Annotated in this window: 110 protein-coding genes, 1 other RNA gene, 2 pseudogenes and 1 riboswitch (2 of these 114 cut by a window edge); of the genes and pseudogenes, 31 read left to right on the forward strand and 82 right to left on the reverse strand. The window is 38.5% G+C overall.

The annotated features are described in order from the left end of the window. Positions 1-1,059: the 5' portion of a formate--tetrahydrofolate ligase gene (locus HXV90_RS07585; RefSeq protein ID WP_048390103.1), read on the reverse strand. It extends 621 nt beyond the left edge of the window; 1,059 of the gene's 1,680 nt are visible here — the first part of the coding sequence; its start codon is at positions 1,057-1,059; its stop codon lies off the left edge, out of view. Positions 1,060-1,272: 213 nt separating this feature from the next. On the opposite strand from HXV90_RS07585, the gene HXV90_RS07590 reads away from it, so the two are divergent. Beyond that, entirely contained in the window at positions 1,273-1,473 is a 201-nt protein-coding gene (locus tag HXV90_RS07590) for a cold-shock protein (protein ID WP_004269397.1), read from the forward strand. Positions 1,474-1,618: 145 nt separating this feature from the next. Further along, positions 1,619-1,897, forward strand: coding sequence for an amphi-Trp domain-containing protein (locus HXV90_RS07595; protein WP_269898744.1), 279 nt, complete (start codon positions 1,619-1,621; stop codon positions 1,895-1,897). A gap of 370 nt (positions 1,898-2,267) precedes the next feature. Here the strand turns inward: HXV90_RS07595 and HXV90_RS07600 are convergent, their stop codons facing one another. Next, the gene (locus tag HXV90_RS07600) at positions 2,268-3,053 is read right to left on the reverse strand and encodes a VOC family protein (protein WP_269898745.1); all 786 of its coding nucleotides are present in this window, start codon (positions 3,051-3,053) and stop codon (positions 2,268-2,270) included. 149 nt (positions 3,054-3,202) lie between these two features. Here HXV90_RS07600 and HXV90_RS07605 point away from each other — a divergent pair, with 149 nt between their 5' ends. Then, the gene (locus HXV90_RS07605) at positions 3,203-3,688 is read left to right on the forward strand and encodes a flavin reductase family protein (protein WP_048390098.1); all 486 of its coding nucleotides are present in this window, start codon (positions 3,203-3,205) and stop codon (positions 3,686-3,688) included. A gap of 90 nt (positions 3,689-3,778) precedes the next feature. On the opposite strand, the gene HXV90_RS07610 is transcribed toward HXV90_RS07605, so the two are convergent. The 5 genes from HXV90_RS07610 to HXV90_RS07630 form a co-directional block, all read right to left on the reverse strand. Next, complete coding sequence (locus tag HXV90_RS07610) at positions 3,779-3,934, reverse strand: YezD family protein (RefSeq protein WP_004269393.1); 156 nt, start codon at positions 3,932-3,934, stop codon at positions 3,779-3,781. 71 nt (positions 3,935-4,005) lie between these two features. Beyond that, a riboswitch (SAM riboswitch) is annotated at positions 4,006-4,101 on the reverse strand. A 170-nt stretch (positions 4,102-4,271) separates the two neighbouring features. Next, entirely contained in the window at positions 4,272-5,366 is a 1,095-nt protein-coding gene (locus HXV90_RS07615) for a DUF418 domain-containing protein (RefSeq protein WP_269898746.1), read from the reverse strand. Further along, entirely contained in the window at positions 5,350-5,952 is a 603-nt protein-coding gene (locus tag HXV90_RS07620) for a TetR/AcrR family transcriptional regulator (protein ID WP_054550813.1), read from the reverse strand. The genes HXV90_RS07615 and HXV90_RS07620 overlap by 17 nt, the downstream gene beginning before the upstream one ends. Positions 5,953-6,054: 102 nt before the next feature. Next, positions 6,055-6,729, reverse strand: a complete 675-nt coding sequence (locus HXV90_RS07625; protein ID WP_112117758.1) for a phosphopantothenoylcysteine decarboxylase domain-containing protein — start codon at positions 6,727-6,729, stop codon at positions 6,055-6,057. A 71-nt stretch (positions 6,730-6,800) separates the two neighbouring features. After that, on the reverse strand, positions 6,801-7,682 hold the full coding sequence (locus tag HXV90_RS07630; protein WP_048390089.1) for a LysR family transcriptional regulator: 882 nt from the start codon (positions 7,680-7,682) through the stop codon (positions 6,801-6,803). Positions 7,683-7,815: 133 nt separating this feature from the next. Here HXV90_RS07630 and HXV90_RS07635 point away from each other — a divergent pair, with 133 nt between their 5' ends. Both HXV90_RS07635 and HXV90_RS07640 read left to right on the forward strand, forming a co-directional pair. Continuing rightward, positions 7,816-8,715, forward strand: coding sequence for a DMT family transporter (locus HXV90_RS07635; protein WP_004269389.1), 900 nt, complete (start codon positions 7,816-7,818; stop codon positions 8,713-8,715). Between the two features lie 136 nt (positions 8,716-8,851). Beyond that, the gene (locus tag HXV90_RS07640) at positions 8,852-9,208 is read left to right on the forward strand and encodes a hypothetical protein (protein WP_054550811.1); all 357 of its coding nucleotides are present in this window, start codon (positions 8,852-8,854) and stop codon (positions 9,206-9,208) included. A 115-nt stretch (positions 9,209-9,323) separates the two neighbouring features. Here HXV90_RS07640 and HXV90_RS07645 read toward each other — a convergent pair whose 3' ends face one another. Both HXV90_RS07645 and HXV90_RS07650 read right to left on the reverse strand, forming a co-directional pair. Continuing rightward, positions 9,324-9,761, reverse strand: a complete 438-nt coding sequence (locus tag HXV90_RS07645) for a general stress protein (RefSeq protein ID WP_048390084.1) — start codon at positions 9,759-9,761, stop codon at positions 9,324-9,326. Between the two features lie 190 nt (positions 9,762-9,951). Continuing rightward, positions 9,952-10,392, reverse strand: coding sequence for a Dps family protein (locus HXV90_RS07650; RefSeq protein WP_054550810.1), 441 nt, complete (start codon positions 10,390-10,392; stop codon positions 9,952-9,954). A 217-nt stretch (positions 10,393-10,609) separates the two neighbouring features. On the opposite strand from HXV90_RS07650, the gene pepF reads away from it, so the two are divergent. Next, positions 10,610-12,424 (forward strand): oligoendopeptidase F, encoded by a 1,815-nt coding sequence (pepF, locus tag HXV90_RS07655; protein WP_066037705.1) that lies wholly within the window; start codon positions 10,610-10,612, stop codon positions 12,422-12,424. Positions 12,425-12,651: 227 nt separating this feature from the next. Further along, positions 12,652-13,635: an SEC-C domain-containing protein gene (locus HXV90_RS07660; protein ID WP_004269384.1), complete on the forward strand. Its 984-nt coding sequence runs from the start codon at positions 12,652-12,654 to the stop codon at positions 13,633-13,635. Between the two features lie 66 nt (positions 13,636-13,701). Here HXV90_RS07660 and HXV90_RS07665 read toward each other — a convergent pair whose 3' ends face one another. Beyond that, a complete protein-coding gene (locus tag HXV90_RS07665) occupies positions 13,702-13,893 on the reverse strand; it encodes a zinc-finger domain-containing protein (protein WP_004269383.1) in 192 nt (63 codons plus the stop codon). Between the two features lie 187 nt (positions 13,894-14,080). Here HXV90_RS07665 and HXV90_RS07670 point away from each other — a divergent pair, with 187 nt between their 5' ends. From HXV90_RS07670 to HXV90_RS07685, 4 genes are all read left to right on the forward strand, one after another. Next, positions 14,081-14,473 (forward strand): ribonuclease HI family protein, encoded by a 393-nt coding sequence (locus HXV90_RS07670; RefSeq protein WP_048390076.1) that lies wholly within the window; start codon positions 14,081-14,083, stop codon positions 14,471-14,473. A gap of 232 nt (positions 14,474-14,705) precedes the next feature. Continuing rightward, positions 14,706-15,503 (forward strand): amino acid ABC transporter substrate-binding protein, encoded by a 798-nt coding sequence (locus HXV90_RS07675; protein ID WP_054550807.1) that lies wholly within the window; start codon positions 14,706-14,708, stop codon positions 15,501-15,503. Positions 15,504-15,570: 67 nt separating this feature from the next. Next, positions 15,571-16,227, forward strand: a complete 657-nt coding sequence (locus tag HXV90_RS07680; RefSeq protein WP_004269380.1) for an amino acid ABC transporter permease — start codon at positions 15,571-15,573, stop codon at positions 16,225-16,227. A gap of 11 nt (positions 16,228-16,238) precedes the next feature. Further along, the gene (locus tag HXV90_RS07685) at positions 16,239-16,985 is read left to right on the forward strand and encodes an amino acid ABC transporter ATP-binding protein (protein ID WP_048390072.1); all 747 of its coding nucleotides are present in this window, start codon (positions 16,239-16,241) and stop codon (positions 16,983-16,985) included. A gap of 95 nt (positions 16,986-17,080) precedes the next feature. Here the strand turns inward: HXV90_RS07685 and HXV90_RS07690 are convergent, their stop codons facing one another. From HXV90_RS07690 to HXV90_RS07710, 5 genes and pseudogenes are all read right to left on the reverse strand, one after another. Next, entirely contained in the window at positions 17,081-19,141 is a 2,061-nt protein-coding gene (locus HXV90_RS07690; protein ID WP_269898747.1) for a HAMP domain-containing sensor histidine kinase, read from the reverse strand. Further along, positions 19,119-19,814 carry a response regulator transcription factor gene (locus tag HXV90_RS07695; protein WP_048390068.1) on the reverse strand — a complete coding sequence of 232 codons (696 nt, stop codon included), beginning with the start codon at positions 19,812-19,814 and terminating at the stop codon, positions 19,119-19,121. Before HXV90_RS07695 ends, HXV90_RS07690 begins: the two co-directional genes overlap by 23 nt. Positions 19,815-20,150: 336 nt before the next feature. Continuing rightward, positions 20,151-20,571, reverse strand: a pseudogene (locus HXV90_RS07700) (NUDIX hydrolase); the annotation flags it as partial. Positions 20,572-21,066: 495 nt separating this feature from the next. After that, entirely contained in the window at positions 21,067-22,257 is a 1,191-nt protein-coding gene (locus tag HXV90_RS07705; RefSeq protein WP_373275171.1) for an MFS transporter, read from the reverse strand. A gap of 5 nt (positions 22,258-22,262) precedes the next feature. After that, a complete protein-coding gene (locus HXV90_RS07710; RefSeq protein ID WP_004269373.1) occupies positions 22,263-22,661 on the reverse strand; it encodes a MarR family winged helix-turn-helix transcriptional regulator in 399 nt (132 codons plus the stop codon). A gap of 167 nt (positions 22,662-22,828) precedes the next feature. Here HXV90_RS07710 and HXV90_RS07715 point away from each other — a divergent pair, with 167 nt between their 5' ends. Continuing rightward, positions 22,829-23,383: a DJ-1/PfpI family protein gene (locus tag HXV90_RS07715; protein WP_269898748.1), complete on the forward strand. Its 555-nt coding sequence runs from the start codon at positions 22,829-22,831 to the stop codon at positions 23,381-23,383. 35 nt (positions 23,384-23,418) lie between these two features. Here the strand turns inward: HXV90_RS07715 and HXV90_RS07720 are convergent, their stop codons facing one another. The 5 genes from HXV90_RS07720 to HXV90_RS07740 all read right to left on the reverse strand — a co-directional run bounded on the left by HXV90_RS07720 (position 23,419) and on the right by HXV90_RS07740 (position 26,508). Continuing rightward, positions 23,419-23,748 (reverse strand): DUF3889 domain-containing protein, encoded by a 330-nt coding sequence (locus HXV90_RS07720; protein ID WP_112117750.1) that lies wholly within the window; start codon positions 23,746-23,748, stop codon positions 23,419-23,421. Between the two features lie 55 nt (positions 23,749-23,803). Continuing rightward, positions 23,804-23,935 (reverse strand): hypothetical protein, encoded by a 132-nt coding sequence (locus tag HXV90_RS07725; RefSeq protein ID WP_004269370.1) that lies wholly within the window; start codon positions 23,933-23,935, stop codon positions 23,804-23,806. 14 nt (positions 23,936-23,949) lie between these two features. Next, on the reverse strand, positions 23,950-24,174 hold the full coding sequence (locus HXV90_RS07730) for a hypothetical protein (RefSeq protein WP_004269369.1): 225 nt from the start codon (positions 24,172-24,174) through the stop codon (positions 23,950-23,952). A 126-nt stretch (positions 24,175-24,300) separates the two neighbouring features. Then, a complete protein-coding gene (coaW, locus tag HXV90_RS07735; RefSeq protein WP_036076313.1) occupies positions 24,301-25,137 on the reverse strand; it encodes a type II pantothenate kinase in 837 nt (278 codons plus the stop codon). Between the two features lie 636 nt (positions 25,138-25,773). Next, the gene (locus tag HXV90_RS07740; protein ID WP_004269367.1) at positions 25,774-26,508 is read right to left on the reverse strand and encodes an SDR family NAD(P)-dependent oxidoreductase; all 735 of its coding nucleotides are present in this window, start codon (positions 26,506-26,508) and stop codon (positions 25,774-25,776) included. Positions 26,509-26,722: 214 nt separating this feature from the next. Here HXV90_RS07740 and HXV90_RS07745 point away from each other — a divergent pair, with 214 nt between their 5' ends. Next, entirely contained in the window at positions 26,723-27,544 is an 822-nt protein-coding gene (locus HXV90_RS07745; protein WP_082148098.1) for a squalene/phytoene synthase family protein, read from the forward strand. A gap of 41 nt (positions 27,545-27,585) precedes the next feature. Here HXV90_RS07745 and HXV90_RS07750 read toward each other — a convergent pair whose 3' ends face one another. Then, positions 27,586-28,074: a metal-dependent hydrolase gene (locus tag HXV90_RS07750; protein WP_259948631.1), complete on the reverse strand. Its 489-nt coding sequence runs from the start codon at positions 28,072-28,074 to the stop codon at positions 27,586-27,588. Positions 28,075-28,230: 156 nt separating this feature from the next. Here HXV90_RS07750 and HXV90_RS07755 point away from each other — a divergent pair, with 156 nt between their 5' ends. Beyond that, the gene (locus tag HXV90_RS07755; RefSeq protein WP_269898749.1) at positions 28,231-29,463 is read left to right on the forward strand and encodes a ferredoxin reductase family protein; all 1,233 of its coding nucleotides are present in this window, start codon (positions 28,231-28,233) and stop codon (positions 29,461-29,463) included. Positions 29,464-29,500: 37 nt separating this feature from the next. On the opposite strand, the gene HXV90_RS07760 is transcribed toward HXV90_RS07755, so the two are convergent. Beyond that, entirely contained in the window at positions 29,501-31,531 is a 2,031-nt protein-coding gene (locus tag HXV90_RS07760) for a methyl-accepting chemotaxis protein (RefSeq protein WP_269898750.1), read from the reverse strand. A gap of 194 nt (positions 31,532-31,725) precedes the next feature. Here HXV90_RS07760 and HXV90_RS07765 point away from each other — a divergent pair, with 194 nt between their 5' ends. Together HXV90_RS07765 and HXV90_RS07770 are read left to right on the forward strand one after the other, a co-directional pair. Continuing rightward, entirely contained in the window at positions 31,726-32,352 is a 627-nt protein-coding gene (locus HXV90_RS07765; RefSeq protein ID WP_036076309.1) for a nitroreductase family protein, read from the forward strand. Positions 32,353-32,702: 350 nt separating this feature from the next. Beyond that, positions 32,703-33,200 (forward strand): hypothetical protein, encoded by a 498-nt coding sequence (locus HXV90_RS07770; RefSeq protein ID WP_004269361.1) that lies wholly within the window; start codon positions 32,703-32,705, stop codon positions 33,198-33,200. A gap of 132 nt (positions 33,201-33,332) precedes the next feature. Here the strand turns inward: HXV90_RS07770 and HXV90_RS07780 are convergent, their stop codons facing one another. Next, positions 33,333-34,277: a DUF1835 domain-containing protein gene (locus HXV90_RS07780; RefSeq protein WP_269898751.1), complete on the reverse strand. Its 945-nt coding sequence runs from the start codon at positions 34,275-34,277 to the stop codon at positions 33,333-33,335. Positions 34,278-34,418: 141 nt separating this feature from the next. Between HXV90_RS07780 and HXV90_RS07785 the strand changes: the two genes are divergently transcribed. Beyond that, on the forward strand, positions 34,419-35,588 hold the full coding sequence (locus HXV90_RS07785) for a pyridoxal-phosphate-dependent aminotransferase family protein (RefSeq protein ID WP_269898752.1): 1,170 nt from the start codon (positions 34,419-34,421) through the stop codon (positions 35,586-35,588). A gap of 325 nt (positions 35,589-35,913) precedes the next feature. On the opposite strand, the gene HXV90_RS07790 is transcribed toward HXV90_RS07785, so the two are convergent. Next, positions 35,914-37,242: a D-serine ammonia-lyase gene (locus HXV90_RS07790; protein ID WP_269898753.1), complete on the reverse strand. Its 1,329-nt coding sequence runs from the start codon at positions 37,240-37,242 to the stop codon at positions 35,914-35,916. Next, the gene (locus tag HXV90_RS07795; protein ID WP_004269357.1) at positions 37,232-37,705 is read right to left on the reverse strand and encodes a YaiI/YqxD family protein; all 474 of its coding nucleotides are present in this window, start codon (positions 37,703-37,705) and stop codon (positions 37,232-37,234) included. Before HXV90_RS07795 ends, HXV90_RS07790 begins: the two co-directional genes overlap by 11 nt. A 175-nt stretch (positions 37,706-37,880) precedes the next feature. Between HXV90_RS07795 and gdhA the strand changes: the two genes are divergently transcribed. From gdhA to HXV90_RS07810, 3 genes are all read left to right on the forward strand, one after another. Further along, complete coding sequence (gene gdhA / locus HXV90_RS07800; RefSeq protein WP_004269356.1) at positions 37,881-39,254, forward strand: NADP-specific glutamate dehydrogenase; 1,374 nt, start codon at positions 37,881-37,883, stop codon at positions 39,252-39,254. A 217-nt stretch (positions 39,255-39,471) separates the two neighbouring features. Beyond that, the gene (locus HXV90_RS07805; RefSeq protein WP_004269355.1) at positions 39,472-40,158 is read left to right on the forward strand and encodes a phosphoribosylaminoimidazolesuccinocarboxamide synthase; all 687 of its coding nucleotides are present in this window, start codon (positions 39,472-39,474) and stop codon (positions 40,156-40,158) included. A 146-nt stretch (positions 40,159-40,304) separates the two neighbouring features. Then, the gene (locus tag HXV90_RS07810; protein ID WP_115673896.1) at positions 40,305-40,958 is read left to right on the forward strand and encodes a Yip1 family protein; all 654 of its coding nucleotides are present in this window, start codon (positions 40,305-40,307) and stop codon (positions 40,956-40,958) included. A 40-nt stretch (positions 40,959-40,998) separates the two neighbouring features. Here the strand turns inward: HXV90_RS07810 and HXV90_RS07815 are convergent, their stop codons facing one another. The 7 genes from HXV90_RS07815 to HXV90_RS07845 form a co-directional block, all read right to left on the reverse strand. Beyond that, a complete protein-coding gene (locus HXV90_RS07815; RefSeq protein ID WP_269898754.1) occupies positions 40,999-42,747 on the reverse strand; it encodes a methyl-accepting chemotaxis protein in 1,749 nt (582 codons plus the stop codon). Positions 42,748-42,984: 237 nt separating this feature from the next. Next, positions 42,985-44,187: an NAD(P)-dependent malic enzyme gene (locus tag HXV90_RS07820; RefSeq protein WP_048390037.1), complete on the reverse strand. Its 1,203-nt coding sequence runs from the start codon at positions 44,185-44,187 to the stop codon at positions 42,985-42,987. A 407-nt stretch (positions 44,188-44,594) separates the two neighbouring features. After that, positions 44,595-45,425 carry an MBL fold metallo-hydrolase gene (locus HXV90_RS07825; protein ID WP_054550793.1) on the reverse strand — a complete coding sequence of 277 codons (831 nt, stop codon included), beginning with the start codon at positions 45,423-45,425 and terminating at the stop codon, positions 44,595-44,597. A gap of 54 nt (positions 45,426-45,479) precedes the next feature. Next, positions 45,480-46,034: a hypothetical protein gene (locus HXV90_RS07830; RefSeq protein WP_269898755.1), complete on the reverse strand. Its 555-nt coding sequence runs from the start codon at positions 46,032-46,034 to the stop codon at positions 45,480-45,482. Beyond that, positions 46,027-47,145 (reverse strand): hypothetical protein, encoded by a 1,119-nt coding sequence (locus HXV90_RS07835; protein WP_269898756.1) that lies wholly within the window; start codon positions 47,143-47,145, stop codon positions 46,027-46,029. Before HXV90_RS07835 ends, HXV90_RS07830 begins: the two co-directional genes overlap by 8 nt. 625 nt (positions 47,146-47,770) lie before the next feature. Further along, positions 47,771-48,580 (reverse strand): sulfurtransferase, encoded by an 810-nt coding sequence (locus HXV90_RS07840; RefSeq protein ID WP_269898757.1) that lies wholly within the window; start codon positions 48,578-48,580, stop codon positions 47,771-47,773. Positions 48,581-48,590: 10 nt separating this feature from the next. Beyond that, positions 48,591-52,202, reverse strand: a complete 3,612-nt coding sequence (locus HXV90_RS07845) for a dynamin family protein (protein WP_269898758.1) — start codon at positions 52,200-52,202, stop codon at positions 48,591-48,593. A 244-nt stretch (positions 52,203-52,446) separates the two neighbouring features. Between HXV90_RS07845 and HXV90_RS07850 the strand changes: the two genes are divergently transcribed. Both HXV90_RS07850 and HXV90_RS07855 read left to right on the forward strand, forming a co-directional pair. Continuing rightward, positions 52,447-52,869 carry a DUF4183 domain-containing protein gene (locus HXV90_RS07850; protein ID WP_269898759.1) on the forward strand — a complete coding sequence of 141 codons (423 nt, stop codon included), beginning with the start codon at positions 52,447-52,449 and terminating at the stop codon, positions 52,867-52,869. A gap of 24 nt (positions 52,870-52,893) precedes the next feature. Further along, positions 52,894-53,214 (forward strand): DUF4183 domain-containing protein, encoded by a 321-nt coding sequence (locus HXV90_RS07855; RefSeq protein ID WP_048390025.1) that lies wholly within the window; start codon positions 52,894-52,896, stop codon positions 53,212-53,214. Between the two features lie 32 nt (positions 53,215-53,246). Here HXV90_RS07855 and HXV90_RS07860 read toward each other — a convergent pair whose 3' ends face one another. Genes HXV90_RS07860 through pcp form a run of 4 tightly spaced genes read right to left on the reverse strand, consistent with a single transcriptional unit; the run spans position 53,247 to position 56,141 of the window. Continuing rightward, on the reverse strand, positions 53,247-53,984 hold the full coding sequence (locus HXV90_RS07860; protein ID WP_269898760.1) for a 5-oxoprolinase subunit PxpA: 738 nt from the start codon (positions 53,982-53,984) through the stop codon (positions 53,247-53,249). After that, complete coding sequence (locus HXV90_RS07865) at positions 53,981-54,844, reverse strand: 5-oxoprolinase subunit C family protein (protein WP_269898761.1); 864 nt, start codon at positions 54,842-54,844, stop codon at positions 53,981-53,983. Before HXV90_RS07865 ends, HXV90_RS07860 begins: the two co-directional genes overlap by 4 nt. A gap of 3 nt (positions 54,845-54,847) precedes the next feature. Continuing rightward, complete coding sequence (pxpB, locus tag HXV90_RS07870; protein ID WP_269898762.1) at positions 54,848-55,543, reverse strand: 5-oxoprolinase subunit PxpB; 696 nt, start codon at positions 55,541-55,543, stop codon at positions 54,848-54,850. Next, the gene (gene pcp, locus HXV90_RS07875) at positions 55,527-56,141 is read right to left on the reverse strand and encodes a pyroglutamyl-peptidase I (RefSeq protein ID WP_269898763.1); all 615 of its coding nucleotides are present in this window, start codon (positions 56,139-56,141) and stop codon (positions 55,527-55,529) included. The genes pxpB and pcp overlap by 17 nt, the downstream gene beginning before the upstream one ends. A gap of 609 nt (positions 56,142-56,750) precedes the next feature. On the opposite strand from pcp, the gene HXV90_RS07880 reads away from it, so the two are divergent. The 4 genes from HXV90_RS07880 to HXV90_RS07895 all read left to right on the forward strand — a co-directional run bounded on the left by HXV90_RS07880 (position 56,751) and on the right by HXV90_RS07895 (position 59,834). Continuing rightward, the gene (locus HXV90_RS07880; RefSeq protein WP_004269332.1) at positions 56,751-57,212 is read left to right on the forward strand and encodes a chemotaxis protein CheX; all 462 of its coding nucleotides are present in this window, start codon (positions 56,751-56,753) and stop codon (positions 57,210-57,212) included. 335 nt (positions 57,213-57,547) lie between these two features. After that, the gene (locus HXV90_RS07885; RefSeq protein ID WP_009370491.1) at positions 57,548-57,670 is read left to right on the forward strand and encodes a hypothetical protein; all 123 of its coding nucleotides are present in this window, start codon (positions 57,548-57,550) and stop codon (positions 57,668-57,670) included. 24 nt (positions 57,671-57,694) lie between these two features. Further along, on the forward strand, positions 57,695-58,186 hold the full coding sequence (locus HXV90_RS07890) for a cupredoxin domain-containing protein (RefSeq protein ID WP_016991924.1): 492 nt from the start codon (positions 57,695-57,697) through the stop codon (positions 58,184-58,186). After that, the gene (locus HXV90_RS07895; protein WP_269898764.1) at positions 58,173-59,834 is read left to right on the forward strand and encodes a b(o/a)3-type cytochrome-c oxidase subunit 1; all 1,662 of its coding nucleotides are present in this window, start codon (positions 58,173-58,175) and stop codon (positions 59,832-59,834) included. The genes HXV90_RS07890 and HXV90_RS07895 overlap by 14 nt, the downstream gene beginning before the upstream one ends. A gap of 64 nt (positions 59,835-59,898) precedes the next feature. Here the strand turns inward: HXV90_RS07895 and HXV90_RS07900 are convergent. From HXV90_RS07900 to HXV90_RS08040, 29 genes and pseudogenes are all read right to left on the reverse strand, one after another. Beyond that, positions 59,899-60,177 (reverse strand): annotated as a pseudogene (locus HXV90_RS07900) (carboxypeptidase M32); the annotation flags it as partial. Positions 60,178-60,613: 436 nt separating this feature from the next. Next, entirely contained in the window at positions 60,614-60,880 is a 267-nt protein-coding gene (locus HXV90_RS07905; protein ID WP_036077509.1) for a hypothetical protein, read from the reverse strand. A gap of 338 nt (positions 60,881-61,218) precedes the next feature. Then, positions 61,219-62,715, reverse strand: coding sequence for a carboxypeptidase M32 (locus HXV90_RS07910; RefSeq protein WP_269898765.1), 1,497 nt, complete (start codon positions 62,713-62,715; stop codon positions 61,219-61,221). Between the two features lie 76 nt (positions 62,716-62,791). After that, a complete protein-coding gene (locus tag HXV90_RS07915; RefSeq protein ID WP_269898766.1) occupies positions 62,792-63,886 on the reverse strand; it encodes a helix-turn-helix domain-containing protein in 1,095 nt (364 codons plus the stop codon). A gap of 268 nt (positions 63,887-64,154) precedes the next feature. Next, positions 64,155-65,102: a malate dehydrogenase gene (gene mdh / locus HXV90_RS07920; RefSeq protein WP_269898767.1), complete on the reverse strand. Its 948-nt coding sequence runs from the start codon at positions 65,100-65,102 to the stop codon at positions 64,155-64,157. Further along, positions 65,102-65,470: a BMC domain-containing protein gene (locus HXV90_RS07925; RefSeq protein ID WP_112117728.1), complete on the reverse strand. Its 369-nt coding sequence runs from the start codon at positions 65,468-65,470 to the stop codon at positions 65,102-65,104. The genes mdh and HXV90_RS07925 overlap by 1 nt, the downstream gene beginning before the upstream one ends. Beyond that, a complete protein-coding gene (locus HXV90_RS07930) occupies positions 65,463-65,747 on the reverse strand; it encodes a EutN/CcmL family microcompartment protein (protein ID WP_004269324.1) in 285 nt (94 codons plus the stop codon). Before HXV90_RS07930 ends, HXV90_RS07925 begins: the two co-directional genes overlap by 8 nt. A 36-nt stretch (positions 65,748-65,783) precedes the next feature. Then, positions 65,784-66,653: a phosphate propanoyltransferase gene (locus HXV90_RS07935; protein ID WP_269898768.1), complete on the reverse strand. Its 870-nt coding sequence runs from the start codon at positions 66,651-66,653 to the stop codon at positions 65,784-65,786. Between the two features lie 12 nt (positions 66,654-66,665). Beyond that, positions 66,666-67,256, reverse strand: a complete 591-nt coding sequence (locus HXV90_RS07940; RefSeq protein ID WP_269898769.1) for a phosphate propanoyltransferase — start codon at positions 67,254-67,256, stop codon at positions 66,666-66,668. 128 nt (positions 67,257-67,384) lie between these two features. After that, positions 67,385-67,663, reverse strand: a complete 279-nt coding sequence (locus HXV90_RS07945) for a BMC domain-containing protein (protein ID WP_004269321.1) — start codon at positions 67,661-67,663, stop codon at positions 67,385-67,387. A gap of 20 nt (positions 67,664-67,683) precedes the next feature. Next, entirely contained in the window at positions 67,684-69,174 is a 1,491-nt protein-coding gene (locus tag HXV90_RS07950) for an aldehyde dehydrogenase family protein (protein ID WP_054550778.1), read from the reverse strand. A gap of 15 nt (positions 69,175-69,189) precedes the next feature. Beyond that, on the reverse strand, positions 69,190-69,840 hold the full coding sequence (eutL, locus tag HXV90_RS07955; protein ID WP_269898770.1) for an ethanolamine utilization microcompartment protein EutL: 651 nt from the start codon (positions 69,838-69,840) through the stop codon (positions 69,190-69,192). 11 nt (positions 69,841-69,851) lie between these two features. After that, positions 69,852-70,862, reverse strand: coding sequence for an ethanolamine ammonia-lyase subunit EutC (eutC, locus tag HXV90_RS07960; RefSeq protein ID WP_269898771.1), 1,011 nt, complete (start codon positions 70,860-70,862; stop codon positions 69,852-69,854). 9 nt (positions 70,863-70,871) lie between these two features. Continuing rightward, a complete protein-coding gene (locus HXV90_RS07965; protein ID WP_008176446.1) occupies positions 70,872-72,242 on the reverse strand; it encodes an ethanolamine ammonia-lyase subunit EutB in 1,371 nt (456 codons plus the stop codon). Between the two features lie 5 nt (positions 72,243-72,247). Then, positions 72,248-73,669 carry an ethanolamine ammonia-lyase reactivating factor EutA gene (locus HXV90_RS07970; protein ID WP_269898772.1) on the reverse strand — a complete coding sequence of 474 codons (1,422 nt, stop codon included), beginning with the start codon at positions 73,667-73,669 and terminating at the stop codon, positions 72,248-72,250. Positions 73,670-73,686: 17 nt separating this feature from the next. After that, entirely contained in the window at positions 73,687-74,187 is a 501-nt protein-coding gene (locus HXV90_RS07975) for a EutP/PduV family microcompartment system protein (RefSeq protein WP_269898773.1), read from the reverse strand. A gap of 10 nt (positions 74,188-74,197) precedes the next feature. Further along, complete coding sequence (gene eutS, locus HXV90_RS07980) at positions 74,198-74,539, reverse strand: ethanolamine utilization microcompartment protein EutS (protein WP_004269314.1); 342 nt, start codon at positions 74,537-74,539, stop codon at positions 74,198-74,200. Between the two features lie 26 nt (positions 74,540-74,565). After that, positions 74,566-75,810 carry an ethanolamine utilization protein EutH gene (eutH, locus tag HXV90_RS07985; RefSeq protein ID WP_269898774.1) on the reverse strand — a complete coding sequence of 415 codons (1,245 nt, stop codon included), beginning with the start codon at positions 75,808-75,810 and terminating at the stop codon, positions 74,566-74,568. 83 nt (positions 75,811-75,893) lie between these two features. Further along, complete coding sequence (locus tag HXV90_RS07990; RefSeq protein ID WP_004269312.1) at positions 75,894-76,472, reverse strand: ANTAR domain-containing response regulator; 579 nt, start codon at positions 76,470-76,472, stop codon at positions 75,894-75,896. Next, positions 76,465-77,925 (reverse strand): sensor histidine kinase, encoded by a 1,461-nt coding sequence (locus HXV90_RS07995; protein WP_257961383.1) that lies wholly within the window; start codon positions 77,923-77,925, stop codon positions 76,465-76,467. Before HXV90_RS07995 ends, HXV90_RS07990 begins: the two co-directional genes overlap by 8 nt. A 225-nt stretch (positions 77,926-78,150) precedes the next feature. Beyond that, positions 78,151-80,058 (reverse strand): ATP-dependent DNA helicase, encoded by a 1,908-nt coding sequence (locus HXV90_RS08000; protein WP_269898775.1) that lies wholly within the window; start codon positions 80,056-80,058, stop codon positions 78,151-78,153. An 85-nt stretch (positions 80,059-80,143) separates the two neighbouring features. After that, positions 80,144-81,280, reverse strand: coding sequence for a THUMP domain-containing class I SAM-dependent RNA methyltransferase (locus HXV90_RS08005; protein ID WP_048389991.1), 1,137 nt, complete (start codon positions 81,278-81,280; stop codon positions 80,144-80,146). Between the two features lie 3 nt (positions 81,281-81,283). Next, complete coding sequence (locus HXV90_RS08010) at positions 81,284-83,029, reverse strand: GGDEF domain-containing phosphodiesterase (RefSeq protein WP_054550770.1); 1,746 nt, start codon at positions 83,027-83,029, stop codon at positions 81,284-81,286. 483 nt (positions 83,030-83,512) lie between these two features. Then, positions 83,513-83,893, reverse strand: an RNA gene (gene rnpB / locus HXV90_RS08015) — RNase P RNA component class B. A 60-nt stretch (positions 83,894-83,953) separates the two neighbouring features. Then, positions 83,954-84,250 carry a cell division regulator GpsB gene (gene gpsB, locus HXV90_RS08020; RefSeq protein ID WP_004269307.1) on the reverse strand — a complete coding sequence of 99 codons (297 nt, stop codon included), beginning with the start codon at positions 84,248-84,250 and terminating at the stop codon, positions 83,954-83,956. A 121-nt stretch (positions 84,251-84,371) separates the two neighbouring features. Beyond that, positions 84,372-85,619 carry a ribonuclease H-like domain-containing protein gene (locus tag HXV90_RS08025; RefSeq protein ID WP_054550769.1) on the reverse strand — a complete coding sequence of 416 codons (1,248 nt, stop codon included), beginning with the start codon at positions 85,617-85,619 and terminating at the stop codon, positions 84,372-84,374. 158 nt (positions 85,620-85,777) lie between these two features. After that, complete coding sequence (locus HXV90_RS08030; protein ID WP_269898776.1) at positions 85,778-88,045, reverse strand: DEAD/DEAH box helicase; 2,268 nt, start codon at positions 88,043-88,045, stop codon at positions 85,778-85,780. Further along, positions 88,020-88,403, reverse strand: coding sequence for a YppE family protein (locus tag HXV90_RS08035; protein ID WP_054550767.1), 384 nt, complete (start codon positions 88,401-88,403; stop codon positions 88,020-88,022). The genes HXV90_RS08030 and HXV90_RS08035 overlap by 26 nt, the downstream gene beginning before the upstream one ends. Before the next feature lie 207 nt (positions 88,404-88,610). After that, complete coding sequence (locus tag HXV90_RS08040; RefSeq protein WP_004225568.1) at positions 88,611-88,808, reverse strand: hypothetical protein; 198 nt, start codon at positions 88,806-88,808, stop codon at positions 88,611-88,613. A 380-nt stretch (positions 88,809-89,188) separates the two neighbouring features. On the opposite strand from HXV90_RS08040, the gene recU reads away from it, so the two are divergent. Further along, positions 89,189-89,833, forward strand: a complete 645-nt coding sequence (gene recU, locus HXV90_RS08045; protein ID WP_048389981.1) for a Holliday junction resolvase RecU — start codon at positions 89,189-89,191, stop codon at positions 89,831-89,833. A gap of 2 nt (positions 89,834-89,835) precedes the next feature. Beyond that, on the forward strand, positions 89,836-92,514 hold the full coding sequence (locus HXV90_RS08050; protein ID WP_269898777.1) for a penicillin-binding protein 1A: 2,679 nt from the start codon (positions 89,836-89,838) through the stop codon (positions 92,512-92,514). A 191-nt stretch (positions 92,515-92,705) separates the two neighbouring features. Here HXV90_RS08050 and HXV90_RS08055 read toward each other — a convergent pair whose 3' ends face one another. The 7 genes from HXV90_RS08055 to HXV90_RS08085 form a co-directional block, all read right to left on the reverse strand. Next, complete coding sequence (locus tag HXV90_RS08055) at positions 92,706-93,020, reverse strand: YpoC family protein (RefSeq protein WP_205442474.1); 315 nt, start codon at positions 93,018-93,020, stop codon at positions 92,706-92,708. Then, positions 93,017-93,679 carry an endonuclease III gene (gene nth, locus HXV90_RS08060; RefSeq protein WP_048389975.1) on the reverse strand — a complete coding sequence of 221 codons (663 nt, stop codon included), beginning with the start codon at positions 93,677-93,679 and terminating at the stop codon, positions 93,017-93,019. The genes HXV90_RS08055 and nth overlap by 4 nt, the downstream gene beginning before the upstream one ends. Positions 93,680-93,691: 12 nt before the next feature. Further along, positions 93,692-94,420, reverse strand: coding sequence for a DnaD domain-containing protein (locus tag HXV90_RS08065; RefSeq protein WP_066037665.1), 729 nt, complete (start codon positions 94,418-94,420; stop codon positions 93,692-93,694). 77 nt (positions 94,421-94,497) lie between these two features. Further along, positions 94,498-95,793 carry an asparagine--tRNA ligase gene (asnS, locus tag HXV90_RS08070; protein WP_004232833.1) on the reverse strand — a complete coding sequence of 432 codons (1,296 nt, stop codon included), beginning with the start codon at positions 95,791-95,793 and terminating at the stop codon, positions 94,498-94,500. Between the two features lie 28 nt (positions 95,794-95,821). After that, positions 95,822-97,015, reverse strand: a complete 1,194-nt coding sequence (locus tag HXV90_RS08075) for a pyridoxal phosphate-dependent aminotransferase (protein WP_269898778.1) — start codon at positions 97,013-97,015, stop codon at positions 95,822-95,824. Positions 97,016-97,031: 16 nt separating this feature from the next. Continuing rightward, positions 97,032-97,514, reverse strand: a complete 483-nt coding sequence (locus tag HXV90_RS08080) for a cell wall elongation regulator TseB-like domain-containing protein (RefSeq protein ID WP_048389969.1) — start codon at positions 97,512-97,514, stop codon at positions 97,032-97,034. 318 nt (positions 97,515-97,832) lie between these two features. After that, positions 97,833-99,257, reverse strand: coding sequence for a tetratricopeptide repeat-containing diguanylate cyclase (locus HXV90_RS08085; protein ID WP_259950092.1), 1,425 nt, complete (start codon positions 99,255-99,257; stop codon positions 97,833-97,835). Positions 99,258-99,579: 322 nt separating this feature from the next. Here HXV90_RS08085 and HXV90_RS08090 point away from each other — a divergent pair, with 322 nt between their 5' ends. Then, positions 99,580-101,436 carry a multicopper oxidase family protein gene (locus HXV90_RS08090; protein ID WP_269899031.1) on the forward strand — a complete coding sequence of 619 codons (1,857 nt, stop codon included), beginning with the start codon at positions 99,580-99,582 and terminating at the stop codon, positions 101,434-101,436. Between the two features lie 61 nt (positions 101,437-101,497). Here the strand turns inward: HXV90_RS08090 and HXV90_RS08095 are convergent, their stop codons facing one another. Both HXV90_RS08095 and HXV90_RS08100 read right to left on the reverse strand, forming a co-directional pair. After that, positions 101,498-102,748, reverse strand: a complete 1,251-nt coding sequence (locus HXV90_RS08095) for an MFS transporter (RefSeq protein WP_054550762.1) — start codon at positions 102,746-102,748, stop codon at positions 101,498-101,500. Positions 102,749-102,926: 178 nt separating this feature from the next. Further along, complete coding sequence (locus HXV90_RS08100; RefSeq protein ID WP_048389964.1) at positions 102,927-103,808, reverse strand: LysR family transcriptional regulator; 882 nt, start codon at positions 103,806-103,808, stop codon at positions 102,927-102,929. A gap of 129 nt (positions 103,809-103,937) precedes the next feature. Here HXV90_RS08100 and HXV90_RS08105 point away from each other — a divergent pair, with 129 nt between their 5' ends. Beyond that, complete coding sequence (locus HXV90_RS08105) at positions 103,938-105,140, forward strand: MFS transporter (RefSeq protein ID WP_115673415.1); 1,203 nt, start codon at positions 103,938-103,940, stop codon at positions 105,138-105,140. Positions 105,141-105,248: 108 nt separating this feature from the next. Here the strand turns inward: HXV90_RS08105 and HXV90_RS08110 are convergent, their stop codons facing one another. The 8 genes from HXV90_RS08110 to HXV90_RS08145 all read right to left on the reverse strand — a co-directional run bounded on the left by HXV90_RS08110 (position 105,249) and on the right by HXV90_RS08145 (position 114,081). Further along, the gene (locus HXV90_RS08110) at positions 105,249-106,484 is read right to left on the reverse strand and encodes a Zn-dependent hydrolase (protein ID WP_269898779.1); all 1,236 of its coding nucleotides are present in this window, start codon (positions 106,482-106,484) and stop codon (positions 105,249-105,251) included. A 170-nt stretch (positions 106,485-106,654) separates the two neighbouring features. After that, complete coding sequence (locus HXV90_RS08115; RefSeq protein WP_054550759.1) at positions 106,655-107,113, reverse strand: nucleoside deaminase; 459 nt, start codon at positions 107,111-107,113, stop codon at positions 106,655-106,657. Between the two features lie 13 nt (positions 107,114-107,126). Then, entirely contained in the window at positions 107,127-108,077 is a 951-nt protein-coding gene (gene arcC / locus HXV90_RS08120; protein ID WP_048389956.1) for a carbamate kinase, read from the reverse strand. A 2-nt stretch (positions 108,078-108,079) separates the two neighbouring features. Next, positions 108,080-109,558 (reverse strand): cytosine permease, encoded by a 1,479-nt coding sequence (locus HXV90_RS08125; protein WP_112117710.1) that lies wholly within the window; start codon positions 109,556-109,558, stop codon positions 108,080-108,082. 31 nt (positions 109,559-109,589) lie between these two features. Continuing rightward, positions 109,590-111,017, reverse strand: a complete 1,428-nt coding sequence (locus HXV90_RS08130) for a YlbE family protein (RefSeq protein ID WP_269898780.1) — start codon at positions 111,015-111,017, stop codon at positions 109,590-109,592. Beyond that, positions 111,010-112,563 carry an acyl-CoA synthetase FdrA gene (gene fdrA, locus HXV90_RS08135; protein ID WP_269898781.1) on the reverse strand — a complete coding sequence of 518 codons (1,554 nt, stop codon included), beginning with the start codon at positions 112,561-112,563 and terminating at the stop codon, positions 111,010-111,012. Before fdrA ends, HXV90_RS08130 begins: the two co-directional genes overlap by 8 nt. 2 nt (positions 112,564-112,565) lie before the next feature. Next, positions 112,566-113,441 (reverse strand): oxamate carbamoyltransferase subunit AllH family protein, encoded by an 876-nt coding sequence (locus tag HXV90_RS08140; RefSeq protein WP_048389949.1) that lies wholly within the window; start codon positions 113,439-113,441, stop codon positions 112,566-112,568. A gap of 31 nt (positions 113,442-113,472) precedes the next feature. After that, the gene (locus tag HXV90_RS08145; protein WP_333474122.1) at positions 113,473-114,081 is read right to left on the reverse strand and encodes an ankyrin repeat domain-containing protein; all 609 of its coding nucleotides are present in this window, start codon (positions 114,079-114,081) and stop codon (positions 113,473-113,475) included. A 214-nt stretch (positions 114,082-114,295) separates the two neighbouring features. Between HXV90_RS08145 and HXV90_RS08150 the strand changes: the two genes are divergently transcribed. Next, positions 114,296-115,343, forward strand: the 5' portion of a protein-coding gene (locus HXV90_RS08150; RefSeq protein WP_269898783.1) for a PucR family transcriptional regulator. Its footprint extends 671 nt past the window's final position; the window shows 1,048 of its 1,719 coding nt (coding positions 1-1,048); its start codon is at positions 114,296-114,298; its stop codon lies off the right edge, out of view.

Consider the following 115,343-nt stretch of genomic DNA (forward strand, 5'->3'; position numbering starts at 1 on the left):
ATTTTCGCCTACAAGCGCTGTTTTCGGTACACCACCATGCATTTTTAAGGCACGAATTGTCGCTACAATGACAACTGCGCTTGGTTTAAAGCCTCCCTTACGAGCTTTAATGTTCATGAATTTTTCAGCACCTAAATCAGAGCCGAAGCCCGCTTCTGTCACCACAATATCAGCTAGCTTACGAGCGGTTTGTGTCGCCATAATAGAATTACAGCCGTGGGCAATATTCGCAAATGGACCACCATGGATAATAGCAGGTGTTCCCTCTAATGTTTGAACTAGGTTTGGCTTAAAGGCATCTTTTAATAATAGTGTTAAGGCACCCTCTACCTGTAAATCACGTACAAAGACAGGCTCACGCTCGAAAGTATAGCCAATAACAATACTAGCGATGCGCTCACGTAAATCCTCAATGCTTGTGGCTAAACAGAATACTGCCATAATTTCAGAGGCAACCGTAATATCAAAGCCATCCTCACGCGGCATGCCTTGAACAGGACCACCTAATCCCACCACTACCTTACGAAGGGCACGATCATTTAAGTCCATGACACGCTTCCAAATAATGCGTCGTGGATCAATGTTAAGTGTATTTCCTTGGTGGATATGATTATCAATAAATGCTGATAAAGCATTGTTAGCTGTTGTAATCGCATGAAGGTCGCCAGTAAAATGTAAATTAATATCCTCCATTGGTATAACTTGTGCGTAACCTCCGCCAGTTGCGCCACCTTTTACGCCCATGACTGGACCTAATGATGGTTCACGTAATGCGACCATCACCTTCTTATCTAATTGATGAAGGGCATCTGCTAGTCCAACAGTCACAGTCGACTTTCCTTCACCAGCTGGGGTTGGACTAATAGCTGATACTAATACTACCTTTGCATCCTCGCCCTGAGCAGTAATTTTTAATGGGTCGATCTTTGCTTTGTAGCGTCCATACTGCTCAAGAGCATCCTCTGGAATACCCGCAGCATTGGCAATTTCCGTAATAGGTTTGATCACTGCTTGACTAGCGATTTCTAAATCTGATAATGGTTGATTTTTCGTTGTCATTTGGCATCCTACTTTCTATGTTGTTCATTTCCATTATAGTCTTAATTGTGAAAAAAAAGAAAGCCAGATATGCAAGCATTTCGTCAATCAATTGACTTATTTGTTCAATTCCTGTATGTTCTAAGAGAAAATGCAATTTTTTCACATTTTCTCAATGAGTGCACCATTTATTTAACTTTATTTTACATTCAAGCGCATTGGAGGCGAATGCTTATGCAACAGGGGATCGTAAAGTGGTTCAATAATGAAAAAGGTTATGGCTTTATTGAATGTGATGATGGCGAAGATGTATTTGTTCATTTTACGGGCATCCAGGAGGAAGGCTTCCGTACACTTGAAGAAGGTCAAAAGGTTTCATTTGATGTTGTGGAAGGCAATCGTGGACCCCAAGCATCAAATGTTGTAAAACTATAAGCGTAATGGGACTATCCGTGTAGTTCCAGATTAGCAGCGGATTAGGAAATGCATCGTTTCCTTCATCCGCTTTTTGTATTGTTTTATAAGCTGAATGCCCCCTCCATGTTATAATAAAAGTAACAATACGTAAGGAGGGATTTCGATGCAAAAACAAACTAAACCCATGACTGAAGTTATTCTGAAGCATAAAGAACGACAAAGTGTAGCAGAATTTGCAGCAACACTGGAAACGATTGCAAAAAAGCTTAAAGAAAATGGTGAATTCACTTTTGTTCAAGACACAGAGCCAACAGTTGTCAGCCCAAGTGAACAGCTCAAAATCGAATACTCCTATACAAAAAAGGGCGACAAGCATTCATTTGAAATTGAATTTGATTGGTATACAGGTACAGAAACACCGAAAAAAATGACAATTGAATAATAATTGGCAACGAAAATCCACTTTTCTGATGAAGTGGATTTTTCCATATTGTTGAATTAAAGATCATGTCACTAGCTAAAACTTTTTAGCAAGGTTGGGGTGATTTCGCTCCAGGGTCTCCTCTGTAACGCTAAATCCACAGGAAAGCAAGTAGCCAGCATCAGAAATTCTATTGATGGTTTTGTTTTTCAATACTTATGTAAAAAGGCGGAAGCAAAAGTGTTTCAGCCCATAAAAATACCGAGCTATCCACTAAAACGCTTACGAAGTGTTTCGGAATAGTTCGGTTTTTCTAGTTATCATGTTTGTTAATTTAAAGATTATTCGGCTTAATGAAGGTCCCAGTTAGTTATGGCCCAGCCTTTTCTCATTATCGATTTATCCAATAAAAAGCACCAGGGCAAACTAAAGTTTCCTTTGTTCGTTTAGGATCCTTTAATGTCACACCAAATGGTCCCTCTTTGACATGACCAAGTGTCATTGTCATCGCGCTCTCTTCCTCATAGAAATCTAAACGCATATTCGGTAGCTGTAGTGACATATACTGCTCATATTGCGTAGGCACTGGTAGCTGTAACACCTCTTGCCACAGCTTAACTGTTGCCTGCATGTCCTTGACGTAGAATTGGACGGATTCCATCGTTATAGCCTGTTTGACATCAATGGCACCACTTGCCTTTAATTGAGCCAAACGCTCTTCATCTTCCTCCGCCCATTCAATCAAAAATGGAAAATCAATTGGCAGATCTGGCTTACCAAAATGCAGTAGCTTCCATTCTACTACAGTGCCATCTGGTCTTGTTCTGCTACATGCATCTGGTCCATATACTTCATAGCCCAATGCTCGCAAGCGTCGACCCTCTTCCTCAATATTTTTTGTGCGCAGAGCAATTCGAGAAAATCCCTGGCGCTCTTGATCACGTTTAAACGTATAATGTAGGGAATATGGGTATTGTGCCGCTTGCTCAAATAAATCACGATCATAGATAGCAATTTGTTCAATATAGCTTAAGCCAAAGTAGCTTAACGTATTATAAGTCCCCCACATCGTGTGCTGCCCACCATTCACTGTATGGACATTTCGTTTATTGAAGAAAACCTTTATATTTTCTGGTGATTCCACTTGATGAACCAAATGATCAAAATATAAAGTCATGGCCATTCCCCTTTCTTTCCCCATTACCTTTACCTGTATGTTTGATTAGTTTAAAATTTACTCAAGAAAAGGAGTTACTAGTAGGATATGAAAAAAAGTTTCGTTTACCTACAAACTCCGTTCACTAATTTCATAAAGAGGTGATTTGAATGACAGATTTAGTAGCTGCTTTTAAATTGGCATTAGGTAATTATCCTACAGGCGTAACAGTTGTCACGACATGTCATGACACAAAACCGATTGGCTTAACCGTCAATTCCTTTGCATCTGTTTCAATCGACCCGCTCCTTATTTTGTGGTCACTCGATAAAAAATCTCAGCTCCATCCTTATTTCACGACTGCGCCAAATTTTGCGGTCAATATTTTAGCGAGTGATCAAGAGCATTTATGTACACTATTTGCCAGTAAAATCCCTGATCGCTTTGCACAAGCAAAATGGTCAACTTCCTCTTTAGGACTACCGATTTTACATGATACAGCAGCTAATTTACAATGTAAAACATTTCAGCAAATCGATGCTGGCGACCATACCATTTTTATTGGGCAGGTCGTAGACATTACAAATGCTCAAAAAGAGCCTTTGCTTTATCATCGCCGTCATATCGGTCCCATACCAAAAAGCTTTTATAGCTAGCCTTTACACAAAAAAAGGGCCACTTGTAAGCACAGGAAATCCTTCATGCTTATAGGTGGCCGTTTGACATAAGTTCTACTGAAATCATTGTTATTTTTTCTGCGGAAATCTCTGCTTTTCAAGCCTATTAATTTGCACAATCACACCATCTTGAATCGTAATATGCACTTCACCAAATTCAAGATTTTGAATCGCCTTCGCAATTGCCTCTAGTTTCTTATCATCTACTTTTACTGACTGAGCCATACGAAACACCCCTTCTTTCTTATTCCTTATTGTTCATAAAGAGGCCAACGCATCAAACTGATTGATAGCCCCTCCTATCTCTCAGACACCATCTGTTGGATTTGGCACCTGTTTTTCGGTTGCCGAGGCTTCATTGGGCCAAGTCCCTCCACCTCTCTTGATAAGAGTACTGCGTTTCTTGAAAATAATTCTATAATTCCGCTATAGGAATGTCAATACAAAATATTAGAAAACCTAGTTGAATACTATGCAATATGTCGTTTAGATTAAAAGACTCCCTAAACCTAAAGTATTTTATGCCTAGTCAGTGAGAAATAGATGGCAATCCATTAATTTATTACGAGCTCCATTTCCTCATTATGAATTCAAGTGGGCCTCGATGATGTTTAGCCCTCCACCATACAGAAACAAAGACACATCCTAAAAAGTAACAGCAGGCATACAGCATGGAAAAAGCAAGTGTTTGGTTCTCCAGCTTTTGGCAAACAATTAGTATTCCAATGCCTATAAAAACATGGCCAACATAATGCGTTAAAGACATTTGTCCTGTTAGGATTAAAGATTGAATGACTTTATTTTTACATGTCTCTACAAGATAGATGGAGCCCACGATGAGGACAATAGCCGAAGCCGAATTAGATAGGACATACATCATATTTGGTGGAATCGGTCCTGTATCAAATAAATACAATGCACTCTCTACATCCAATAAATGAATGGTTGTCATCTTAATGAATACTGTTGAACAAGCCTCAGTCATGATGACTAGCAATAAACCAGTCACCAATAAGATTTTTCGTAATGTACGATTTGTTAAATCTAATGTGCCGATTAACATGCCTATCAGAAAAAAACAAATCCAGGGGAAAAGTGGGTGATAGCCATTAAACAGCAAATTTCTAATAAATCCTGCCGGTGTCCAAAAATCCAGATACTCTAGTAACACATATGTTGGATGCCAGCCAGCAAGGTAATTAAATTGAATTTGAAGCCATTGTGAAAGGATAAGAATGACACCGATAATAAACATCATCCTTTTCTTAGATTGGGCAATCAACCATGCGGCAACAAACATATACACGCCATAATAATGTAAGATATCTCCTGTCCAGCCGATTGCATATAATATTATCCCTATCGTAAATAACAAAAGCGCCCTCTTCCACAAAGTAAGTCGATTTTGACGAAGAAGGATTGGGTCCTTACTCTTTCTAGCCTGACGAGTCATTAAGGCTGTCCCTATTCCTGCTAGCATGACAAATACGGCCGAAGCACGTCCCTCGAAAAGATGTTGGAAGGCAATTAACCATGTTGAACCATTCGTTGTAGAACCTGTTATGACGCCAAAATTGACAATGAACATGCCAAGCATGGCGAGAGCTCTTGCAAAATCAAGACCTTCAATGCGCCGATCATCATTTCTTATTGTCATCTTTGCCCCCTTGGATAACGCTATTCACTGCCTCCTTCCAAATAGCCCTATAGTTCAATTGGTTGCCTGTTAACATGAAATTACCGATATTATCATAGACGAGGGCTAGCATCTGTGCCTTCGCTTCTATATGGGGAGTATCCTCTAGCACGCCTAGCTGTACGCCATATCGTAGGATAGCAACAAAGCTCGTTAAAAAGCTGGTTTCTAGCTCTACTAATTGTCTTTTATAGTTTTCATCGCGGGCCGCTAATAGTACATATTGATTAAATATTTTATTAAAATAAGGGTCCTTGTCCTGTGCCTCAATAGATTTATAGCCTAGCTTAAGTAATTCCTCCTTAAAATTAGCAGAAGAAAGCTCTTTATAATCCACAGCGACATCATGTTGAATTTCTTTGTACAATTCATCAAATATGAAAGCGATTAATTGATCTTTTGATTGAAAATAATAGTAAATGGCTGGTTTTGAAATACCGACCTCTGTAGCAATCATTGCTAAGCTTGTTTTTTCAAATCCATTTTCCGCAAACATCCCATAAGCAATTTCTATAATCTTGTGAAAAGTTTGTTCTTTATTTCCCATTATTACCCTCCTTTTTTACCGACCGTTAAGTAAATATTATAGGATGCTAACCTTTTAGACAAGAAAAAACTGTGTAGAAATATTTCTCTACACAGTTCACATTTATTGATTTTGTAAATACATCATTAAAGCTTCTGCTGTTTTTTGCTTGCCCATTACTTTAAGAGGCTGTCCATCAGCAGGTACAATCCAATGAGGTTCATCCCCCCCATATAAAGATTGAGAGCTATTTGCTACCATAAATTGTGCATTGGCTGTTTCCATACGCAGTCTGGCACGAGCTAACAAGAATTCCTCATCATTCGTTGCTTCGAGTTTAAAGCCTACTAACGTTACATTTGGTTGCCATCCCTTAATTTGACCTAATACTTTTGGTGCTTTTTTAAAATGAATAATAGGTGGTTCGTCAGAAGGCATTTTCCCCGTTTCCTCCATTAAATTACCTGATTGATCATATACTTTGTCAATGACCCAATCAGAGCCCGCAGCCGCCATAATGACAATATCGATATGTTGGTGTTGAACTGCATGACGCACCTTTTGTCCTAAATCCTCTATGCCTTCAAATTGTATCAATGTCATATCATTTTGGTTTTCTGGGAGCTGTGCAAAGTAACCATGCATGTATACTACGTTAGCGCCAGCAGCCAGCGCCGCCTCTGCTAAATAACACCCCATTGTGCCTTTTGATAAATTCGTATGACCTCGTACACGATCCCATTTTTCAAGTGTTCCCCCACTTGTAATGAGTACGGTTTTGCCCTGTAATGTCCCCATACACTCACCTATTTTCTGAAATATATACAAATACTATTTTAACGTAATGTAAGGATAGGCTTCAATAGCCACTATTTTAGGGAGCTGTTTTGTTCTTTTAGCCAAGCACTTAATATCTCTGCAAATTTCTTTGTGACGGGCGAAGCATGGTGTTTCATGGCAATACCAATCGTTCGGTAGCCACCTTGCTTTAACGGAATCGCTCTCAATGTTGGCGGTAAATTTTGAATAACCAACTGAGGTAAAATACTGATCCCTAAATGATGAGAAATCATGGAAAGAATCCCTACCTCCTCGGAAAGCTCAAAGCGGATATTCGGCTTAACATGATATTGCTCTAATAGCACCTTGACATCATTTGTCCCTTTATAGGAAGTCATAATAAATGGCATATCCTCTAAATCTACGATATCAATTTCTGTCTTATCAAACAATGGACTTTTATCCGAAACAATACATAATAATGGGTCTTGTTGGAGCTCAGTGAACTGATATTGCTCTGACTTTTGACCATTCAAAAATCCTGCTTCTACTTCACCACTTAAAAGCCATTGTTCAATTTCATAGTAATCTCCCTCTCGTAACTCCACCTGTATCCCTGGAAATTGATTATCCATAATTCGAACAATTTCTGGCATCCAATTGGAAGAAATACTCGATATCACACCAATTCGAACCTTACCTCGTGTCACGCCATGAATGTGAGCTGCTTCCTGTTGCAATAATTCCTGAGCATCCAAAACCTGACGCATTGCCCTTAGCATTGTTTGTCCCTCACTCGTTAATGTCACACCCACACGACTTCGATGAATGAGCGCAAAGCCAAACTCTTTTTCTAAACTCGACACGGCATGACTCACAGCAGATTGTGTTAACCCTAGCGCATCAGCTGCTTTTGTAAAGCTTGCCACCTCTGCCACCTTTGTTAAAATCTCATATTTCACTAAGCTCATCTGCAATCCCTCTATATACATGAATTTTTTTAATCCTATTCATTATAAACATTCGTTTTACTAATCACAACACAAGATATATAGTAATTTTTAGTATAAAACTGTTTTAGTACACAGATGGTAGGTGAACATAATGAGTATCCAAGGAAAAGCAAATGTATTGATGGTTATTGTCACAATGTTTTGGGGGCTCTCTTATACCTTTATGGTCATGGGGCTAGAAACGTTGGCAGTTTATAATGTGGTGGCATTACGTTGTATCATCGCATTTTTCGTAGCAGGACTTATTTTTTACAAACGGATGATCAAAGTAAATGGTAAAACATTAAAATATGCGGCTATTCAAGGATTTTTATTATTCATTGTGTTCGCGTTAAGTTTATTTGGTTTACAATCTACTTCTGTTTCAAATGCTGGCTTCATCTTAAGCCTAACGGTCGTGTTAGTGCCGATTTTCAGCAGCTTTATTGAAAAAAAATTACCTTCTCGAGCAGTTAGCTTTGCAATCATTTGTACCATGATTGGTATTACCGTCTTAACAGCACACGGCTCATTCACATTCCATAAAGGTGATTTATTAGTAGCAATTGCTGCGTTATGTTATTCAATTTATTTACTTTTAAATAGCTCATTCACACGAAATGTAGAGTCCATTTCATACGGAATTTATCAGCTTGGCTTTGCTGGAATTTATGCACTTGTGTTAACCTTTCTATTCGAAACACCAACAATGCCAAATTCAGCGATATCCTGGATTGCTATTTTAGGGCTTGGCATCATCTGTAGTGCGTTTTGCTTTGTTGGTCAAACTGTTGCACAACAGTATACTTCTGCTACACATACAGGTCTTATATTCTCCTTAGAACCAATTTTTGCGGCTATGTTTGCCATGATGTTTATCGGAGAAGGCATAACAATGAAATTAATGATTGGTGGCAGCTTCATTCTTATAGGGAATTTAGTAGCACAATTAGAGCATTTCCATGTATTACGTTTTATGAAAAAGGATGCACAGGAAAAAGTCATACAATAATATAGTGCATATGAATAAAAAAGGAAGCTGAGAGTTATTTCTCAAGCTTCCTTTTCTACTATGTATTGAATTTATAGCACGATTACATGTAAAATAGTATAACTTTTATAGGGACGAAAATAAAGGAGATTCATACATGCAAATTCAAACCTTACATACGTCATATTATTTACCAACCAAGGATAATCAACCAATTCAAACACAAAACCTACTGGATTTAATGAGACATGTCGGTGGCCGTGAAGAGGAAGACGAAAAAAAGAACAAATCGAAAATTGAGGTCAGATACGAAAATGGCTATGTACGTCAATACCTTGTCAAACCAACAGGACAAAGGGTTCTCCTCATGGAAACCAAACAAAGCCTTGATATTAGAGAATCTACTAATTTACAAGACCTGCTTTCGCAACCTTTTAAAAAGAAAACAAGTGATCCTATTCTTTCAATACTAAATGCGAAAAATAACATTTCTAAATATAAAGATGGCATTTAAAAAATAGCCCTTCTTTTCAAGACATGCTAGATAAAATAATAGACAAAGTCGAAACAATCGACTTTGTCTATATTCAAACTAGCGAGAAATAGTCATATCTCGTTAGTTTGATTCATTATAAAAATCTTCTATATTGCTCTGCCTCTGCCATACGCTGTTGATTTCTTAAACGCTCCTCTTGCTCTTCAGCAGTCTCTGGATATGTTTGGAGTGTATCGACATCATCCTCATGTTCTGCATATAAGACAATACTTCCTTGTTCTACAAGATGCGCATAGTAAGCGATTTGTCCCTCTGACAGATTAAATCGTTTTAAACCCTCTGTAACGGCTGAGTCGCCTGTAAACCAAGATTTAAATTGATCTACCCAATTTCCAGCCTCATGCGTTTGCACATCGGCATCCCATTTTACATCCTCAAACTGTTGGGGATCTCTCGCAATAATATGAATATCGTCTTGGTGATAACCTTCCATTCGCATATTCTCTAAAATGTGAAGCATTTCATCCCTTGTATGGGCCACCTCAATTTTTGGATTTTGTTCATTCATCATGTTCAATTCCTCCTATGTTGTATGGCTTACTAGGTAATTACCCGCACTACACACAAACAAACCCAATTTACTAAACTGTAATAATTGTTAAATTGCCTTAAACTACGTTGCTGATTTGACATAATAAGTTCAGGGCAGAAAAAAAGCATGCTGGAGAGAATTTCTTCTTCAGCATGCCAATTTTCAATTTTTACTTGTCAAGAAAGGCCTTTAACATCCATGTATGCTTTTCAAGAGACTGATACATGGCATTGAGTAAATCCTCTGTACGGTCGTCTCCTTCTTCTGCGGCTAGCTCCATTGTAGAATTTAAAGCTTTCATCAGCTTTTGGAAATCTGAGATTGTCGTTGCAACCATGTCCTCTGTCGTTTCTTCACCTGTTGCTTCATCTACATAGGATAGCTCTAGATGCTCTTTTAATGTTGCCACTGGCTTGCCATCCTTTGATAAAATACGCTCTGCTATTTCATCTAAATTCAATGTTGTTTCATTATATAGCTCTTCAAATTTTGCATGCAGTGTAAAGAAGGCTGGACCTGTGACATACCAATGATAATTGTGTAGCTTTGTATAAAGCACAGACCACGTCGCCACTAGCTTATTTAATTGTTTGTTTAAGTTTTGTGTCATAATCAATTTCTCCTCCAATATGTCTTGTTCTAGCCATTAGTATGAGTAATAAAAGATGTTGGCTATACACTCATTGTTCCCGACCGACAATATTTCAAACATCCTTCATGAGAAACGATTTAGAGTAAGAATATTTCAACTATTCTATGAAATTATTTCACTTTCCGAAATAGTTTCGTTATAATGAAATCACTTATATGTAAAGGGGTGTCCATAAATGAAAGTTTTACCATTACGAAAAGATGTTGCAGTAGAGGAAACTTGGGATTTAACAGATTTATTGAGCAATGAGGCTGATTTTGAACCTACCTTAGCACAATTAGTGGAAGATGCACTTAGCTTCGAGCAACAATACAAAGGTACGATTACAAATGCACAAAAAGTAATCGACGTGTTAACAGCCTTTGAAGAGCTACAAAAAAAGTTTGTTCCGATTGGCACATATGCAAGCTTAAATCTTGAGACAGATCGCACAAATGATGTAGCACAAATGCGTGCGGCAAAGTTTGGTACAGCTATAGGAAAAGTCAGCAGTGCACTATCCTTCGTGCGCAGCGAGTTACTGGCATTGGATGAAGCTGTTTTACAAGAAGCAGCGACATTAAGCCCTCTTTACAAACGATATCTAGAGGAATTATTAAAACAAAAACCACACCAGCTCCATCCTGAAGTGGAAAAAGCGCTGGCAGCCTTCAGTGCCACATTTGACGCGCCATATAAAACGTACAATACGACGAAATTAGTGGACATGGATTTTGGCGAATTTGAAGCCAATGGCGAAAAGCATCCTCTTAGCTTTGTGCTGTACGAAAATGACTGGGAGTTTGAAGCAAATACAGATGTACGCCGTGCTGCCTTTCAAGCTTTTTCAAGTAAGCTACGCGATTACCAGCATACAACGGCACAAGTATATAACACACATATTCAACAAGAAAAAACAATGGCTGACCTAAGAGGCTTTAATTCTGTCATTGATTATTTATTATTTGATCAAGATGTCGATCGTTCGCTCTATAATCGTCAAATTGATTTAATTACAAAAGAGCTTGCCCCGCATATGCGTCGCTATGCAACGTTAATTCAAAAAGCCAACGGAATCGACCAAATGACATTTGCAGATTTAAAAATTGCGCTGGATCCTGAGTATGATCCAAGATTATCAATGGCTGAGGCAAAAGAATATGTTGAAAAGGCATTAGCCGTTATGGGTGAAGACTATAATCAATTAATGGAGAGAGCCTTTAATGAACGCTGGATTGACTATGCGCCAAACAAAGGAAAATCTACAGGGGCATTTTGTTCAAGTCCGTATGGTAGCCATCCTTATATTTTAATGTCTTGGAATGAACAAATGAATGAAGTCTTTACACTTATTCATGAGCTTGGTCATGCTGGGCATTTTGCAAATACGTATGAGCATCAATCTTATCTTAATAGTCGACCATCTCTATACTTTATTGAAGCGCCATCGACAATGAATGAAATGCTGTTAGCGAATTATTTACTAACACATAATGAAGATCTGCGCTTTAAACGTTGGGTAATTTCCAATATTGTAGCGAAAACATATTATCATAACTTTGTTACACATTTACTAGAAGCTGCCTATCAACGCAAAGTATATGAATTAATTGATGCAGGAGAAGCAGTTAATGCAACCATCCTCAATCAATTAAAACGTTCCGTGTTGGAAGATTTCTGGGGTGATACAGTCGCTATTTCTGAAGGTGCTGAACTCACATGGATGCGTCAGCCGCACTATTATATGGGCCTTTATCCATACACATATAGTGCAGGGTTAACCATCTCCACACAAGTGTCTCAACGTATTTTAAAAGAGGGCGCTCCAGCTGTTGAAGATTGGCTAGCAGTTCTTCGGGCTGGCGGTACAAAATCACCAGTGGAGTTAGCGCAAATGGCTGGTGTTGATATTACGACTGACCAACCACTTCGTGATACAATTGCCTACATTGGCCATTTAATTGATGAGCTTGAACGTCTAACAGTGGAAATCGAAGCAGTTCAGCAATAATTTAACTAGAAAACGGTCCTGCCTATTCAAGGTATAGATCGTTTTCTTTTTTTAGTTCTAAGTAGAAAAATACGTACATATACTAGAATCAGGGCGTCCCTCTATATTTTTTAGATATTTCAAAATAGACAATCATTTTTCTTCATACAAAAGTACCGTTATTATTAAGAGTACGCAAATTATTTAGCAATATACGATTAACAATGATTAAAGGAAGTGTTCTAATTATGGTAAAACGTAATGATCCATGCCCATGCGGTAGCGGCAAAAAATATAAAAAATGTTGTGAAGGCAAACAACAAGTAACAGTGGAAGCAGTACAAATCGAAGAATTAGAGCGTGTGCTACAAACATTTTACTTAGAATATCCAGAACGTAAAGATGTTCGTGCCTATATTGAGCATGTGGGCACATGGCAGCCTAAATTAGAGAGCGTTTTACAGCGAGAGCTTATTGAAGCCATCGCTTTAGACGACTTTTTCTTCCATCAAGAGCCATCTATTTGGAAAAATTATTTGAAGAAAACGAAGAAAAAAGCGGTAAGACCTTCTACAGTCAAAGTACTTGAAGATTGGTCTCAGCCTACTTTATTTATTGGTACGGTGTCTGTTGTTGAGGAAAAATATTTCAAGGCTAATCATATACTTACAAATGATGAGCTTTATATTCGACGTGAAAATAACAAACCGATTCCTGAAGGTATGCATGTATTTGCTTTCATTTTACCAGATGGCACGAAGAAATCGGCTCATTATTTAGCTGTTTCTACACTGATTTTCTTCCCAGAGGATCATGCGAAAGTCTTTGAAGAATTTAAGAAGCGCTTTGAGGCTTCAGAGAAGAAGGTTGGCTCCTTCTTAAAAGAAGAGCACCTAGCATTTTGGGAGTTATTAGTATCAAATGGCTATAAGGGTGAGGAATTCTCAAACTTTGAGAGCAATGTCCTGACACAAGTAAAAGACTTCCTAGAGCAAAATGAGCGTGAAACAGCACCGATGCTTGAGCTTTTAGAAGACTATTTAATTGAAGGTCAACCGACTGCGCGTAAAGAAGCGGCCATTGCAGCTGGTGCGATTCGTTACGGTCAGGAAAAGGAGCTGTTTGAGTCCCTTTCTATGACGGTAAAAGAAATCGCTGCGACATTCGATATTTCGGCTTCCTCTCTTACAAAGTATTACCAAGATCTAAGCAGCTATGCTGAAACGAAATAATCTTGACAATTAAAGAAGCTACATGTACTAGCGTTTTGCTAATACATGTAGCTTTTTCTCATGTGTTTATTTGCTATAAACTTTTAAAAGTTCTTCCCCTAGGAACTGTAGCTTTTCTCCAACTGAACAGGCTTCAATGCAGAAACGATGAGCCCCTGGTTTACCACGTTCTTTACGTAATTGCTTAATCACTAAGCAATCCGAACAATACGTATCATGCAGTTCATCAATATCCTTCATAACCGTCACTTTATCCATGTTGAACTCTCGCTCCTTTCACGTCCAAAATTCACTTCCTACTATTATGAAGCGTTCAATTTCAACAAGCAACTATTTTGTTTACTTCCTACGTATTTTTTTCAAACACGAATTGCCCCACAAGGATGCTTTGCCCATAGCCTTGTTGTACAATTATAAAGAAGTCAAAACGCAAAGTAGGGATGATATGTTAGAAGTTTATATAGATGCTGCCAGTGCAGGAAATCCCGGGCCAAGTGGTATAGGAATATTTATTAAAGGTGAAGGTCACCATATCCAAATCAGCGAGTATATTGGGGAAACAAACAACCATATTGCTGAGTTTTCAGCATTGGTTCGTGGTCTTGAAGAAGCACAAAAGCTAGGCTCCCCTCTTGTCTCGGTGCGTTCAGATTCCAAAATCGTTGTTGCTTCTATGGAAAAAGAATATGTGAAAAATGAGGAATTTAAACCTTATTTAGAAAAAGCTTTAGCGCTTGCCACTAGCTTTGATTTATTCTTTATCAAATGGGTGCCCGACTCACAAAACAAAGCGGCTGATGCCTTGGCACGAAAAGCAATCCAAAGCAAAAATGGCTAGCCTCATTTCACAGGACTGTTCTATTGGAGCAGTCCCTTTTTCTTTTCCCTATTCTTCAGTTACTTACTTTCCCCCAATTTCATAATTTTATGATATTCAAAAAAATGCTAGATAACGCTGCTCATTTTCTGATTAATCGAAAACGATATTGACATTGTTAGAGTACGATGTTATCCTTTAACACATTAGTAGTTTAGCAAACGAAAGTGTTAGATTATAGGGGGAAACTAAAATGAAACGTGTATTGACTTTATTTATGATGCTGACAGCTGTCATCGTTTTAGCAGCATGCGGTACTTCAAAAGAAAAGACAGCAGAAAAAGACGAAACAGCAGCAGATCAAGAAAAAATTATTATTGGAATTGACGATAAATTTGCACCAATGGGCTTCCGCGATGATAAAAATGACATCGTTGGATTCGATATTGATTTAGCTCGCGCTGCAGCAGAGCATATGGGCGTTGAAGCAGAATTCCAGCCAATCGATTGGAAAACAAAAGAGGCTGAATTATTAAGTGGACGTATTGATTTAATATGGAACGGTTATACCATTACAGATGAACGTAAGGAAAAAGTTTTATTTACAAAGCCTTATCTTGAAAACTCTCAAGTTGTAATAACAAAGGCAGATTCAAAGATTACGAAGCTAAGTGATTTAGCTGGACAAGAAGTAGGTATTCAATCCCTTTCTTCTGCAGCCGATGCATTAAACGGTAATCCAATTCACAAAGAAGTGAAAAAAATTACAGAATTTGCGGATAATGTTTTAGCATTATCAGACTTAAAAACAGGCCGTGTTGATGCTGTGGTAATCGATGCTGTAGTTGCAGAATATTACATGACACAAGAGCCTGACACATTCAAATTATTAGAGGAATCACTCGCACCTGAGCAATACGGTATTGGTGTGAAACCAGGAAATGAAGCCTTATTAGAAAAACTACAAGCCGCGTTAGACAAAATGAATGAAGACGGTACTGCGGCTGACATTTCAACAAAATGGTTCGGTGAAGATAAAGTATTAAAATAATGACAGGATACATCAACTGTAAGAGTTTCCTTAGCGGAACTCTTACTCTTTTTGGAGGGACATCGTTATGGCGGATTACTGGCAAACTATGATATTACCGATGCTAGAAGGAGCAAAAATGACAGTTTTACTGTTCTTCATTGCCATTCTGGTATCGATTCCATTTGGCTTTTTACTAACACTCGCCGTAAAAAGTCGGATAAAACCACTCGCTTGGCTTGCACATACGTATATTTATATCATGCGTGGTACACCACTATTACTACAATTATTATTAATTTGCTTTGGTCTACCTATGCTGCCAGTAATCGGTGAATATTTAGTATTGGATCGTTTTGTAGCTGCATGTCTTGGCTTTATTTTAAATTATGCTGCCTACTTTGCAGAAATATTCCGTGGTGGTCTTCTTGCCATCGATAAAGGACAATATGAGGCAGCCCAGGTACTCGGCTTATCCAAATGGCAAACGACGACACGTGTTATTTTGCCACAAATGTTTCGTGTCGCCTTACCCGCTTTATCAAATGAATCCGTTACACTAATTAAGGATACAGCCCTACTTTATGCAGTTGCTGTTCCAGAATTACTACATTTTGCGCAAACAGCTGTCAATCGTGACTTCACAATTACACCGTTCTTTATTGCTGGTGCAATTTACTTAGTCATGACCCTTGTCTTGACGGTGTTCTTTAAATGGCTAGAAAAACGCTTTAAATTCGAATAGAGGTGACACATATGGCATTAATGGAAGTAACAAATTTGAAGAAATCTTTCGATCAGGTGGAGGTTCTGAAACAAATTACATTTTCAGTAGAGAAGAATGATGTCATTGCAGTTATCGGTCCCTCTGGATCTGGGAAAAGTACAATGCTTCGAAGCTTAATACATTTAGAAGAAATCGATGGTGGCAGTATTGTAGTAGATGGCGATTATTTAGTGCAAGATGGTCGATATACAAAGCCACAAGACATCAAAGCAATCACAGCTAAAATGGGAATGGTCTTTCAACACTTTAACCTGTTCCCCCACTTAACCGTTCAGCAAAACCTTGAAATGGCACCGAGCTTATTAAAAACAGAATCGACAGAAGCCATTACAAAACGCTGTCAAGATCTACTACAAAAAATTGGTCTTGCCGACAAGGCCAAGGCTTATCCAGCTAATCTTTCTGGCGGCCAAAAACAGCGGGTAGCAATTGCACGTGCCCTTATGATGAATCCTCAAATTTTATTATTTGATGAGCCTACCTCTGCCTTAGATCCTGAGCTGACAGGCGAAGTATTAAAGGTTATGAAAAGCCTAGCAGAGGATCAGATGACGATGATTGTGGTAACACACGAAATGGGCTTTGCACGAGAGGTAGCAAACAAGGTCGTCTTTATGGATGGTGGTCAAATTATCGAATCCGATCATCCAGACAACTTCTTTACAAACCCTCAAAACGACCGTACAAAGGCATTTTTACAAAAGAATTTTAACTAAGTTAAGGGAGAGTTGGCTTATGCCGCTCTCTTTTTTTATCTTCTTTACGTACACAAAAGGAATAGGACTCGCATGTATCCTATTCCTTTATTACATTATTCATTTGGAAATTTCGGTAGGTAAATCATGACCTTAAATAAATCACCATCTACTTGAACTAAGAATTTGCCATTCTGGATGTGAATAAGGCTTTCAGCAATCGACAACCCTAATCCGCTACCTTGACTTGATCTTGATTCGTCACCTCGTTTAAAGCGTTCCATTAACTCATCAACTGAAATATTTAATTCATATGCTGAAATATTTTTAAATGTCACAAGTATTTCATTCTCTACATCTTCAACACCAATATATACCCTTGATGTAGGCAGTGCGTATTTAAAAATATTCGAGAATAAGTTTTCGATGGAACGCCATAGGAGTTTACCATCAGCCTTCACATACACTTTTTCTGTTGGATGGGCTAACTTAAAATCTAATGAAGAGGCTTCAATTTTTTCATCCATTTCTCCAATTCCTTGCGTTAGTAATGAGACGATATCAATCCGTTCTAACTGAACAGGTATACTACCACTTGATGCTTTAGCCGCTTCAAATAAATCATCCGTTAAAAGCTTGAGTCTTTTCGATTTTTGATCTAACACATCTACATATTCTTCAATCATTTTAGGATCGTTTTCTAATTTCAATAAATCAACATACGTAATAATTGACGTTAAAGGCGTTCTAATATCATGCGAAACATTCGTAATAAGTTCTGTTTTTAAACGCTCACTCTTGATTTCACTATCCACTGCCTTTTTTAACCCATCTGTAATACGGTTAATATTTTCTGCAAGTTGATTAAACTCCCCTTTTCCGTCAACTTCAATTCGATGATGAAGATCTCCATTTTTAATTTGCTCTACGCCCTCTTTAATGCGGTTAAACGACTTCACCTTTCTCATTGCCAACCAGGCAGCAATCCCCATCGTAATAGGAAACATGAAAAACGTAGCCGCTACTACTAATGGATAGCCAATAATTAGCAGCACAATTTTGACGCCTGTACTGCCACTGTCAAAAACATGTTTCAGCAAAATAAATAGCTTTTTGAAAAGTTGATAGACGAGTGTATGCTGAAATAACGTTCTATTTTTAATATGCTTTACGAGTGATAAAATCAATAGTAAGCCAATGATAAAAATAGGCACGGTGAAGAACATGTACATATCACGGAAGACTTCAACAATCATGGCGATCCACATCGCTGTTAAGCAACCGATAAGCACAATATTAAGATCATTATAAAGTTTATCTATGACATGGAAATGAATTTCTTCTTCATCAAATGGCGTTCTTCCAATAACTATGATTAAATACACAAAACATAAAATAAACCCTGCTAGAAATACTATCCATTCATTCAGAAAACCTTGGGCAGCCGCTTTATCTTTTTCCCATTCCGATATTTTTTGCTGGAGGTAAGAATTTTTAAACCCCACATAAATAACATCTGTTTGTGGGTTCAACATGTTAACTTCGTGTGTAAAGTAATCCAAGTATTGACTTTCTTTCACTTCATTTGGGTAAAGTTTTTGTTGATAATCTTCAAATAACATATAGGCATCAAAGGATTCAAATTGCTCTTTCTTTGTGAGATCACTATTGGAGAACTTATGTTCACCGTCACTCGCATAAAACACAATTCCTTCATAGGCTTCGAGCGAACTGCGTAATTGATAAAAATTTCTTACCTGTTCTGTCATACTTTCTTCTCTTGTTCTAGCAATGTCTTTTGCATATTTTTCCTGATAGATGTGCTTATTTTCCTCTTCACTCAAATTAGGATTATATCTGTAAGAATTGCGAAAATCATAATATAATTCCTCTTCGATTCTTCTATTATCCTCTTCTGTTAGTGTCTTCCCACTTAAAATATATTCTTCACTTTTGTATTTTCCGATTAATTGCGCTAAAGGAGCAATAATGCTGTAACTTTCATCTGCGAATGCTCGACTTTCAAAATAGTTATCTTGATTTATACTACTAAGATGAATCTCATTAAATTCCATGTTAATCATTACTCTCGCTATACCAGTTAAACAAGCGACAGCAATTAGAAACACAACTACTTTCGTAATAAGTGCATGACTAATACTTCTCAACTTTCTCAACCTTATACCCAACTCCCCATACAACTTTTAAATACTTCGGCTCTTTTGGATTAATTTCAATTTTTTCTCGAATCTTTCGAATATGAACCGAAACCGTATTTTCAGGATTAATAGCCCTGACATTCCATACCTTTTCATAAATTTCTTCAATCGTGAATACTCTTCCAGCATTGGCTGTGAGAAGCTTTAAGATTTTATATTGCACTGGTGTCAAATGAACCTCTTGTTTATCAACAGTAATGATTTTCTGTTCATCATCAATCACAAGACCACCCGTTTGAAATACAGCACTACTCCTCTCAAGACTTCCAAAGGTCGTATACCTTCTGAGCTGCGATTTCACTCTAGCCACAAGTTCTAATGGATTAAACGGCTTGGCCATATAATCATCTGCTCCGATATTTAATCCCAGTATTTTATCATAATCCTCTGATTTAGCAGAAAGCATAATTAACGGAATCATATTATCTTGCCGAATCTTCATCGTCGCCGTAATCCCATCCATTTTGGGCATCATAATATCCATAATAATAAGATGAATAATGTGATCTCGAATAAGATCGATTGCCTCTATCCCATTGTAAGCTTTGAATACTTGATAGCCCTCATTTTCTAAATAAATGCTAATAGCCCTAACAATTTCTTTATCATCATCACAAATCAAAATGTTCAACTACATTCACTCCTCCACCGCTTTAGGTTCATGTCAATCACCCCTATAGGATTCGTATAAGGATATAATACTAATTAAATCTTAACAAACTCAGACATCAATTCTTAAGATTTTCTTAGTGTTTTCCTTTATGCACACTTTATGTCAAATACAAATTCGAAAAAATCGAAGAATACATAAAAAATGGAGAGCTGGTTTGAGCGGCTCTCCTTTAATCGTCAAATATACAATTCATATTATTCAGCTTGAGATTTCAATCAAAATAGGTAGGTAAATATAGATTATTTAAATGACGAAAAGCTAATTTTACTTGTGATTCGGTATTTCTAGCCATTGAGATGGTGGCTGAGGGTAGCACTTCTTATCAAATACACTTATGAGTTTGATTGCTTTTACATCAAATCCCGATTCTTCTTTCGTTTCTTTGATTGCTACTTCACTAGGTGTAAAGCCGATGTCGCCCCAGCCACCTGGTAATGACCAATCACCATCCATTTTTTCTTTAACCATTAATATTTTATTGTCCCTAAAAACCACCGCCCGAATATCTATTTTTGGGGTCGCATAACCCGTCTCATTATCAAATAAATCACGTATAACTGTCTTATCGATATCTGTAGGGTGTGCTATAATGCCAACGCTTATTTCTCTTAATGATTCAAACCCTTTCCAAGTCATAAATATCCTTCGAATAAGTTAGTCCTGCCTGTGCAATTGATTGTGGCTGTTTTGCCCACTCAAGCCATTTAGGTTCCATATATTTTGTTTCCCAAAAATTATTGTAATCAATGACAATTAAATTTACATTATTTGAAAAAAACCGTTTATCCATGTTATAATTCTTAGTGAAGATGTATATAAGTAAATAAGACCATTGGTGCTGGAACACCAATGGTCCTAGTAACAAGATGAATCGCTTCAAAGGCGATTTGCAAAGTGATGAAAGTAAACCATCTCACATGCTGGCGAGGCAGGGGCGGTTTACTTTTTTTGTGTAAAAGTAAATGACAATGCAAGTACAGAAACAATAAGTGTTGAAAGACTTATCGCAACCATTATTGCTTCAAAAATAGTCAAAGGCATCAACTCCTTTCTCTTCCATAAGTTGAATGAGATAGGTTAATATTGTGCCAACCGCCCATGAAACCTCTATCTAGTTACTCTCTTATTATACCATATTTTGGTCTAAAACGGCCACGCTACATGATTGCCTATAATCATAAAAACAGTTGGGACAGGCCCAACTGTTTTACTATATATTCACTATTTTTTTCGGTTTCATCTTTGCAAGTCGTAATAGATAAATAATAAAGACAACCCCTAGTAAGCCTGCACCTGACAAGTAAACTGAAGCATAGCCTGCCTGCACGGCTACCATTCCTAAAATATAAGAACCTAGTGCGATTCCAAGGTCAAACATCGTAAAATAGGTTGCTGTAGCATAGCCACTTCGCTGGATGGCTGTGGATTGAACGGCTAATGCTTGCAAGCTTGTCGTCACAGCACCATAGCCGAAACCTACAAAAATAGCAGCACTCAAAAATAATACGGGCCCCTCTACAAAAGCGAGCATAACGAGCCCGATGGCGAAGGAGATAATGCCGGGAATAATAACAAATTGTGGTCCCTTCGTATCATAAAGTTTACCTGTGTACGGACGCGTAATTAACATGGATGCAGCAAACACCGCATAAAAAAGACTGGCCACAGCCATTAAATCCTTTTGCTGTGCATAGACCGATAAAAAGGATAAAACACTGGCATACGAAAAGGCTACTAAACTAGCAATCGCAGCAACAGGTAACGCTTTTCGCTCAAACAAATCATCAAATTTAAAGGTTAGTTTTCCTTCATGTGCAGGTTTCGGTAAATCATCAGTATTGACCGTTAACGCTAGAATTCCTCCTGCTAGAATACAGATACTCATAACGATGAACAATACGTTAAAGGTACTATATTGTATTAATAATAGTCCGATAAATGGACCAATAACGACAGCTAGATTTGTAGACATCGTGAAATAGCCAAGGCCTGCTCCTTTTCGTTTAGCTGGAACGATATCAGCTGCTAAAGATCCTGCAGCTGTTGTAATAATACTAAAGAAAATCCCTTGTATAAAACGTAGACCAAGTAAAAGGCCGAATGGATGAATAAATAAATATAAGACGGTACATATAAAATAGCCCCCGATTGAGAGGACTAACAGTTTTTTCTTACCAAATACATCCAACAGTTTTCCTGAAAACGGGCGTACAATGATAGCTGACAATAAAAAGCCAGACAATAGAAGCCCTGCCTCCTTATCTGTCTGATGTAGCTCCCCTATTGCATAAAGCGGCAAAGTCGTTACAAGTCCATAAAATACAAAAAAAACTGAGATATTCGTTAAAAATAGACTAATGAAACGCTTCGTCCATATTTGTGTATTCTCTTCTTGCTGCATGTCCATCAACCTTTCATTTTTTCCAATAGCTTCAGAAATTGCTCTTGTTCTTCAGCAGTTAAAGAACCTACCATTTCCTCCTCAAACGCTCGAATAGTCGCTGTAATGGCTGGTAGGCGCTCCTCTGCTTGTGTGGATAAAGTCACTATCTTTTCTCGTTTATCCTCACCATCTAATCGTTGTACCCAGCCCAATGCCTCAAGCCTTGTAATCGCTCTGGTGATACTTGGCGCTTCCACATTTAAATATTTCCAAATTTGCGTCAATGTCATCGGTCCATTTTTATGTAAGCAATATAAAATGGTCCACTGAGAACTATATAAATGATGCTGCTTCAGCACTTCATTTAAGCAATTAGTTAAATAGCGATTTTTTTGGAATAAAGCATGGAAAATTGGATTCATCACTATCTACCTCCTAAAATTATTTACCTAGCTAAATAAATACTATACGCTTCATTTTTTTCTTTGTAAAGGAAGTAATTTGCCAAGATGGCTTGACCAGCAGCAGGAAATTTTTTGCATGTGTCGAATAAAAGTTAATAAACTTTCAATGTAAAGGAGATGGAATCATGGGGAAAAAAGTTTTAATACTTGCCGGAGATGCCGTAGAGGCTTTAGAGATTTTTTATCCTTATTATCGTTGTCTTGAGGCAGGCTATGATGTCACAATTGCAGCACCATCAGCTAAGAAATTACAAACTGTACTACACGATTTTGTAGATGGCGTCGATACATACATCGAGCGACCTGCCTATGGTTTAGAGGCACATGCTTCTTTTGCTGATGTTGATCCAACCCATTTTGATGGATTGATTATTCCTGGTGGTCGTGCGCCAGAATACATTCGTTTAAATGAGCATTTGCCACCACTCGTATCCCACTTTTTCGAAACGAATAAACCGATTGCAGCCGTTTGTCATGCAGCACAAATTTTCGCAACGATTCCTGAAGTGCTAAAAGGACGTGAGCTGACAGCCTATATTGCTTGCAAGCCAGAGGTGCAAGTGGCTGGCGCTACTTATATTGATGCCAATCTTCATACAGATGGCAATTTAGTAAGTGGACATGCATGGCCTGATTTACCAGGCTTGATGCGTGCGTTTATTCAAAAGCTTGAAAGTTAAATGAATGAGGATGCCTTTTCTGGGCATCCTTTTTTTCATGACGTACTTTCTTGTAATTCAATTTTTTCTACCTTTTGTGTTGCACTTTGATAACTAATTCTTACATAGACACCAAATTCCTTATCGGGTTGCTTGAGCCAGAGCTTAAACTTTTCGATTGTTGACGCCCCATGTACTTCTTTTCCCTCATGCAAATAATCAATAATTTTGGCTGAAGGATATTTTGCCTTTACCTCTTTGATGGCCATTTGTCCCCATTTGGCATAGGCTGGAGGTGTTTCTTGTTGTGCATTTGCGACCATTGCTGTTTGTATGAACACAGTAAGACAAACAAGCACAATCCCAAGTAAATATAACTTCCTCACTTGAATCACTCCTTTAAAAAAATAAGCGCTCCAAAAGCTTTGGAGCAGCTTGTCTTTATTGCTTTGGCTGTTGAGGGTTATTATGAATGACTTGGTTAAACTCTGCAGAGTACTCTTCACGATCATTCTTTTTATGTGTATCTTCCTTCTTTTTCTTTTTAAAGCTTGTTTTTCTCTTCTTTGCCATGATTTGTACCTCCGTTATTTCGTTTTATTGGACTGCTGGTTTTTATCATGATTCGTTTTATTGTTTTTATTTTTAGCTTTTGCATCAAATTCTGCTGCGAATTCTTCGTTTAAGTTGTCATTCGGATTGTTGTTATTGCTATTACTTCGATCAAGATCCTTACTTTTGTAGGTACCAAATGGATTATGCGTTCGCATATTCATGGTTTTACTGTTATTTCGATTATTACGTTTCCCCACGTAACATCACCTCCTGCACATAATTTGTTCAAATTGAGGCGTTACTATGTAGGTCAGTTTCTTCGCTAATTGTAAAAAAATGAACATGACTAATATGTATTAGTCATGTTCATTCATATTTCGTCCCTAGACAATTGTATATTCTGTAATGTTGAGTAATGCTCCGACAGCGCCTGAAAAACCATGATCGTTAATAAAGACAGGTGTATGCTTTTTCGTACGTGTATAATTTGCAATCACACGGGCAAGATGAGCATTATTGCTGAGAGTTGATCCAATATAGACAATATGCTGAGCCTTTTTTTCTTCCGCATATTGAATGCTAAGCGTGGTAATAACTTCACCTACTAGACCCTGAACAGTCGCTATAATATCCTCTGCAGGATGTTTCATGGACTGGGTAATGCCTACTTTCCCAAAATTACTTGCAGTTAAATGACCATCAATAGGTGTATCCATGCCCTGATAAATGTCCTTAACTAATAAATCAATGCTCTCACGATGGCCCTTGTCAGCCATTTCTCGTATTTCATTGTAATCTGTAATCCCTGTTGTAAGCGCTGACAATCCAATTAACGTCCCACCACCAACGCCTGTCCCGCCAACGCGAATATGGGTATTGCCCTCCATGTAATGAATGGAAGTGCCTGTCCCGATATTAGTAATCATGCTACGCTCAAAAAAGTAGCCTTCTTTATTTAGTAAAAATCGGACACCCTTTAATGTTGCTTCAAATTCCACTATATAATGAATCGATTTCATTGTTTTAATGACATCAAGTAATTGCTCTGTACGTCCCCCCGTAACACCAATATCCTCAATATCTGGATGATCGATAATCCATTTTTTTACAGATTGCAGATCATTAGACGGAAAGGTTGTTAAAACAAGTTCATTGTGTTGATCTAAATAAGCAACCTTTGTCAATGTGCCTCCTGCATCAATACCTATAGCCTTTGGCATACAATTCTCCTTTGTTTTTATTACGCAACTTTGTCATATAATGATTGCAGTTTACGCGAAGATTAAGGCAACTATTAAAGTACATGCCCTCTTTGGTACGAAGGATTTTGCAAGGAGTTTTGTGTGCCAAAATCCTGACCAATTAATTTGTTCGTACAAAAGCTAAACGCTCAGTACAATCCCCCAAATTGTGTAATGACATTTTCGCCCTTTCTAAACTTTAACGCTGTTGAAATGATTGTGCAATAACTTCGTAAACTTTCATGAAAAAATCATGGAAAATATCAAATTTTTTCTATATGATAGCTGAATTTTAATGCATTTCTAAAGCTTTATTATCATTCTACTAAAAAAATAAAGCTTTGTTAAAGCATAATGCTGTTTTTGAAATTTAACGAATATTCTAAAGCGGAATATGAAGATTTATATAAACAGATTCCAGGAGAGCACTCATTAGTGCTTGAAATGAAGAGATTAGCTATGCACGATGCCTATCATATTAAGGCGCTTTGGGTGGTTCATGAAATAGTGATGGGAGAGTCCAAATCGGACGTTCCACTATTTAAATCTTGAAATGTAAAAAAAAGTGAAAATGCACTGCTTGAACAGGCACTTTCACTTTCCTAAAACGATTAATTAGCGTGCTGAATAGCCACCATCAATGACAAGCTCGGCACCTGTAATGTAAGAAGCTTCATCAGATGCTAAAAATAAAATAGCATTCGCTACTTCTTCTGGTTGGCCAAGGCGACCCATTGGTGTTGCTCTTACTAACATATCCATTGCTTCTTTTGCTTCTGATAATTTAGCAGTCATTGGTGTTTCAATGACACCAGGGAATACTGTATTGACACGAACATTGAAAGCACCAAGCTCTGATGCCGCTGCACGAGCAATCGCACGTAAAGATCCTTTAGAGGCTGTATAGGCATTAAAGCCAGCGCCAATAATTGCTGTGTAAGAGGATGTATTAACGATAGAGCCTTTCCCAGCTTCTTTCATATAGTTAGAGGCATGTTTAATGCCCAGGAAAGGTCCAAAGGCATTGATATTATGCATGATTGACCAATCCGCTTGTGTAATTTGATCTGGTCCTTTTTCGGAAGAAATACCAGCATTGTTAATTAAAATATCAATGCGACCATATTTCTCCACAATGGCTTTCGTCACTTCTGCCCAGTTTTCGTCAGAGGAAACATCTAATTTCATCCCCTCTACATGGTCAAGCTCAGAAATTTTTGCTAGGTTATCTTCATTAATATCAGCTGCAATTACCGTAGCACCCTCTTGGGCAAACAATTTCGCCATTGCTGCACCCATACCAGATGCGCCACCAGTAATCATCGCAATTTTGTTATCTAAACGTCCCATTTTTCTAAACTTCCTCTCTTCTGTAATGTGGTTTAACTTATACTTTCGTCCACAATGAAAGTATAGGTTTAAATAGTTTACTATTAAACTATATCACTTTTAGGAAACGTTTTCAAAGAATATCTCTCTAAATATGAACAATCTGTTTTATCTTTCCCTATTTTTACGATACGATATACTATAGATGTGGAACCATTTGAACGGAGGAATACAAGTGAACGAGCAAAAAAGACTTTACAAAGAAGCGATGCAGGTTTTGAAAGATACAAGCCGCACGTTTTATATACCTATTACATTTTTAAAAAATGATTTAAAGATATCAGTGGCTGCAGCCTATTTAGCAATGCGTGCTATTGATGAAATTGAAGACCATGAAGAACTTTCTAATGATGTAAAATTTGATTTACTGTCAGCTACGAGTGAATTACTAAAGGACAATTTCAATAACGAAGCCTATCAGTCATTACTTGCACCTTATGCAGAGCTATTACCTGAAGTATCCCTTCGTTTAGCAGATTGGCTGACATTTTGCCCTGAGGAATCTAGAAAAATTGTACAGGCTTCCACAAGTGAAATGGCTTTTGGGATGGCAAAATGGGCAAAGGCGAATTGGCAGGTCCGCACACGTGAGGATTTAGACGATTATACATACTACGTGGCTGGGCTTGTAGGGACGATGCTGTCTGAGCTTTGGGCATGGGGTGCAGGCGTTCAAACGGATCGCGAGCTAGCAATAGGCTATGGCCGTGGATTGCAGGCTGTCAACATCTTACGTAATCAGCATGAGGATTTAGATGAACGTGGTGTAAGTTTCGTACCAGAGGGATGGACACGCGAGGATTTATTTGCGTATGCAGAAGAAAATTTAGCCAAAGCAGATTTATATATGAAGGATATCAATAAACGTACTATTCTGCTATTCTGTCGCCTACCACTTGCCTTAGCGCACAAAACACTAAAGGCAATGCAAGAAGGACGAGAAAAAATGACTCGTGCTGAGGTAGAGCAAACTGTTGAAGAGGTACAGGCAGACTAACATGAAAAGCCCCAGTAAACGATTACTGGGGCTTTTCTTATTTATATCGCATCAATAAATCTTACAATTAATTCATAGCTGAAATAGATGGATAGCATCGATAACAACATCAGTACGATACCTTCTACCTTGCTACCAGTTTTCGTTGTAAGTGGAAAACGAATGGAGACAGTCGCAGGGAAAAATAGTTTAACCCCTTTTTTTGTACACATATCAAGTATGATATGACTAGCCATCCCGATAATTATTCCAATAGATATCGCTCGATAGGGAATCAACATATGTAATAAAACCATCATGCTTATTAAAAACAACAAACTATGTGTAAAGGAACGATGTCCAAATACTGTAGTCACTAGCTTCGCGATGAGGGGAAATGTTCGACCTATTTTACTACCTCTATGACAAATATCTGGAAGTAATGCACCAATAACTCCCGCACCAACTAAGACAAGTGGGTTATCATTTGAAAACTGCGCAAAGGCAAGACTTGCTGTAATGCCCCCAACGATATGGGTATTCCCTTGCATAAATTACTTCCACTCCTTTTCTCTTATTTTTCCTTCTTAATGTAACATAATTCGAGACAAAAGGGAACATACATTCCGAACGTACGCTCGAAACTTTTTCCACTCTGATTGTATAGCTAGTTAAATTATGGATAAACATAGTGATGGAGGTTAAATATGAGAGCCTATAAAGGAATACTTTTTATTTTCATCATTTTGTGTGGTAGTGCTTTGCTTTGGTATTTTAGCAAACCGATGGCACCGATTCATCCGTTGAACACACTTAGTCATGTCATTGGTGGCTTAGCCATAACTTGTTTATTTCTTGTATTCTTATTAGCTACACGAATAAAAATGTTAGAGCGATGGTTTGGTGGTCTTGAGCATGTCTATTTTTATCATAAATTACTAGCAATCCTTTCACTTGTATTGATTCTTATTCACGGGCAATTACAAAAAATGATTCCTGATGAAGAGCTAACACAACAAACACCACTCAACGAATTCGCAAAAGATCTTGGCGAGCTTGCTCAATACGGCTTTATCTTCCTAATCATTCTTGCCTTTATTGCAAAATTCCTGAAGTACGAGCATTGGCGCTGGCTTCATCGCTTATTACTGGTACCCTATACATTGGGTATTTATCATGCTTATTTTTCTAGCCACTATGATTTATTACAACCCTCAGCTTTAGGGATTTTTACAGCATTAACAACTACGATTGGATTTATGTCAGCCCTTTATATGCTGACAATGTATCAGGATATGTTCTTTCCCTATAAAGGTCAGATTTCATCCATTCAAAGGCTGACTCCTGAGATATTGGAAATTAAGTTGAAGCTTACAAAACAGCTGGATTATCGACCAGGACAATTTCTCTTTCTGAAAGTCTTTCAAGAGGGTATCGAAAAAGCACCACATCCCTTCTCTATTTCTGGAGGGTGTGGACAACAAATCAATCTTACAATGAAAGCTATTGGAGATTATACCAAACAGGTCTCCAACCTTATTCAGGTTCATACAGAGGTTGCTGTAGATGGCCCCTATGGTCATTTTGACTTCGGCAACGGGAATGCACAGCAGCTATGGATTGCAGGTGGTATGGGCATCACCCCATTTCTTGCCTATTTACACACACAGCCTGATAAGAAAATTGACTTATATTATTCTTTTCACGGGCAAGACAATGTCATCTACAAAGATTTTTTAGAGGATTATGCACAAGCAAATGACCATTTTACTGTCACATTTATTGATACAACACAGCGCAATAGACTCTCTGTTGATGAGTTATCCTTTTCTCCACAAACTAGTATTTATATATGTGGACCAGAAAAAATGATCAAGCATTTCAAATCGGCTGCACCTAAGAAAAATATACAATGGGAAGCTTTTTCATTTAGATCTTAAAAAGGTGTACACCTAAATCTAGATGTACACCTTAGCACTAAATCGTGAATTTAGTTGCTTCTTCTTGCAGATTTTGAGCAAGTTGTGCTAACTGCTCAGAGGCTACAGACATCTCATTCATTGTCGATGCCTGCTCCTCCGTGATGGCCGATACATTTAATGTATGATCATTTGTTGCAAGTGCCTGTTTGCTAATTGCCTGTACTTTTTCGGTTACTGCCTGCAACTTTTCAAAAGCATCAGATGTCGTTTTGCTTGTCTTTTGCATGGTGTTTTGGAGACCTTCAGTTGCACTGGCAATTGTATCGAAGGTCATGCCTGCTTGTTGAACAGAGCCAATGCCTTGATGAGCTATTTTTCGACTTTGCTCCATCATCTCTACTGCGTCATTCATTTGTTCCTGAATCGTCTGCACAACCTTTGCAATATCTAACGAAGCACGGCTAGTTTGTTCAGCTAGTGCTTTAACCTCTCCTGCAACAACGGCAAAGCCTTTCCCTGCTTCCCCTGCTCGTGCTGCCTCAATGGCAGCATTAAGTGATAGTAAATTAGTTTGGTCGGTAATAGCCGAAATGAGCTGACTCATCTGCTCTATTTGAATCGAATGCTCCTTCAAGCCATTCACCAGATTGGCACTACTGTCAACCTGTGCATGTAGGTGGACAATATCATTCACGAAACCATGTATTTTTTGTGATCCGCCAATAGCGAGTTCAGAGGTTTTTTGTGATTGTTGGACTGCTTCATGTAAATTGTCCATGGCGGTCTTCATATCCCCACCTAGTTGTGTTGTTACACCCTCTAACTCCCCACTCACCTGTTGTTGTGAACTCGTATTTTCTGCCACCTCTTGCATAGAAATCGCAACTTCTGTGACAGTTTTATTGACCTCTTGCACACTTGCCGTTAATTCCTCTGCAGTAGAAGCAACTGTCTCGGTTTCAGCTACAATGCGCTGCATCATCGAACCTAATGCTTCCACAGAGTCATTATAATACTGCGCCATTTCACCAAATTCGTCCTTCGTATGAACGGCCATTTGTTGCGTTAAATCACCCGTAGCAAGATAGCCTAAATGAGTATTCATTGTTTTCACTTCCCCACGGATATAACGAGCAAGGAAATAAATACTAATTGCGATAAGTAAAATTAGAACGACACTGATCACGATTTGCTGTTGAAGCATTGCCTGTATTTCGCCGTAAAGCTCAGTTGTCGGAACCAGTAAAACTAACTTCCACGGCATATCTTGTATTTGCATAAATTGTAAGGTAAAATCACTACCCTGACTGCTTGTATGTATTAACTTTTTTTGATCAGAAATCTGCTCCACAGGCATGTTCAACAACTGCTGGATCGTTTCTTTATTCACTTTATTTACATCAGGGTGCGTTAAAATTTTGCCACTATCATCAATTATAAATGCATAACCACTCTCTCGAATTTTCACGTCAGAAACAATGGATTGAATTGAATCTAATACATAATCCCCTGTAATAACGCCAATGGGCTTAGAATCTTTGACAATTTGTGTACCAAATGAGATAAACATTTCCCCAAGAGCTTCATCAAAATAAGGTGCAGTATGAACTACCTTATTAGATTGGATACTATTGCGATACCATTCTTGCTCGTGAAAATGATAGGCAGGATCTTCATAAGCATCCGTAGAGACAATTTTTTCTTCTTCCTTATAGGCATAAGGCCCGAAAATTTCTCCTTTTGCCACATCCTCCTCTAGCCATAATCCCATACCATACGTTTCCTTATTGAAAGGCAATAGCTGCTGTACGTAGCGAATAAATTGCTCTCTGGTCATCATACTGTCAGCCGATTCTATTGTTGTCTTTGCACTATTTATGAGCTGAATGTGTGCATGCAATTTGCCCTCAACTGAACCTGCAACATCATCCGCTAGTATAGACATTTCATTTTCAATAGAGCTTTCAAGTTCATTGGATACGTTCAAATAGTTAAGGAAGGTCATACCACCTAAAAAAACAGTGATGACAGGAATAAGCATTGCGATTTTTGCCATAATATTTAAATTTCCTAATAGCTTTTTCATTCACCTTCACTCCATATCTATTATTATTGCTCTATTCCATCTCTAGTATAAATGGATTATACCTACAAAAATATGTTTTTTTTGTAACTTTTAAATCCTAGATTCAAGACTCTTTAATTCGAGCAATTTACTTGGAAAATGAATTCATTTATCGTATAGTAAAAAACGCATCATACCACGAAGGAGACAAAATAATGACAGTGACAAAAAGTTCTTTAACTAAAGTTATGCACGAGCGTAAATCCGTTCGTAAATACGATGAAAACTTTAAAATCCCGCAGCAACAATTAGAAGAATTACTTGTAGAAGCAACGTCTGCTCCATCGTCTAGTAACCTACAGCCTTGGCGCTTTTTAGTAATTCAGGATGAAGCGGTCAAAAAAGAGCTACGTGCTATTGCCAATAACCAAGAACAAGTAGAAACTTCCTCAGCAATTATTGCCGTTTTAGGTGATACAAAGATGTACGAAAATGCCGAGGCTGTCTATACAAAGAACTTCGATCTTGGCTATATCAATGAGGCAACAAAAGATTCAATGATTAACAACTCAATCAATCTATATTCTCAACTTCCCCAAGAAGTGTTAAAAAATATCGTTACATTTGATGCTGGTCTAATTTCCATGCAGATTATGCTACTAGCTAAAGACATGGGCTATGATACAGTGCCAATGGGTGGATTTAATAAAGAAGCCTTTGCTCAACGCTTTGAATTAGCTGACCATATCGTCCCAGTTATTTTAATTGCAATTGGTAAGGCAGCCGCACCTGCTTACAATTCTTCCCGCATTGAACTTGAGCACATCGCCAAATTCATTTAATACACGTGAAAATAGTCATCTTACAATGTAGTTAAGATGGCTATTTTTATTTTTTGTGGCATTTCTTGTGCATCTACCATCATAGGATAGTAATGTTTTTGTACGTAATTTTTGAAATTAATAAAACGGAAAATGATTCTCAAAAACTAGCATAATAATGTTCCCAAGGATATTTTTTGCATTTTTATCACAAGGCACTCAAAAAATCATCATTAAAGTCTTAAATAATCAACTTCATTCTAGTACATTTGTGCGATTTCTACTAAATATTACATCTAAATTGTTGTAGCTTAAACACTTGAGGATTGTTATGATTAGGAGGTATTTTCATATGAAGGGAGGTTTTTCTGATGAATTATGACTATAATGATTCTTATTATTACTCAGATTTAGATGCAGCCATGGGTGGTTTATTTTTTATCTTTATACTAGCCGCTCTTGCTATTGGTTTAATTGCCTACATTATTAGTGCACTTATTTATTTTATGACATCTAAAACAAATGGTTTTGGAGATGTAGCCTATATTGCTTGGATTCCCATTATTAATGTATATAGTCTCTTCCTGCTGACAGCTGGTGGGGATACTCGAGAAACAATACGTGCAACAGCTTTAAAAAATACCCTTATTTATGCAGGCTTGATCATTGTTTCGTTTATTCCATTTATCGGTATTCTGGCTTCTTTAGGAGCGGCAGGCTTTACACTGTATTTCACGTATCGCCTATTCTACCGCTGGTGTGGCGAAACAGGTAAGGCAGTATTATACACAATCTTAATGGTAATAACAGGTGGATTGTTCTTTGCCATCTACGGCTTAATGCGTATGAACAGACCTTTCGTTGCTTAATTGTTTAAAACCTCTTTATGCCCTTAGGCTAAAGAGGTTTTTTACGTAATTTCACAGAGTAATGGTGCATTGATTTAGGAATTCCCTTTAATTCAAAACCCCCGCTATATACTAAATAGCGAATTCTATATTCTAAAAAGAAGATATTTGGGGGGCATCCATTCTTGTTAATAGCTCTGAGATGAATTCACCTGTTTGTATAAAATCAGTACCCCCTTGCTCCTTATGAAGTTGTTCAATCGTTGACATAATCAAATTATCATAATAATTCTCTTGGACTGCTTGAATTTGTCGATGTAGCCATAGTCGACAAACATCCTTTGTCTGTGCTAAACTTTCCCACTGTTGCTGAAAAATTAGACGCTCCTTTGCGGACATTCGCTTTATATCATACATTTCCATGTTCCATTGATGGTTGATAGCCCGCTGTTCACCTGTGTTGATAAGAAAAACTTCATTGGTTTTATTACGTAATAAATAGAGTAGAAATCTAATACCACACTGTTCTTCTGCATTGTACCCACACCAAATGTAAATCTGCAGGTTGCTTGGAATATCCTGTATCTCTCTGATTGTGTTCATTAATTTATTTCGATTTACAAAATCATCCATTCCATCATTAATATTTTCTCTTAGCCACTCATCACGGAATGCCTGTCCTCTTTTTTCATCGAGTTTCCACAATGGTCCAATCGACAAATCCTCTGGAAACCCGATCACATATTTCGGTGGAGCAAGTGTCGCTCGTAAGGAGCCTGCTGCAGATTCCGAGCAAACAATATGTACCATTTGTGCTGAAGTAGTAGTTATGACCTGTTGAATATAATCATTAATAATTTCTACCAACTGATAGAGCTCTTCCTGCCCCATAAAGAAAGACCATCCCTGCTGAGGTGTGCTTTGTTCATGATGAAATGCTGTAAAAGATTCAGATGGCTCAAGCTCATACCCCTGCCATTCCCCCTCCTTCATCACATCTGCTATTGTGATATACTCTAACGCTTGAATTCTATATACTAGCACCTGTTTTGTGTCGTAGAAGAAATAGATAAATGGATAATGCATGGATGTTTCCATTCGCACTGCCTCCTTTTTAAAAATTGTACCACAATGACAATCTCTTCCATCATTTTTCAAAAAAGTAGTTAGCTAGCACCATAAATATGCTATTATTATAGTTAGAAAATTTTGAATTTCTAGCAAAGGGGATAAATGAATATGTATGAAAATATTTTAAGACATCCGGGGCCAACACCGATTCCAAAAAAGGTACAGCTTGCGATGAATCAGGATATTTTTAGTCATCGTAGTCAGGAATTTGTAGAATTATACCGAGAAACAATTGAATTAGTAAAGCCTGTTTTCGGTACGACACAGGACATCTTACTTTTACCTTCGGGTGGGACAGCCGCGCTTGAGGCTGCAGCTGTTAATACTGTATCTGCTGGTGAAGAGGTTGTCGTCATCACAGTTGGAGCTTTTGGCGACTATTTCGTTTCAATCTGTGAGCAATATGGCTTCCATGTACATAAGCTCGAAAAAGAATGGGGACAGGCTTGTACAGCCGAAGAACTTCGAGCATTTTTACAGCCATTACAAACTATTAAAGCCGTTTTTGTGACGTACAATGAAACATCCACAGGTATTTTAAACCCTGTTGCTGAACTAGCCCAGGTAATCCGTGAAGAAACAGATGCCCTCGTTATTGTTGATGGTGTAAGCTGTATTGGTGGCGCTCCTGCTGAAATGGATGCTTGGGGCATTGATATTCTGGTGACAGGCTCTCAAAAAGCCATGATGCTCCCACCTGGACTCTCTCTTGTCAGCGTAAGCGAAAGAGCTTGGGATGTCATTGAAGAAAATCAAACACCTGCTTATTACTTAAATCTTCAAAGCTATCGTAGCTGGGCGGAAAAGGGCATGACACCTAATACCCCTGCTATCACACTGATTTACGGACTGCATGAGGTGTGTAAATTAATTGAACAAGAAGGTGGCTTTACGCAAACAGTTGCCCGCCATGACCTCATGAAAAACATGGTGCGAAATGCAATGAAAGCATTACACATTGAGCTATTAACTGAAGATCAATACGCTTCTCCAACTATTACAGCAATTAAAACACCTCAAGGAATTGATCTTAGTGAATTTTTGTTGCACCTTAAGCAACACTATCATTTAGATTTCGCAGGCGGTCTAGGTCATCTACAGGGTAAAATTTTTAGATTCGGCCATATGGGCTATTGTTTCCCAAGTGACATTTTACAAGCCGTTTCCCTACTCGAGGCTGCCCTACAAGACTTCTCCTATGATTTCGAACCAGGAGCAGGCGTCCTTGCCGCACAAGAAGTATACTTAGCCGCACAACGTAAAGCACTACAACGTTAAACAGCAAAAACAGGTGGAGAAAAATGACTCCACCTGTTTTTTAATTTGATTTTGTTTCTACTAAACTTGAAATTGCGTTGCACGTTTGTGGACGCTAATCTGGGCGGGTTGCTTCACTTTTTGAGCGCTTTAGTCTCTTGTTTGAGCGGGTCCATACATATTGTGAGCGCTTGAGACTCCTGCTTGAGCAGGTCCACACATTTTGCGAGCGCTTTGGACTCCTATTGGAGCGGGTCATCTCACTATTCGAATGCTTTACTGCATGCTCGAGCGGGATATCACTAATAGAGGTGAGCTTCCATCCAAACATAGCTTCACATCGTCTTTAATTAAATTCCTTGGCCTTTGCTAAATAAGCAGCTCGCATCGTAGGTGGGACCATACTACCGCCAGTTGCCCATACAAGATGTGTGGCTTGTGGTAGATGGTTTACTAATGCGTTCTTTTCTAGATAGGATTGACCTTGTTGTAATAAACGAATGGCTCCATACATTCCTGCGTGTGCAGATGGCTCTAAAAATAAACCTTCACTTTCCATCGCTAATCCCAGAGATGTAAACAGCTCTTCATCTGATACAGTATAGCAACCACTTATATACGTCTCCATCACTTTTCCTACAAATTTGGAGGCACGACCAACGGCTAACCCATCTGCTTCTGTTCGATTGTCAAGGCCAATATCTTCTACACTAATTGCATCATGTAAGCCTGTCATCAGCCCGATCGTCATACAAGGAGAAGCGACAGGTTCTGCAAAGAAAATATGCACATGCTCACCGTAAATTTCTTTTAATCCATAGGCAACACCACCTGGTCCTCCACCTACGCCACATGGTAAATAGACGAACAATGGATGTGCTTCATCCACTGAAATATTCGTCCTTTCTAGCTGTTCCTTTAAACGCTTGGCAGCTACGGCATAGCCAGCAAATAAATCCTTAGAATTTTCATCATCAATAAAATGACATTTTGGATCTTGCTCAGCTTCCTGTCGCCCCTGCTCAACAGCTACACTGTAATCAGCTTCATATTCAATCACTGTCGCACCCTTTTCACGCAGTAAGGCTTTTTTCCACTCCTTGGCATCACTCGACATATGTACAACGACATTAAAGCCGAGCTTCTTGCCCATAATGCCGATACTTAATCCTAAATTCCCCGTAGAGCCTACTGCAATCGTATATTGTTGGAAGAACGACTGAAATTCTTCTGTTGCTAAAATTGCATAATCATCCACTTCTTTAAGTCTTCCACTTGCCAAAGCTAGCCTTTCTGCATGTTTTAATACCTCATAAATTCCTCCACGTGCTTTGATCGAGCCAGAGATCGGTAATGCATGATCACATTTTAAAAGCAATTGGCCGGGAATCGCCACACCATATGCTTGTTCAATAGCACTTTTCATTGCAGGAATTTCCTTGATCGTTGATTCAATCAAACCATCACTTTCTAGAAGCTCTGGAAATGCTACTTTTAAATAAGAAGAAAAACGTTGTAATGTTGCTTCCGCATCATCCACTTCAGCCATAGTAAAGAGCGTTGTTTCAGGATTTTTCATCCAATTTGTATTTTCCCATAATACAGTAGTCTTTTTTGCTAGTTCGTTCAACTGCGGATATTGTTCGAATAGTTCGTGTTTATGTTCATTTTTCACCTGTAGATTCCTCCAGTTTATGGGCTAAAATTGCTCGTTCACAAATTTGTCGAAATTTCATTTCAAACGAAATATTGTTTTCTTGTGTTCTTTTTTTAGGTCCCTTTGTTCGTCCACCTGCCCTTCTAATTTTTTGACCAACATGCCGCATATCGAGCAAACGTTCGATGTTTTCATTAGACATTTCTCGTCCATTTTGATCAATCGGATACCCTCCTCGTGCTAAAACCATGGCTGCTAATCCGTAATCCTGTGTAATAACAATATCGTGTTTTGAAAGCGCGTTCACTAGCGTAAAATCAACCGAATCTGGACCTTTGGGTACAATAATTGTTATTACATTATCACGTTCAACACGATGTGATGTATCGCAAAACAAGATAGTTTCTATCTCAAACTCAGATGATATAGATAGCGCTAAATCCACTACTGGACAGGCATCAGCGTCTATAAGAACCTTCACAATAAGGCATCATTCCTTTCTCGTAATTAGATGAATTACTTAGAACTAAATTATTTTAATATAATTTTAAAACAACCTCTCTTGCTCAATTTTTCACAAACTTTAAAAGTATTTTATTGAATAGTTTGAAAAATAGATATACGATACATCTATCAACTAAATGGGGGTTTTATTTATGACAATTACAACTGTTAGCAATGAACAATTAGCAAAAGAATACGTAGATGGCGTATTTGAGCAACTTAAACAACAGAATAGTCATCAAGCGGAATTTTTACAAGCAGCTGAAGAAATTTTCATCTCATTAGTACCTGTATTCGCGCAACATCCCGAATATATTAAGGCCAATATTTTATCTCGTATTGTGGAGCCAGATCGTATTATTTCTTTCCGTGTAGCATGGCAAGATGATAACAATCAAGTGCAAGTGAATCGTGGCTATCGTGTACAATACAGCAATGTCATGGGCCCATATAAAGGCGGTCTTCGCTTCCATCCTTCCGTAAATGAATCCATCATTAAGTTCCTAGGCTTTGAGCAAATCTTTAAAAATGCTTTAACAGGGCAACCTATCGGTGGTGGTAAAGGTGGTTCAAACTTTGACCCGAAAGGTAAATCAGATTCAGAAATTATGCGTTTCTGCCAAGCATTCATGACTGAATTATACCGTCATATTGGTCCAGATGTCGATGTTCCTGCTGGTGATATTGGCGTAGGTGCTCGTGAAGTAGGTTATTTATGGGGTCAATATAAGCGTTTAACAAAAGCAAATGAATCAGGTGTATTAACTGGTAAGACTCCTGGCTACGGTGGCTCTTTAGCACGTAAAGAAGCAACTGGTTACGGTACTGTTTACTTTGTGAACGAAATGCTAAAGGATGCAAATGACTCATTCGAAGGAAAAACAGTAGTTGTTTCTGGATCTGGTAATGTGTCTACGTATGCGATTGAAAAAGCGCAACAGTATGGTGCCAAAGTGGTTGCTTGCTCGGACTCTTCAGGCTATATCTATGATCCAGAGGGCTTAGATTTAGATGCTATCAAAGAAATTAAAGAAGTAAAAGGTGACCGTATCTCAACTTACGTTAATTACCGACCAAATGCTACTTTTACAGAAGGTTGTACAGGAATTTGGACGATTCCTTGTGATATTGCCCTACCATGTGCTACGCAAAATGAAATTAACGGTGAGTCAGCTCGTACATTAATTTCGAATGGTGTGAAAGCAATCGGTGAAGGTGCTAATATGCCATCAGACCTTGAAGCAATCAATGAATTCCTAGAGGCAGGCGTATTATTTGGTCCAGCAAAAGCAGCGAATGCTGGTGGAGTTGCGGTATCTGCTCTTGAAATGGCACAAGATTCTAGTCGCGTATTTTGGTCATTTGAAGAAGTAGATGCAAAACTTCATCAAATTATGAAAAATATTTATACAGACAGCAAAGCGGCAGCAGAAAAATATGGCTTCCCAGGTAACCTAGTAGTTGGTGCAAACATTGCTGGCTTTATCAAAGTAGCAGATGGAATGCTTACTGAAGGCGTCTATTAATAACCTTCTATTTTCAATGTTTCCTAGGATTTGATTTCGGAATATTCTTAATTTCAACCAAGGTGGTAACGAACATTCGTTATCACCTTATTTTTTATTTACAATTCCGTTATAAAACATCAAAATAAACGTTTTAAACGAACATTTTTATCATTAAATATTTAGAACATTCGTGTTATAATTTTAGAATACTATGAAAAATATTGGAGGGTTTTTTGTGGAATTATTGTATACAGGTAAAACAAAAAATGTGTTCAAATTAGAAGATGGTCATTATTTATTAAAATTTAAAGACGATGTTACAGGAGAAAACGGCGTGTTTGATCCAGGTGCAAATACTGTTGGTTTAACAATTGATGGGGCTGGCTTGGCTGGTTTACGTTTAACTTCTTATTTTTATTCAAAATTAAACGAACAAGGGGTTCCTACTCATTTCGTTGATGCTAACTTCGAAGATGCAACAATGACAGTAAAACCGGCAACTGTTTTCGGTAATGGTTTAGAAGTGATTTGCCGCTTTAAGGCAGTTGGTTCATTCCTACGCCGTTATGGTGCCTATGTAAAGGAAGGACAAGATTTAGACTCCTTTGTAGAAGTAACAATCAAAGATGATGATCGTTTAGATCCTCCAATTTCTGAAGATGCTTTAGCAATGTTAAACCTGTTAACTCATGAAGAATACGCCATTTTAAAACAACGTACAATTGAAATTTCCAAATTTGTAGCGGCAGAGCTTGCTAAAAAAGGCTTAACGCTTTATGACATTAAATTAGAATTCGGCCGCGATGCGAAAACGAATGAAATTTTATTAATCGATGAAATTTCAGGCGGTAATATGCGTGCTTACAAAGGTGATCAGTATATTGAGCCGTTAGAACTTGAGAAAATTATGTTAGCTGAATAATAGAAACAACCCTAAAAAGAGTCGACAATTACGACTCTTTTTTTATGTGTGGGCTTATTTTTATTTTCCATGAAACTTTTCTTTACTTCACTCGTATATTAACTATATGTAACAAGCAATTATTCTATTATTTTGGAGGTAGTTTGATGGAAAACTTGAATGAGACATCAAAAGAAGAAAGGTCAAAACTAAATCCATTTTTATCGGTTTGGATGCATCCAAAGCAAACGACTCGTTATATGATTAATGAAAAATCTATCGGCTTTGCAATTTTGGTTTTGTCTATTGGTTATATTGGCTCCCTTATGTCTGGATTAATTGATTCAGAATTTCTTCCTGATTTTTCGCCATGGCTTTTAGTCCTATTATGTGTCATTTTTGCTCCTATCGCAGGTATAATTGGCACAGCTATTTCTGCACTCATCTCTTGGCTATTCGGGAAATTATTTAAAGGTACTGGGACTTACTCGGACTTATTTAAGGGGTTAAGCTTAACTGCAATCCCATATATCGTACTGATTCCACTTTATATTATTTGGTTAATGACTTCACCCGATTCATTATTGGATCCTAATTTTATGGGTTCATTACCGTGGATTTTTTGGCCAACTATTTTAGTAAGCATCATTGTGACGATTTGGTCATTTGTTATTTCTGTAGGTGTAGTCGCTGAAGCACATCAAATTTCAAACTGGATGGCTTTCTTCACCATCTTTATTCCAGCCATTATTATCTTCATCGTATTATTTGTTCTTTTCTTTGTCATACTCATCGGAATTATTGGTGTTGGCATGATGTAAAAACATCTCCCCTCTCATTTAAGAGAGTGGGAGATGTTTTTTATAGTTTGAATTGAGCAATGAGAGCTTTCAATTGTAATGCTAATTCTGATAGTTGAGCAGACTTTCCAGCCATATTCTCCATTGAGCTACTTGTCTCTTCTGTCGTAGCTGTTGTTTGCTCGACCCCTGCAGCAGATTCCTCTGCCACCGCAGCAATTTCTTGAATAGAGTTGTTCATTTTATGGCCATCTTCTGTAACTTTCGATAAATTCGTTGAAATTAATTGGACACTCTCCACTACATCATTAATGGAGTGGCTAATCGTGTTAAAAGTTTCAGTAGTAGCTTTTATTTGATTCGTTCCTTCTTTTACTTCTTGGTAACCATCCTCTAAAGAGTTCGTGACCACATCAAAATCTTGCTGAATATTCGTGACGATGGATGTAATATCGTTTACTGAAAAGGCTACTTGTTCGGCAAGCTTACGTACTTCATCTGCCACTACAGCAAATCCTTTGCCATGCTCTCCCGCTCTTGCCGCTTCAATCGCAGCATTTAAAGCCAACAGGTTCGTTTGATCTGCAATATCCTTAATGACCACGACCAATTTAGAGATTTCCTGTGCTTGAGCATCTAATTTTTTCACTTTCTCAACGGCATTTTGCACGATGCTATCAATCTTTTCCATTTGAGAATTAGAGGATGTCATTAGCTGACTTCCTTCATTCGTTAATGTTAAAACTTCTACTGAAGATTGATGAATATGTGCACCATGCTGATTCGTTTCCTGTAAATCTGCTGTAAAGCGCTCCATTAATGAAGTTAATGCACTAGAATGGTGAGCTTGTCCCTCAGCACCCGATGCTAATTCATGCATCGTAATCGCAACTTGCTCCGCTCCCATATTGACTTCATTTGCTGAATGCGTTAGCTCTTTACTAGATGTATTAATTAAGTCTGATGCTTGGGCAATATTATGAATCATATCCTTCAACCTTATTTGCATTTGATTCATGGCGTTTGCCAGTTTTCCAATTTCATCTTTTGAACGTATAGCCATACTTTCTTGAGATAAATCTCCCTCTGCAAAACGCTCCATCGCTTGAGCCGCTTGGTTAATAGGCTTTGTCATACTACTCGCATATTGCCAAATGATCAATATCCCCACCATAATGGCCAAGCCAATTACTATAAGTGTTATCTTAAGAATACTTTGTGCTGGTTTATTGAAGTCCATTAAATAGGTGCTCGCACCAATGACCCAACCCCAATATGTATCTGTTTCTGCATAAACCCCTTTGTCCTCTAATTGACCTGAATTGGGTAACGGCCACGAATATGAAACAAATCCACCACCTTCATTCCCTTTAGCAATGATTTCTTGTATGTACTTAACGCCTTTATCATCCTCTTCATCCCAAACACTCGTACCCTCTATATTTGGATGGGCAACGGACATCCCTTTTTGGTCAACAACAAAAATATAACCATTGTCGCCAAGTTTAATGTCCTTATTAATCGGTCGCTTTCCTTCACTATCCTTTTCTCCTAAAATAGCAATCTTTACTTTTTCCTGAGCTTCCTCTAATGATAAATTGCCTGCTTCTACCTCTTGATTGAATTGCTCAATCATAGCAATCGTCATTTCGACACTATTTTTTAGATTTTCTTTCCCTACTGTTTCTAGGTTTGATTTACTTTGCTGATAGCTTATAAAACCTAAGATAAGTAACGGAATCATTAAAAGCAGCAATGAAAAAGCGATTAGCTTCGTTTTAATAGATCGAAATTGTACGATTGATGTCATTTTCCCTCATCACTTCTTTCAATTTTAAATGGACTTAAGACTTATTTTTTAACCTAAATCTGTCATCAATCAGTATTTCTTCTCTTCAATCAACTATGTAAAACATTCCATTTTACTTAATCATTTTATTACATAAAACACCAAAAAACAACAAATTTCGAGCATATTTGATAAAAAACAGATAGAGAAAAAGCAATACACTTTTCCCTATCTGTTCTAATTCCCTATTCAATTTTATTAAACAGATAGTGCTGTACTTTGCTGGAATAGCTCAGATACGCCAGATTCTACAGCTGCCCCACTTACTGCGCGTGAGACGATTGCCACAACGCGTTCGTCCAAAGATTTAGGCACAATATATTCTTCCTTTAGTTCTTTATCACTCACAAGGGAGGCAATGGCTTCTACAGCAGCTAGCTTCATCGACTCATTAATATCCGTAGCACGCACATCTAAAGCTCCCCGGAAAATACCAGGGAATGCAAGAACATTATTAATTTGATTTGGATAATCTGAACGGCCAGTTCCCATAACACGTACCCCCCATGCTTTGGCATTTTCATACGTGATCTCTGGATTTGGATTGGCTAAGGCAAAGACAACTGGATTTTCATTCATGGACGCAATATGTGCCTCTGTTAATAGATTGGCTACAGAAACTCCAATAAAGACATCTGCACCTGTTAGTGCATCCTCTAGTGTACCATGTTGCTTCTCTGGATTCGTCAAATGAGCAACCGCTTCTTTAATCGGATTCATCCCCTCTGTACGACCCTCATAAATAATACCCTTTGTATCGCACATATAAATATTCTTATAGCCCATTTGTACAAGTATACGTAAGATCGCAATGCCCGCAGCACCAGCACCGTTAATCACAACCTTCATCGTTGCAATATCCTTTTTCACAATACGATTGGCATTAATCATCGCTGCTCCTACAACAATTGCTGTTCCATGTTGATCATCATGAAAAACTGGAATATCACATTCTTGACGTAGGCGATCTTCAATTTCAAAGCATCTTGGTGCTGAAATATCCTCTAAGTTTACCGCACCAAATGTCGGGGCAAGCGCCTTCACAATGCTGACGATTTCATCCGTATTTTTTGTATCTAAGCATATTGGAAAAGCATCAACATTGGCAAAACGCTTTAGTAAAATCGCCTTCCCTTCCATTACAGGTAATGCCGCTTTCGGTCCGATATCTCCTAACCCTAAAACCGCTGTCCCATCCGACACAACAGCTACCATATTACCCTTCATTGTATAGTCGTACACAAGCGAAGGATTTTTCTCAATCTCCACACATGGCGCTGCTACCCCTGGTGAATAAGCCAAGCTAAGATCATAGGAATCTTGTACAGGTACCTTTGAGCTCACCTCTAATTTCCCGCTATAGTGTGCATGCATTTCTAAAGCCTTTTTCATTACGTCCATTCCATCCCATCCTTTTCCCTTTGATTTTTTTATTATATTTCAGAATCATAATACTTTGTGAAAATATAGTCAACGAATTTTCTGTCAATTTATTCTTAACTTCAATAATTCAATGTTTAATGACTTTCATTACATTTTTCTGTCAAATTAAACATTTCACAATCAATTATTTTAAGATAATTAATACGATTGTTAACACAATAAAAAGTGTACACATAGAGCCATTTAGCCTGTTCAACTTTTCACATAGTATTTTTCTTATGTAAATGAGAATTTTTTCACAAACTTTTGTAAGCGCATCCATTGCCCTGATTGACTTCGTCACAATTTATTCACATTTTTTCACAAAGTTTTTTATTATACAGATCAAAGTATTTGTGAAATTCTTAACAAGATAAAAAAGAGCCCTATATAAAGGACTCTTCGGTAAAATGATTAATAAAGGCCGTGATGATATGCTTGGAAGACCATTGCTCTCCCGAAACTTTTGTAATCGGATAATCACGAGGAAAAATTGTTTTGGTGATTTCCTCAACAGAATAACCTTGCATAAATAATTGCTTCACTTTTCCTTGCATGTCTTCCAAATAAGCAATTTTTTCTTGTATTTTCGTTCGACCATCCACTATAAAGCCTGCATGACAGCAATAGACGACATCGAAATCATAGTTTACTATTTTCCTTAAAGACGCCAAAGTATGGACAATGTTTTCTTCATCAAGCACAACCTTTGTCTTTGGCTGGATAAACAAATCACCTGTAAACATAGCGCCTGTTTCCCGATTGTAAAAAGAAAGATGATCTGTAGTATGCCCAGGTGTTTCAATAACATCCCATGTTGCTGCGTTCGTTTGTAAGGTTTGACCAAATGGTTGGGCAACAAACGCGGGTCGTTCCCCCCACAATGCCTGACGATAGAGTGGATAGTCTCCATCTTCAGCACAAAGATTGACTGAATCACGATGAATATAAATAGGTACATTCTTATGATGTTGAATCCACGCTGCATTTCCTGCATGATCCTCATGTGAATGCGTTAATGCCAATTGCTCTATCGGTATATCCTTAAAAAAGGATTGAAATTCCTGCGATAGTGAGTAGGAACCTGTATCAATCAGTAACCCATCCACAAAAAAGCTGTACACACTCATACCAACCCCCTGCACCGCAACTTTCCCATGCGCACATTGTACACCGCGATGATGCTGAATCTCGATACTTTTCTCCCGTTTAAACATCCTGCTCCCCCTTTGCCCCTTGTACAAAAAGTGTAGCATAAAATGAATGGTGAGTCATTTTTGTAAGTGTGTAACAACAAAGGATTTGTTTTTTACATGTTTACGAAGTGCTAACACATGAAGAAATAATCGTATATTTACAGCCAATAAAAGCAATGCGCCTAGGAACAATAATCCCATCTGCCAATCATTTGTAACATTCATTAACAGCGTCCAACTTATAATGACAGCAAAGGCAATCGCTATATATTTTTTCATCACTCTTGTAGTGGAACCCTGTATATCGTGTTTTTGTTCAATGCTTAATAAAATTTTTCCAAATTCCATTATGATCAGCAATTTAATTCCTTGAATTAAAACCGTACTCCAATAGAAGAGAAGATGTGAAGAAAAGAAAGTACTCATCAAGGCAAGAATCATAGCGCAAGCCATATATTTGCTGATAGGTGTTTTTTCTTTATAGAATGAAAGACTTTTTAAATAGGCCCCATAAACAAGGATATCTTGTAGAAGATTAGCGTATTTAAAAACATTTAAATAGATAAATTGAAAAAAGAGCGCCACTGCAAACCATTGTAAAAGTTTTACCTGTTGTTTAGATTCACTCATTGTTTTCACGCACCTTTTCTACCAAATTCGACGTAAAATACGCTTGCGAATATACTCTTTTAGTTAAATAACCATCGGGGCCACTAAAACCTATGGACGTATTGATATCTAAAGGGGCATCCTTCAATTGAATAGTCAGCTCCAAGCGTTGACCTTTCGTCACTGAAAAAGGAAAATCACTTGCTGTATAGCGCTGATCGTTTAATCGCCATTCTTTCAACAGTATTTTATCCTCTAATGTAGCTGGAACATAAAATGCATCAAAAACTGCATCCTGCTGAAGGGTAAATGATATGATTTGTTCAGAATCATGTTGTGACTGACTATAGCTATGATTCATGATCTGATTTTCATCAATGAAGGTTTCCCTCGTAAAATGAATTGGAGCAGGTAATTTCATCCCGTCATTTAATACAAGATAAACAGTTTTACTTGCCATCACTTTTTTCATCGTGTTTAAATCAAACTGAAAAAAAGCTAATCGAATATTTTGATAGCGTAAATCTTGAGAAGTATCCAATGGATAATAAAAGCCATTGACTAGATTTGCTTGCTCTGTTTGATCATATACTATTGGTAATTGCACGTCTTCTGCCTGTAAATATTTCACATATCGATGGTCATCTTTGTTTGTAATATAGCGTACCTCTAAAGCATTCTGTAAGCTATCTGTAACTTCAATTACAGTAGGAACCACTATCGGTTTTATGAATTGATGTTGTAAAAAAATCGTACTGTTACCGATCAGTAAAATCAAAACTAAAGCAACACCAATCGTCTTTTTCTGATCAGCGCCAACTTTAAGCTTTTTCCTAGAGATGTATAGTATGATGCATACGCACAAAATAGCCAAAATCCAGTACATTGGCGAAGATAAATGATCTAATTGTGACATTAATGCACTAGCCCGATCATTATCTACGTGTTGTTCCCCCACCATGAATGCCACAAATCCACCCGTTGCAAGTGTTACAGCAACAGTCAAGACTTTAGGTACCCAGTGCAAAGGCTTATGCTGCTCTTTTGTTGCTTGTTCAATACCTTGTAGACTACGCTGATGTAACGATTCTGGAATGTCTATTTGATCCATCTGCTTTTTTAGATCGTTCACCCTTCCCCCTCCAGTGCCTGCTTTAATTTTTTAATGCACGATACAAAATGGTTTTCGTCGTCCCTAATTTAAGCTGCAATACCTGAGCCACCACCCGCTCACCCCCCTTTATCTATTAGACTATTAAACTATGCAATTTAGCTTTGCAAAACAGAAATTTCCTCATTTTATGTATTACTACCTGAGCATGCTCTCTCCACTTTGATGGATTTTTTGATCAAGTATAAAATTCTATCCCCTATTTTAAAAAGGGTATCCTTCACTTTTTCATTTTTATCCGTCACTTTGAACAGGTTATCCGCTACATTAAATTTTATCCGTCACTTTGAACGTTCTATCCTCCACTTTTTCTTTCTTATCCGCAACTTTAAACAGGTTATCCGCTACATTAGATTTTATCCGTCACTTTGAACGTTCTATCCTCCACTTTTTCTTTCTTATCCGCCACTTTGAACAGGTTATCCGCTACATTAATTTTATCCGTCACTTTGAACGTTCTATCCTCCACTTTTTCTTCCTTATCCGCCAATCCGAAGAGGTTATCCGCTACATTAAATTCTAACCTCTACTTTACGCTCTATCCACCGCACTATAAAAAAACGCCCACCGAAGTGAGCGTTTCTTTTTATTCGTTTGTGCCTTTTTCCACGTCATACTCTGTTATCCAATCACTGAAGCTACCTACATACAATTGGATGTTTTCATAGCCTTCATCTGCTAACACAGCATAAAGTGGAGAGGCGGTTACGCCGCTGCCACAGTAAACCACAACCGGTTCATCAGCTGCAACTTTTTGACGTAATGCATCGTTTGCCTTTAGTTGACCATTTGACTTCAATTGCTCCCAGTCAAAGTTTTTCGCAGTTGGGATATGACCTGCTACTTTATCCAAAGGCTCTACTTCTCCTCGATACCTTTCAGCAGCGCGGGCATCGAGTAAAGTAGCTTTTACCTCTCCATCTACAATGGCTTTTACGGCTTGGCGTGGTGCATAAAGCTCATCTTTCCAATCAAACTCAATGATAGTTGGAGGATATTTAATAATATCCTTGGTAAAAGGAATTTTTGTCTCTAGCGCAGGGGCACCTCCGTTGACAATCACTACATTTGGGAAACCAGCATATGTTAGCATCCACCAGGCGCGTGGGGCAAATGGAGCTGCTCCTTGGTCATAAACTACAATCTGATCTTCATACCGTAATCCTAGTTCTTGAAAAACGGATGCCAATTTTTCTTTGCTTGGCATTGGATGACGACCTTCTTTGCTGTCCATATCCGATAACTGCTGTTCTAAATCAATATAGATAGCACCAGTAGCATGACCTTCCTCGAATGCTTTTTTGCCAGCCTCTTTGTCCTGAAGATCGAAACGAGCATCGATAAAACGGACGCCATCAAACTGAATTTCATCCACTGATTTGAATACTTTTCCCATTAGAATCACCTCATGCGTATTGTAATTGTGCGTAAATCGCTTTCCAAGAAGCTAAACGACTCTCTTCTTGTAAGGCTAATCTTTCTGTGTCAATTTGTTCAAGCGCTTGATGATAAATATAGTAACGTAATTTTTCGGCTTCCTCTGCTATAAACGTAATCGCCCATGTCATGAGAGAAACTTTCTGTGCATCTAAATAGTCTTGTGCATCTGGCTTTGTTACAGCTTCTAGTGCCTCACTTAGCTTCACTTTTTCATTCTTTTCAAAGAAAGCTTTTTGATTGCGGAAATGAGATTTTACGCTAGCATATTTGGAAATATCCGCAAACGGTCCTTCAAAATCCAATAAATTTGGCTCAGAGGATTCAAAGGCTAGGAATGAGAAGCTTCGATTTAACTCTTTCAATTCGCGCACTTCATCTTTAAAACGTTGTTGCATCTTTTTGCTAATGAACTGCGATAAACGGAAGTTTGTTACACGCATTTCTTGAGTAAAATCAAAACGCAAGCTTTGCATCACTTCTTTTAATGCATGCTCCAACGCTTGCTGTGCTGGCATTGCAGCAAAGGTAGAAGGATTGTAGCCTTCCTTAAAGAACTCAGGATAACGATAATAAACACGCTGAAGAACATAATAGAGTAGCTCATCAAGCTCCTGTTTTGTTTCACTCTCTAACATGCTCGTATTCAGCACACTGAACTTCGATTGAATATGCTTTTCAAGTGTTGCTAATTCCTCTAGTCGCTCATCTTTACGTTTTAAGTTTTCCTCTGTTTGGGCAATTAAATCCGCCAAACGTTGCTCTGTTTTATCAACTTCCTCTGCAAGAGCTTGAACGGCTAATGCACTCAATTCATCATTTAAGAATGTATGGAAGTCTTTTTCAAATGGTGGCATACCTGATGTTAAATCGGCACCTTCTACCTTTTCCTTCAACGCTAAAAGACTAGATACTCCATATAGTCTTGGGAAGCGAATGCCAAAGCGTTGTAACTCTGAGCGTACATACCCTTTTACATCTTCCTGTTCTTCATCCGTTGTTGCCAAATCAATTGCATTGACAATAAAGAACATTTTATCTAGCTCAAATGCATCCTTCACACGACCAAGTTGAATTAAAAACTCTCGGTCAGCTTTGGCAAAGGCATGGTTATAGTACGTAATAAATAGGATGGCATCAGCATTACGAATATATTCAAATGCTACGCCTGTATGGCGGGCATTAATAGAGTCCGCTCCTGGCGTGTCAACAAGTGTCACGCCCATACGTGTTAATGGACTATCATAATAGAAGTCGATATTGTCAACAAAGCAAGATTTATTTTCTTGTGCTACAAATTTTTCAAACTCTTCACGGTCTACGCGGAGGATAGAACCAAATTCAGACTTAAAGGTTGGGTAGCCTTCTTTATAGGCACGAATAAATGATTTATGAACATTTAAGCGTTCGTCCGTTAACTGCACTGCAAGCCCTTCATCAGCACGATTATAGGCTTCCTCCAATGTCGATACAGACAAACCAATCGCCGCATAGGAGCCTTGAATATCCTCTAGCATTTGTTCCGCAGTTTTAAGCTGTACATCCGCTGTTTCATGTGGGTGTTCAGGTGTAACTGGACGAATTTTATTGATGGCCGCAGTTGTTGGGTTTGGTGATACAGGTAACACCTTGGCTCCCATTAAAGCGTTTGAGAAGGAAGATTTCCCAGCACTAAATGCGCCAAACAATGCAATGGTAAAATCCTTTTTCTGTAGTCGTTCTACTTTATTTTCAAGGTATTGGGCTACTTCGGCAAAGCCTTGCACCTCTTTGACTGCATTGGCAGTATGGAGTGCACGGTTAATCACACCATCGATTGGTAGAGTCGTTGCACTAGTAGCTTGCTGAGCTTCCTCTTGTTGGATGATTTGCTCTTTTGGCTGCAACATGGACTCGTCAAATAGACGAATTTCTGCTAAATCTTGCTTAAATGATTGTTCCCAATTTGTAAGCTGTTGATTGGCAACTATACGAATTTCATTGCTCGCTTGATGCATAGTGCTTGCACTATATTGCTGATAGCCTTCAATTTCAAGGACCGCATTAATGGCATCTACTTTGTCCTGCATACCCGCCATTTTTAATTTTGATGGTGCGGCAGTTTCTGTTGCTACAGCTTCAAGAGTTGTCGCTTGCGCATTTTTCCAGCTATCTGTCTCCTGAATGAAGTAGCGCTTTGTTGCTTCTGCGATACGGTTAGCGAAGTTTAACACAGCATCACCTGTTAAAATAGCGCCTGTTTGAACTTGCTGCTCAATCAATGAAAAAGGTAAGTCAAATACATAGGCATCAATAGCAGAGGCACGTTCCTCATTTAATGCACCAACGTCCTTCAATGCCTTTTTCATAAGACCTTTTAAATGCCCCGTGATTTGTGCATGGACCACATTCTGATAGGCACTATACGCATTTTCTTTACGTCTGTTTCGCTCTTCCTCTGTTTTTTTCTTTGCAGTAAAGAGCCCTCCAACTTTAAAGCCTTCCTGCATGCTTTCTAAATAAAGGCGTAAGTGATCGCGTAAATCAGCTGGCATAATTGCAGCATTCGCGAGTAAATCCTTACGTTGCTCCTCAAACGTTTCGTTCCAAGCTTCTACTGAAAATAATTCAACCTGACGATTTAATTTATTGTATTGCTCTAATATATCTTGATGGTGTGCCCAGTCATCCGCACTTAAAATTTCTTCATCAATTGCTAAACGATCCTGTCTTTCTTCCATTAAATAATTGTCATGCTCGCTTTGCAATAAACGCAATGTATTCGTAGCTGTTTGCACAAGCTGCTCCTGCCAGTCATTCATACTGTCCATCACGATTTTCTTTACTGCCTCAAAATCATTATGTGGATGCTCTGGCTCTCTTAATGATGTAAAGAAAACACCCTTCGGTACAACACCCCATGCTGCAAAGGACTGATGAACAGTTGCTTTAAATTCTTCGAAGCTCAATTCATTATCCTTATGCTTATCAATCATATTGACAATTAAATAAACATTTGGATTATATTTCATTAATTGCTTTGTGAATTGGAAATTTAATTCCGACTGCACATGGTTGTAGTCCATTGTATAAAATACGATATCGGCAATATGTAATGCTGATTCCGTTGACATGCGATGTGCATCATCTGTGGAGTCTACCCCTGGCGTATCCATTACAGTAACACCTAGTGGTAGTGTAGAGGCACTGTGTCCAATCTCAATCTGTGACACTAAATCCCCATTTTTACTTAGCTCTTTTACTGTTTTAAAATCATAGCCAGCCTCAAATTTTACGGGCTTTTCATTGTGCATATAAACAATTGCATAGTCTTCCTCTGATTTATGAACTTTGACGATGTTCGCACTTGTTGGAATTGGACTAGATGCTAGTAGATTTTCACCAGACAGCGCATTAATCATACTTGACTTCCCTGCAGAGAAATGGCCTGCAAAGCCAATCACATACTCTTTTTGCTGAATTTTTCGAGCAAAAAGTGATGTTTTATCCATGCGCTCTGTATCACCATTATGCTGATAAATTATGTATTGCAAAGAGGCTTGCTTTAATAGCCCCTCCAATTGTTGTTCAAAATCTTTCATGAAACCAGTAACCCCTTTTTCATTAATTATTCATAATTAGTATTCTACCTTATTCAACTAGCAAAGTATAACACTAATTTAAAGCATATATGCCAACGTTTCCATCCTTACAAAAACATGTTTATACAAAAAATCTATGCCAAATGATAGATGGTCAACTAGTTCTTTTTATATTTACTTCATATTTTATAGTAAGCATATTCGGGGCAAAGTTATATTTTTTATGAAAGGAGTGTGATGCCATATGATTAATCCTAAGTCTCATCAAATCATTGAAAAATATTGTTCATGTAACTGTGAGGATCGATTTATCTGGCCCCGTATAAAAGCAACAAACGGAATACCCATGGATCCTCCTGAAATAGTCCCTGAAGGTATGATTATACCAACGATCCAACGATATTTTTATATCGTTACAGCTGATCTTGATCTATCGAATGGGGCAACTCTTCCAGCCGATCTCTTTTGGAATGATGAAGCAAATTCCGTTACTGAGTTTACAATTTTTTCACCTAATGGTTACGTTAACCTTTATATTAATGCAGTAATGCAGGAAGGCGGTATTTATACGGTAACCCCAGCCTCCCTGACAATCGTACCTTATAATGCGACATTGTATAAAGGAACACCCATTATTATTGAATCGCTAGGCTTTACAACGAAATAAAGGAAATGAAAGGAGGTGAATTGGGTGGCACTTTCCATTATTAATATTCACGTCAATGTTACAGGTAGTTCTACAAGGTTTTTTAACGTCTTAGCTGCACCCCTTGTCATTGCAGATGGTACGACAGTCGCTGCAACAACGTTTTTAAATGATAGCGGTACAGCCGCAACAGCATTCCCAGAAGTCGCAAATGGTTACTATAACTTATATATCAATGGTGTTCTTCAGGAGGGTGGTGCCTATACAGTTTCTACAACTGAAATAACGTTTAATACTGTCACAGGTACACTTTCTGCTGGTACGCCAATTGTGCTCGAAGCTGTGGAGCTAGTGACAACAATCTAAATAAAATGGATGCCTTGTTAAGGGCATCCATTTTATTGTAATTGCTTTCTGAGACCTGCAATTTTTTTTGCGTAATCTATCGCGTGTGGGCCATCTCCGTGAATACATAAGGTTTGCACCGCCACTTTAATTTTTTGGGACTCGACCGACAACACCTCATTAGCAGTCAAAATACCTTTTACATGTACTAGCATTTCTTCTTCCGATTGTATTAAGGCATTTGGTTCCTGTCTGTTCACTAATGTGCCATTATCGTTATAGCGTCGATCCGAAAAAACCTCCTCATATACTTGAAGCCCTATGTCTCTAGCAATCTCTACGATGAGGCTACCCGATAAGGCATATAAAATAAGGTGTGGATTAAAATCATACACTGCATTGACTACAGCCAACGCTTTTTCACGGTCGTTCGCGCATTGATTATAAAGTGCGCCATGTGGTTTAACATGATGAAGCGTACCATTTTCAATCTGCACAAATGCTTGTAAGGCACCAATTTGATAAACCATCATATCGTAAATTTCACCTGGGCTACATTCCATGTTACGGCGACCAAACCCCTCTCGATCTGGATAGCCTGGATGCGCACCAATGTGAACGTTTTTACGAATGGCGCTGCGTACAATTTGATGCATAATTGAATGATGACCCGCATGATAGCCGCATGCAATGTTGATGGAAGTTACATAGTCTAATAATTCTTCGTCCTTACCCGTGATAAAAGCATCATAGCTTTCACCTAGATCACAATTGATATCAATTGACATCATGTTTCCTCCAGTACAAAGTGAATTGTGTTAAACATACGCATTTGCGCTACTTTATGTAAATCTTCTTCATGAACTGTTGCAATAATAGGATAGCCTCCTACTGTTTGAGCATCAGCCATTAGGATAATGGGATCACCACTTTGCGGCACTTGGATTGTTCCGAACTGTGTAGCTTCTGACAGAATATCCTTCATTTCCCGAAGTTGTAAGGCAGGTCCTTTTATGTAGTAGCCCATACGATTGCCGCCGATAAATTGAAAAGGATTTTGTAAAAATTGTTGCTGACTCTTTTTTGTAAATAAATGAAAGTGTGGTCCTTTAAACAATCGAACCGTAATAGAACTGTCAAAATGCGGACGATAGGGTGGATATAGCCCTCTATTATATTTTAAAGACGATGATACCTGCCCATACAAAATACTTCCTTTTGTAATCCGTGTTCCCAAATTGCCAAGGGGGAGGCAGGATTGGCTACCAAGCTCATCGTTTGTATGAAAACCTCCTAATGGAGTTAAGTAAACAATAGAGCCTTGATGGACACCCTTGATAGATAATCTATCTCCCCTCGTTAAATGGAATGTTTTCCACATTTCGATTGGTACATGATTAACCAAGCATGTACTATGCCCCCCTGTTAATACATAGACACCATCAGCAAGCGCCTCAAATTCAAAACCACCAACAAACATTTCAAAAGACGTTTGATCATGGTGATGATGTAAGATTCTTTGAGCTGCATTAAACGATCGGTGATCCATTGGTCCAGATAACGGAATACCAAATGCCCGATAGCCGTACCTTCCTTTGTCTTGTAAGCTACCATAAACCCCTTGTTTTGTTACGAGCAGAAGTGGCTTCAAACGCTACACTCCTTTGCTTTTCATTTCCCAAAATTGCTGTTTGATTATTTCATAAAACTGAACTTCATCACCAAGTTCAAATAAAAATGGCTCTTTGCCATGAACATCAAATAAATCCAAAGGTGTTTTCCCTATAATATTCCAGCCCCCAGGTGAATCAACAGGATAGATGCCTGTTTGTCCACCCCCAACCCCAACAGAGCTTGCCGATACAGATGCCCTTGGTTTCTGTAAGCGTGGCACAAATAATCTAGAATCAAGCTCGCCTAAGTAAGGAAAGCCTGGTAAAAAGCCAATTAAATACACATAATAGCTTTTGGACATATGCAATGTTTTAATGTCCTCAAAAGGTAAACCTGTGAATTTCATGACGCGCTTTGAATCTAAGGCAAATTCCTCATCATAGCAGACGGGTATTTTTAAAAATCGATTCGTTCCTTTATCAATTGTTGTGGAGGCTTGCATCTCAAGCCACTGCATTTCTAAACGTTCAACATCTATTTTTTGTTTAATATAAGCTGTTACTGTATGGTAGCTTGCAACACTTTCAACTAGGTTATGTCGTAGCTGCAGTTTCAGAAAACGATTAAACGTTTGGACCGCATGAAAGTTTGAGTGGGAGATTTCCTCCTTGAATGCAAATCGAATAGTATGTTGACTAATCCACATCGAATGAGGAAAATCAATGATTGCTTGCACGTGCCGTCTCCTCAATACAAAGCTGTACTGCAGCTATCAAATCTCCGATATTCCAGCCGGGAATTTTGCCATGTTGGATGGCCAGCTCAAATGATGCTGGAATATGAATAAAGCCAGCACGAACCCCTTTATATTGCTGTGCATAAGCAAGCCCCTCATACATAATGTTATTACACAAGTATGTACCCGCTGTATTGGAGATTTCCGCTGGATACCCTTCAGCCTGCAAACGATTTACCATACTGCGAATCGGTAAGTTTGTTAGATAAGCATCTGCCCCCTCCTCATGGATACGCTCATCAACTGGTGTATAGCCATTATTATCAGGCTCTCCGTCTTTCACATTAATGGCAATGCGCTCTGGTGTTACTTTAAAACGACCTCCTGCTAACCCTAATGAAATGATGATTTGTGGTTTCACTTCTTCTATATGTTGTTTTAATTGCTCCGCTGATTGCTGAAAATCTACAGATAGAATTCGTCCGACGATATCATAGCGATCTATCTTCTTTCCATTTAATGCTTCCACAATTTGCATTGTTGGATTTATTTTATAATCAAGAAATGGCTCAAACCCTGTTACTAATATTTTTGTCATATTTGTCACCTGATTTCTTTAAATAACCTTAAAGGTTTGCTTCATTTTACAATAGATTTCTGAAAAAACAAATATTTCCCACGAACAAAAACATGTAAAAAAGAAAAGATTCTTTCCCTACACTATTGGTAATATGGAAGAAAATTTTGTAGCCTAATTAATTGAAGCGTAGACAGCGTCATTCCTAGGAGATTAGTGTTACTGATCAGATTCTAGAGGGTAAGTGAAAATACATGAATGACCTCTCGCCTTGCTAAAGCCCTTTTCTGCACGTGCTATTTTCTTTTTTAACAACATGAAAAAGGGTATGAAGCATAGCAGCTTCATACCCTTTTGTTTAGCTCTTATTTCAAATGTGCAGTTGCCTGGTTCATGACGTATTTTCCAACTCCAATATAGATCACTACAGCTGCTCCAATCAATACGAAAGTCATTGCGAACCGCTCCTTCTTAGTTATTTTTCGTTAAGTTTTCAGACGTTTACATTGAATTTGAAAATCATTCTCATTAATATATTATAAATTTCACGTTAATTCGTCAAGACATACTTTCATCTTACCCTTTTTACATGGTAAGATGTAGAAAAGTCGGAAAAAGGATGCGGTAATGATGAGTAATTCGAAGTACTTTCAAACTATTTTAAACGGGACAATCCACGCTTTAAAAACCATTCTTCCTATGGATATAGAAGTAAAGTCGCCTAGTATTATTTCTGAACCCTTTCAACAGCAACAAATGGGCGTATTAATTGGCTTAATCGGAGATTTAAAGGGACGCGTTATCATTGACTCCTCTCCCGAAGTGTTCAGCGGGATCGGTAGCACTATGTTCGGTATGCCGCTTGAAGGAGAAATGCTAGAATCCTTTACAGGGGAATTTGGTAACATGATTGCAGGAAATTTATGTACAGCTGTTGGGCAAGAAAGCTTAGAAATTGATATCACTCCGCCAACGGTGATGGTGGGCAATACAAAATTATATGGCTTTGAAAAGGCCTTTGCTCTCCCAGTTTCGGTCCCAAGCGTCGGTGCCCTAACAGTTCTATTAACAATTGAAGAAGAAGCGGAATAGAAGCTTGGTAGGTTTAAAGTCTGTTCCAAATAAGACATTATATGCAAGACATTCAGCATGTATGTGTAAGATTTGCCTTTCGCCCACAAGGGAATGAGAAGGACGGTTCTCCCCTCCTTAAAATCTATTATTTTTATTAAAAAAAGTTAATTACAATCATTAAGCAAGCCATCTCAATGACTTTTGAGATGGCTTGTTTTTTTTCTCTCTTAAATCCTTCACACTTTCTTCACATAATTCCCCTAGAAGTGTGATTTTTTTCACATCAAAATGCAATGGATTTCTATATGATGACTGTAAGAAACACAACAATAAAAAGCGTAGGAGGAGCAAAAATGGCAAATAAAAAGAAGTCAGATGAAAATTTAAAAGGTTCACTCTATGCAGTTTTTGGAGTAGGTATTATCATCATTTTACTTTGGGTGTACTGCTTCGATTTGTTCATTGGACGGTTTTAATCTACGAAGAAGGGACAGAAACATATGCACATACATAAGTATGAGAAATACTGGCTTGTGTTTGGAGTTACCACTTTAGTGGCATTCCTGATCATTCTCGGTATCGGAGCATTTCATCAAGGCTCCCATCCAAACAATGGTAAAAAAACACTAGATTACGAGAAAGTGAAAGAGACAGCACCTTTTGATAATCCAGGTGTCCATAAGGTAGAAGGTAAGGATTGGGATTACGAAGTGGTGGTAATTGCTTCTGCATTCAATTATAATCCTCCACAAATTGAGGTTCCACTTGGTGCAAAAGTGAAATTTATCGCAACAAGCGAGGATGTTATGCATGGTTTTGAGGTTGCAGGTACGAATATCAATATGATGCTTGAGCCTGGCTATATTTCGGAATATGTGACAGAAGTCAATAAGGTTGGCGAGTTTTTAATCGTATGTAATGAGTATTGTGGTACTGGACATACGATGATGCACTCTATGCTAAAGGTGGTGGATTCAAATGAGTCACACTAATTCAATGACAAAAGTGGATCGTCGAGATGCAAAGCTAGCAATGGCACATATTTACGTGGCATTTATCGCATTGTTATTAGGTGGTCTTGCAGGTTTATTACAGGTTTTTGTACGCTCTGGTCAATTTACATTACCAGCAGGCATTGGTTATTATCAAGTACTAACAGTTCATGGTGTATTACTCGGTCTTATATTAACTACATTCTTTATTTACGGCTTCCAAATTGCAAGTGTAAGTCGAACATCTGGTACATTCACTGATACTCAGAGAAAACTTGGCTGGATTGGTTTTTGGTTAATGACGATTGGTACAGCTGCTGCTGCAACGATGGTTTTATTGAATAAGGCAACTGTTCTTTATACATTCTATGCGCCATTAAAGGCACATTGGATTTTCTATTTAGGTCTTACATTCGTCGTAGTTGGTTCTTGGGTTGGCGGCGCAGGTCAAATTTTACGTTATGTCCAGTGGCGCAAAGAAAATAAAGCGAGTGGACAACGCAGCCCATTACTATCATTTATGGTAGTTGTTAATAATTTAATGTGGTTCGTGGCAACGCTTGGTGTGGCAGCTTCTGTTTTAATTCAATTGTTACCATGGTCCTTAGGTTTAATTGAGCGTGTCGATGTGGCATTATCGCGTACCCTTTTCTGGTATTTTGGCCATGCGCTCGTATACTTCTGGTTATTACCTGCCTATATGGTGTGGTACGTGATTATTCCAAAAGTAATTGGTGGGAAAATTTTCTCCGATTCTTTAGCAAGACTTTCGTTTATGCTGTTCTTACTCTTCTCTATTCCTGTAGGGATTCACCATCAGTTAACAGAGCCTGGTATTGATGGTACATGGAAGTTCATTCAAGTTGTTTTAACATTTGCTGTAATCGTGCCTTCTCTCATGACGGCCTTCTCGATGTTTGCAATGTTCGAGTTACGTGGACGTGAATTAGGTGGCAAAGGACTATTTGGTTGGTTTAAAAAATTACCTTGGAAGGATGCTCGTTTCTTCGTACCATTTATCGGTATGGTGTCATTTATTCCAGGTGGTGCAGGCGGAATTGTCAATGCCTCTTATCAAATGAACCAATTAATTCATAATACTATTTGGGTTACAGGGCATTTCCATTTAACGATTGCCACAGCTGTTGTTTTAACTTACTTCGGTGCGGCATTCTGGTTAATTCCACATTTAACAGGCCGTACACTTTCGAAGTCTTTAAATAATCTTAGTAATTTCGCTGGTATCTTATGGGCTACTGGTATGACGATTATGTCTTCAGCAATGCATATTGCTGGTCTGATTGGTGCGCCTCGTCGCTCAGATTACTCAGAATATGGTGGCGCTCAGCAGGCTTACGATTGGATTCCTTATCAAATCGCACAAGCTGTTGGTGGAACAATTCTCTTTATCGCCATCCTAGTGATCATTTATATCGTAGTGAAATTATCTTGGTTCGCACCTAAAGGCGAAGAGGAATTCCCAGTAGGTGATGTACATGAGCTTAGCGGTCCGACACCAGCTATTTTAGAAAACTTTAAAATATGGCTTGTTATTTTAGTAGCCTTAATTTTATTCGCTTACACAGTACCAATTATCGATATTATTTCGAATTCACCAGCCGGCTCCAAAGGCTATCAATTGTGGTAAGTATCCAAACGCATCTTCCTATAAAAAAGCGATTTCTCTGTAACGAGAAATCGCTCTTTTCACTTTATAATTGATAGAGTTTCGTATATTTTTCTTGTAAATAGTCTGCTAGGTACTTCGCATTTATGCCTTCCCCTGTCGCTTCCTTTAGCAATTCAAACGGCTTTTTCAATGCTCCATATTGATGAACTTTATTAGTTAGCCACTCTCGAATAGGTAGCAGCTCTCCCTTTTCTAGTAGCTCATCAAAGTTTGGAATATCCTTATCCATCGCGTGCTTCCACTGTGCTGCATAGATCATTCCTAATGCATAGGATGGGAAGTAATCGAACATGCCACCTGACACTCACTAACATGTCTCTCGATGTTGCTTACTCTGAAAATCGTCAAGTAAATCCCTCAATTACTCATAAATTTAAATAATTGTCCCATAACATCATATTCTTGAGCAGGAATTGCATTAATTAACTTATTATATTTTCCATCTGCCTATGTTCCTTCTTTTCCATATAAAAGTTACCAAGTTACATATACTTCACAAACTTAATCAAATTCTAACATAAATACCCAAATACTTCTTGTTGAGTAGATTTGTAATAAAGTTTGATTAAATTAACGATATCAACCTTGATATGAGAACAAAACTAAAGAGCAAGTTTTGAAAAAATGATTGTTCAAAACTTGCTCTTATTTAATGGGATTGATTAAATTTTTTAAAGTTCGATAATATTTGAAACTCTTGTTGTACAAAGCGCTACGTTAACTCAATTAGTAATTCATTATTTAACCAACGTTTGAAGACTTATTAACACGGGGGCATACACAACTAGTGGAATAAGCAAAATTACTGCACCAATTTTTTTATTCCCCTTTTGTAATAATAAAAGAGTAGTCAAGAAAAATAATGGATAAATAATAAAAGTAATTATTAATACACCATCAACTACTTGATACAATTTTCCTGTAAATGCACTTATGAATGGGATTGAAATCCATTCTAGTACGCAAAATGCAATAACCAATATCCACAACCATTTAAGTGTCACCATAATCACCCCTAAATTTTTTAAAAAAGTATCATACATAAGCTACACAAAAAAATATTTACTCAACAATCTGGCCAGATTGTTTAACACAATAGTTCAATTTAAAAATCACTCTTTATAATGTTGAACATTATATAAAAAAATATTGATGTAACATGAAATGTAGCTTACTTTCAATCTTAACTTGTAATTTTAGTAGCCTTATTTATATTAGCTTACACAATTCCAATCTTCGAAATTATTTCAAATTCACCAGCGGGCTCAAAGGCTTTAAGCTTTGGTAAGAATATTTTCAAAGCAACAAGCGATTTCTCTAAAATGAGAAATCGCTTGTTTTTCTATAACTGATATAGCTTTGTATATTTTTCTTGTAAATAATCTGCTAGGTACTTAGCATTTAAGCCTTCCCCTGTCGCTTCTTTCAGCAATTCAAATGGCTTTTTCAATGCTCCATATTGATGAACTTTATCAGTTAGCCACTCTCGAATTGGCAGTAGCTCTCCCTTTTCTAGTAATTCATCAAAATTAGGAATATCCTTGTCCATTGCATGTTTCCACTGCGCTGCATAGATCATACCTAACGCATAGGATGGGAAGTAACCAAACATGCCACCTGACCAGTGCATGTCTTGTAATACTCCCTGTGCATCTGTCTCAGGACGAATACCTAAATATTCCTCATATTTATCATTCCATACCTGTGGGAGATCCTTCGCCTGTAAATCGCCATTGAAGAGGTCACGTTCAATTTCATAGCGAATCATGATATGTAATGGATATGTTAGTTCATCTGCTTCAATGCGAATCAATGATGGTTCAACCATATTGATGGCACGTAAAAAATCGGCTAATGGCACATCACCAAATTGAACTGGTGAGAAGTGTTGAAGGCGCTCATAGTTATGCTCCCAGAACTTTTCATTTCTGCCGACAAAGTTTTCATAAAATAATGATTGGGATTCATGAATCCCCATCGATGTACCAGTAGCTAATGGTAGACCTGCAAGTTTTTCATCAATATTTTGCTCATACATCGCATGACCGCACTCATGAATTGTGCCAAAAATAGCTGAACGGAAATCATTTTCATCATATTTCGTCGTAATACGAGCGTCACCATAGTTTAAGCCAATCATGAATGGATGGACACTTTCATCCAAGCGACCAGCATCGAAGTCATAGCCGAGCTGAGCAAGCAATTCTAACGATAATTCACGCTGTGCCTCACGCGGGAAATGCTTAAATAACATTGCAGTATCGGGTTTATTCGATGCATGAGCAATTTTTTGAACAAGCGTCACAATAGACTCTCGTAATTCACCAAATACTTGATCTACGACATCTGTTGTCATATCTGGCTCATATAAATCTAGTAATGTATTGTATGGAGATCCATTTTTAATGCCCCAATATTGAATGAATTTTTTCTGCCATTGTATGATTTCTTCTAGGTATGGTAGGAATAGAGCAAAATTATTCGTCGCCTTCGCTTCTTCCCAAGCCGTTTCTGCCTTCGATTGAAGAATGACGAATTCTTTATATTCATTCGCAGGGATTTTTTTATTTTGATCGTAATTCTTTCTTACTTCTTCTACTAAACGTAGTGTTACATAGTCAAGATCAGCTTTTTGTGCCTCTAATGCTGCTAGAAGCTCTCCTAGTTCTTCACTCGTCTGCATATCAAATAAGGAGGCTGATAATGTACCAATTACCTCAGAACGTTGTGCTAACCCCTTTTTCGGTGCACCCGTCCGCATATCCCAATAAATCAAATTGAGCGCTTCCTCATAATGCTGCATTTTCTTCACATAGTCTGTAAATTGTTGAACAGTCATGCATTCATCCTCCTTTTCACGTTATAAGTTTATCATATTTTCGAAAATTTTGTATATTGCGGACTTTCTAGGATAATTATTCAGAATATTCCTTTTTTATCTTCTCTATTAGTTTGATGTATTGTCTATCCCCTAATCCATAGTGTGGAAATAGGGAAAACAATTGCTTTAACAGGTCATTTTGAGATAGATTGAGGTGGTTTTTCATATACGTAGTGATCTCATTCTCTTCATTTAAATAGCTGAAAAATAATTGAATGCCCTGATACATGACAGGTATAAGCGTTGTCTTGGGTAGACGATGGTGCATTAAGACCTCTTGATAGACCTCCCCATACGGTCCAAGTTCTATCTCTGTTTCTTCCACATCATAGGTCATTTCCTTGACCATATAATAATAGACTTTGCCTTGATACCTTTTTTGCTCTAGGAAAGCAAGGACGGTCAATAAATTCATCTGACAAAACATATCATCTCCAAACCATAAAACAATACATTTATAGTCATTTGTTAACAATGGCTTCAACGGCTTCAATGTCACCTGCTCATATTGCTGTAAAGACACCTCATGCCCTATAGCACGCAGTTTATTAAATTCTTCACTGAAAATCGGACTAATCGTTGGATTCGCACACATCGCTTCATTGAAAGGAACGTAATCACTGTTGCCCATTAATTGTTGTTTTGCGAACTCCTCATACATCATTTGACCATTTAATACATTCAATAGCTCTTGATCGTATTGCACATTCATCTTCTCTTGTAATGCTTCAATTTTTAATTTCTGAGAAATATCCATCGTCAACCATCCTCCATCATCCTGTAATCTTAACTTTACAAAGGTTTGTAAAGGTTGAGGAGACTTTCTGTAATCATTCGGACTTATACCAAAGTACCTTTTAAAAGCTCTAGAAAAGGATTCCTGCGATGAAAAGCCGTAGTGAAAGGCGATGTCGATTATTTTCTTTTGGGGATCTTTTAATGCAATAGTAGAAAGATAAATTTTACGTAGTGATCTATATTTTTTAATCGTCATCCCTGTCGTCTGATGGAATTTAAAAGAACAGTAATAAGGAGAATAACCTATATCCTTTCCTAATTGCTCTAATGAAAATCCTTCTAATAGATGAAGCTCAATCCAATCAATCATCTCCTGTACAATGTTGTTCATCCACATCCCTCCTAATTTCATTATAGTAGAGGCGATAATTTTTTTTATGATATAAGTTGTGAATAAAAAAACTGCAGCAAACTTTACAGAGTCTGCTACAGTTTCTGCTCCCATAACTAGAGGAGAGCTTTCTATATAATTGGGGATTTATACTAGCCTTCAAGTCATGTTCGGTTTCCAATCAAACATTTTTTGAGCTATCATGAAGTTTTATTGGAAAGAAAGTTGGGGATCCTTTCGATCCATTGAAAAATAGAGTCTGTTTACTCTATTCAATGTTTTGGCAAATAGCAATTACCTGTTTCACAGCCTCTGCAGAGTGCTGAAGGGCTGTTTGTTCTTCATTTGTTAGGTGCAATTCGATGACAGATTCGATGCCATTGCCACCTAAAATAGTTGGTACCCCTAAAAAGAGATCGTGGTACCCATATTCTCCTTCTAATAGGGCAATAGAAGGGATAATTTTTCGTTGATCTTTGATAATAATTTCAACCATTTGGGCACACGCTGCGGCTGGAGCATAGTAGGCACTACCATTACCTAGTAAGCCAACAATTTCACCGCCGCCTTTACGCGTACGCTCCACGATTTGCTGTAGTCGTTCCTGAGGAATTAGTTTCTCTAATGGAATGCCGCCTGCATAGGAATAATGGATTAGTGGTACCATTTCATCGCCGTGTCCTCCTAGGACGAAGCCTGATACATCCTCTGGTGCAATGTGAAGCTCCTGCGCCACAAACGTGTTGAAGCGAGCTGTATCTAACACACCAGATTGACCGATGATACGATTTTTGGCAAAGCCTGTTTCCTTATGACACACATATGTCATGGCATCAACAGGATTACTCAATACAACAACAATACTATTTGGAGCATAGTGTTTAATTTGTCTTGAAACCTGTTGAATGATTTTAGCATTTGTTGTGACTAAGTCATCCCGACTCATTCCTGGTTTACGTGGAATACCTGCTGTAATGACAACAATATCCGCGCCAGCGATATCTTCATATTGACTCGTGCCTTTAATGGACACATTGAATTTTTCGATGGGGCCTGTTTGTAGCAAATCCAAAGCTTTCCCTTTTGTCGGGTTCTCGGCTTCTGGAATATCAACAAGCACTACATCGCCTAATTCTTTCTGTGCTAAAAATAAACTCAGTGTGGCACCAGTGTGGCCTGCTCCAATAACAGCGATTTTATTTTTACGAAATGCCATTATGCCTCACCTCGATTATCTGTCGCTGCTGTTGTTTCTGTTGTTTTTTTAGCACGGGTTGCTGCTGGCGCAGAGACAGCCTTTTTCTTTGGTGCCTCTGGTCCTTTAATCATTTTAAAGACATCTTCATCAGGTCTCGGAATGACGTGAGCGCCTAATAATTCACCAACACGCATAGCTGCTGCTTTTCCAGCCTCTACTGCAGCTTGTACAGAACCTACGTCACCCTTCACGACAATCGTCACGATGCCACCATCCACAAATTCTTGTTTGACGATTGTGACATCTGACGCTTTAATCATCGCATCAGCCGCTTCATAAGAGCCTACTAATCCTTTTGTTTCGATCATTCCAATTGCGCTACTCATTGTCCTCACCTCTCATTACTTCTGTAGAATCAATAATACCAATGACAACTGCATCAATCGGTAACGGATTATCTTTCATAATATAGCGAGATGACCCACCACTTGTAATCAGGACATCATCACCAATACCCGCTCCTATACGATCAGCTGCAACCATTTCTGTGCGAATCGGCTGTTGATTGGAATCAATGGGTTGAATGATTAGTAGCTTTAAACCATTCAGCCCCTCCTCCTTGCGTGTTGCCCATACACTGCCTATCACTCTTCCCATTTGCATGAACTTCACCCTCTTTATGCGACACAGATTGTCTTACTACTCTGAACGAATCGTTAATGTTTTATTTAACTCTCGCAGCTTATCATAAGCCAATGCTGTCACAATGGTTTTCTTTGGAACGACAATTTCTTGTGCATCGATATCGAGCACTTCTATTTGTGAAAGTAGCTTTTTGTCATAATGATAGACAGATGGTTGCTCTACTTTCTGTACGACTGGCGACTGCTCTTTCACAGTGATCATAGGTTTACTTACTTGATGATGCACGATTTCTGCAAGCGTTCCTTGCTGAATTAACCCTGCATTTGCTTCATCTGTATCAATATGCATTTCTAAGCGATAACGCTCTGAAACACGGATAACCACATTCGATAAAATAATCGGGCGAATACCTTCTACCTTAATTTGGACGGATTGCCCATCTACGACTTGGAATCTTGCACTATCCGCTGGGGACATATGAATATGTGCCTGTGCAATAATGAGTCCTTCATTTAACACAACACTCCCCTTTGGACCAATCAATGTAACAGGACTGGAACCTTGAATATCACCAGATATTCTTAATGGTGGCTTCAGACCCAATTTCATAGCATCTGTCCAGCTTACTTCCACTTGCGATAAGGAACGAGCGGGGCCAAGAATACGCACTCGTTCAATTGACCCTTTTGGACCTGCAATTACTACAGTTTCCTCCGCAGCAAATTGTCCTGGCTGTGAAAGCTCAAATTTCGGTGTGAGCTGATAATTTTCACCAAAGAGCTGTTCAACTTCTGCTTGTGCAAGATGGACATGGCGGGCAGATACACCAATCGGAATTTTACCGTCATGTGGAGGGGAAGATTGATTTTTTAAGACCTGTTGCAGAACTTCTTCCACAATTTTTTGCACTAAATTTTCTTGCATCTTGCCTCCTCCTTACGATGATACTTTTATTAATTTACCCTGTGCCTGCTGTTTGATAAAACCAGCATTTGCTTCATCCGTATCAATGTGCATTTCCAGACTAAAATCATTTGAAACACGTACAACGACACCTCGGAAAGTGACAGGTCGATCACTTACAACTTCCACTGAAACTATTTCATTATTGCGTACTTCCAATGCTTTGGCATCTTCCTCAGTCATATGAATATGCGCTTGCGCAATGATGACTCCCTGCTGGATCTCTATTTCTTTGTCTTGCGAAAGTATTTTAATGCCCGCAGAATTGTCTATATCACCTGATTGGCGTAAAGGTGGTGTCACTCCTAGCTTCATGGCATCAGTGCGGCTTACCTCTACTTGGGTTGCTGGTCTTACAGGTCCAAGGACACGGACATTATGAATAACGCCTTTAGGTCCCTCAATAGAGACGCGCTCTTTTGCAGCAAATTGCCCTGGCTGTGATAAGTCGAAATCTTTCGTTAGGGTTGCATTTGGACCAAAAAGTGCTTGTAAATCCGCTTCACTTAGATGGATATGACGAGCCGAAATGGCCACTGGAAAAGTTTTTGTTGCTGTTGTCATGTTAGCCACCTCTTTATTTTGTTGATTATTTTATCAGGACAAGGTGAGAGCTGTTCTAAAGTTAGATCCAGCTCTCTTCTATAAATGGTAGTTATTTTTCCATCTATAGCGTTTGAAAGAACATGAAATTATGCTTCTGCTTTTGGTAAAATCATTTCTAATTCGTGGTGTGGACGTGGAATTACATGGACAGATAATAGCTCTCCTACACGTTGTGCTGCTGCTGCCCCTGCATCTGTTGCTGCTTTTACTGCACCTACATCACCACGTACAAGAACTGTTACGATCCCGCCACCTACATGTACTTTGCCTACTAAATTAACACTTGCTGCCTTTACCATTGCGTCTGCTGCTTCAATTGCTCCTACTAAACCTTTTGTTTCTACCATTCCTAATGCTGTACTCATTTGTCATTCCTCCAAATAATTTATTTATTTTGTAATGTGATTTGTTTTAATACTTGATCGACAATTTGTTGAACCATCGTTGTATCAAGAGTAGGTTCTTGTGAAACTACCGATTCAACAACGGACTGTACTTCGAATTCTGGTTTTGGCACTTCAACATCTTTAATGCCATACGCCATACGTTTGATATTTAATAAATGTCTTGCTGTAATGTTGTCTGACGTAATATTGCCGCCAAATGTCCCACAGCCTAATGTAAAGGATGGTGCTAAGCCCGTTGTGCCACCTACTGCACCAATTGAGGATAATGTATTAACCACAATTCGTGATACTGGTAATTCGACAGAAAATTGCTCTGCTAATGCTGCATTTTCAGTGTGAATTGAGCATGTATGTCCGCGTCCTCCAATATTTAATAGGTCAATCATCACCTGCTTGGCTTCTGTACTGTTTTCAACAACATAAAGCGCAAAGATTGGTGATAGTTTTTCAAGAGAAAATGGAATATTTTTACCAATCATTGTTTCGAAGCCCACAAGAACTTTTGTATCGTCTGGTACCGTAATACCGACAGAATCTGCTAGGCAAGTAGCTGATTTACCGACAATCTGGGGATTTACTTTCCCAGGAACTGGTGAGATCAATTTTTCCATTTTAGCTTTTTCTTCGGCATTTAATAGATAGGCACCATTTTTCTTTAATTCTGTTTGCACTTGCTCTGCAATCACCTTATCCACAATAATGGCTTGTTCTGTTGCACAGATTGTGCCATTATCAAACGATTTACTTTGCACCAATTGACGTACAGATTTTTGAATATTAGCCGATTTTTCAATATAAGCTGGTACATTTCCTGGCCCAACCCCATAGGCAGGTTTGCCAGAGCTATAGGCCGCCTTGACCAATGCACCACCACCCGTAGCTAAAATTAAATGGATGTTTGGGTGCTTCATTAGCTGCTGTGTTGCCTCCATGGAGGACATTGTTAAACATTGTAGTAATCCTTCTGGCGCACCTGCTTTTTCAGCAGCTACTCGACAAATATCTAAAGCCTCTTTTGTACATTTCACTGCATATGGGTGTGGACTAAGCACTAAACCATTTCTCGTTTTTAAAGAAATAAGTGTCTTAAAGATCGCTGTAGAGGTTGGATTTGTTGTTGGTACGATACCAGCAATAACACCGAAAGGACTTGCAATTTCGGCTACTTTTTTCATCCGATCATAGCCCACAATACCAACTGTTTTTAATTCTTTAATATCTTCATAGACATCTCGTGAAGCTACTTCATTTTTCATCTTTTTATGGTTAGGAATACCCATTCCTGTTTCTTGCACAGCCATTTTTGCTAAACGGTCTGCTTCCTTAAAGGCAGCATCCGCGACAGCCTTTACAATGTTGTCTACTTGTTGCTGTGAAAATTGCATATAGGCAGCCTGTGCTGTATTAGCATGTTTAACGGCATCTCTCATTTCCTGAATCGCTAATAAGTCTTTGTCTAATGTGGCCATAAAGCCGCCTCCCTTCTAGATCACTGGGTTTCTAGCTATATTTTCAATAGCTTCTCTGAATGCATGTGCCGCAGCCTCGCATGAAGATTGACTGCCAGTTAATAAGCCGCCCCCAAAATTGGTTTCAGATGGAGGACCAAAGAAAACCCTTAGCTCAACATCTGCAGCCTTTAATGCTGCATCTAATCCAACAACTGCCTCAAGCGGCGGTGCGATTAAATAAGCAAGTGGGGTGCCAACCTTTACATCTGCAAGCTCAGCAAGATACGTCCCACAGCTTGCCACGGTATGGGCAAACAAGGCATGATTGTCATTATTATTAATGGCTTCAAAATACGTATCAAATTCAATTTTTTGTTGAATGGCATCAAGACCACTACGAATTTCATCAGGTGAGCTTCCAGCAATAATGCCAATTACTTCACCTGACAATGGACCAGACGCATGTGCCGCTCCAGCATAAAAGCTTTTTGCATAAACAACATCGACATCTGCCTTTTTCGTCGCCTCATCTAAGGCAACATAGCCAACATCGTCGATTGTCAGTGTGACAAGCCCAATGCTATGATGATGTGGCTTTAAATCTAACTGCTCTGCTAGTTCACTGTTGACTCTTGGAATGGTTTGCATCGCCAAGATTTGCGCCATAATTTTTTGAGGATACATATTTCAGCCTCCTAACCTTCTTTTGCGACAAGCTCTACGCCACTTGCCTTATAACGCAGGATTTTTTCTACGACTGTGCCAAGATAAGCTCCCGCTTCTAATGGTGGGATACCACCCTTATGGATATTTGAAATTACCATACGTTCCGCTTCCACTGTCCCAATTCTTGGCTTGTAGCATAAATATGCACTCATCGATTCTGCTGATACGAGCCCTGGACGCTCACCAATTAGATAAACAATAACCTCTGCCTGTAGCAGCTCACCAATCTCATCCATTAAAGCAACACGCCCTTTATCGATATAGAACGTAGTACCAATGTCAATATTTAAATTGCTAAGACTTTGCTGAAGGGCTAAGTAAACATCTTGAACATTCTCCTCAATCGCACTTGCACTCAAGCCATTCGAGATAATAATCTGTACCTTTGGCTGTGGTTTACATTTTTGCTGAATCAATGCCTTTGATTCTTCTGATAAACGACGCCCTAAGTCAGGTCTTGTAATGTATTCTTCTTTATCTGTGACTTTCGTTGTGACCTGAAAGACATCAAGCTTTTGTAAAAGATCTTCTGTCACTTCGCCATATACAGCATCTACCGCAGCAGCATGATCAAGTCGGAATTTTAACCAGGTTTTCGTTTTCGGTCTTGTCCCTGCTCTTCCTACACCAATACGAGCAGGTGTATGTTTCTTAGCAGCCTGCACACTTTCACTTAACGAGCCCGCCTCAAACTGAAAGGGCTTGATCGGCACAGCGTCATTTACTGGTTGTTCGAAAGTAGCAGAAGTAACCGTCGTTACTTGCTGTGGAGCTCCATGCTGATACAGCTGAATTAATGGCTCCTGTGATGTTGCTATAGCTTCTGTTGTTCCTGAAAAACGATTTTCTACTGTATCATAAAATTTAATAAGTGGTTGTTCTGTTGGAGTAGCTGCTATTTCAGGTGTTTGGCTACCTGTACTTTTCTCCATCTTCTCCATGACAAGCTGTGTAATCATAGAAACTAATTGATCATTCACTTGACTCACCTACCTTTCAAAAATGGATAAATCGCCAGCTCTTGCTGACAGTCGACCATTTTCATAAATGCCCATTTTCTCTAACCATGCTAAATACTCTGGTGCTGGTTTTTTACCAAATGTTTGGAGTAATGTAGCCACATCATGGAAGCTCATCGATTGATAGTTGAGCATCACGTCATCGCCCATTGGCGCAGCAATAATAAAGTTAACACCAGCAGCTGTCAGCAATACACTTAAATCTTCCACATCATTTTGGTCTGCCTTAATATGGTTGGTATAGCAAATATCTACTCCCATAGGAATACCATGCATTTTGCCCATGAAATGATCTTCGAGACCTGCTCGAATTACTTGTTTATTGTTGTATAAATACTCTGGGCCAATAAAGCCAACTACAGTGTTCACAATATAAGGATTAAAATGTCTAGCAAATCCATAATTGCGCGATTCCAGTGTTACTTGGTCAATGCCCATATGTGCCTCTGCCGATAGCTCTGAGCCTTGACCTGTTTCAAAGTAGAATAAATTTGGACCAGTACCTGTTCCTTGTTTTTTAATGAGCTCCTCTGCTTCTCTTATTAAATCAGCAGAAATACCGAACGAACGGTTAGCAATTTCTGTGCCTGCGATACTTTGGAAAATCATATCTGCTGGGGCGCCTTGTTTAATTGCCTTCATCTGTGTTGTAATATGAGCTAATACACAGTTTTGCGTAGGAATGGACCAATCATTGATGAATTCCTTTGTAGCCGTAAGCACTTTTTTGACACTTTCAACTGAATCATCTACAGGATTAATGCCGATAACAGCATCCCCAATACCATAGGACAGTCCTTCTTTTAGAGAGGCGATGATGCCATCAATATTATCTGTCGGATGATTTGGCTGTAGACGAGATGACAGCGTCCCTTTTTGACCAATCGTAATATTACACGTTGAAAGTATTTCAACTTTATTGGCTGCATGTACAAGATCTAAATTGGACATTAGTTTTGTAACAGCGGCAATAATCTCGGAATTCATCCCTTTACTTAAACGCTTTAATTCACGATCACCCGTGTCATTTGATAAAATGTATTCACGCAGCTGCTCGATGCTCCAGTTTTTGATTTCTCCATATATTTGCTCATTAATATCGCCCTCAATAATGCGTGAAACCTCATCATTTTCTTGTGGCACTAATGGGTTTTCGCGGATATCTTTAACTAAAAGCTCACTTAATACTGCCTTTGCTGCGATCCGTTGTTGAACCGTCTCAGCGGCAATACCTGCTAGCTGATCGCCTGATTTTTCTTCATTGGCCTTAGCCATAACATCTTTTAATGATTTAAAATTATATTTTTCTCCACCAAATATCACCGATAAGTTCACATTCATCCTCCTTACTTTGAATGGAAGGCAAGGGTCTTCACCACAACAGGAACGACGCCAGATGGCAGAACCTCTCCAATGTCGATGTAATCGCCCGTTTCCACTTTAATTTGATCAATGCAAATAATTGATACTGTCGCATTTATGGCTTGTATGGTCTGTCCAATAATCTTTGCATAATCTGATTGAATGACTATGATAATTGGTATGTCCTTAGAGCATCTTGTCGCCAAATGTAGCAAAATGGCCTGACACAATGCATGTACATCCTGAAAGCTTAAATAGGGCAATTCACTAAAATAGAGGGCAAATGGCGAACGATTGTCCTGTATAGAAAATAGATCATTTGCTCTCTCTACTGCTGTCTTCACCGTCGAGTTGAAGTCTGTTGAAGGATCTATATGACAATTGAAGACAGGTACATTTTTTAGTGGTAATACTTGTGCATCCACCTGAATGGTTGCCCCACTGATTTCAGTGGTTTGTGTACCAGCACCAGTCACTGTTGCACGTGCTGTTTCCTCTGGTCGTAACCATAAAAATGATTGTAGCTGTTCATGCTGAAGTAGCATTTTCGCTAATTTTTCACCAATATCATCATATTGACGCTGGGTACATTCATTTTCATAAATACAAGAGGCCACTCCACCCGTAAAAACGATGGCATCCACAGGTTTATGCCAGTTTGGTAAATGCCCTAGTAATAATGGATGCTTTTCATCTCTGCATTGCCCATGAAGAATCATGGCAAGTGTTTGTACCATTTCTTCAAGACAATGTGTCACTCGAATATCTTCGGCCGCATCACCGACAGCTAACGGATTAGCCCATCGTTCCATCAATCGCATGAGTGGCGGAGAAATTGATTGAATCTTGCCATCCTTAAACTCAATCAATCTACCACCAACATGTAAGGTACATGTACCAATGACCTCTCCAAACTGCATAACAGCAATATTCGCTGTCCCTCCACCAATATCGATATTGGCGATGACTTTGGATGAATTCTTTGATTGCTGTAAAGTACCTGCCCCTTTGGCAGCAATGATGCCCTCTAAATCAGGACCTGCGGTAGCAACTAAAAAATGACCTGCGCCATCTGCAATGGTATGGACAACCTCACTTGCATTTTCCTTCGTGGCTGATTCACCAGTAATGATGATGGCCCCTGTTGCAATATCAGATGGAGCAATTTGTGCCAATTGATACTGTTGAGAAATAAATTCCTCTATCTTTTTCATATCAATGATGTCTTTATTGATAAAAGGGGTTCTAATAATTGGACTTTGATGCAACACCGTTTTCTCAATAATTTCAATCCTTGGCACATGTGTTACGCCAGCCACATTCTTTAACAGAAAACTACTGACAACCATTTTTGTGGTACTTGTCCCAATATCAATGCCTGCACTAAATATTTTTTCAGTTTTCACCCTACACCTCCCTCTCGCTACTGTGAGCAATACATGAGATACGGACTATCGCTTTCCTTAACAAATTGTTGAATTTCTTCATTTGTCTGGAGTTGAATCAATGGTTCAATCCATTCAATGCCAAGCTTTTGCCATGAAGAGGTTTTCACGATAGGGCCCTGCGTCATAACATTTTTTAATAAGGCGGTAGCCCTTTCTACATCTGCATCAGGGGCATCAATCTTGGTAATAACCCCTATTTGTATTTTGGGAATCCCTAAGCTGAATTGCGGAGGGAATACACTCCTTGCTGATGTGGCATCCTGCAAGTAAATCACATGGGTTACTTCCAAAGATGTTGCCATAATATTTCTGTAATACATTGGATTTTCAACATATTCACCTGGTGTATCAACAATCCAGTCATCATAAACGAGTGCTTGTGTTTTGTTGGCACTGCTTTCTTTGCCCAACAATGTATTCATCAATGTTGACTTTCCTGCTTGCACACCGCCTATTATCATTACTCGATTTTTCATATGACACATCCTATGATTTTGTTATTTTTGACGGTGTATAACCTAATACCTCGGATAAAAAACGATTGATTTCTAACATCGCCATTTCTACCTCTGACACACTACCAACAATAACGAGACTACCTGTAAAACGATCTAAAAATCCTAGTTTGACATTGGCAGCCTTTGTTGCTAAGTCTCCTGCAATAATTACCGTTTCACTTGGCGTACAAGTCATAATGCCAAGGGCACCTGCTTCTTGAATACCTAGCTTTTGAAACATTTCTGGATCAGGATTGGCAATAAGGTGACTCAATGTTAGCTGTTTACCCGGCACAAACTCCTGAATAAATCGTTTTTTCTCTTCACTCACACGTCATCACCTCACTTTTTAATCAATTAAGATTTTTGATCTGTTAAATACTCGCCTTCTTTGATAATGCCAGCCTTGCGATCTTCAATTTCCAACCTTAATGCAGTTGGTACTGAAAGCTTATAGGCTAAAATAATCGCAATAACACCCGCTAAAAACTTCCCTGCAATAACAGGTAAAATAATGGTTGGCTGGAAGTTCGCCGTGAATGATAAGTGATCACCTAATAAAAAGGCGGAACATACACCAAATGCAATGTTAATTACTTTGTCTTTTGGTGGCATATGGCGAATTAGTGTAAACATCGCTAAAATATTCGCAATCGTTGCTAAAATCCCAGCACTTCCTACAGAGGATAAGCCTAATTTTTTACCAGCTGCTTCAAGTGGCTTGGAAGCATACTTTCGAATTAGATACACCATTGGGAAGGCACCCGCTAGCATAATCCCGATATAACCAGCTGTTTCTAATGCTCGGAACTGATCGATTTCATCAGCCATGATTGGATCGAAGCCCCACGCGCCAAAAATCTTTGTAAAAATACCTGTAAAAATCTCAACAATAGAGAACACTAACACCAGTTTAATTCCCGCATCCATTACACGACCGAATACCATGAAGCCAGTAATCATGCCGTTTGGAATAAGCTTTAAGCCTAGTGCGATTAAGATAACGAAAATGAATAAAGGTAGTAAGTTAATTAATATTTGTAAAACAGAAATGGCAAATACATATGTAGGAGCCTCTGTTGTACTAATGACTTCACGTACTTCTGTGTTGAATAGCACAATCATGATCGAAGAAATAAATGCACCAATCGGAATTGTTAAAACGCCAGCCATAATTCCTAGCGCCATGTATTTATGATCACGATTATCCAACATCGCAAGGCCCATTGGAATTGAGAATACGATAGTAGCACCTGACATAAAACCAACAACAAGAGCCATTACCCATCCCTCATAAGACTCCTTTAATGCATTGGCTAATTGATAACCACCCATGTCCGAGGCTAAAATCGTAGTCGCTGCAATCGCAGGATCTGCACCAATTAACTCAAAAATCGGACTAATAAAATGACTAATAAACCATGTTAAGTAAGGTATAGCTGCCATGATCCCTGCTGCTGGGACAAAAATATGACCAACCGTATGGATCCCATTCATAAATTCTTTCCCAATTCCATACTCAGCATCTCGGATAGCTCCGATTGCCCCTAAAACAGCACAAATCATAATAATATAAACGATAACCGTTCCTATCATTGCCATCTTACTCATCACCCCTTTTTTATTTATAAATTTATATAAAAAAAGGCACTTTAAAGAAGAAATCTCTTTAAAGCGCCTTTGCTTCAACTATTGACTTGTAAGTTGTTAATAATTTGCTGTGCAATATGCACCATTTCCTGTTGTGTTTGCATGCTTTCATTGCGAATCTTACGGTAAGCTTCGTCCTCGCTTATATTTTCAGCCTGCATCAGCAAGCCCTTCGCTCGTTCAATGACTTTTCGCTTATCTAATTGTGTTTGCTTATGTAAGATCTCCCCATTGAGACGGTTGAATTTATCAATTTGATGAAAAGCAACCTCAAGCACAGGCAACACATTTTTTTCAGAAAACGGTTTCATTACATATCCTAATATATTATCCTGCTTCATGTATAGCAACAATTCTTTTTCACTATAGGCCGAGATGAAAAGAACGGGTATACCAAGCTGTTGTTCAATAATTTTACTTGCCTTTAAACCGTCAAGTTTAGGCATTTTAATGTCCATTAAGATTAACTGTGGTTTATGTAAAAAGGCTAATTCAATGGCTGTTTCCCCATTGTTCGCTTGAGCTACAACTTCGTAGCCGTTATCTTCTAACATAAACTTCAAATCAATCGCAATCAGTGATTCATCTTCGACAATCATAACTTTCCTAGTCATTTACGATAAATACCTCCTCACTTACAGGGAACTGAATTTGAGTATGTGTACCTTCATTACTAGGGATAATTGAAAATGAGCCAGCTAAATCATATTCTACAAGCCTTGTGATAATCTCCATACCAAAAGATGCCTTCACCTCTTGCATTCCAACGCCGTTGTCAGAAATATGAAGCGAAATTGTAGAATCTTCCTGAATGAATTGAATATCGATGATTCCTTCATCACGTCCGATAAACGCATACTTTAATGCATTTTGCAGTAGCTCACAAATAATGAGTGCTAAAGAGACTGCCTTTTTTGAATGGCAGAACAGCTGCAAATTTTCATGATGAAAGGCTAGTTGAATAGTTGCTGTATTAGACGTACCAATCATTTTATGACCAATTTTTTTAGCTAATGCGATAACGTCTACTCTTTCTTCAGCGTTATCTTCATTTTCTAAAATCAGCTCATACACCGATGAAATACTATAGATTCGATTTAATGCCTCTTGAAACGCACTTGCATTTGAAGCAGACAGATCATTGCGCATTTGCAAACGTAATAGACTTGTCACTGTCTGAAGATTGTTTTTCACGCGGTGGTGAATTTCTCGTATCGCAAATGTTTTCATCATTAGCTCATTTTCTTTCAGCTTAAGCTCTGTTAGATCATGAATAATGAGTAGCGTGACTTTCTCGTTATGACTGCGAATAGGAATCTTCTTCACAATAAAGGACTTACGATCAATCGTAATTTCTAAGAAAAAGACATCGTCGCCTTTATCATAGACCTCCTGTAAAAAAGGTAAGATTTTATCCAACGCTATATTGTCAAAATTTTCTAATCCAGATAGCTCCGAAATAAAATGATAGCCTGCTGGATTACTATAAATCACTTTATTTTCGTGATTTGTGAGAATAATCGACTCTACGAGTAAATCAGAAACAACTGGAATTGGTTGAGAATTAGGTTCGACAATATGCTCAATTAATGCAAACGGCATATTTTGAAAATCATCCTTCGGTGTCGTTTGCATCTTCACCATTTTTTCCTGAATCAACACAGCAATTACTTGCTGCTGCTCATTAAAAATTGGAATGACATTTTGCTCCACCGTTATGCCTTCCTGCGTAATTGCTCTGGAAATGGATGATTTTTCTTTATGTTTAAACGCAGCAAATACGGCTGGTTCAAAACTTTCAAATACGAATTTTCCGATAACTGATTTTTCGTATAAACCAATCTCTTTCTTTGGGAATGCCTCTGCCACAACAATTGCATGCGGTAAATTCTCCAACAGGCAATCTATGAACATGTAACAATCAGTCAACTCAGCATAATACGTTAGCGTAGCCTCTATTTCTATTAACTTGTCAATATCCGTTGCCGATAGATTTGTATATTTTCTACACAATGATTGAATGTTCGACAGGTTTAAGCCCCCTATCAAGGAATAGTCAGCAAGCAATTTGACTATTCTTAAAAATCTTTGTCATTATTATAAACCTTTTGTGAAATTATTTTCAATATAAAAAATATATTCTTTCACAAGATTTCGTTGCATTACAAAGAACTATATAGCTTAAAAGAGAAATATTCAACAGTTTTTTAAAGATCCATAATTTAACTACACACATAATGTTATTTCGATATAACAAAAACGAGCTTACCGTTTGGGTAAACTCGCTTCTTTTTATTTTATTTCTGGTACAACTGCTACTATATTTTCAAAGGCTACGCGCTGCTTTTGTTCATCTTCATTTAATAAAATGTGAATATCACCATGGTCATTCGATGTACGAATTAAGCGCCCCATCCCTTGCTGCAAGCGTAATTGCATGAAAGGTAATTCCACTTCCTCAAATGGGTTTTCGGCAAATGTACGTTTCGCATCAAATAATGGGTCCTGTGGAGGAAATGGTAAATCATAAATAATCACACGTGTTAATGCTTCCTCAGGCAAATCTAACCCCTCCCATAAATGATATGAACATAATGTTTTAACTGTTCCTTGCTGGAAGTCTCGAACAATGGCTGATAGCTCTCGATCTCCCTCAAATGCTACATACATACGTTCCATTAGTGGTAATTCTGCCTTGAAGTTTAGCATGGCTTGCTTCGATTTAAACAAAATCAACGTTTGCTCGCCATCACGCAGCAACTGCTGAACACGCGCTGTTTTGTCTCGTTGTGTAAGCTCATGTAAATAGATTTTCATAACCTCTTCATAGTCGAATGGGGATGGTACAGAAAATGATTGGTAATCTCGAATTCCTAAACTATAGGCAATATAAGAAAAGTCTTTATTGACCGATAGAGTGGCAGAAGAAAAGACGATTGGAAGCTTTTTAGAGAATAATTTTTCTGCTAAAACTTCTGTGATTAAACGAGGCATAATGACGAGCGTTTCTTCACCATCTGTTTCCTCTAACCAATCTACTGCATCTCCCTGTGCGATGAAAATACGCAACGAAGCCTCATATTGTTCTAAATATTCTTCCGCCATATTTAGCTCATATTCAGGAATCATGTACATTTCTGATTCAAAAACGAATTCTTCCATCAATGTTTCTACATCATCTATTAACTGCTTCCCGTAAGCAAGCAATGTTTTTGATTTGTTTATGCGTTTGCGATCTTCATTAGAAGCAACGATATCATCACGAAGCTGATCAAAAAATAGTTCATGATCATCCTGTAATTTCTCCATTGCATACAGTGTGCGCTCGCGTACACCATCTACCATCAAGCGCTCCAATAATTGCACGATAGTCGTCGCCTGTACTTTATAGGTCATCGCTTTTTGCGCAGCATACTCCAATAAATGTCCTTCATCCAGCACCATCATTGATACCTCAGGCAGTAATGCTAACTGACCTTCACGCTCACGAGATTCCTTTGTAGCTAAATGCTCCATTAGAAAATCTTGTGAACAAATAACAAGATCGGTTGATTTTCGATAATGAGAGCGATGCAATGTTTGCCCACAGCGATTACGAAGGTCACAAACCGAACATTGCATAATCGAATTGTAATTAACCTTTTGCCAATCCTCATCACTGACTGTTGGATAATCACTGCGTTCCCCATATGGATGAACAGCAATCATCGAACCTTGTGCATAAACACCATCAGGGATAGAAAAGGAAATATCATCAATCCATTCATCCGACTCCACTTTCTCTGCTTCCTCAAAGCGTTTTAAGCATAAATACTGATCTCTCGATTTTGCTAGACGAACATCAATATCAAGTCCTAACGTTTTTTGGAGTTTATAAATATCGCCCCCCTCTTTTACAAGTTGGTCGATTAATGTTTCATCTGCACAAGCAATCAACGCAGGTTTCCCTGTGTAACGTGCGTAGGAAATAGCTGGAAGCAAATAAGCGATCGTTTTGCCAGTTCCCACTCCTGCCTCTGCAAAGAGAACATTTTTTTCTTTTAGTGCTTGTTCTATTTGATAAGCCATAAAGATTTGCTCATCACGGCATTCAAAGCCCTTTTCTGGTAATTCATCATAAAGAACATCGCCCATCCAGTCACCTAATGAATCAAAAAATGAACGGTCCTTTGATAATGCAAATGGTAAAGATTTACGCAATTAATGTTCCCCCTCTAACTATCTGGTGCTATTATACGCGACGAAACGGAAGATAAGAAAAAATCTTATCTTCCGTTACTATTCGTTAATCTCTTTTAGACTTTTGACCCCAGAACTGATAATAATTTGTTTCAATAAAACCATTAAATAATTTACGTTTTTTCGTCGCTTGGCGTCCATATAATTCTTCAAAATTCTTCATGGAGGATAGCATATATACAGACCAAGTTGGATAGTTTTTCATGACCTTCCCAACATCGCGAATCACCTGTTCCACGACTTCCACATCACCAATACGCTCTCCGTACGGCGGGTTCCCAATCATGACACCATCCGTTAACTGTGTTGTAAAATCACGTGCTTGCATTTGCTTAAACGTGATTAACTCTCCAAAGCCTGCTTCCATTGCGTTTTCTTGCGCAATGCTGACCATACGGTGATCAATATCGGAACCAATAATTTCTAAAGGCTGATCATAGTTCGCTAAACTATCTGCTTCATCACGAACCGTATCCCAGATTGCAGCTTTCATCCATGGCCATTCCTCAGAAATAAATTCTCGGTTATAGCCTGGAGCTATATTTTGTCCAAACATCGCCGCTTCCAATGCAATAGTACCAGAGCCACAGAATGGGTCAACAAACGGGCGATTTGGATTCCATTTTGAAATTTGTACAAGTGCAGCTGCTAATGTTTCTTTTAATGGTGCCTCACCTTGAGCCTGACGATAGCCACGCTTATGTAGGCCAGCACCAGATGTATCAATCGTTAGTGTCGCCACATCTTTTAAAATTGAAACCTCAATTTTGTAAGTCGCTCCAGATTCATCTAAAAAGCCAAGTCGCTTATAATGCTGTTTCATTCGCTCAACGATTGCTTTTTTGGTAATGGCTTGACAATCAGGTACACTAAATAATTTCGATTTTACGGACTTTCCTGAAACAGGAAAAGCAGCGTCCACTGGTAAATACTTCTCCCAAGGGAGTGCCTTTACACTTTCAAATAATTGTTCGAACGATTTTGCTGGGAATTGCCCAACGACAATCTTTACACGATCCGCTACACGTAGCCATAGATTGGTACGCGCAATCGCCGTTTCATCGCCTTCAAAATATACTTTGCCATTGTCAACGGTTGTTTCATAGCCAAGTGCTTTTACTTCTTGTGCCACAATAGCTTCTAAGCCCATTGCTGACGTAGCTACTAATTGATAGTTTGCCATAGATTATTTCCTTCCTTGATGCTCAATTTCCCAATACTCCATAAACTCCATCAATTCGTTTAACGGGAGTGGTTTGCTGTAATAATAGCCTTGGATAATATCACAGTTCATTTTACGTAGTATATCCACTTGTTGTGCTTGTTCTACACCTTCAGCAACAACTTTCATTTTTAAGCGATGGGACATTTGAATAATCGCATCTACAACTGCCTGTTTTTCATCGAGTGATCCAATATGCTGGATAAAGCTACGATCAATTTTTAAACAATCTAATGGGAAGCGAACCAAATAGCTTAAGGATGAATAGCCAGTCCCAAAATCATCGATTGAGATTTTAAAGCCTAATTGTTTTAAACGAACCAATTTACTAACTGTCTCATTGGCACTGTTCATCACCGTTCGCTCTGTCACTTCTATTTCAAAATTGTTAGCTGGCATATTATAGCGCTCTAATATTGTTTGTATCGACTCCAAAAAATTCTGCTGTTTAAAGTGAATGCTCGAGATATTAATGGCGACAGGTGTTTTCCAACCATATTGTTGCATTTGAATGACTGCCTCACATGCTTTTTCGATAATAAGCTCACTTAATGGAATGATTAGACCTGTATCCTCCGCATAAGTGATAAACTCAGCAGGCGAAACAAAGCCTAGCCTCTCGCTATTCCAGCGGACTAGTGCTTCTAAACCTTGAATCTGCTCATTTTCCATAGAAATCTTTGGCTGAAAATGTAGCTCAAATTCACGGTTTTCTATTGCTCTTCTTAACTCAGAATCTAGCAATAGCACTCGTTGTGCGTCGGTTTGCAGTTCATCAAAATAGAAGGAATAGCCGTTTAATTCATTCTTTTTTGAATAAGTCATCGCTCTATCTGCACAATTGATCAGTTCTTCTGTGTTTTTACTATCAACTGGATAAACGCTAATACCAATACTTGTAGAAATAAAAACTTCCTGATCATTTATCATCATTGGCTGTTCAATACTACTAATAATTTGTTCAGCAAATTTTGCAGCCTCTTTCACATTTTTCACATTGGTTAATGTAATGACGAATTCATCTCCGCCATATCTTGCAATAATATCTTTATTTTTCAGTAATTTTTTTAGTCGATTTGCTACTTCTATTAAAATTGAATCTCCAACAGCATGGCCTAATGTATCATTAATTTGCTTAAATCGATCCAAATCTAAGAAATAGATCGCATGCTGCACTGAATGAGAAATAGCAGAAGTCGATTCCAAGAGATTATCCATTCTTTCGATATAGGCAAAACGATTGGATACATCTGTTAATGAATCCGTGAGCAAACGCTTTTCTAATTCATTTTCTACTATTTTTCTTTCAGACAAATCTGTGAAAATACCACAGTAATTTGTAACCTCACCCTCATCGTTGGTTACACAAACAATTGTTAACCATTCAGGATATACGTCTCCAGTTTTACGACGATTCCATATCTCACCTTGCCAAATGCCTTCTTGTCGTATCTGCTCCCACATCTCTAAATAGAACGGCAATTCATGTACACCAGATTGTAAAACGGCTGGCGTTTTTCCAACCACATCATCACATGTATAGCCTGTCACAAATTCAAAGGCAGGATTAACCATTACTATTTTTTTGTATTCATCAGTAATCATGATACCTTCAGATACATTTTCGAAGATTTTAAGTATTAAGGAAGTCGGATATTTAGATATCAGTTTCAGTTTATCCGTACTTTCCCAATTGTTTACTCCGTTCATGTTTCCGCTCCATCCTATCTCTCTATACTCCCTCTCAGAAGGGCATTTACGTCAGGCCAACCACTATGTAATCTATTACGCTCGGTGTAATTGTCACTGACGCTTCTCTTTCGTGCAATGAATGCGTCCAGATTTTTCGAATTTGCTCGAAAAGCGCCTCAAGTAAATCTATGACAATCGCCGAAGGCATTCTCTTGATAAACAGGTAACCATACACCTAAACTGATAAACCATTTATAGAGGTGGTTGTTATACCTGGCGTTTGCTTACAATACAAGTATGTGAGCAGTCAAGATCAATACATCACATTGATGCTATAACCGTTTTCAGATGTTGTGACTTAGAAGCGGTAGCGATACTTCTCAAACGTATAGCGCATACCAAGACTTGATTAACAAGGTTACTTTTTCCTCATGAATTCAAAATAAAAGCTCTCCACCGAATTGGAGAGCGCTTGTTATTTCGTAGATAAGCATCAAAAAATTCCATAAGCCATGTTTTGTTCCCGAGTACTCAAACAGCTTGCGCCTCGTACGATCAGGTGGTAATCATCTATCTACAGAGCAAACTCTGTCCCTCTATCCGTTCAATTCCTTCTAGAGAGTGCCCCTACCATAATTTGGGTTTCTCACTCGTGGGGTTTACCTCGTTCCACCTTGCAAGTTTCCAAGCAAGCTTCGTCACTGTGGCACTTTCAGGAAGTGTCAACCATATCCAGAGGACTTAGGTTTTCCTTCCGCCGTCAGCCTTAATAGCTGCCTTACCTTATTTTTTCAGTAAGCACGAACACTACGGTCATCTCAGAACCGTGCGAGCATGGACTTTCCTCTACGACGTCTAGCGCCGCAGCGATTACCAGAATTTCGTGATGATACGAAAGATTATACTAGAGTTTTATGTTAAATACAATATAATTGACTAAATTTATTCGTACAGCTTGCTACCAAATACATGTTTTTCTAAATTAGAAAGACGTTTTAAAATATCAAAATTCGTTGTACCAGCTGCCGCTGAAGCAACCGGTTGTCTCTTAGGTGTGCTTTCAATTTCTTCTTTTAACTGTCTATTTTCTTCACGTAGTTGGGCCACCACTTTTTCAAACGTTTCATAGTCTTGAATAATTTCATCAAGAAAAGAATCTACTTCTTCTACATTGTAGCCTTTAAAGTTCTTTTTAAATTCCTTTTCAAGGATCATTTTTGACGTTAATTTAATGTCCATTCACATCGCCCTTCCTCACACTACATACACGAATACATTATAGCATACTTCATCACATTATATCGTCTGAAAATACTAATTGTAAGGCTAAACTTGTCGTTTCACGCGCTTACCCACGAATTTATTTCTTATTTCCTAATCTGTGTAGTCTCTTTTCCCAAGAAATTTCCCATTTTTGTTTTTGTTCTGCTCTCCATTGCCCATTATTTCGAATGAGACGTATGCCTTCTTGCGTATAATAAAGGGCCTGCTCATAATCCTTCATTTGGTGCTCATAAAGTATGGCTAGCTGCTCAAGGGCATGTAACTTTGTTCTTGCTTCAACAAAATGAAGGGAGGCCACGAATGAGTCAATAGCTTCACTATAGCGTTTATTCTTCTTGTGCTGTAAAGCTAAATAATATTGAGCATGGCCCGCTTCTAGCGCATCAAATTTTGATGTCACCTTTTCTAAAATCCTCACACTTTGTGTGCTTTCTCTTAAATCACCATACCATTTCCCAATGTTGGTGAAAGTTTTTGCTGATTCTTCATGGTCCTGCTCGAACAATAAATACGTAGAATGACTATACAGTGTGATAAGTGATAGTAAATCCCACTCATTATGATGCAAAACCTTTATAAGAGCATCTGGAATGCCACTTTTTACTGCATCCAAATAAATAATAGGTGCGAGATGGCCTGGAATATCCCCTTTACGCGAAAAACCAAGCTTTTCTTCCTCGACAGATTTTAATTTTAAGCGCTCCATATCATTTTTCCATAAACGCTTCGAACTATGCAACAAATCGATCTGTCGCTGAGAGCGTAATTTTGGTAAGGTTTTTTGATGCAATGTCCATCGTGTTTCAAGCTGTGGCCAATCAAAGCTTTTCCCATTATAGGTAATCACAGTAGCTGACTTTTGCCAAAGCTTGGATTCAAATAAGAAGGCTGCTTCATGTGCAGGATCTGCCATAATATATTGTGTGAGGATAAAGGATTCTTCAGCTACTTCTAAAAATCCAAGCAAAAAAATATGGGTCCCAACACCCTTTAAACCTGTTGTTTCCGTGTCAAAAAATAAGACGGACTCTTCCATATCTAGCGCATAAGGATGATCAAACTCAGCATCTTGCCATTTTTTCAGGGCTTCAAAGAATGATTGCAGTTGATAATGTCCATGCTGATAGCTAAACGGATAGCTTACTTGACGCTTAAATACGATGCCGAAATCATTTTCAACAACCGTTAGTCCCGCCTGTTTCCATTGCTCTGTATAGCTTGGCCTAGCAGGCTTTTGGAACGCTGGTTCTTCAACCTTTTTAGCGGACATCGGTTTTTTTCCCAGCATTTTTTTCATTTGTAATATTTTATTTTCGTAAGACATGAATTTCACTCATTTTCTGCTTATTGTATAAGACATCTCTCTTGCAAGAGTAACATGATTGTTAACCTCATTCAAAATATTCTTCGAGGAAAATCGATTTACCATGAATACAAACAAGAGGGTGAAAGAACATATTGGCGTTCCTCACCCTCTGTTTACTATACCATTAATTGTTGCAGTAATTTAGCTACCTTTCCTTTTGTTTGGAGCAATGATTCTTGTGCCCCAATACAGGAAGGACAGCCCGATTCACATGCACAATTTGTAACATGCTCATATGTTTTCATGATTAGCTCTTCCCATAGTTCATATACCTTTTCACTTAAGCCGATGCCACCAGGATACTTATCATAGACAAAAAACGTTGGCCGCTCATTATGTGTGGCCTTCACCTGTGGTACAACGGCTACATCGCTACTATCACATTGAATAAACAAAGGAATGAAGGCATTCATCGCGTAGGCTACCCCAGTCATAGCATCTGTTAGCTCTTCCTCTGTCCATTTATCTGGTGCTGTAAACGATAGCCACGAAGCACTTGTATGCATCTCATCAGGTGGTAAATGTATAGGTCCTGAGCCAATATTGTCATGTGTGCCGAAGCGTATTTTCTTGAAAATCGTTGCTTGTGCAATTAAGCCAACATCGCCAAAGCAGATTGTTCCACCTGCATATGAACAGTTACGATCTTCCTCTAAAACTTTCATTTCAACTGCTAGATTGGCATCTGTATAGTAATCAACATCTACTTCACGTACGTAGGCTTTCTTTTCTTCCCAGTCAAGCTTCTCTACTTGGAACTGAATGCCTTGGTGCAAGTAAATGGCTTCTTCATGCAAGAGTGTCATGGCACTATGACGATCCATTTCACCAATAACCTTTGTCTGTGCAGGAATGGTAAGATCAATAATGACTACATTTTCTTGTGACGCTGAACGTAAGCTAATATCATGCGCCGGAAAACGATCACTCATCCAATGCCATTTATCACTCGTCTTAAAAACTACCCCTTCTTCTGCTAAATACTCCAGCAATTCTTGTATGTCATATTCTCCATACGTATCGCCTGTTGAAAAAGGTAGCTCGAAGGCAGCACACTTCAAATGATCCATTAAAATCAGCATATTTTCTGGATAAATACGTGCTTCCTCTGGTGTACTGCCTAGTAAAAATAGTGGATGATTGACTACATACTGGTCCAATGCGGAAGATTGCGCAACATAAATAATCAATGCCTCATCCTGACGTCTCCCTGCACGTCCTGCTTGCTGCCAAGCACTCGCAATATTTCCTGGGTAACCTGTCATAATACATGCTTGTAATTGACCGATATCGACACCTAATTCTAATGCATTGGTGCTAACTACTGTTTGGATTGTTCCATCACGTAAGCCTTTTTCGATGACACGTCGTTCAGATGGCAGATACCCACCTCGATAGCCACGTACAGATTCATCGAGCAGCTTATTACGTGTAAGTTCCTTTAAATAGGTTACAATCATTTCTACTCGTACCCTACTTTTGGCAAAAATAATGCATTGAATGCCAGCCGTGTACAACCTCTTAGCTAAATCACTTACCTCTAATACAGCACTTCTACGCACGCCAAATGTTTTATGAATAATTGGCGGATTGTAAAAAAGAAAGGTTTTCTTACCAACTGGAGCACCCGAATCAGCAATGAGCATGTGTGATTCATTCGTTAGTAGCTCAGCAAGCTCTTTAGGATTTTTTATGGTAGCCGATGTACAAATAAACACTGGTTTACTCCCATAAAATTCACAAATTCTTTTTAATCTCCGAATAACATGCGCCACATGGGAACCAAACACACCTTTGTATGTATGCAATTCATCAATCACAATATATTGTAGATTCTCAAAAAGTGAAACCCATTTTGTATGATGCGGCAAAATACCCGAATGAAGCATATCAGGATTCGTCATCACGATATGCCCTGCCTTACGAACCTTTTGGCGAATGCCTGGAGCCGTATCTCCATCATAGGTATAGCTTAAAATCTCCTCACCGCTTTGCTCAATGAGCTCATTCAAATCATTTTTCTGGTCCTGTGCCAGTGCCTTTGTTGGAAATAAATAAATGGCACGTGCATTTTTATCCTCCATTATTTTTTGTAGCACTGGCAGATGATAGCAATAGGATTTACCTGAAGCAGTTGGCGTAACCGCTGTAAAAGATGTACCACTCTGTGCCAAATCAAATGCCTCTCGCTGATGTGTATAAAGCTGCTCAATCCCTCTTGTCTGTAAGGCTTTCACTAAAGAAGGATGTAAATTCCTGGGAAATGGTGCATAGTTCGCTGGACGCCCCTCTAATGTTTGCCAGTGCAGGATACGCTCTTTAAGTTCTTCATCATATCTCCACTCATGTAAAAGCTCGCTAATCGTTCGTTTCTTCGATAGCATCCTTTTCTCCCTCCTTAACTAATCGTTCAAATATTTTCAAAGTATAGGAAGTAGAATGTATGGCATCTAAAAAACGTTTTTTACTTGTTTCTTTATAAAAAGATTGCACAACAAATTGCTCCATCGATTCAACGACTGAAGCAATTTGTTGCGTATGCATGTATTTTGGTCGATTTTTTTGAATCCATTTATTGGCTTCTTGCTGCCATACCTTTAAAAGTTGATGAATTTCATCTGCATGTGGCTTTACCTCTTGAAAAAAATCAGGTGTTCGATCTTCCTCACGCATTTGCCAAAAACGTGAAACGCACTGATCACATTCATCTATTAATTTGGATGTTTGCTGGATAACTAACAATTTTGCACCTCATCTCTCAACAATTATACATAGCAAATATATTTCGTAGTGACGGCATATACATGCTGAGTATGTTTTGTTCAGCTCGTCATCTATGGAAATATCACTGTTTATGACACCTATTTACCACACCTTTATGGAAAATAATGTATCAATCTTCATGCTATTGCGTTAGTTCAATTGCTTATAAGATAAGTGTACCAAAGTCTATGATTTTTCACTACTAATAGGCGAACAAGCATTCTTTACTTGCCAGTTCTTTTCTGCTAAGCTTACTTTCTGGCTAACCGCTTTAAGTTGCATAAAAAAATGCAAACTATGAGCATTGTTTTCCAATGACACTCTCGTGAAAAGTAATTGATTGACCAGATCTAACTGCGCAACTAATTGTTCTAACTTGTTCAAAATAACGCCTCCTTTGCTTTACTTTAGTATTCCTCGTATGTATAGAATTACCTTCAGGCGTGACAAAATAAGCGTAAGTTAGCTGAAAGAAGAAGATTTTCGATAAAATTTTAATAGTGAACCTCTGACCAAAAAAATCGTCATGAATGAAAGGTTGCTGTGTGAGTATATTTTCATCCCAATGACCTATTTAAATTTATCAGTTATTTTGACGATTCTAGTAATAATAAAGCTGGCGATTTTTCGACGCAAATTATTCATACGTACCATTTGTTTTCTACTATTCTAGTAACAATTTCATGAATGATGGAGGTAGAGAACAGCTATTAAAACATGGTAAACTAGTGGATAGAAAAGCAGTAAGGTAAAGGGTGAGTTTAATGACAATTCGTTATCCAAACGGGAAATTGTATACCCCAAATGCTTCTGTACAGAAAACAGAAAAAAAGAGCAAAAGCAAAGATTTATCTTTTAGTAATCGCGGGAAGACGCTAGAAGATGAAATTAATGAAGCAAACGACTATTATATAAAAAGGCGACTTGCTATCATTCATAAGAAACCTGTTCCTGTGCAAATCGTCAAAGTAGAGTACCCTTCACGAAGTGCTGCTGTCATTCGTGAAGCTTATTTTCGAACACCCTCTACAACCGACTACAATGGTGTTTGGAATGGGCATTATATAGATTTTGATGCAAAGGAAACGGCTTCCAAAACAAGTTTCCCCTTAAAAAATATTCATGAGCATCAAATGACACATATGCAGCAAGTGACGGAACAAAATGGTGTGGCTTTTATTATCGTTCGTTTTTCTGCTTTTGAACGATATTTTATTGTGCCATACAAAGTTTTACAAAAGGCCTGGCAAGCAATGGAAAATGGCAATCGTAAATCGATACCCTTTTCGATCATCGAAGAAGAGGCATATGAAATTCCCACGAGCTATTATCCGCGTATCGATTATTTACCTATCATCCAACAATTGATTGATGCAAAATGCTACGGGTCTGAAAGTGAGGAGAAATAAGAATGACTGAACGTCGTCGAACACGTGGAGAGCATCAAAAAGCTCTCGCTGAAAAAAATAAAAAGAAAACAACGAAACCAGCCTCATCCGCTAAGACATGGTTTAAACGCATTTTCTTAACTGTCTTAGCCATCGGTGTAGCAGGCTTAATTGGAGGAGGTGCATTATTTGCCTTCTATGCAAGCACGGCTCCTGAGCTCGATGAAGAATTACTGAAAGATCCTGTTTCTTCAGAGTTCTACGATAAAAACGGTGAATTATTTGCAACAATCGGTGCTGAAAACCGTAAATATATAAAATATGAAGATATACCTGAAGATATGATCAATGCTATTCTGGCTACAGAAGATGTACGCTTTTTTGAGCATCATGGTATGGATTTTTATCGTCTAGGCGGGGCAATCCTTGCAAACTTCCGTGATGGCTTTGGTGCGCAAGGTGCATCAACTTTAACACAGCAAGTAGTCAAAAACTCATTTTTACAAAACGAGAAGAAATTAAAGCGTAAAGCACAGGAAGCATGGCTTGCCTTCCAATTAGAGCGTAAGTATACGAAAGAAGAAATTTTTGAAATGTACTTCAACAAAATGCTTATGTCAGGTCGTATCTATGGCTTCGGTACAGCCTCACAATACTTCTATGGTAAAGAATTAAAAGATTTAACTTTAGATGAAGAAGCACTATTAGCAGGGCTAGTGCAACGACCAAATGCGTATAATCCATTAAAAAACCCTGAGCTTGCAAAAAAACGACGTAATACCGTTTTAGGATTAATGTATCAACACGGAAAAATTTCTAAAGCCGAAATGGAAGAAGCCAAAAAAGCAGAAGTTCAATCAGGTTTAGCGGATGATGCAACACGCCAATCATTTGCAGGTTCCAAATATGATGCCTTCCTGGATATTGTTATTAATGAATTAGAAAATAATGGTGACGGTTCGGCAATGGCAGAAGGAATCAAAGTCTATACGACGCTTGATCCAAATGCTCAACAAGTTGTAGAAAATGTGATGAATGATGATAGTAATTTCCCAACTGAAGATATTCAGTCAGGTGTGGCGGTCGTTGATACAAAAACAGGTGCCATTCAAGCCGTTGGTGGCGGTCGTAAATATGGTGCAGAACGTGGCTGGAATTATGCCGAGGACTTAACAAATAATCAACCAGGTTCCACAATGAAACCGTTAGTCGACTATGGGCCAGCAATTGAATATTTAAAATGGTCTACAGGTCAAACACTTGTTGACGAACCAATGAACTATACAGGTACAAAGCAAACAATCACAAACTGGGATGGCAGATATATGGGTGCCATGACTGCACGTAAAGCATTATATGCTTCACGGAACGTTCCAGCTGTCAAAGCATTACAGGAGGTTGGCACAGAAAAAGCCAAGGAATTTGTTGGACGTTTAGGAATTGAAACAGAAAACCTCTATGAGTCCGATGCAATTGGCGGTGGTGCTATTACTATCTCTCCTATTCAAATGGCAGCTTCCTATGCTGCTTTCGGTAATAACGGGGTCTATACAGATCCACATTCGATTACAAAAATTGTTTATCGTGATGGTAAAACGTCTAAAAACTATACACCTGAGTCTAAAGTGGCTATGAATGATTATACGGCTTACATGGTAACAGACATGCTACGTGATGTAGTCGGCAATAAGCCTGATGCCTCAGGAACTGCAGCCAATGTGCCTGGCTTAGATATCGCAGGTAAAACAGGTACAACTAACTATTCAGCAGAAGACTTTAACAAATATAATTTACCGAATACAAGTGTGCCAGATTCATGGTTTGCTGGTTACACAACTAACTATTCCATCGCTATATGGAGTGGCTATGAAAAACACTTTGATCCAATTACAACGTGGGAAGAACGTCGATTACCACAAAACTTATTTAAGACGATTATGCAAGAAATTTCAGCGAATGTTGAGACAGCTAGCTTCAAAAAGCCAAGTACTGTTGTAGAAGCAACGGTGGAAGTAGGCTCTAAACCTTTAAGATTGGCAAGTGACTATACACCTAGCGAACTACGTCAAACAGAGTTATTCGTTCGCGGGACTGAACCAACAGAGGTTTCTGAGGTCTATGAGGCGCCAGAGCTATCTACACCTTATAATGTTTCAGCAAACTTAGATTTAGGAGCACAGTCGATCAATATTTCTTGGGAACATGATGCCATCCTAAATCCAGAAACCGATGAACCATTACCAACTTCATTTGAAGTTTCTGCCACACGTGAAGGTGGAGAAACGGTTGTCCTTGGCACAGCAGACACCAAAGGCCTAACTGTTGCTAACACACTTGAAGATGGTAACTATACAATCTCTGTCGTAGCCATTGTAGATGGCACACGCAGTGAGCCTGGGACAACTACCTTCCAGATCACAAGTACCCCTGAGGAAGATTTGGAAACGGAAGATCCAGATGAACCAGATATTGATTTACCGATTGATCCTGGTCAAGAGGATAATGATCAAGGTAATAACAATAATGGTAATGGCGACAACGGTAATAACAACAATAATAATGGTAATAACGGGCATGGAAATGGCAATGGGCATGGAAATAACGGCAATGGTGGAAACAATGGCAATAATGATGGAAATCAGCAGCCAACACCTCCTACCGAGCCTACCAACCCAAATGAAGAAGACCAAAGCTCAGAATAAAGAAAAAAACCGAGAAGCAGTTCATTCACTGCTTCTCGGTTTTTTGTTTTTTTATTGATGAAGGGCTCTGAGGAGGCTATCCGTCAGTTTTGAAGGTCTATCCTTCACTCTACAAGGTCTATCCGCCACTTTTCGCGTCCTATCCTTCACTTTATCTGTCCTATCCACTTTTTATACTCTATCCATCCACTCTAACTTTTACTAGCTTGAATCCGCAGTCGTGCTGTGCGCTTTTTCGTTTCTTTAAATAGCTCATCTAGTTGACGATAGCATGCATATTGACCTGGCTTAGCTTTAATAAAGGCTAATCGCTCAACCCCATTAATCGGTAGCACTTCATCGCCTGCATCTTGCACAAGTTGTTCAAATAGCTCGATGGCATCTTCCATTAGCCCTTTTGCCAGTCCATTTCTTGCATCATGTGCTGTATGGATAGCGGCTTGTAGTGAAGTCCATTGGGCAAACCATGCATCTACTTTTTCTTTTGCAATGGCTTCACTATTCATGCTTCCTTCACCATGCCTTTCTTTAAACGCTTTTGCCCTTCACGACAATCGTCGAGTAAAGGGCAAGTACCACATCCAGGATTTTGTGCCTTACAATGATAACGTCCAAAGAAAATTAATTGGTGATGCGTTTTTGACCATTTGTCCATTGGCGTTTTCTTCATAATCGTTTCTTCCACTTCAAGCACCGAATCTTTCCATCGACAGAGCCCTAGGCGTTTGGATACTCGCTCCACATGGGTATCCACTGCAAGTGCTGGAATATCGAAGGCTACTGAAAGCACAACATTGGCCGTTTTTCGACCTACGCCTGGTAATGTCACCAATGCTTCACGTGTTGCAGGGATTTCGCCACCGTACTCATCTAGTAAACGTTGACATAGAGCCTGAATGTTCTTCGCCTTATTGCGATAAAGGCCAATAGAGCGAATATCCTGTTGCAATTCCTCTATGGAAACAGCTAAATAATCTTCTGGTGTTTTATATTTTTGAAATAAGGTTTTCGTTACTTTATTGACTAGTACATCTGTACATTGTGCAGATAATAATGTGGCAATCGTTAGCTCAAAAGCATTGTCATGGACGAGCTCACAATGTGCGTCGGGAAACATTCGATCCATTTCTTCTAGACAATGCTCCCACTGTTTTTTCGTTAACAAACTGGATGCCCCCTATTCTCTTTCTTCCAACCAATTATAAAAAGGAACTCTACCCGTTGATTGCGTTTCTTGTTGAACTGTTCGAGCTGGTGCTCTGTTAAATGTCTGTTTCTCACGGAACTGTTCACTTTGCTTTTGTGCGGCTTGAGGTGTCGTAATATTTTTCTTTTTCCATTCTAATAAAATGCGATCAATATAGCGAATACTCAATTTCCCAGCAAAGACAGCCTCCTTTAGCGCCTCTTTGATGAGTGCGGGACTATGCTTGTCCTCATCAAGCCAGCATCCAATTTTTTCAAGTTCTAAAGGAGATAAAAGACGCCCCATTTCCTCTTCAAAAAGACGGAATATCTCCCCTTCTTCTTGCTGAAGTGTCACTGCCGTTTGTTGCTGCTCTTTCATATCAATCATCCGTAAAATGCGCTCCCATAGCGGGTATACGGAATACTTTTCATATAGCTTGCCACCCGCGTCGACATCTCGTGTAATTTCAAGAAAACCCTTCTGCATTAATCGCTGTAAACGGGATGTGATGTCATTATCAGACATTGTGAGACGATTTTTTAGATCATTAGGTGTTGGGAAGTCATTCTCCTCCATATGAAAGGCCAATAAGTGCATGACAATCAGTGCCTCTTCATCCTCCATGTTTAACTCCTTATAAAACTGAAAAAAAAGCTGTGGAATGGGAATCATTCTCTGCTCAGTCCATGTACGGAGTCGATGATTATTTACGTTCATTATTCTCCAGACTCCTTCTTTAAGTAAGTAGAAAAGCCGCGTAGATAGTTCACTACGCGACTTTTAAATTGATTAGCTTATGGATATAAGCGGTTTAGTAAACGTGGGAATGGAATTGTTTCACGGATATGCTCTGTGCCTGAAATCCATGCTACAGTTCGCTCTAACCCTAGACCAAAACCTGAATGTGGGACAGAGCCATGTTTGCGAAGCTCTAAATACCAAGCATAGGCATCTAATGATAGGTTATGCTCTTCCAGACGTGATTTTAATAAATCGTAGTCATGGATTCGCTCTGAACCACCAATAATTTCTCCGTAACCCTCTGGTGCAATTAAATCAGCACATAATACAACATCATCGCGATCTGGGTGTGGTTGCATATAGAACGGTTTAATGCCTACTGGGTAACAAGTAATAAATACTGGTTTGTCAAATGAATTCGCAATCGCTGTTTCATGTGGCGCACCAAAATCATCGCCCCACTCAATATCGTCGAAGCCTTGTTCGTGTAAAAGCTTAATCGCATCATCATAAGAAATTCGAGGGAATGGCGCTTTAATGTTTTCAAGTGTTGATGTATCACGGCCAAGTCGCTCAAGATCTAATTTGCAGTTTGCAAGTACAGATTGTACGATGTGCGCTACATATTGCTCTTGTACTTCTAAATTTTCTTCAAATTCTACGAATGCCATTTCAGGCTCAATCATCCAAAACTCGATTAAATGACGACGAGTCTTAGATTTTTCAGCACGGAAAGTTGGACCGAATGAGAAGACTTTTCCTAAAGCCATCGCAGCAGCTTCCATGTAAAGCTGACCAGATTGAGATAGATAAGCATCTTCATCAAAATATTTTGTATGGAACAGCTCTGAAGTACCTTCAGGCGCAGAACCTGTTAAAATTGGTGGGTCCATTTTTGTAAAACCGTTGTTATTGAAAAATTCGTATGTAGCGCGAATAATTTCATTACGAATTTTCATAATGGCATGTTGTTTACGAGAGCGCAGCCATAAATGACGGTTATCCATTAAAAATTCTGGACCATGTTCTTTTGGTGTGATTGGGAAATCTGTTGCTGCATGTAGTACCTCGATACCAGTTATAGCAAGCTCACAGCCAAAGCTTGAACGTTCGTCAGCTTTCACCTCACCAATCACATACATAGAAGTTTCTTGCGTCATCCCTTTTGCCGTAGCAAAAATTTCTTCGCCTACTTCTTCTTTCACTACAACGCCCTGTACAAAGCCAGAGCCATCACGTAGCTGTAGGAACGCGATTTTTCCACTTGAACGTTTATTGGCTAACCAAGCGCCAATTTTGACTGTTTCACCGATATGCTGTGGCATATCTTTAATCATAATTTTTTTCATAGAAATCCTCCAAAGTTGACTAGAAGGATTAGTCTTGCCATTTTGATTTTACGAATGTATCAATACGACGGACTGCCTCTTCTAATAAGTCTAAAGATGTAGCATAAGATAATCGCATAGTAGTTGGTGTACCGAAGCCAGAGCCTGGAATCACTGCTACGTTTGCTTCTGTTAAAATATCCGCAGCAAATGCATCTACTGAATCATAGCCAGTGTGAGCCATAGCTTCTGCTACGTCTGGTAATAGGTAGAATGCACCCTGTGGCTTTAATACATGGAAGCCAGGAATAGCACTTAACTGTGGGTAAATTTTTTCAAGACGAGATTCAAATGCCTGACGCATTTCCTCTACCGCATCCTGAGAGCCATTATACGCCTCCACAGTTGCATATTGTGCTGTTGTTGTCGCATTAGATGTTGAGTGTGATGCAAGGTCAGTCATTGCTTTAATAATGTCTTTGTCACCTGCAGCATATCCAATACGCCAGCCTGTCATAGAGTGAGATTTTGCCACACCATTTACAACGATTGTACGTGCTTTCACTGCATCAGAAAGTTGTGCAATTGAAAAATGCTCAATACCATTGTATACAAGCTTCTCATAAATTTCATCTGACACGATTAAAATATCTTTTTCTTCTGCAACAGCAGCAAGTTCTGCAAGCTCTTCACGAGAATAAATCATGCCTGATGGGTTACTAGGAGAATTAATAATCACTGCTTTTGTCTTGTCTGTCACAGCTGCTCTCAGTTGATCCGCTGTAATTTTATAGCTTTGTTCACGTGTACCTTCAACATAAACTGGTACGCCGCCAGCTAATTTCACTTGTTCTGGATAAGACACCCAATAAGGAATTGGAATAATAACCTCGTCGCCTTCATTTAAAATCACTTGGAATAGCGTGTATAAAATATGCTTTGCCCCTACACCAACAATGATTTCATTTGGCTGATAGGTAAGGTTATTGTCGCGTTGAAGCTTATCAATAATGGCTTTTTTCAGAACTGGAAGTCCGCCAGCAGGTGTATATTTTGTATACCCTTTCTCCATTGAATCAATGGCAGCATTTAAAATATTTTGAGGTGTATTAAAGTCTGGTTCACCAGCTCCAAGACCAATCACATCAATACCTTGCTCTTTCAATGCTTTTGCTTTTGCAGTAATCGCTAATGTTGAAGATGGTGTTAAAGTTTTTACACGTGTTGCTAATAAATTTTTCATTCGGGATCTACTCCTCTTATAAATTCGTAATGCGCTTCCACCAGTCGCCATCCTTAAACAGAATATAGACATAGTTGAGCTGGTCGTGGTCGTTCAGATATGTAATTTCCCAAACTGCGCCAGGCTCCTCATAGCCTAATTTCATGTGGAGGACTTTTTGTACATTTCCTTCATTTTTAAAAACCGATAATGCTTGCTTTTCCGTAATACCATCTTCTAATATCACTTCCTGAATGGAATCCTCGTCTAGATTCGTCGGAACAAAGACAGCTTTTTTATCACCGTATTCGTCTACCCCGAACACAGTAACATACGAATGTTTGCCATTATATGTGTAGGACTCCGATACAATTGCGAGGGCTTTGGCATCGAGTGCCAACTGTTCAGCCTGCTCTTCAATTGAACGGAACGGAGCCTCGGCTTTCCAGAGTACTAAAATACTAATGACAAGTGACAACGAAACAATAAAGACAGAAATGAAAATTAACCAGTTTTTCATCTATTCACCTTATGTTTCACATCGAGCTGTTTTGGCATAACACATAGCTGATGCATGTGTGTGTCTATAACTGTGTAACCATTCATTTTGCTTTCCATTTTGTCAACCTGCTTTCTTTCCTCATACCACAACATTATACAACAATTTTGTGCTGTCGTGTTTCTTAATTTCATATATTGTACGTTGCTAGAACAACGTTTTCAAACAATGACTACAGTAAATTTCATTTCACCTCTTAGAAGCCTCGTTTTGGGCATAAAAAACATGGTCCTATCACAAGAAAAATTCCTATTTAACTATGTAAATAGGAACCTGTCATTATGATAATTCGTATAGCACACAGCTAGCACGGCCATTCGCCTTTGCTTGGTATAAACAGCTATCCGCTTGCTCAAATAGCTCCTTGTATTGATAGTTTTTCTGATTATTCACACAAGCACCCATACTGACCCTTAAGGGATAACTTTGCTGTTCCTGTTCGAGCTTTAGTGAGAGCAAATAGGCATGTGTGTTATGGACCAATGTTTTGATATAGTCCTTCTGAGAATGCCTAAAACAAAGGATGAATTCATCTCCGCCATAACGAATAATTTCCACATCTTCATCCTGTAAAAAATCCTTCAAGCTGTTAGCTAAAAGCTGTAAAATCATATCTCCAAATAAATGACCATGCGTGTCGTTAAATAGTTTAAAATAATCGACATCCAAAACCGTAATACATACATAGGATTGCGTTATTTCGGCTGCATTGAGCCATTCCTGTAGCTCATAGTCTAAAAAATGTCGATTTAAAACGCCTGTTAATGGATCATAATGTGCTTTTTTCTCAAGCTTTTCCTTTTGACGCTTAAATTCTAAGTTCATTACTTGTTGTAATAAATTTGCAACACTCATTTTTTCCGAGAGATCAATATATTCACGCTGTACATCAAAAATTTCATCTCGCCAATCCAATTGATACAATACATTTAACAGTAAGCGCATCACTTTTTTTGTAATTGGCTTATCTCCATAAGATCGGGCAAGATCTATGGCTTGTTTATAATAAAATACAGCTTCTTCAAGCTTTTGCTGTTTTTCAAATAAAAAACCGTAGCCAAACAATGCTGCTACTTTTTCTCGTTTATGATGATGAATAATAGTAGAGGATAACGTACTGTCCAGCAATGCCTTCCCCTTTTTAAAATCCCCTTCTAAAATATACACATCTGCTAAATTATTATTAATACGAATATCATGTAATTTTGCTAGATCAGGCATTGTTCTAGCAAGAGATTTATTATATTCTCTAGCTAATAGCCCTGCTTGAAGTGCTTCCTTTGTACAGCCCTTCTCTACCTCTAAATAGCACAGATTATTATGACAGCGAACAAGCATGACAGGATCTTGTAGCTCCTGTGCATAGGCGATAGATTTTTTCGTCATCTCCACCGTTTTTTCACGGATACCAACTAAATCATAGATTAATGACATTACTAAATGATAATGCATTAAATCTTTTGTCGTACCATAATTTTGACAAATGGCCTCATAATCATGAATAAGATTAACCATGCTTAATGTGTCACCTAAAGAATGATGAACTAATATTTTTTGATAGTACAAATCCATGACATATGGATAGTTATTGCTCTCTAATGCGACTAAAAGACCTTGATCAGCAAGCTTTAGTGCTTTCGTTAAATACCCCTTTGTGCGCATCTCCATTATCGTTTTATTTAATTCTTCTAATGTTAATTCCACCGTTTCACCACTTCTCCATACCCCATATCATCCAGTTTACTTTGTGCTTTCTCAATTATAAGACATATGTATTCACTTAGTCCGCCTTTTTCGTATGATACCAACTATTACCTACAACGCAAAAATCTTTTGTGATGATTGTTTTAAAATCTTACATCTGTTTGCTTGAAAGTGAATCATCTTATCCCATCATAATATGTAGGTAATTTTTTTATGTCTTTACACATTTTTCTCCATTTTTGTCCTCGTTACCTGTTGTTTTTACCCATATGATGAGTTAATTAGCTTTTTTAGTATCGAAAAGGGACGTGATGTTGTGAGTATGCAAATTAACCCTTCTGATCCAGCAACGATTCCAAAATTTGTAGATGAACTTCCAAAACCAATGATTGCTAAACCAAAATACAGCAGAGGGCAACAGAAGAATGATTATTACGAATTGGTCATGATGGAGGGCCAGCATCGTTTTCATAAGCATTTTCCAAACTCATTAATTTGGGGCTACAATGGGCTTTACCCAGGGCCAACCATAGAAGCTTCTAAAGATAAAACTATCTATGTGAAATACAAAAACCAGCTGCCCTTACAGCACTTTTTACCAGTAGATTTTACGCTTCATGCTGCAAACGATTCACAAGAAGTAAGAACAGTTACTCACTTACATGGTGCCAATGTGGATTGGCAGAGTGATGGCCATCCTGAAGCATGGTACACAAGAGACTATCGGCATACTGGTCCAAAATTTAATAAGGAAATACATGAATATACGAATCATCAACCTGGCACTACCATGTGGTATCATGACCATGCCATGGCTTTAACACGTTTAAATGTATATGCAGGATTAGCAGGCTTTTATTTACTGAGGGATGCCCTTGAGGAACGCTCTAATTTACCATGTGGAGACTATGAATATCCGATTTTAATTCAAGATAAAACGTTTAATGAGGATGGCTCATTGTTTTATCCTGACGAACCACCCTTTCCCGTGCCTGTTCATCCCTCTATCACACCAGGCTTTGTTGGCAATACGATAGTGGTTAACGGAAAACTATGGCCTTTTTTAGATGTTGAGCCACGTAAATATAGATTTCGTTTACTAAATGGCTCTAATCGACGAGGCTATGTCATCAGTCTTTCCAATGATCAACCAATGTTTCAAATTGGTACAGATGGCGGTTTCTTATCAGCACCACAACTTATCCAATCTGTCGAGTTGCTGCCAGCTGAACGCACGGATGTCATTATCGATTTTTCAAGCTGTGCTGGACAGGAGATTACCTTACTTAATACTGATACCGATTTCAGTGATGAACATACAAACGTGATTATGCAGTTTCGAGTAACTTTACCTTTGAAATGTGAAGATACAAGTGAGATTCCAGAAAGACTTGCCGTTTCTATGGATCTACATCCACACCATGCCCATATTGAAAGACAACTACCATTGACGGCGACTACCGATGAGTTTGGTCGACCTATGTTGCTGTTAAATGATCGTATGTACCATGATCCAGCAACGGAAAAACCTTCTTTAGATAGTGTGGAAATCTGGAGCTTTATTAATGCTACACCCTTTATCCATCCTATTCACCTGCACCTCATTCAATTTAAAATTCTGGAACGAAGGCCGTTTGATTTAGAAATCTATCAAAATGAAGGCATCGTACAATTTACAGGGCCGCCTGAAGAACCAAGAGACTATGAGCGAGGTTGGAAAGACACTGTGAAGGCTGACGCTGGAAAGGTGACAAAAATTATTATGCATTGGAAAGATCATGTCGGGAATTATATGTGGCATTGTCATTTCCTTGAGCATGAGGATCATGATATGATGCGACCCATTCTCGTTATGAAAGACGTCCATGCTGTTCAGCAGCCTCATGCAGCAGTAGAACATCCTGGAACACATCAAGAATCAACAGCTCCCACAAATCCTTCAAATCCTTCAAATCCTACAAGTACTACCCATCATAGTGAATCTTCAGCACCACTATTAAATGAGGTAGAACACTCAGAACTTGAGGAAGAAAAGGTAGTCTCACCTCAAGAAGAAGAATCCATTACTATTCATATAGGAGATAATACACAACATATGCCAACGCTACTGTTTCCAACCCTTCCTTCCAATACTCCTACGAGCAGGCATAGGCCTCGTCAAAGAACCCGAAGATTTTAGCTAAGTATCGCTTTACAAAGAAAACTACCAATGAAAAGGTGGTTTTCTTTGTTCTAGCAATTTATTTGACCTCCAATCGCCATATTCTTTTCGTTACGAAAGCTAATAATAATACACACACAGAGATTATAAAGACTGGTATATAGATGTTGGCTTGAAAGAACTCAAATAGCAACCCATACCCCATCTGCCCAAGTGGTGCCATACACTGTGATACTGCCATCATAATTGCCATGACTTTCCCTAATTGTTCATTTGGTGTTTCTTTTTGGACAAGGGTCATTACGTAAATGGAGATAATCGTCATCATCATCGCAATGATAAGAGCACAACCAATAAATAAGCTATACGATGGATAATAGCCAATTTGAAGGGCGCGAGGGAGCACAGACATAGCCATGGGAATTACCAAAAAGGCTGACATCAATACCCAAATATAGAGGGTGTGAATACGCAGCTTTTTTGCAAAGTACCCCATCGTTAACGCGCCTAAAATCGTCGCAAAATCAATAATCCCCATTCCTATTCCATACAATGTATCACTACTTTTCATCGTGACACGAAGAATAATAGGCACACCAACGATAAAAAGTGGAGTCAATAGTAAATTCAATAAAGCAGCAAGTAGCGTACATTTTAAAATAAAAGTTTGCTTCACCACATAAGTAAAACCTTCTTTCATGTCTTTGATTAAGGTCGGCATCAAATGACCATCATAGCTACGTTTCACAAATGGGATTGTCATAAACATTTCTACAATAGCCGTAAAGAAAAATAATAAACCACTTACTATGACGAGAAGTTTGAGGCCAAGCATTCCATATAGTATCCCCCCTAGCACAGGTGCTGTCACTCCTGCTAATGCCTGGACCCCATTGACGATCCCATTAGCCTGCTCAAGCTTTTGTTCGCTAACTAATAGCGGAATACTAGCCATTACAGCTGGCGTGTACATGGCACTAATGAATGAAAGAAGCACCATAACCAACCCAATCCATAGCACAGAATGATTGTCTGTTAGTAATACAATAAAAAAAATCAATACAATGCCACTACTGATAAAATCAAATAGGACCATTAAATTTCGCCGATTAAAACGATCTGCTATAGCGCCACCAAATGGTGTAAGTAAAACAGGAAGGCTTGAAATAGCGAAAAGCACAGCAAAAAGATCTGCCCGTCCTGTTATATCTAAAACAAAAAGTGAAAGAGCAAATCTTAAAAGCGCAGAGCCTAAAATAGAAATAATCTGCCCAGCTACCATAATGATAAAATCTTTCGAAAAGCCTTTTTCTTTGACTAGCATTTCCATATAAAAAACACCCCTTATTATTTTTAGACCGACAGTCGGTCATTTAATATGTTAAAAAATTGTAGGCACAAGCTTCTAGGACTTGCCCTACAAATTAGACTGACTGTCGGTTTATAAATAGTATATGTGAACTCTCCAAAAAAAGGAACATATTTTTATATCTTCCTTTTTGTTAACCCTATTTGCTTTTAAAGTAATGTTTAATTTGCTCAATCATAGCAGTAGTTGCCTGACTAACATAGCGATCTACGCGGAAAATAATGGATAGGCTTCGGCTTGGAGCACCATTTGAAATTCGTATACTACACAAACTAGGATCATTCATTTGTTGGAGCAAAGGATAGGGTTGCACCGTTACACCAATATTGGCTCGAACGAGATTCATAATGGACGTGACAGAGCTTGTTTCAAGAATAGAATGAATGTGAAAACCATGCTTTTTTACAGCCTCTTCAACTATCTCTCTACCAAGAAAACCTTCTGGATACATCACCATAGGAAGTCCTTCTAATTCAGCAATTGGGATCACTGTTTGCTGTGCCAATGGATGCTCCTTTGAAACGGTCAGTACATATTCCTCTCTACATAAAGGAATAATGACCAATCGATCATCTGATTCTACATTCGTCCCAATACCGATATCCACTTCATTTTCGAGAACCTGCCGCATAATATCGATGGAAGCAAGTATCTTTAATTTTACCTTTGGAAATTTTTGATGGAAATCAATAACAAGCTGTGTAATCCGATAATCAAGATCAGATGGCATGATGCCAATACTTATTTGTCCCCCTTGTAGCCCCTGTAAATCTTTAATCGAATCTTTGACATTTTGTAATGTATTAAATACCTCTGTTGTATAGCTAAACAAAAGTGAGCCTGCCTCAGTCACAACAATTTTTTTGCCAATACGATCGAACAATGGCATTCCTAGCTCATCCTCCAGCACACGTATTTGCTGGCTTAACGTTGGCTGAGAGATGCCAAGTTTCTCAGCAGCTTTTGTAAAATGTAGCTCCTCATAGACTGCCATAAAATAATGCAGATGCCGTATTTCCACATAGACCACGCCCTATCATAGTTTCTAACTATCATTGTAATAGTAATAATAGTATTGTTCAATCATTCTAATTCAGATAGACTTCAATTTAGGCTTACTATTTATTTGATAGGACGGAGAGGAAAGACAATGAATATAAAACACAAAATTGTACCAATTATTGCCATTATTTTAGCTTCTTTTAATTTACGGCCTGTCATTACTTCGGTGTCCCCCTTATTAGGAACTATTCGCCAGACTTTACATATGAGCGCAGCTACTGCTAGTTTGCTAACTTCTTTAGCTGTGCTATGTATGGGCTTATTTGCACCTTTCGCAATCAAACTAGCTAATCGTTGGAGCATCGAGCGAACTATCGCTTACGCTCTTATTCTTATTGGACTAGCAACAGCTACCAGATATTTTGCTAATACTGCTTGGGTCATGCTAGTAACAGCCTTGTTATCAGGCATTGGCATTGCCATCGTAGGACCACTGTTATCGGGCTATATTAAGGAGAAATTTGCGAACCCTTCCCGTGTAGTGGGGATTTACTCGCTAGCACTTGTAGTAGGAGCTGCACTTGGCTCTGGACTTTCTATTCCACTAAGCAATTTTTTTCATTCATGGCAAGCTTCTTCTGCCTCCTGGGCTATTCTTGCTTTAATCGCTTTATTCTTTTGGTGGAAGCCAATTGAACAAAAAGCAGTTACTGCATCAGTCACAAATTCACCTAGTAAGAGCAACAGTGTGAAGCAAATGTTAATGAATCAAAAGGCTTGGCTTTTAACAGGCTTTTTTGGTTTAATGGCCTTCATGTTTTATACCATCATGGCTTGGTTACCTCCCATCGCAGAAAATTTAGGCTATAGCAAACACGACGCTGGAATGATGCTGACACTATTAACAATTGCCCAAATGCCAGCTACATTTTTAGTGCCTATATTAAATAACCGTTTTCAGCATCGAGCCGTATGGCTAGTAGGTAGTTCATCATTAGAGTTAATTGGTTTATTGATGCTACTGTTTTCTTATAATCCTTGGCTGAGCAGTATTCTGATTGGCCTTGGTGCAGGTGGGCTTTTCTCATTAGGGCTAACATTACCAATTGATGAGGCCAAAGATATTCACGAGGCTAGCTTCTTAGCTGCTATGACACAATCAGTTGGCTTTGTATTTGCTGCATTGGGCCCCTTCTTTGTCGGTCTTGTTCGAGATTTCACAGGCAATTTTACAACTGCTATTATTGGCATGATCATCATCGTCCTTGTGATGATTCTGATTCAACTAAAAATTGGAAACCAAAAGCAACCGCAAATGCATCATATTCACATGAAAAAGACGACTTTCTAACAAGGAAGGTCGTCTTTTAATGATGGAATCGATTTTGTGCCTTTGTTGTATTGCCTTCACGGGATGACACTGGCCATACATGTAGCGTCTTCAACTGATGATTGCTAATTAGCTGACTGAAGCATATCTTAGCACAACTGCCTCTAAAACATCGATTCCTATTAATATATCTTCTAGCTCCGTATGTTCATCTGGATGGTGACTTAAACCATCCACTGAAGGAATAAAAATAAGGCCAACTGGTCCGAGCCTTGTCATATTCATAGAATCGTGACCTGCTCCACTTTGCATATATTGATAGGATAGTTTCTTCTCTACACAAATTGTTTCTAAATCTTGCATTAGCTTTGGAGAAAGCAGGACAGGATCCTCTGAGCTAATGACATTGTATTCAATCGCAAGCTGCCTCTTTTGTTGAACGTTTGCAATAACCGTATATAAATGCTGAAGCACACGTTCTCTCGATTCCACAGAGGATGATCGGATATCTACAGTTAACTCCACTTCACCTGGAACTACGTTCATCGAGCCTGCCACAACCTCTAGTATTCCAACAGTTGCCACAGTGCCAAACTCCTGCTCTGCTATCGCCGCTTTTTCTAATTCTAATGCCAATTCGGATGCTCCTAAAAGAGCGTCCTTTCTCATATTCATTGGAGTCGTGCCTGAATGGGACGCTTTTCCATTTAACTTCATTAATAAGCGAACTGGTGCTGCTACCCCTGTGACAATACCAATTTTCTTTTCATAGTTAATTAGCAGTGGTCCCTGTTCAATATGCAATTCGAAAAAGGCATGGAATCCTTCCTTTACTCTTGTCGCTTGATCAACACTACTAAAATCAAGTCCACAATGAGCAAAAGCCTGCTCCATCGTAATACCATCTCGATCGACTAAATGGCGATATTTTTCTTTATCAATTAATCCTGCCATTGCTTTACTGCCTACTGTTGACACACCGAATCTTGAAGACTCCTCACAGGCAAAGGCGATAATTTCAATTGGATGCTCTGTCACAATAGATCGCTCGTTTAATCGCTTGATGACCTCTAGGGCAGCGGTTACCCCTACAACGCCATCATATTTACCGCCTTGATAGACAGTATCTAAATGGGATCCCATGACAACAGGCTGCAATCCTGGCACACTGCCTTCTCTTCGAGCAATAAGATTTCCACAATGGTCAATATGAATTTGAAGATTTTCATCTTTACATAAACGAATAAAGGCATGTAAACAAGCCTGTTCTTCATTCGTATAGGCAACTCTCGTAATCCCTTTTTCGCCTGAATTATATTGATTCATTTTATCTAGTAATTGTTGATAACGTTCTTTATAGATCATGTAAACAGCTCCTTTTGAAGAATTACGAAGATGAAAATCAGACCAAATGTACGCTTGTCATAGTATCTATTTTACACCTTTTTGGTTGAAAATTAGAAAAGGGATTCTCCATAACGAGATCCCTACTCTAATTCACTGGAAAGACTTAAGCAGTATATGACTGCTCTAATCTATTTACTATTAGCCATTTTGTCATTGAAATGATGGAACAATGCATCACATTCTTCAGTCGTTTCAATTTTTTGCATGTTCAGGACACTTTTATCTTTACCCGTTAAGTAATCACGTAGATGCATATCAGAGAAGCCATGTACATGAGCATCTTCTGCTGTATTACAATAATGAACTTCTTTAATACCCGACCAAATAATAGCGCCCACACACATTGGACATGGTTCGCAAGTAGCGTAGATGACACAATCGGATAAATCCATTGTGCCAAGCTTTTTAGAGGCTTCACGAATGGCTACTATTTCTGCATGTGCAGTGATGTCTGTATCACGCATCATTGTATTGCCAACAACAGCGATGATTTCATCACCTCTTACAATGGTTGCACCAAATGGTCCACCAATATTTTGATCGATGCCTTCTTTTGTTTTGTCAACAGCTAGTTGAATATAATCCATACCGTGATTCCTCCTAGTTAATAATATGAGTACCAGCCTGATTATTGATCGCTTCTTTCAGACTTTCAGGGTTTGTAATAATTACTCGATGACCACCATTTTCTAAGAAGCTTAAGCTGGCTTCGATTTTTGGTAGCATACTTCCTGGCGGGAACTGATTATCTTGAACATGCTGCTTTGTTTCCTCAACAGTAATTTCTTCAAGTGCTTGTTGTTCAGGTTTTCCAAAGTTAATAAACACACGCGGAACACCCGTTGTAATAATTAATGAATCCGCATTTACTTGTGCCGCTAATAGACTTGTTGCAAAGTCTTTGTCAATGACTGCATCTACACCCTCATAGACATTGTTTTCTTTTTTCACAACTGGAATTCCACCACCGCCTACAGCGATCACGACATAATCATTATCAATTAATGATTTAATCGCCTCTTTTTCCACGATATCGATTGGTTTTGGTGAAGGCACAACGCGACGGTAGCCACGGCCAGAATCCTCTACCATTTTCCAATCTGGATGCTCTACTAGCATCGCCTCCGCTTGCTCCTTTGTAAAGAATGAACCAACTGGCTTTGTAGGGTTAATAAAGTTGGGATCATGTTCATTGATTTCAACTTGTGTAATCACACTGACTACCTTTTTATTAATTTGACGTTTAGTCAGTTCGTTAATTAATGCTTGTTGAATTAAATAGCCAATTCCACCTTGTGTGTCAGCCACACAGTTTACTAACGGAATTGCTGGCATGCCTGATACTTCATTAGCAATTTCACTTCGTTGTAAAGTGAAACCAACTTGTGGACCATTGCCGTGTGTGACAACCACTTTATAACCTTCCTGAATCATATCCGCGATATGCTCGACAGTTTGAGCAACTGCCTCTTGCTGACTTTGAATAGATTCACTTCCACTATCCTTTACCAACGAGTTACCGCCGATTGCTACAATTACTAATTTATTCACAACTACACCCCTACTTCTTTTTCTACACTATTTTGAACATTTTGCTGATTAAATTTATATAACAGCGTATATAAAATGAATGACACGATCAGTCCGCTAAAGAAAGCAAAGTTATTTAGCTGTACTAAAAACGGCACACTTTTCAGGAAAGCACCTGACATTGGTAAGAGGAAGCTTATTAATAGAACGATACATGCTACGATGTTATAGCCAGATTTATAAGCTCCATTATGACCTTCTTCCACATAAATCATAGATAAATCTAAACGCCTTTTACGCTCGATAAAGAAGCTAGACAACATAATACCTGCAATCGGTCCAAACATAGAGCCTATAAAACTATAAAAGAAAAATAACGTTTCTGTACTCGATACTAGTTTCCAAGGCAAAATGACTGTGCCAATAATCGCTGTTAAAATACCTGCTGTTTTGACCGTAAATACTTTAGGGAATAAAGTTGTCATTTGCAATCCAGATGGTAATAAATTACCAAAAACTACAAAAGCTGTTGCGCCTACATTTAAAGCTAAAATTAATACAATTACTGAAAAGGGATTTTGAATTTTATCAATAGCATCTACAATATTAAAAATTGGTTGCCCAAAAGCAATTTCTGTCCCTGCTATTAAACTAATACAAGTAATCGCAAATAATAGATACGAGCCGATCATACCGATGGATAAGCCATAGATCATTGCTTTTGGCGATTTAGCTCTTTGCGTAAAATCTGCAATATTTACAATTGGACCAGCCCAGTTAGACACCAATGCGCTAACACATGCAATAAAGACCAATGGACTTTCCATCGTTGTAGAAGGCTTATATTCTAAAATTGGTCCAATTCCTCCAGCAATATTAATTGCCCAAATCGCTGCGCCAATAATGAAAATATAAACAATCGGTGATGAGTATTTACCGAAGACTGTTAGCATATCCATGCCACCTAAAAAAAGTAAAACTGTAATTACCCATAAAATAATATAAGAAATCATAGTCGGAACATCTAAGCCAAAAATAGTGAAGTCTCCACCAATAGACATATAGTTCGGAATGAATCTTGCAAATAATACATTAAGGGATTGAGCGCCCACAACGGTCGTCGTACCAAAGAATACAACCCCAGCAATCAACCCTCGACATAACGCCGGAATAATAGAGCCTTTTACTCCAAATGAATCTCTTAGTAATATGGCAAATGGAATGCCATATTTAGAGGCGGAATATCCATTTAAGCAATAGCCTGCTGAGACGATTACTGCTGAAAGCATAATGGCTAAGAAAACTTGATTAACTGATAATCCTAAGACAAAAAACCCTGCAACCGTCATATAAGACATAATATTGTGAACTGCGCCCATCCACACGGTAATGTAGTTAAAGATTCCCCAGTCTCTTTCCTGAGGCCCTTTTGGTAAAAGTTCTTCCGAATAGCCAAGTGCTCTATAATCTTGATTGGACTGTTCAATTTTTGCGTGTTCCATAGAAAGCTCCTCCTACTTATAGGAAGTGGGCTTAAGCCCACTTCTCACTAATTGTAATTAATGCTTTTTCAAAAGCTTCCATTGGAGGATTTGTAATACCAGCACCAATCATACCGATTCCAGCCTCTTTATGTGCGATAGCTGTATTAATAATTGGAAGAATACCTGATTGGATGACTTTGCGAATATCAATACCAGTAGGAATTCCCATGAAGTTTAATAATGGAATAGTAATATTTTGGTTTTCTGTCGTCGTAATTTCTTTCATTTTACGAGAATAACCAATTGCTTCATCCACTGTTCCACCTACTAAAGCAACGATTGCTGGTGCAGTAGCCATTGCGAAACCACCAATACCGTAAGTTTCTGTAATAGCACTATCCCCTATATCAAGACCTGAATCCTCTGGTTTGTAGCCAGCAAACATCGGTCCGATTACTTTTTGTGCTGGGCCAGTAAACCATGTATTACCTGGCATGCCACTAATACGAACACCAAATTCTACACCGTTACGTGCCATTGTTGTCACGACAGTACTATATTCGATTCCATGTGCAGCATCTAATGCACATTTACAGCATGCCATCCATGTAGGACCTGAGAAATAATCACTACTTGCCACGAAATCAAATACTGCTCGCTTCTGTTCAACAGGATAATCTGTTTCTAAGATATATGGTGTCAATGCTTGAATTAATAAGCTTGTACCTGCATTATTACGGTTATGACATTCGTCACCCATGTGGAGCGCTTGTGCAAGCATTAATCGTAGATCGATGCCGTCTTTATTTAATTTCATTGCATCACGTAAAATTGGCCCTAACACATCACGCATCCATATTAATCGCTCGACAACGCTGTCATCGTTGGCACCCATACGTAAGATTTTTGCCATTTGCTCACTTAAATTTGTATAGGCGATATTGCCATACGTTTTATTTTCAACGATGTGCATAAACATCGAAGCAGATGTTACCCCAGCCATTGAACCAACTGCATTATGCTCATGGCAAGGTGAGAATGTAATATCTCCAGAAGCCGCTACCTCTGCTGCTTCTTCTAAATCTTTTGCTAATCCTTCGAATACAAGAGCACCCATCACAGCGCCCTTCATTGGGCCATTCATATCTTCCCAAGTAATGGGTGGCCCTGCGTGTAAAATTGTTTTTTTCGTCATGCCAGGTACAACATTGATGGCTTGATCGAAACCAATCAACACGGGTTGAGAGTTCACAATTTTTTCCACCGCAAGACGATTTGCTGCTTCGATTTTTTCAGCAAGTTCTGCTTTATCGATTTTGTTTAGTGATGCAATAATTTCTGGCTTACCTCCACCCGGTGGTGACCACTCTAGGTGTGTAGCACTTGCATTTTGTGCTAATATATCATCCTTAAAAAGTTCAATACCTACGTTAATTACGTTAATTTTACTTGTGAAAAGTTCATTGATCTTACTCATGATTTTCTCCTTTCAACACCATTTCTCTAGCAAGTAATCCTGCATTTGTACTACTGCTTGCATGTGTAACACCTGCATCGACTAATTTTTCCACTTGCTCATCTATGTTTGGCGTATCTAAGTCTGTTCCAAGGACATACCCAATGATCTCTAAATGTCTACCTTCTTTTTCAGCAAATTGTTTAGCTTCAATGATGGCTGGAAGCATTACACCCACTGGGTCTTCGTGAGAGCCAAAGCCTAATACGAAGTCCATCACAATGACACCAACTGTCGGATCTTTTGCTTCTTGTAAGAAGCGCTCAATGCGAGAAGACGGATCGATCATTGGATGTGGTTTACCATTTGTAAAATCATCATCACCGAAGTCAATGAATGTATGTTCCTGACTCACATTGATATCTTTCAATAAGAAATCATGATTTTTTTGGATGTTACTGTAAATATTATCCAATTTTTCCATAGCTAGATACATAGATTCATCACAAAGCGTACCGCCACAGAATAACCCACGAATGTATTTTTGCTCTGGCGCTAATTTTGCACGAACCTCTTCAACTAATGGAATGTTAAGCGCACGTTTGTTAATACCAGCTTCATCAATACCTGCTAGTAAGACTGCCTTTAAGGCTGCTTCTTTCGATGTTTTAGCAAATTGTCCACCAGCTGCGACTACAGCCTCTTCATTACCACCTATAAAATAAACCACTACCGGTTTGCTGCATTCTTTAATTTGTGCGAGTACTTTTTTCTCAACACTTGCTTCAGGTGGCTTCGATACAAGTACAATCACTTTAGTCGCTTCATCGGCATCTAGTGCTTTGATACCATCAAGCATCATCATACCGCCCACTTCTTTACTTAAATCTCTTCCGCCAGTACCGATCAGTTGTGTGATACCACCACCGAAGTCATGAATGCGAACACTTACTTCTTGGCTACCTGTACCAGATGCCGCTACGATACCGATATTGCCTTTTCTTACAGCGTTTGCAAAGCAAAGTCCTGTATTACCAATAATAGCGGTACCACAGTCTGGTCCCATCATTAATAAGCCTTTTTCATGTGCTAAAGTTTTTAATTCTACTTCGTCTTCAACGCTCACATTATCACTGAACAGCATCACGTGTAGATCATTTTCAAGTGCTTTGCGTGCTTCGCGAACGGCAAATGCCCCATTGACAGAAATGACCGCAAAGTTTGCATCAGGAATTCCTTGTGCAGCCGAATCAATCGTTGCATATTTAATATCACTTTTTGCTTGTGCTTTATCTTTATTTGTTAGTAATTCTTCCACTGCTAGGTAAGCGCTTTCTGTTTGATCCGCATTAGCAGTTTTAACAATAATCATTAAGTCCCCTGCTGTTGCTTCCTCCACTTCTGGCGTCATCAAACCAACGTTACGAATGACTCCTTTGTTCATCTCCGTACCCATACCAATAATTGCTTGCTCGACGCCTTCAATTTGATTCGCTTTTGTAGATAGTGACATCAATGACACTGAATCAAAATATGTGTTGCGCTTAATTACGACTTTAATACTCATCATTATCCTCCTAATTTTATATTGGCTTCTAAGCCACTTATCAGTCCTAAGGCAATATCTGTTCCTGAGGAAGAGCCAATAGCAAGCACCTTTCTCAGAGCCTCAATGGATTCCACTTCTGTGCCATATAAAATGGCGTGTATGAATGAACAGATGGACTCCCTTACTTGTCCATATGCTGCCTTCTTCAATGTTGTAAAGCTAATCTCATTGGTCAAAGGCTGAATCACTTTGATGACGCTTTCACACAAAGGTTTATACATAGAACACGGGCTATTTTGTAAGTGAATGATAGCAAATAAGCCTACTAAAAAATCATCCCCTGATGGTGTGAGCCCTGGCCCTAAGCCTACTAAATCAGCAGCATATGCCTGAAAACGATCCAAACGTTGATTCAATATTTCCTCATAAAGTAAAGTTGTACGCTGCTGTAATAATCTCGATGTCTCCGCTTCAAATTCACTGACGGGAGAATCATTACGTTTTATGCCGCCGCCTTTCCCATGTAAATCAATGAATTGTTTTACACGGATCATATTCATTTTTAAGCGTGTACAATTTGCTGGATAAATAGGTAGCTGACATTGCCAACGAGAGGCGGTTGGGATCGCTATTATTAATTTTTCTTCTATTAATAGTTGATTATGGCGAACCGATACCCTGTCATGTTGCTGAATGCCCAGGTGATCCAATGTATCAAGATCAATGACAAGTGTATTGGGTGCCCGATCCATTGCCTTCGTAGCAAGTGTAAAAATTTCATCATTACCATCACTCCGTATATTTAAGGCATGTTTAAACACGCTATGAACCGTTCCCGTAAACGTCGCCACTATTTGCTGCAGGAAATAATCATCACCCAATTTGGCATGTATCATATGTACACCTCTTTATGTCGTAGGAGTACTACTATTTCGCTCCTGCTTCTAGTAGAATTTTTTCAATTTCAGTAAATCCTTTTTCTTTAGCCATTGTTAATGGTGTCACACCATATTGATCCACTAATTGTGTATCTGCTCCATGTTCTACTAATAGACGAACTATTTCTTGTTGCTTTTCTCCCCCATCATTGAGGAGAATGGCTTCAATCAATGGTGTCCATCCACAAATATTTGTATGGTTGACATTGATGTCTGTAGTCGTTACAAGTTCACGAACTACCTCAACAAAGCCCTTCTCACTTGCTGGATGAATCCCTACACCGCCAAAGCGTGTTAAACGCTCTAAATCTGTGTTTGCTTGTAGCATTATTTTCACAAGCTCGAACTTTCCATTTATACATCCATACAAAAATGGGTTTAAACAAATTTGATCTTGAAGGTCAATATCTGCCCCTTCCTGAATTAAAAATTTTACTGTTTCTAATTGATCATTCATCGCAGCAAGTAAAATTGCTGTACGTTTGCGCTTATTTTGAGAATTAATATCCACACCTTGTTGTAAATAACCTTTCAGAGCGTTATTATCACCTGCTTCAGCTGCAGTTAAAAATTCTGAGACCACATTCATATCTACCAATTTCATTCCTCCATTTCTCTGATCTATTGTTCATTTCAACTAAAAAGAAATAAACCGCGAGAATGTTACTACTTTCACATTTCCGTCTTACAAGCTTTATTTTATTCTCTTATGCCGTAGATATCATTGTTTAGCAAAACCAAAAAGAATGTAGATCACTTAGGCAATATGTACAATGTTTTGTGATAAGATTATGGCGAAGGAGTGAAATCATTTGCTAACAATTAAAGATATATTAGAGATAAAGGCACTTGAAGGAATTAAAATTGTTGCTGGAGAGCAAGGAATTCACAATGAAATTGCACTTGTGAACATTATCGAAAATCCCGATGCATTTGATTGGCTGACACCGAATGAATTACTGTTAACGACTGGTTACATCTTCCAAGATGACGAAGCCTTACAAAATAAAATTATCCAAGAAATCTCTAAAATCAATTGTGCAGGCCTGGTTATTAAAATGAGACGCTATTTACAAAAGACGCCTCAAAACATGATCGATATTGCCAATCAGCATGGATTGCCGTTATTAGAGTTACCTTATAATTACACCCTTTCCAAGGTCATCTCGATTATCAATGAAAAGGCATCTGGCCGTTATGATCTATTAAATAGAAAATCTTTGGACATGCACAATACGCTATTTAAGGTGGCGCTTGAAGGAGGAGGCATCGAATCTATTTCCTCTAAGTTAGCTGAAACAATTAATAACCCGATTATTTTTTTAGATAATGACTGGAATTTACTGCATTATACAGATCTTGATACGAATCCTGTGCCCCTTGCCTATGGCATTAATTTAAAGAAGAATCGTCCAACATTTTCAAAGGATTTTATAAATACCATTCCGAATGATCTCAATGAAATGCAAAAATCCATTACACGAATCTATCAATTAGAAGATCTAGCAGTAAAATGTAGAATTCTTCCTGTTGCAGTAGCCAACTATATTTATGGCTATATTGTCATTTGGCAAACTGTACGGGATCTGAATGAGTTTGATTTCATCGTTTTAGAGCAAGCCTCCACGATTGTGGCACTAGAAAGGATAAAACAGAAGGAAATTGAGGGTGTACGTCTAAAGATTAAACAAGAGTTTTTTGATGATTTATTGACTGGAAAAATCACTTCGCTTGAAACGCTACAAACACTATGCGATCTCCACGGCTTAAAGATCAACCATAAATATTATTGCATCGTCATCTCTATTAGCCATGAAAATTTGCAAAACCAGCATGATTTAATTTCTAGAAAATACGAAA

The organism is Lysinibacillus sp. JK80 (genome assembly GCF_027557635.1).
Taxonomy (GTDB): domain Bacteria; phylum Bacillota; class Bacilli; order Bacillales_A; family Planococcaceae; genus Lysinibacillus; species Lysinibacillus capsici.

Bases quoted from the DNA above. Each gene is read 5' to 3' on its own strand.
- HXV90_RS07590 (WP_004269397.1), top strand. From the start codon at position 1,273: ATGCAACAGGGGATCGTAAAGTGGTTCAATAATGAAAAAGGTTATGGC.
- HXV90_RS07595 (WP_269898744.1), top strand. From the start codon at position 1,619: ATGCAAAAACAAACTAAACCCATGACTGAAGTTATTCTGAAGCATAAA.
- HXV90_RS07600 (WP_269898745.1), bottom strand. From the start codon at position 3,053: ATGACTTTATATTTTGATCATTTGGTTCATCAAGTGGAATCACCAGAA.
- HXV90_RS07605 (WP_048390098.1), top strand. From the start codon at position 3,203: ATGACAGATTTAGTAGCTGCTTTTAAATTGGCATTAGGTAATTATCCT.
- HXV90_RS07610 (WP_004269393.1), bottom strand. From the start codon at position 3,934: ATGGCTCAGTCAGTAAAAGTAGATGATAAGAAACTAGAGGCAATTGCG.
- HXV90_RS07615 (WP_269898746.1), bottom strand. From the start codon at position 5,366: ATGACAATAAGAAATGATGATCGGCGCATTGAAGGTCTTGATTTTGCA.
- HXV90_RS07620 (WP_054550813.1), bottom strand. From the start codon at position 5,952: ATGGGAAATAAAGAACAAACTTTTCACAAGATTATAGAAATTGCTTAT.
- HXV90_RS07625 (WP_112117758.1), bottom strand. From the start codon at position 6,729: ATGGGGACATTACAGGGCAAAACCGTACTCATTACAAGTGGGGGAACA.
- HXV90_RS07630 (WP_048390089.1), bottom strand. From the start codon at position 7,682: ATGAGCTTAGTGAAATATGAGATTTTAACAAAGGTGGCAGAGGTGGCA.
- HXV90_RS07635 (WP_004269389.1), top strand. From the start codon at position 7,816: ATGAGTATCCAAGGAAAAGCAAATGTATTGATGGTTATTGTCACAATG.
- HXV90_RS07640 (WP_054550811.1), top strand. From the start codon at position 8,852: ATGCAAATTCAAACCTTACATACGTCATATTATTTACCAACCAAGGAT.
- HXV90_RS07645 (WP_048390084.1), bottom strand. From the start codon at position 9,761: ATGATGAATGAACAAAATCCAAAAATTGAGGTGGCCCATACAAGGGAT.
- HXV90_RS07650 (WP_054550810.1), bottom strand. From the start codon at position 10,392: ATGACACAAAACTTAAACAAACAATTAAATAAGCTAGTGGCGACGTGG.
- pepF (WP_066037705.1), top strand. From the start codon at position 10,610: ATGAAAGTTTTACCATTACGAAAAGATGTTGCAGTAGAGGAAACTTGG.
- HXV90_RS07660 (WP_004269384.1), top strand. From the start codon at position 12,652: ATGGTAAAACGTAATGATCCATGCCCATGCGGTAGCGGCAAAAAATAT.
- HXV90_RS07665 (WP_004269383.1), bottom strand. From the start codon at position 13,893: ATGGATAAAGTGACGGTTATGAAGGATATTGATGAACTGCATGATACG.
- HXV90_RS07670 (WP_048390076.1), top strand. From the start codon at position 14,081: ATGTTAGAAGTTTATATAGATGCTGCCAGTGCAGGAAATCCCGGGCCA.
- HXV90_RS07675 (WP_054550807.1), top strand. From the start codon at position 14,706: ATGAAACGTGTATTGACTTTATTTATGATGCTGACAGCTGTCATCGTT.
- HXV90_RS07680 (WP_004269380.1), top strand. From the start codon at position 15,571: ATGGCGGATTACTGGCAAACTATGATATTACCGATGCTAGAAGGAGCA.
- HXV90_RS07685 (WP_048390072.1), top strand. From the start codon at position 16,239: ATGGCATTAATGGAAGTAACAAATTTGAAGAAATCTTTCGATCAGGTG.
- HXV90_RS07705 (WP_373275171.1), bottom strand. From the start codon at position 22,257: ATGCAGCAAGAAGAGAATACACAAATATGGACGAAGCGTTTCATTAGT.
- HXV90_RS07710 (WP_004269373.1), bottom strand. From the start codon at position 22,661: ATGAATCCAATTTTCCATGCTTTATTCCAAAAAAATCGCTATTTAACT.
- HXV90_RS07715 (WP_269898748.1), top strand. From the start codon at position 22,829: ATGGGGAAAAAAGTTTTAATACTTGCCGGAGATGCCGTAGAGGCTTTA.
- HXV90_RS07725 (WP_004269370.1), bottom strand. From the start codon at position 23,935: ATGGCAAAGAAGAGAAAAACAAGCTTTAAAAAGAAAAAGAAGGAAGAT.
- coaW (WP_036076313.1), bottom strand. From the start codon at position 25,137: ATGCCAAAGGCTATAGGTATTGATGCAGGAGGCACATTGACAAAGGTT.
- HXV90_RS07740 (WP_004269367.1), bottom strand. From the start codon at position 26,508: ATGGGACGTTTAGATAACAAAATTGCGATGATTACTGGTGGCGCATCT.
- HXV90_RS07750 (WP_259948631.1), bottom strand. From the start codon at position 28,074: ATGCAAGGGAATACCCATATCGTTGGGGGCATTACAGCAAGTCTTGCC.
- HXV90_RS07755 (WP_269898749.1), top strand. From the start codon at position 28,231: ATGAGAGCCTATAAAGGAATACTTTTTATTTTCATCATTTTGTGTGGT.
- HXV90_RS07760 (WP_269898750.1), bottom strand. From the start codon at position 31,531: ATGAAAAAGCTATTAGGAAATTTAAATATTATGGCAAAAATCGCAATG.
- HXV90_RS07765 (WP_036076309.1), top strand. From the start codon at position 31,726: ATGACAGTGACAAAAAGTTCTTTAACTAAAGTTATGCACGAGCGTAAA.
- HXV90_RS07770 (WP_004269361.1), top strand. From the start codon at position 32,703: ATGAATTATGACTATAATGATTCTTATTATTACTCAGATTTAGATGCA.
- HXV90_RS07780 (WP_269898751.1), bottom strand. From the start codon at position 34,277: ATGGAAACATCCATGCATTATCCATTTATCTATTTCTTCTACGACACA.
- HXV90_RS07785 (WP_269898752.1), top strand. From the start codon at position 34,419: ATGTATGAAAATATTTTAAGACATCCGGGGCCAACACCGATTCCAAAA.
- gdhA (WP_004269356.1), top strand. From the start codon at position 37,881: ATGACAATTACAACTGTTAGCAATGAACAATTAGCAAAAGAATACGTA.
- HXV90_RS07810 (WP_115673896.1), top strand. From the start codon at position 40,305: ATGGAAAACTTGAATGAGACATCAAAAGAAGAAAGGTCAAAACTAAAT.
- HXV90_RS07815 (WP_269898754.1), bottom strand. From the start codon at position 42,747: ATGACATCAATCGTACAATTTCGATCTATTAAAACGAAGCTAATCGCT.
- HXV90_RS07820 (WP_048390037.1), bottom strand. From the start codon at position 44,187: ATGGACGTAATGAAAAAGGCTTTAGAAATGCATGCACACTATAGCGGG.
- HXV90_RS07825 (WP_054550793.1), bottom strand. From the start codon at position 45,425: ATGTTTAAACGGGAGAAAAGTATCGAGATTCAGCATCATCGCGGTGTA.
- HXV90_RS07830 (WP_269898755.1), bottom strand. From the start codon at position 46,034: ATGAGTGAATCTAAACAACAGGTAAAACTTTTACAATGGTTTGCAGTG.
- HXV90_RS07840 (WP_269898757.1), bottom strand. From the start codon at position 48,580: ATGGGAAAAGTATTCAAATCAGTGGATGAAATTCAGTTTGATGGCGTC.
- HXV90_RS07845 (WP_269898758.1), bottom strand. From the start codon at position 52,202: ATGAAAGATTTTGAACAACAATTGGAGGGGCTATTAAAGCAAGCCTCT.
- HXV90_RS07850 (WP_269898759.1), top strand. From the start codon at position 52,447: ATGATTAATCCTAAGTCTCATCAAATCATTGAAAAATATTGTTCATGT.
- HXV90_RS07860 (WP_269898760.1), bottom strand. From the start codon at position 53,984: ATGATGTCAATTGATATCAATTGTGATCTAGGTGAAAGCTATGATGCT.
- pcp (WP_269898763.1), bottom strand. From the start codon at position 56,141: ATGACAAAAATATTAGTAACAGGGTTTGAGCCATTTCTTGATTATAAA.
- HXV90_RS07880 (WP_004269332.1), top strand. From the start codon at position 56,751: ATGAGTAATTCGAAGTACTTTCAAACTATTTTAAACGGGACAATCCAC.
- HXV90_RS07885 (WP_009370491.1), top strand. From the start codon at position 57,548: ATGGCAAATAAAAAGAAGTCAGATGAAAATTTAAAAGGTTCACTCTAT.
- HXV90_RS07890 (WP_016991924.1), top strand. From the start codon at position 57,695: ATGCACATACATAAGTATGAGAAATACTGGCTTGTGTTTGGAGTTACC.
- HXV90_RS07895 (WP_269898764.1), top strand. From the start codon at position 58,173: ATGAGTCACACTAATTCAATGACAAAAGTGGATCGTCGAGATGCAAAG.
- HXV90_RS07910 (WP_269898765.1), bottom strand. From the start codon at position 62,715: ATGACTGTTCAACAATTTACAGACTATGTGAAGAAAATGCAGCATTAT.
- HXV90_RS07915 (WP_269898766.1), bottom strand. From the start codon at position 63,886: ATGAACAACATTGTACAGGAGATGATTGATTGGATTGAGCTTCATCTA.
- mdh (WP_269898767.1), bottom strand. From the start codon at position 65,102: ATGGCATTTCGTAAAAATAAAATCGCTGTTATTGGAGCAGGCCACACT.
- HXV90_RS07925 (WP_112117728.1), bottom strand. From the start codon at position 65,470: ATGAGTAGCGCAATTGGAATGATCGAAACAAAAGGATTAGTAGGCTCT.
- HXV90_RS07930 (WP_004269324.1), bottom strand. From the start codon at position 65,747: ATGCAAATGGGAAGAGTGATAGGCAGTGTATGGGCAACACGCAAGGAG.
- HXV90_RS07935 (WP_269898768.1), bottom strand. From the start codon at position 66,653: ATGCAAGAAAATTTAGTGCAAAAAATTGTGGAAGAAGTTCTGCAACAG.
- HXV90_RS07940 (WP_269898769.1), bottom strand. From the start codon at position 67,256: ATGACAACAGCAACAAAAACTTTTCCAGTGGCCATTTCGGCTCGTCAT.
- HXV90_RS07945 (WP_004269321.1), bottom strand. From the start codon at position 67,663: ATGAGTACAGCATTAGGAATGGTAGAAACAAAAGGTTTAGTAGGAGCA.
- HXV90_RS07950 (WP_054550778.1), bottom strand. From the start codon at position 69,174: ATGGCCACATTAGACAAAGACTTATTAGCGATTCAGGAAATGAGAGAT.
- eutL (WP_269898770.1), bottom strand. From the start codon at position 69,840: ATGTATCCTCAAAAAATTATGGCGCAAATCTTGGCGATGCAAACCATT.
- HXV90_RS07965 (WP_008176446.1), bottom strand. From the start codon at position 72,242: ATGAATGTGAACTTATCGGTGATATTTGGTGGAGAAAAATATAATTTT.
- HXV90_RS07975 (WP_269898773.1), bottom strand. From the start codon at position 74,187: ATGAAAAATCGAGTAATGATAATAGGCGGTGTGCAAGCAGGAAAGTCA.
- eutH (WP_269898774.1), bottom strand. From the start codon at position 75,810: ATGGCAATGATAGGAACGGTTATCGTTTATATTATTATGATTTGTGCT.
- HXV90_RS07990 (WP_004269312.1), bottom strand. From the start codon at position 76,472: ATGACTAGGAAAGTTATGATTGTCGAAGATGAATCACTGATTGCGATT.
- HXV90_RS08005 (WP_048389991.1), bottom strand. From the start codon at position 81,280: ATGGCAAACTATCAATTAGTAGCTACGTCAGCAATGGGCTTAGAAGCT.
- HXV90_RS08010 (WP_054550770.1), bottom strand. From the start codon at position 83,029: ATGAACGGAGTAAACAATTGGGAAAGTACGGATAAACTGAAACTGATA.
- gpsB (WP_004269307.1), bottom strand. From the start codon at position 84,250: ATGGACATTAAATTAACGTCAAAAATGATCCTTGAAAAGGAATTTAAA.
- HXV90_RS08025 (WP_054550769.1), bottom strand. From the start codon at position 85,619: ATGTCTTACGAAAATAAAATATTACAAATGAAAAAAATGCTGGGAAAA.
- HXV90_RS08030 (WP_269898776.1), bottom strand. From the start codon at position 88,045: ATGCTATCGAAGAAACGAACGATTAGCGAGCTTTTACATGAGTGGAGA.
- recU (WP_048389981.1), top strand. From the start codon at position 89,189: ATGACAATTCGTTATCCAAACGGGAAATTGTATACCCCAAATGCTTCT.
- HXV90_RS08050 (WP_269898777.1), top strand. From the start codon at position 89,836: ATGACTGAACGTCGTCGAACACGTGGAGAGCATCAAAAAGCTCTCGCT.
- HXV90_RS08055 (WP_205442474.1), bottom strand. From the start codon at position 93,020: ATGAATAGTGAAGCCATTGCAAAAGAAAAAGTAGATGCATGGTTTGCC.
- HXV90_RS08065 (WP_066037665.1), bottom strand. From the start codon at position 94,420: ATGAACGTAAATAATCATCGACTCCGTACATGGACTGAGCAGAGAATG.
- asnS (WP_004232833.1), bottom strand. From the start codon at position 95,793: ATGAAAAAAATTATGATTAAAGATATGCCACAGCATATCGGTGAAACA.
- HXV90_RS08075 (WP_269898778.1), bottom strand. From the start codon at position 97,015: ATGAAAAATTTATTAGCAACACGTGTAAAAACTTTAACACCATCTTCA.
- HXV90_RS08080 (WP_048389969.1), bottom strand. From the start codon at position 97,514: ATGAAAAACTGGTTAATTTTCATTTCTGTCTTTATTGTTTCGTTGTCA.
- HXV90_RS08090 (WP_269899031.1), top strand. From the start codon at position 99,580: ATGCAAATTAACCCTTCTGATCCAGCAACGATTCCAAAATTTGTAGAT.
- HXV90_RS08095 (WP_054550762.1), bottom strand. From the start codon at position 102,748: ATGGAAATGCTAGTCAAAGAAAAAGGCTTTTCGAAAGATTTTATCATT.
- HXV90_RS08105 (WP_115673415.1), top strand. From the start codon at position 103,938: ATGAATATAAAACACAAAATTGTACCAATTATTGCCATTATTTTAGCT.
- HXV90_RS08110 (WP_269898779.1), bottom strand. From the start codon at position 106,484: ATGATCTATAAAGAACGTTATCAACAATTACTAGATAAAATGAATCAA.
- HXV90_RS08115 (WP_054550759.1), bottom strand. From the start codon at position 107,113: ATGGATTATATTCAACTAGCTGTTGACAAAACAAAAGAAGGCATCGAT.
- HXV90_RS08125 (WP_112117710.1), bottom strand. From the start codon at position 109,558: ATGGAACACGCAAAAATTGAACAGTCCAATCAAGATTATAGAGCACTT.
- HXV90_RS08130 (WP_269898780.1), bottom strand. From the start codon at position 111,017: ATGAGTAAGATCAATGAACTTTTCACAAGTAAAATTAACGTAATTAAC.
- fdrA (WP_269898781.1), bottom strand. From the start codon at position 112,563: ATGAGTATTAAAGTCGTAATTAAGCGCAACACATATTTTGATTCAGTG.
- HXV90_RS08140 (WP_048389949.1), bottom strand. From the start codon at position 113,441: ATGATACATGCCAAATTGGGTGATGATTATTTCCTGCAGCAAATAGTG.